The sequence below is a fragment of the Acinetobacter sp. ANC 4470 genome, from assembly GCF_002135335.1.
Lineage (GTDB): Bacteria > Pseudomonadota > Gammaproteobacteria > Pseudomonadales > Moraxellaceae > Acinetobacter.
Genome location: NZ_NEGC01000003.1, coordinates 288,358 through 383,000 on the forward strand (window position 1 = coordinate 288,358; position 94,643 = coordinate 383,000).

Genomic DNA, 94,643 nt, shown 5'->3' on the forward strand with positions numbered 1-94,643 from the left:
GGATGACGATTCATGAAATATCTGATGTTGTTTTTTCAGGAATAACTTATGAGCAATATGGAGATTCAGCTTTAAAATTCGCAGTTATTGGCGGTATATTGTTTGCAACGGGAAGGTTTTATTTAAGTGTAATAAGTAGTTCTTCTAATGTCTTATGTTCTTTGAAGCCAAAATATAAAGTCATGAATTCATTTGGTTCAAATGGTAATAATCTTATTGATGTAAACGTCTATTCAACTTTCTCAGGTTTAGCTCAAAGAGTTTATATATCCAATCCAACAGCAGTAAGCATACTTACAATTGCAGACACACTCACTGTTCAACAGCAAATACGTGCAGATATGGGTACGAATGAATATGTAATATCTGGAAACTTTGGAAAGGTTTTACAGTATTGATGAAATATGGTGTATTTATTTTAGATTACGAGCTATACCGTTAGAAATTATTTAGTGCAGAATAACTGCAAATTATTTAGTGCAGAATGAAAAACAAAATAGTGCAAAATAAGCCGAAAACTTACACAATCATACTTTATCGACCGACAAAAAAAGAGACCATGCTGAGAGCATGGTCTTTTAAAATGGTGGCTATGACGGGATTTGAACCTGTGACCCCAGCATTATGAGTGCTGTGCTCTAACCAGCTGAGCTACATAGCCGTAAACTATGCGCGCATTATCTGAATTTACACGAGTAGCGTCAAGCCCTTTGTTTTTCAAGTGTTCAGACTTTAAACAATTTAAAAGCTTTTAGTTAAAATTCAAACAACCCCCTCTTTTATTTATGTTATTTTTCACAATAGCTTCCCAATTAAAAACCGAACAAAACAGAGAAAATATGAATCCATTCAAATTAGTATGTGTAAGCTTAATCACCATTATCGGCTCAGGTTGCCAAGTCATCTCACCTATATTCGTAGACTATAATGGTGTTCGAATGGATGTTGCCAAATGGATCAACAACCATCAACTTCTCAGCATGCAACAAAAGCGCAGTTTAGTGCAGCTAAGCAAGGCACAGCAAAAGCTATATAAAATTGAAAACAAACAGGAAGAACAAAGAATTCAAATTATTAAAGAAAATATGATTGCCATGCACTGCGCCCAACCATACATCACTGAGCATAAAATCAAGCAATTACAGAACCAAATTTTTGATCATGCTGAAAAACAGCATATTTTAGATTTCTACAATCAACAACGTCAAAAAATTAAAATCGATTTAGATTCAGCACAATGTGAATAGTCCGTTAAAAAAAATCATCTTATGATGATGGCTTTATTTAACTCACTTTACACTCAACTAAAAACCCTAAGAACTCAACTTATACCTTGACATGTATTATTTAAAAACAATGTTTATTACTACACTCTCTACACAGCAATACCATCATTAGCTGCTGCATGTTAAAACACGTTTAAATGTTAGTTTTTAATTTCCCTATACAATTTTTAAATAAATTAGGCTCATTTGTTAAATTTTAAGCATAAAAAAAGACCACGCTTTTAGAAGCGTGGTCTATGAAAATGGTGGCTATGACGGGATTTGAACCTGTGACCCCCGCATTATGAGTGCGGTGCTCTAACCAACTGAGCTACATAGCCAAAACTGTGCGCATATTATCTATTTCAAACAACTTTCTGTCAAGAAATATCACACAATAATTGTAAAAAATTAGTGAAGTGAGCCGATAAGCCGGGTTCTGTCGTGAACGATCATTCCTCTAGGCGTACAATCACTCATACGCTCAAGCGACCTACCCGAATCCAGCACGGGCCGTGCCTCAGGATTCCTATTTGGTCTTGCTTCTGGTGGGGTTTACCTTGCCGTGAACTGTTACCAGACACGCGGTGCGCTCTTACCGCACCCTTTCACCCTTACCATCTCTCTTGGTTTCCCCGAAAGGAAATTGCAAAGATGGCGGTCTACTCTCTGCTGCACTTGCCGTCGGCTTTCACCGCCCAGGCGTTACCTGGCACCCTGCCCTATGAAGCCCGGACTTTCCTCCCCTGCTTCAATCACGAAGATTTCCACAGCAGCGATCGTCTAGCTCACTTCGGGGCGCATCTTATCAAACTTCAGCACTAATTGCTTGTGCTTTTTTGAGCAATCAGTTTTTTATATTTATCCATCAATTCATCTTGTGACTCCACATGCTGTGGGTCAAGCGGAATACAATCGACTGGACAAAATAATTGACACTGGGGTTGATCATAATGTCCAACACATTCAGTGCATAAATTTGGGTGAATTTCATAGATGACATCACCCATAAAAATTGCCTCATTTGGGCAAACAGGCTCACAAACATCACAATTGATGCATTCATCAGTAATATATAAAGACACGCTACCAACCTTGTTGATGCTTACGTTCAAAGGCTTCGACCACACATTGCGGTACAAATTTTCCAACATCACCTTTTAAACGCGCAATTTCTCGAACCATCGTTGAAGAAATAAATGAAAATTGTTCAGAGGGTGTTAAGAATACAGTTTCAAAATGTTGATCCAACTGACGATTCATATTCGCAAGCTGAAATTCATATTCAAAATCTGAAACAGCACGTAATCCTCGTAATACAGCTGTTGCACGTTGTTCACGAGAAAAATTCACTAATAGACCATCAAAGCCAATAAACTCGACATTGGACAGGTGGCTTAAAGATATTTTAGCCAATCGAATCCGTTCATCCAAACTAAACACTGGGTTTTTATGATGTCCAATTGCAATTGCAACCACCACCTCATCAAACATTCTTGCTGCACGGGCAACTAAGTCGATGTGACCATTGGTAATCGGATCAAACGTTCCTGGATAGATGACGCGAGTTTTAGACATCCGTTTGTACTCTAATTTATTGTTTATACCGCATAGTTTAACAAAAACTTCCTTTTTAGCGAACATTCTCCTTAAATTTGAAATCACTTCACCTTAGAGCCAGTTTGAGGCAAAATATGCTTAATCTTGGAATATTAGTATTATGTCGAAATCAATCGTAGTTAAAAAAAATAATAGTGGCACTATTGCGCAGAATAAACGCGCTCGCCATGATTATTTTATTGAAGAGAAATTCGAAGCTGGTCTTTCATTACAAGGCTGGGAAGTGAAGTCTTTACGCGCTGGACGTATGACCATTACTGAAAGCTATATTCTTTTTAGAGACAACGAAGCATTTTTGTTTGGGGCTCAAATCCAACCACTACTCTCTGCATCCACGCATGTAGTTCCTGAAGCGACTCGCACACGTAAGCTACTGCTTTCACGTCGTGAACTTGAAAAGTTGATGGGTGCAGTCAATCAAAAAGGTTATTCATGCGTACCACTAGCGTGTTATTGGAAAGGTCGTTTAGCCAAAATTGAAATTGCACTGGTTAAAGGTAAACAAATGCATGATAAACGTGCCACAGAAAAAGATCGTGACTGGCAACGTGATAAAGCACGAATTTTTCATAAGTAAAACGTAAAAAAACCTCCAATTGGAGGTTTTTTTAATCTTAATTTAAGCGCTTCAACAATAGTGCAAGATGCTCACCAAATCGAGCTGCTGTTTCCAAATCCCCTTCAGGTGGTGTGATCTCAGCAGGTGCATTATCAGACTGGGTCATTAAGCCCAAAAAGCTCGACATGCGGTTAATATCTTGCGAACTACGTCCCGTAGGCATAAACGGCAAACCTGCCCACAACATGCCATGCTGCATGGCAAACAAATTAATTTGCTGCAAAACAGCTAATTTATCGCCACTCAATCCACCACCGTTGGTAAAACCAGCTGCAAGCTTGCCCTGCCAAGTTCGAGCCAACCATCGTTTAGAAGATTGCTCCATAAATTGCTTCAAGGCAGAAGTTAGACTTCCCATATAAGTGGGACAACCCAAAACAATTGCATCCGCTTGATCTAGTATCTCCCAATCCACTTGTTCGATATTCATACAATGAACAGTTATGCCAGCTTGCTTAGCCCCTTGAGCAATAAAAGATGCTACTTTTGCAGTGTGTCCGTATGCGCTGTGATAAACGATGGCAAGAGATTTTGAAGATAAAGACATATCAATAAAAACAGTAAATTTTAATGAAGTTTAACAGTTTCAAGCCATAAACACGAATGTTGCCATACGTCCTGTTTTTGCTTCACGGCGGTAGGAAAAATATTCGTCCGCTTGTCGATAGCTACACTGATCGCCACCAAGTACCGTTTCAATACCCTGTTGTTTCAAGATATAACGCGCAATCGCATACAGATCCGCATAAAACTTACCTACTTTTTCACCGCCTTGAAAAGCAGTTTCTAATTCTGGATATTTACTACAAAAAGCCAATTTTACTTCTGCACCAATTTCAAAATTCGGCTGACTAATTGCTGCACCCAACCACGCCCAAGTCGGCTGACTTTGCATTGCAGTTATAGTATTTTCAACAATCCCTTGCGTTAAGCCTCGCCAACCTGCATGTAAATTAGCAACTTCAGTACCATCTGCATTTCCTAGAACCACAGGTAAACAATCCGCAGTCATCATCATTAAAGCATGAGCTTTACACTGAGTAACCAGACCATCGCCTTCTAATGCTGCAAACGGAATTTCTTCATTAACAGTATGACAAATAGTGCTGTGGGTTTGCGTCATCCAAGTCAGTTTATTCACGCCAAATTCAGCAAACTCTTGCAGCAAAGCCATACGATGCTGCTGTACACGTTTCGCATCATCATTCACATGCAATGCCAAGTTAAATCCAGCAAGTTCAGGTTGAGCAGAAGATTGAGCTTTTGCATGATGCACTCTAGTCTGCCCAACATATATACCCTGCGGAAGCCCTTGAACAAATTGCATGTCTATTTCCTTATACTTCAGCAAACATCAAAGCAACTTAATACGCTTTATTTTCACTACGTAATACGTCAATCAGTTGAGCAAAATCATCTGGCCAAGGTGCTTCAAACATCATTTCTTTACCTGTACGTGGATGAACCAATCCAAGTTTTGCTGCATGTAAAGCTTGATGTTTAAAACCACGCAAAGTGTCACCCAGCAATTCTGAAGCACCAGCCGGTACACGTACGCGGTTCATATACACTTGATCGCCAACCAAACCAAAGCCTATATAGCTAAAATGAACACGAATTTGATGAGTACGACCTGTTTCCAAACGTGCTTGAACACGAGTGAAATGTTGGAAGCGTTCTTTCACGTTGTAATGAGTGATCGCATCTTTACCACCCGGCAAGATCTTCATTTTGACGCGATCGACAGGATGACGTTTAATCGGTTCATCAATTGTTCCACCAGCAATCACATTGCCGTAAACAACTAAGTCGTAAACACGATAAACCGTTTTCTTCGCCAATTGCTTACTTAAAGAAAATTGTGCTTCTAGGTTTTTAGCCACCACCAGCAAACCACTGGTATCTTTATCAATACGGTGTACTAAGCCTGCACGGGTTAATTCGGCAGATTTAGGATAATGATAAAGTAAGGCATTCACCAATGTACCTGAGCTGTTGCCAGCGCCTGGGTGTACCACCATACCAATCGGTTTATTGACGACCATAATATCGTCGTCTTCATATACGATATTGAGTGGAATATTTTCAGGAAGGCTTTTAGTTTGAACTTCTAGCTCTACATCTAGCGTTAAAAGTTCATTACCTTCACATTTATACTTTGGCTTAACGCTGTTACCATTTGCCAACAAATGGCCTTCTTTTAGCCACTGTTTCAGTTTTTCACGCGAGAAATCGCTCCAAACCATTGCTGCGACTTGGTCAATACGTTGCCCTAAATAGCTTTCATCCAATTGAAATTGCAACGATAAACGTGTTGCAGTTGAGTCTGAAGTATGGTTATCTGCATCCTCAGAATCTTCAAGTAAATTGAAATCAGTTTCAGGTAAATTAGAGTTAGAAGATTGTGCTTGACTCATTTTCTCATTCAGACAAAAGTGGTTTAATAGCGCAATTGTAGCTCATTGCCAGTACCAACAGAGGAATTTTTATGTCGTTACCACGTTATAAAATGACAATGCTTGCTTTATCTTTAGGCGTTGCAACGGCAATAGTGGGCTGTAGCAGTAATCCGAAGAAAGAAATTGTGGACACAGGACCACAATCTAGCGAGCAAGTTTATATTCAAAAAGCAGAAAAAGCGCTCGAACGCGGACAATATATCGATGCAGCGAAGCATCTTGAAGACTTAGACACCTATTACCCTACAGGTGACTATGCACAACAAGCGCAATTAGAATTGTTATACGTCAAATTCCAACAAAAAGATTTTGAAGGCGCAATTGCACTGGCTGAACGTTTTATTCGTTTAAATCCACAACACCCAAATGTGGACTATGCTTACTATGTTCGTGGTGTCGCGAATATGGAACAAAATTATGATGGTTTATTACGCTATACATCATTAAAACAATCTCACCGTGATGTCAGCTATTTAAAAGTGGCTTATCAAAACTTTGTCGATTTCATTCGTCGCTTCCCATCTAGCAGCTATGCTGTAGATGCAGCACAACGGATGAAATTTATTGGCAATGAATTGGCTGAAAGTGAAATGAATGCAGCACGTTTTAATATCAAACGCAAAGCATGGTTAGCAGCTGTTGAACGCTCACACTGGGTAGTTGAGCACTATCCACAAACTCCGCAAGTGCCTGAAGCTTTAGCCACAATTGCCTATGGTTATGACAAATTAGGTGATAAAGCAACCTCACAACAGTACATTGAAGTGTTAAAGCTCAATTATCCAAACTTAGTCAAATCGGATGGTAGCGTAAATCTTCGTGCTGCACGCAGTGAAGGTAGTTGGGTGAATCGTGCAACTTTAGGTGTTCTAGGACGCGAAGCTCAAAGCTCAACAAATACAGAACAAAATCAAAGTTCTGAAGACACTGAAAAGCGCAGTATCACCAATCGTTTAAGTTTTGGTTTATTGGATCGACCACAAGTAGAAACCAATATTCCAGCACCGAAACAAGAAATGCAAAAAGAAACACCAGCAACTGAATAAGCCACTCTTAATTGGTCGCATTTTCATGAAGGGCAAGTTATCATACTTGCCCTTTTGTTATTTTAACCGATCATATTGATCATTTTATGCAAAAGGTATACAAATTAACATTTAACTGCTTGCGCACTTTCATTCTGCGCAAATTCTGACCTCTGATTCGTCAGTCATTTTAATAGATAAATCTCAACTCGATTGCATACGTATGGCTATTCCTCAACACACGATTGATCAAATATTAGATCGCACAGATATTGTCGATCTGATTGGTCAGCGCGTAAAACTTAAGAAAACAGGCCGCACCTATTCAGGTTGTTGCCCTTTTCATCAGGAAAAATCGCCATCGTTTCATGTTTATCGCGACAAACAATATTTCCACTGCTTTGGCTGCCAAGCCAACGGTAATGCCATCCGCTTTTTAATGGACATTGACGGACGTAATTTTGTCGATGTGATGAAGGATCTGTCTAGTCAAACAGGTATCGAGTTACCGAAAGACAATCAAGATTCAAAGCGCCTCTCTTATAAGCGCGAAATCAAAAAACCTGTGAGTGCTCAAGCAATACCCTCAGCTATCGGAGCAGAACAACAACCTGCACCAAATGCTGCTTTTAACAGTAACGACCCATTTGAAGAGTTTCAAAGTGATGCTTACTCAGAGCAACATTTTAATCATAACGACCCTTTTACGGTATTTGAACAATTTGATCCCATTGATCAAAACACAGTTCAAGATGGTAACTTATACGATTTATTGGAAAATATTGCGCTGTATTATGCACAGCAATTACCGCACAGTCAGACCGCACAGCAATACTTTAAACAACGTGGCTTAAGTGCAGAAACCATTCAATATTGGCGTTTAGGCTATGCCCCTGAAGATTGGCAGCATTTGGAAAAAGCTTTTCCTTATGACATTGAAGGTCTAAGACAACTGGGATTAATTCGTACCAGCGACAAAGGTCGAGATTTCGATCTGCTGCGAGATCGAGTCATCTTCCCCATTCGTGATCCTAAAGGTCGTGTGGTCGGTTTTGGTGGTCGTGCGCTAAATGATGAAATCAAACCCAAATACATTAACTCACCCGATTCTAAAGTGTTCCATAAAAACCAATTGCTTTATGGTTTATACGAAGGACGTAAACAAAAAGCCCATGACTGGTTAATGGTTGAAGGCTACATGGATGTGATTGCCTTACAGCAATATGGCATCTATGGTGCGGTTGCAACGCTGGGAACAGCCAGTAATACTGAACACTTAAACATTTTATTTAAGCAAAATAATCGTATCACCATTGCTTTCGATGGTGATACTGCTGGGCAAAAAGCAGCAAGACGAACATTAGAAATTGCGTTACCTTTACTCAATGATGGGCGCGAACTCAAATTTTTCGTGCTCCCTAATGATCACGATCCAGACTCTTTAATTCGTCGTGAAGGGATTGAAAACTTCCACCGTCTACTGCAACAAGCACCGTTATTATCCGATTTTGTCTTTGCGCACCTCAGTCAAAATCATGATGTAACCAAGCCTGAAGGTAAAAGTCAGGTCATGGGTGAATTACGCCAATTGACTGAGCTTTTACCGAAACACGGGTCTTACCGCTATCTATTGCAGCAATTCTTTAGGGAAAAGCTAGGGGGCAACCGCAAATGGCAACCCCAAGTCAACAACGATGCATCCTTAAGCTTTAGTACTAAAATTGATGCAGAAGAGTATGTGATTGCGATTTTAATGAATCACCCCTATCTTTATATTCATTTTGAACCACTACGCGCTTTAATTTCACAGGATCAATTGTTATTTAAAATTTTAAATATTTTTAATACGATTTTTGATGACTTACCCGATGATACAGAGTTATCCCAATATTATGTTTTAGGTGCATGTGCTAACTATCACCATGACTTACAACATATTTTACCGCAAGCCAATATCAGTGATTACACTTCATCACCTGAGCAAGCAGATAAACTCGCTGAAGATTTTTCCATCAAATTACAATACCAATGCTTGCAACAAAAAATTAAATCGAAAAAATTTACCAGCATTGCCGAAATGCGTAATTTAAAACATCAAATTTATGAAATTGATAAAAAAAGATCACTGACACTTTTAGAAGATTAAATTTTAATTTTTAAATAAATAAATCACATCATCTTAATACAGTAATGCCATTAAACTTATTTTACATATTACAAAGATATTTAGAATACTTGACTGGCGACATAGATGTCGCTCGTTAGTCAGTGGTTACAGGGATGTACCATCTGACTAATAAAGGGTTTTGTTACTTTTGACCCATCAAAAGTAAGGCATCGCCTACACAAAATCTTTTTAACTTTTAACAGCAATATGAGGCACTATAAATATTAGCCTGAATTTATTTTAGTGCTTTACCTTACGACGCTTCGCCACTACAGTTTGCAAATCTTCCTGCAACATCTCAAAATATGCAGGATCTTCCACTTTCGCTGCTTCACGCAACAAAATAGAGGTTGGATGCAATAATTTTTGCGTTAAACGATGAGAAAATTCCTGTAAAACCTGCTCAGCATTTTCACCATTAGCCATTCGCGTCATCGCCAAGGCTAATTCTTCCTGTCTGAGTACTTCACCCTGTTCACGGTAAGCATGAATCGTACTGCCCGCATTTTTAACTTTTTGTTGGGTCAGCAACTCTGTTGCCAACTGATTCACCATGACTTCTGCTTCAACAGCCGCTTGGCGACGTTGTGCAAGATTGTCATCAATCACACTTTGTAAATCGTCAACACCATATAAATATACGCCATCTAAAGATTTAACTTTAGGCTCAATATCACGCGGTACCGCCAAATCCACTAAAAGCATTTGTTGATAACGACGTTTTTTTAAGGCTATTTTAACATCAGCATAAGAAATCACTTGATGCAAACTTCCAGTACAACTTGAAATCACATCTGCACGGTATAAATTTTCTGCCAATGCTGAAAAATCAATAATTTCCACATCAACCCGATGCGCTATTGCTTGCGCCAAAGTTTCAGCGCGAGCACGTGTACGATTGCAAATTAAAACTTTACCCACACCCATTTCTGCCAAATGCTTCGCCACCAAGCTATTCATTTCACCCGCAGCCACCACCATGACCGTCAACTTTTCAGGCTTACTAAACACTTGCAAGGCTAGCTGAGCAACTGCATAACCCATTGAAACAGCATGACTACCCACAGCCGTTTCCGAGCGTACACGCTTGGCTGCATAAAAAGCATATTCAAAAATTCGGTTTAAACTAGGAGAAACAGTATGTGCATCTTTAGCAAGAGAAAGTGCGGACTTCACCTGCCCTAAAATTTGCGGCTCACCCAACATTAAAGAGTCAAGCCCACTGGCGACACGCATCAAATGTGTTACAGCTTGCGCATTTTCATAGCGATATACATGATTAAACAATTGTTTAACATCTATGCCATTTGCTTGGGCGAGCCAATTCATTACCATATCTGCATTATCAGACATGGCATAAACTTCAGTTCGATTACATGTAGATACCACAACCATATCATTTAAGTCATGGTTTTGGCTCTGCTCTGCAAGTAATTGCGTTAACTTTTCAGGGTTAAATGCAACTTGCTCACGCAGTTCTACAGAAGCGGTTTGATGGTTGACACCCAATGCAAAGAAAGACATATCAGATCATCATTTCGCTATATTTATGCTATTGTGCAATATCGGTGTCATAAAAAGCATTACTTGGATCAAGAAAAATTGCGTCAAACAAATAGCCGAATAAACGGCGCGACAATTAAGCAATATTCTACCACATTCTTACTTGTGGGTAGCATGGCTTCTAGTGCTCATATTAGAGCATCTGGAGAAATTTATCATACCAATTCAAACTATAATGCCATAAAACAAAGCATGATTGCTGAGTTTGCACTGACTTATCATGACGTACCAACAGCATTACATAACTACACTGTGCTTGCAATAAAAAGCAATTCCACCACGGTTAAACAGCGTGCTTTGAATATCGCATTGGAGCAAAATGACCTTAGAGCTGCACTGGATATTGCCACACATTGGGTAGTTCAAGAACCGACAGATGTCCCTGCTTTATTTTATCTTTCACACATTGCTCTTAAAGCACACGAGTATGAACTGGCATCAGAAACGCTAGATAAAATCTTAAATATTGACCCAAATGCAGATTTAGAAAAGATTTTAGTCGGCATCGCCCCTGAAGAACCAGAAGATCGAGAGTATTTACTCGATGCTTTACGCAAAAGCAAAGAAAAAGACAACCCTTCCGTCTTGGTGCTGATTGCAGGTTTAGAAGCTCAACATGGCCAGTTAGAACAAGCGCTCATTACGGTAAATCGCGCACTCAAAAAACGCCCTAAAGTAACGGGCTTTATTTTAATGAAAGCCAATTTACTCAGTGCTTTAGGCAATGACGAGGAAACACTCGAATGGTATAACAAAGCCAGTCACAAACATAAATCTAATTTAGAAGTTCGCTTAGCTGAAATCAAATACTTAATTAAAATCAATCAATCTAAACAAGCACTGGGCAAACTGGAAAATATTTTAGAAAAATGGCCGCATGAAGATGAAGCACTGTTTATTGCAGGCTTAACCAGTATTGATTTAGAAGAATATGAAAAAGCAGAAAAATTCTTGGTTGAGCTGCGCTATTCCGCACAATATCAAAATGAGGCCTATTATTACTTGGCTGTAAATGCTGAAAGAAAACAACATTTTGAAACAGCAAAAGCCTATTATCGTTTGGTGGATGGTAGTTTATATACCGTTTCACGCCGCAATATGATTAATATTTTTTCTGAGCAAGATAAACTCAGCGATGCTTTGCGCTTTTTAACCCAAGAACGGGTCAATTACCCACAACAAGCCAGCTTTCTCTATCAAGCTCAGGCTGATATTTTAAAAAGAATGGGCAACAAAAAAGCGGCTATGCGTTTATTAGATGAAGCGATTAAAAACATTCCTGATGATCCCGAACTCATCTACTCAGAAGTTCTATTACTTGATCCTTATCAAGATAAAGATAAACTGGATAAACTATTGAAAAAACTATTAGAAATTGAACCTAATAGCCCAACCTATCTGAATGCTTACGCCTATACACTCGCTTTACAAAACAGACGATTAGATGAGGCTCGGCAGTATGTTGAACATGCATTAGAGTTCGCACCAGACCAAGCCTCAATTTTAGATACACTCGGCTACATTACCTTTTTACAAAATGACTTTAAAACATCCGCTCTGGTTTTAGAAAAAGCCTATGAAATTAGCCAAAATGTCAAAATTGGTGTGCGCTATGCAAAATCGTTATATATGCAAGGCGATCTAACAAAATTTAATCAGGTGTTACAACAACTACAAAAAAAATATCCCAATGATCCTCAATTAGAGCAATTGAAGTCGCTATTGTTACCGCCACACATGAAAAAGAGTTAATGATCTTTATGCATATTTTTTCAAAACTCAGCTTAACCTTAATTGCAACAAGCACATTCATCCTGACTGGTTGTCAACAATACACCCAACCTCAAGCACCAAACATATCTCAAATGCCAGAAGCTGCGAACAACTTTAACCTTCAGGGTAAAATTGGGGTTAAAACACCGGGGCAATCTGGCAGTGCATTTTTCACTTGGGTACAACAACAAGATGAGTTTGATATTGAATTAAGCGGAATTTTAGGTGTTGGCAAAACTCAAATATCGGGAAAACCCGGTGAAGTCAGCTTAAATAGCGCCAAAACAGGGCTTATTGAAGCCGGAACAGCAGAAGAACTGCTTGAACGTGCCACGGGCTGGCAAGCACCTATCACCCATTTAGTCGATTGGGTTCAAGCCAAACCTGCCACAACACAAGTTAAAATCAACAAAGATGACCATAATCGTCCAACTCAATTTTTGGAAGATGGTTGGACAGTTGATTTAAGTTATAACGACCAAGCCCAATTGCCGAATAAATTAATTTTAAAGCAAGCACTTGAGTCGGGTCAAGAAAACCGTATTACAATGCTGATTCAAAATCGCTAAGTCTTAAAAGTTCAAAACTCTATGATTCGTGTACCTTCTCCTGCCAAGCTCAATCTTTTTTTGCATATCACCGGTCGTCGTGATGATGGTTATCATGAGTTGCAAACTATTTTTCAACTTATAGATTTAAGCGACTGGCTAGAATTCACCCAAACAGATAACTTACAGATTTCAATCAATGGCTTAAATAGCGTCGACCTAGAGCAAAATTTAATCTACAAAGCCATACAAATTTTGAAACCCTATGCTCAGAAAATAACAGGCCTATCAATTTGTGTAGAAAAGAACATTCCTATGGGGGCAGGACTCGGAGGTGGTTCTTCAAATGCAGCAACCACACTTATTGTGGTCAATCAATTGTGGCAATGTGGTTTAACGATGGAACAACTGGCTGAGCTGGGCGTAAAACTTGGTGCTGACGTTCCCATTTTTGTTTATGGACGTAATGCATGGGCTGAAAGCATTGGTGAACACTTAACATTCATAGACTTAGAACAAAAAAAATACATCGTGTTAAAACCTGATTGTTTTATCAGCACTCAATTGCTTTTTTCGCAAAAAACATTGACAAGAAACACGAACACCTCTACATTTTGCGCCTATCAGTTAACACCTTTTAATTTTGGAAATAACTTTGAGCCTATAGCGAGAAGCTTATATCCAGAAGTAAATGAAGCAATGCAGTATTTAGACCAGTTCGGTATTGCAAAACTTACAGGTACAGGTGCTTGTGTTTTTACTGAAGTAACTAACGACATGAATATTGATGAGATTTTAGCGCATTCGCCTTGTAAAGCTTACTTGGTTAATAGTTTAAATGAATCACCATTACGTCATTTCGAAGTTATATGATAGGGGCGTCGCCAAGTGGTAAGGCACCGGGTTTTGATCTCGGCATCCGTTGGTTCGAATCCAGCCGCCCCTGCCATCATTTCATCTGTAGATTACTGTATTAGGGGCGTCGCCAAGTGGTAAGGCACCGGGTTTTGATCTCGGCATCCGTTGGTTCGAATCCAGCCGCCCCTGCCATTTATAACATACAGTGATCAAATTTAGGGGCGTCGCCAAGTGGTAAGGCACCGGGTTTTGATCTCGGCATCCGTTGGTTCGAATCCAGCCGCCCCTGCCATCTATTTTCAAAAAAGACAGAATAAAGTTTGCTGATTCATTGTTAATTTACCTTGACATTGAACAGTAAAAACATTAAAGTTCTGCCGCATTAGGGGCGTCGCCAAGTGGTAAGGCACCGGGTTTTGATCTCGGCATCCGTTGGTTCGAATCCAGCCGCCCCTGCCATCTATTTTCAAACATTCCAACCGCCAAGGGTGCTTCATGCCCAATCTTGTCGTTTTTAGTGGAACTGCACATCCACAATTCGCTCAAAAAGTCGTAAGCCACCTGCACATTCCTTTAGGTGCAGCATCTGTAGGTCATTTTTCTGACGGTGAAATTGCTGTCGAAATTACTGAAAATGTTCGTGGTAAAGACGTATTCCTTGTACAGCCTACTTGTGCACCAACGAATGACAACCTTATGGAAGTCCTCGTTATGGCTGATGCTTTACGTCGTGCAAGTGCAGGTCGTATAACTGCTGTCATCCCTTACTTTGGATATGCTCGTCAAGATCGTCGTCCTCGTTCAAGCCGTGTTCCAATCACTGCAAAAGTTGTCGCAGATATGCTTACAACTGTAGGGATTGACCGTGTTGTAATGATCGACCTTCATGCTGACCAAATCCAAGGTTTCTTCGACATCCCTGTAGACAATATCTACGGTACTCCTGCTTTACTTGCTGACCTTCGTCAACAGCAACACCATAATCTTATGGTTGTTTCTCCTGACGTTGGTGGTGTAGTGCGTGCACGTGCTGTAGCTAAACAAATGGGTGATATCGATCTTGCAATCATTGATAAACGTCGTCAAAAAGCAAATGAATCACAAGTGATGCATTTGATTGGTGATGTGAAAGATCGTGATTGCGTAATCGTGGATGACATGGTTGATACTGCGGGTACATTGTGTAAAGCTGCCGATGCACTGAAACAATTTGGTGCTCGTCGTGTTATTGCATATGCAACTCACCCTGTACTTTCTGGTAAAGCCCTTGAGAATTTGAAAAATTCTGTACTCGACGAACTCGTCGTAACAGATACCATTCCTCTTTCTCAAGAAGCATTAGAACTTGGTAAGATTCGCCAAGTTTCAGTAGCCGGCATGGTTGCTGAGACAATTCGTCGTATTAACAACGAAGAATCTATTAGCGCAATGTTCGATAGTTATCTATAATAGCGCAAATTTTTTAAAGCTCTGCTCTTAAAAAAGCAGGGCTTTCTATCACTGGACTGGTCGAAGGTTCAGTCAATTTAAACTCAATGAGGAAATGTCATCATGGCAAACTTCGTATTAAATGCAGTAGCTCGTGACGAATCAGTACAAGGGAAAGGTTCGAGCCGCCGCCTTCGTCTTCAAGCTAAAGTTCCAGCAATCATCTACGGTGGCGAAGCTGCTCCTGTAACTGTTACTTTAGAACTTCGTCAACTTGTTAAAGCACTTGAAAACAATGCTTTCTTCGAAGAAGTTATTGAAATCAATATGGGCGACAAAGTTGAAAGCGTAAAAATCCAAGCTTTACAACGTCACCCAGCTAAAAACACACCTATGCACGCTGACTTTAAACGCGCATAAGTGTTGATGGTGTAAATTAGTGTCAAAACTTTCACTGATTGTAGGTTTGGGTAATCCAGGAACGGAATATGCCCAAACCCGCCATAATGCGGGCTTCTGGTTTGTTGAACGCCTTGCAGAACAATATGGCATTAAATTAAAAGCTGATCCCAAATACAAAGGGATAAGTGGTCGTGGTAATATTGAAGGTCAAGACGTTCGTCTGTTATTACCCACAACCTTTATGAACCTTGTCGGTCAAAGCGTTGTACCCTTCGCCAAATTCTATCAAATTGCTCCTGAAGCAATACTCATTGCGCACGATGAACTTGATATGGATCCCGGTGTCATTCGCCTAAAAACAGGTGGTGGACATGGTGGACATAACGGTTTAAAAGATATCGTACCGCATATTGGTTCAAATTTTCATCGCTTACGTATTGGCATAGGACATCCTGGTTCTAAAGAACGTGTGTCTGGTCATGTACTCAGCAAAGCACCAAGCAGCGAACAAAATTTAATGGATGATGCCATTGCTCACGCTTTATCTCGCATTAAACTGCTAGTAAACGGTGACACACAGCAAGCCATGAATCAAATCAATGCTTATAAACCGAATTGATCAATCCACAAATTGTTAAACAATCCTTCTTGCCATGATGCTTTTTTCAGAGCAAAATGCGTTTTCTACGGATTACTTACCCAGTAAAAAGTGATTGATTTAACCACAAGATAAAATCTTAGCTCGACTAAGGAGACGCCAGCCATGCTATCTCGTTTATTAAAATGCAAAATTCACCGTGCTCAGGTTACTCATGCAGAACTTCACTACGAAGGCTCATGTGCAATTGATGGTGTACTCATGGATTTAGCAGGTATTCGTGAATATGAAGAAATCCACGTATGGAACGTCACGAATGGTAAACGTTTCGCCACTTATGCGATTCGTGGTGAAGATAATTCAGGTATTATTTCTGTCAATGGTGGTGCTGCACATCAAGCTGATGTCGGTGATTTAGTCATTATTGCGACCTTTGGTGATTTCACTGTAGCTGAAGCCAATGCGCATAAACCACGCCTTGTATATGCAAATCCAAATAATACCGTAAATCACACAGCAAACTGCATTCCAGTTCAAGTGGCTTAATATCTTCATTCAAGATCACAAGATTTTAAAAGCTCGCATATGCGAGCTTTTTTATGCCTGTTATTTTATTGATCAAAACACTTTTCTGCCCCATTCATGTGGAACTAGAGTACTGATCATTCTAAACAAAACATGATTATTCATGCAAAACAGGTCTATAATGATTCCACATCGCTTCAGGGCGGGGTGAAATTCCCCACCGGTGGTAAGTTAAACCGCTATGTCATTAGCGGATTTAATCAGCCCACGAGCCTGTAAACCACTCATGGTTTGCACGCAGATTTGGTGAAAAACCAAAGCCGACGGTATAGTCCGGATGAAAGAAGACGACGTAACGGATATTTATATTTGATATATCGCTGCGACCCCATTTTTACATCAGTCCTGAAATGTTCAACCGTATTTTTATTTTACGAGAGCGTTTCAATGTCTAGTTTAATTCAACCCGAAATTTTCTTTTCAGCCCTTCCTCCTGCTGAACAACGTATTCAAAAAGCTTTAGAAGATATCCGCCAAGGCAAACCTGTTTTGGTCATGGATGACTTTGAGCGCGAAAATGAAGCCGATTTAATTGTTGCCGCAGAAACCCTGACTGTTGAAACCATGGCACGTATGATTCGTGATGGTTCTGGCATTGTCTGTTTATGTTTAACAGATGAATTAGCGAACCACTTAGAACTACCACCAATGGTCACTGATAATTCAAGTCAGTTTAAAACAGCATTTACCGTAACCATTGAAGCAGCCGAGGGCGTGACCACAGGTGTATCTGCCAAAGACCGAACCACCACGATAAAAGCAGCCATTAAGGATGGTGCTATTGCAAACGACCTTAACCGTCCCGGACATGTCTTCCCTTTGCGTGCACGTGAAGGCGGTGTTTTAACACGTCGTGGTCACACTGAAGGTACTATCGATTTAGCACGTTTAGCCGGCTTAAAACCAGCAGGTGTATTATGTGAATTAACCAATTCCGATGGAACAATGGCATCAGGAATTCAAGTTTTGGCTTATGCTCAAACTCACGATTTAACTGTGATTACCATTGAAGAAATTGTGCAATATCGTTTAACGCATCAACTCTAAAACTCAACAGCATAATGATAAAAGCCCCAGTTAACACTGAGGCTTTTTATTTAAAATGTAATTTCAAAATACTATAAAAATCAATCTAATTAATGACAATATTCAATAATTACACTCAAAAACTTTCAATATAAAAAGAACAGATTCAGTCTTCTTTTAGCATATGCAATAAACTAGAACTGATGCCATCGGCACGTAAAAAAGCAAAATCATAACTTGCTGTAGCCAAAGCCAAAACTCGACGTTCAAATTCCTGCCAAAGTGGTTTCACTTGTTTATCCTGAATTCCTAAACCACTTTCTTCAGCTAAGTTTTTATTCTTTTCACAAATTTTAAGTGCATGATAAAGTTTACGCCCTTGCGATGCATCATCACGTAAACGTACACGTTTCGACAAGACAAAACCCTCGACATGGCGCAAATCCGCATGGGGTAACATTGGTACTAAAATCTGATCCAATTGTGCATCTAGTCGTCTCCACACGGCCGTATGCTGTTCGGGACTATAAGTATTCCACTGAATGACTTCATGATTAAAGCGACGACAACCACGGCATACAGAATCACCGAACACCGTAGAACAACGCCCTGCACAGGGGGTCAAAGAAGCAATCCGACGTTCAGTACTCAAAACACACTCCTACACACTTTAGAAATCATTAAAATCATTCTTCTAACATCGTTAAAAACGATGATTTTAATGAGTGATAGCTGATATCAGCATCTTTCACTTAAAAACCATATTTTAGTTATGGTTTTCTCGCTTATTCACACAATTCACGTTAAAATACGCGCCTTGAATTTTGTCCTATCATAATACATTTGGAGTTATCCATGAACGCTACTGTAGAACAGCTTGCACCTGTAGAACAGCAAGCGACCACAAGTTGGGTTGTTGCCGCACTATATCAATTTAAAGAAGTTCAAGATCCTACCGATCTTCAACAACGTCTTTTAGACTTAGTCAACAGCATTAACTTGTGTGGAACTCTAATTGTAGCGGGCGAAGGTATTAACGGTACTGTCGCTGGGGATCGTGAATCGATTAATCAAATTCAGGCATTTCTTCTTAATGAAGGGTTTAATGCTATGGAATACAAAGAATCTCATAGCGATGATAAACCTTTCCGTAAAATGAAAATCAAACTCAAAAGTGAAATTGTCACTTTAGGTGTAGAAGTTAAGCCACGTGATCTTGTGGGGCATTACTTAGACCCGAAAGAATGGAATGAACTGATTGCACGTAATGACGTGATCCTCGTCGACACACGTAATGATTACGAATATAAAGCGGGTACGTTTAAAGGCGCTGTTGACCCAAAAACAGAAAGTTTCCGTGAATTTCCAGAATATGTAAAACAAAATCTTGAAAAACATAAAGACAAAAAAATTGCCATGTTCTGTACGGGTGGCATTCGTTGTGAAAAATCAACTTCTCTTCTTCTGCAAGAAGGTTTTGAAAAAGTTTATCACCTGAAAGGTGGCATTTTAAAATACCTAGAAGAAACCCCTGCTGAGGAAAGTATGTGGGAAGGTGAATGTTTTGTATTTGATGGTCGTACTGCGGTGACCCATGGTGTAGAAGAAGGTCAAAATATTAAATGTCATGCCTGTGGTTGGCCTTTACTTCCAGCAGAAGTTGAGCTTCCAAGCTACGAACACGGTGTATCATGTAAATATTGCATCGAAAAAACCACAGAAAAACAAAAAGAAGGTTTCCGTATGCGTCAGTCACAAATTGCAGCAGCGAAACGTAAACGTCTGTAATTTTGGATTTTAAGATACCCATAAAAACCCTCAGCATAATCTGAGGGTTTTTTAATTTACATAAGATAAACAATTAATAAATAAAGGCGACCAATAGCAGCCACAAAATCATTAAATTTTGATAATCTGAGACGTGCAGCATACTAATTAAACAACTTATTCATATATAACGTGAAAAAAGGAATTAAATTATGCCAAGATCAATTAGCCATTCCCCCCATTATACTCGGCGCTTTCACCTAGTTCGCGAAAAAAATTATCAAAAAACAGCAACAATAAAAAGTATTTTAAATCAAGAATCCCATCTGCTTATTGTGGTTTTAGGGGCAGTGATTGGTGCTATTTTATCCATATTTATTGCTTATCATTTAAACTCAAATCTACTCAGTTATGCATTACTCAGTGTACTTCCATTTATATTCGCACATAGTTTAAGAAAAGTTTACATACACACACTGGTACATAGCCAAGAATAATCAGACTTGATGACTTGACTATACTTTACCCTGCAATGAATAGTCTTTAGGATACCCCAGATATCATTCTTATTTTAAAAACTCATGAATCTGACTGAATGGATTATTTCCATTATGGAACAATTGGGCTACTTCGGTATTGCTCTACTCATGTTCCTCGACAATATTTTCCCTCCTATCCCCTCTGAGGTAATCATGCCTTCAGCAGGCTATTCTGCGTCCCAAGGGCAACTCCTCCTTGTCGGAGTGATTATCGCAGGTTGTATCGGCTCACTAACTGCCGCTGCACTTTTGTATTGGATTGGATATAAGTTCAATCATGACAAAATATTTCGCTGGATTGATCGCTATGGAAAATACTTATTTATAAGATCTAGCGATGTGCAGAAAGCATTAACATGGTTTGAACAATATGGACATCGTATTGTATTTTTTGGACGAATGATTCCTGCTGTGCGCTCACTCATTAGTATTCCTGCGGGAATGAGCCATATGCCCTTTTGGAAATTCATGTTCTATAGTGCCCTCGGTACAATCATCTGGACCACATTTTTAGCTTATGTGGGTTTTTATTTTGGTGAAAACCAAGCATTGATGCAAAATATCTTTAGCCAAGTTGGCTATGTCATTATTGCAATTGTAGTGTTCATCATTGTTTGGGTTCTATACCGTCGATATAAACGTAAATGAATTAATATTTATATTTTTTAGTTAAATTTAATCGGGGGGAAAAAGTTAATTTATGAAACATTATTTGATCTACTTTGCTGCTGTTTACAGCATAGCGTTACTGCTATTAGGTATCTTATTTAGCTTACTTAATTTAACTGGCTCAACCAGTGTACCTACACTTATAGCCGCTGGATTTATCACAGCTAGACATTTTGTTAAACGAGAACAATGCATACCTAGCCCTGATGAAAAAGTTCAATTGGTCTGGGGCTGCACCATTGTTTCACTATTTATTTCCAGCATTCTTGTGTTCTTATATAGTTTGGTCGATCCTGCTGCTGGAAATATATTAAAAACTGCTGAAAATACTGGTTTAGCTCTGATTGCAATCGTAATACTGCTCCTCATTTTAATTCATGCAGCAATCTTTTTTGTCAGTTTTGGTTGGTATGCCAAGATCTGTGCACAAAAACTTAAATCATAAATACAATGCTAAAAAAAACACCTCTATTGAGGTGTTTTTTTTATTTCAGCGAATTAAGTTGGTGTGTGATACATGAGCCGCGATTGTAGCGGCGCAAGATGTAACATCACGCTGGCGTGTGGTACATTAAATAAATTTCGTTTAAATTCTCTGGAATTTCTTCTGCAATTTCGTCCATGAGCTGACCATTGCGACGGAAAGATTCCATTTGTGGATCTTCATCATCAATACCACTAAACACCATCATTGGTAATGTTAAATCTACCAATTGTTCTTCATGTTCAGGTGTAAACCAAGCATCTTCATTTAAAAACATTGCATCGACGAAACCAACGCTCCAATCGCCTAAACTTGATTCAGTATTAGCTTCTTCAATTTCAAAAGGAAACTCAATTCCTTCTTCATTGGCTAAGTTTTGACGAATCGCTTCTAACCATGCTTTTATTTGCACAATCATTTCAGCTGGAACTTTCTGTTGATTGTTATCGAAAAGTTCATCGAGCCATTGATCAAAAGTTGGCCCTACAGCAATTGCACATAAAAAACCATGAGTTGCCGCAAAATCTAGACCATGTTCATTTTGGTCACCATCTAGATATTCACTCAATAGGTCTAAATCTAAAGCACTCATTTAAAATCCAAGTTCTGTAAAATAACTGTGGATAGCATAGCATTTTAGCGCGCTATGCTAAATCACAATTTAGTCTTCGTCATCATCAAAGCCGTCATCGTCATCAAGATCATAATCAAAATCTTTCAATTCACGTTCTAAGCGACGTTGTGCAAGAAGGTCATCAATTAAACGACGTTTTTCTAATGACTCTTTAGCACTAATTTTGCTTGATGCCTCATCAAAACTAACATCATCATCACTGTAGCTATCATCTAGTTCAAAATCTGTAGAAGACACTAAAACTACCTCATTAGTGAAAAAAGTAAATGGCTCTAGGCGCTATTTATCTTTGTTAGCAAACCTTGTCAAGTCTTTTCTATTTTTTTGTTATAACAAACTCAATTCACACTTGTTTTTTCACCTTGAAATTGTATATTTATAAGACGTAGAATTTTAATTAGAATGCCGATAAAATTAAGATATTTTTTGAATACATTCCATGCAAGAGCCTTGAAAAAAAAAATTCTAACCCAATATTGAAAACAATTGTTAAATCAAAGTGCTATTTCCAAATAACACTTGAGCAAGCAATTCAAAACAATTTTAAGCGAATTGTGCTATTATGCACGGTTTTTCACTGCCACAGATTCAAGAAGAGTAAGCAAAGATGAGCGATATAACTTCCCCTACTTCGCAAGTAGCGGCTCTGATTAGCCGAGGCAAAGAGCAAGGTTACTTAACTTACGCTGAGGTTAACGATCATCTCCCAGACTCGATCACGGAAAGCGAACAGATTGAAGACATTATTCAAATGCTTCAAGATGTCGGCATTCCTGTGCATGAACGTGCACCTGAATCTGATGACACCATGTTCGACGGTAACAATGCAGAAGCAACCGATGAAGTTGCTGAAGAAGAAGCGGCTGCAGTTCTTGCTTCAGTTGAAAGCGAACCTGGTCGTACCACCGATCCAGTACGTATGTACATGCGTGAAATGGGAACGGTTGAACTATTAACGCGTGAAGGCGAAATTAGCATTGCGAAACGCATTGAAGATGGTATTCGTGACGTTCTTCATTCTATTGCGTATTGGCCTAATGCGGTTGAAGTTGTATTAAAAGAATATAGCGATGTTGCCTTAGGTGAACGTCGTCTTGCTGATATTTTATCTGGTTATTTAGACCCAGAATCTAACGAAGAAATTCCAGAAGTTTTAGAAGAAGAAGCTGAAATTATTGAAGTTGAAGATGACACAGCAACCGCTAAAACGACTAAAGATGTAAAATTGGATGATGACGAAGAAGAAGAATCTGAAAGTGATGATGATTCTGAAGGCGAGTCTGGTCCAGATCCAGAAATTGCACGTGTTCGTTTCACTGAACTAAATGATGCGTGGAAAGCAAGCAAAGTTGCTATTGAAAAGCATAGTCGTAACAGTAAACAAGCTGACGAAGCGCTTGAAGCCCTTGCAACTGTATTTATGATGTTTAAATTTACACCACGTTTATTTGAAATCATTTCAGAAATGATCCGTGGTACGCATGAACAAATTCGTACAGCTGAACGTGAAGTGATGCGTTATGCCGTACGTCGTGGTCGTATGGATCGTACTCAATTCCGTACTTCATTCCCAGGTCAAGAATCAAACCAAGCTTGGTTAGATGAACAAATTGCTAAAGCACCTGCTGATCAAAAAGGTTATTTAGAAAAAGTACGTCCAGATGTTGTTGCATTCCAGCAAAAAATTGCCGACATCGAAAAAGAATTAGGCTTAGATGTTAAAGACATCAAAGACATTTCTAAACGTATGGCTGTTGGTGAAGCGAAAGCACGTCGCGCGAAAAAAGAAATGGTTGAAGCAAACTTACGTTTGGTGATTTCAATTGCGAAAAAATATACCAACCGTGGTTTACAATTCCTGGACTTGATTCAAGAAGGTAACATCGGTTTGATGAAAGCCGTAGACAAGTTTGAATACCGTCGTGGTTATAAATTCTCGACTTATGCAACGTGGTGGATTCGTCAGGCGATTACACGTTCTATTGCCGATCAAGCACGTACCATCCGTATTCCAGTACACATGATCGAAACGATTAATAAGATCAACCGTGTATCTCGTCAACTTCTTCAGGAAATGGGCCGTGAGCCAACACCTGAAGAACTCGGTGAACGTCTGGAAATGGACGAAGTTAAAGTACGTAAAGTGCTTAAAATTGCCAAAGAACCGATTTCGATGGAAACACCGATTGGTGATGACGAAGATTCGCATCTTGGTGACTTTATTGAAGATGGTAATATTACCTCTCCAATTGATGCCGCGACTTCTGAAGGCTTAAAAGAAGCAACACGTGAAGTGCTGGAAAACTTGACCGAACGTGAAGCGAAAGTCTTAAAAATGCGTTTTGGTATTGATATGCCAACCGACCATACTTTGGAAGAAGTGGGTAAACAATTTGATGTAACACGTGAACGTATTCGTCAAATTGAAGCCAAAGCTTTACGTAAACTACGTCACCCTTCTCGTTCTGAACACTTACGTTCATTCTTAGAAAATGACTAATTTTTGATGATCGCGATGGAGACTTGAAATATCAATTTCAGTCTCCATTTAGTATCTAAGAGAAACACAACGCCTGCATTTACGCAGGCGTTTGATATAATGAGGACTGGCTCTCATGACGATGTTAGACCGTACACCTTCACGTGAACTGCAAGAAGATCTATGGGTTTTCCCTATGGATTATCCAATCAAATTGATTGGTGAAGCGCACGAAGACTTACATTGTGCTGTGGTTGAAATTTTAGTAAAACACTTTCCTGATTTTGATGGTGCAACTATTAAAATACAACCCTCTCGTACAGGTAAGTATCACTCTTTAACGGCACAACTTGTGTTCATTGAACTTGAACAAGTTCATGCACTGTATGCAGATCTAGCTGCCTGCACATTGATTAAAACAGCACTTTAATCAATATAAAAAACACGCCTCGAAGCGTGTTTTTTTATGTATGTAAAAAAACATTGAATCCATGCCAATAAAAATGACAAATCATGTGGCTATCACCCCCCATCTCAGCCCAATTTCATTATAATCTTTTTCAATATTCAAACCTTTATGGACGCACTTCACGTGACTGATGCTGTTCTAAAACCAACGCTTATTATTCGTCAATTTAATCAACTTACCCCTTATCTCGACCGTTTTCAGGACATGAAAAATTTAACTGAAAACCGTGATGAAAATACCCCAGATGAACTGTGGATTTTGCAGCATCATGACGTTCTAACCCAAGGACAAGCAGGTAAACCAGAACATATTCTGATGTCTAGTACAATTCCTGTGGTACAAACAGATCGTGGTGGGCAAGTCACTTGGCATGGTCCCGGTCAGTTGGTTGCCTACTTCATGTTTGATTTAAATCGCTTGGGTTGGAACGTTCGCACGTTGGTTTCCTATGCTGAAAATCTAATGATTAACCTGCTAAAAAAATACGATATTGACGCCTATGCCAAAGCAGATGCACCGGGCGTATATGTCAATGAACGCAAAATTGGCTCATTGGGTTTTAAAATTCGTAAAGGGCGTAGCTATCATGGTCTTGCACTCAATATTGATTGTGATCTGTTTGGATTTCAGACCATTAATCCATGCGGTTATGCAGGCTTAGAAATGGTTCGCGTCATGGACTTGGTTGAAAACCATCCCCAATTTAATGATTTATGTGCGGATATCATTGAAACTTTAGACCACAGCGGTTACTTTAATAAAGTCCAAGTCATGCAACAATAACTTTGCTTTTGCGATAAAAATAAATTAGAGTATTTACTCTAAACTAATAAAATATTTTTTAGATAAGGGATGCGCGAGTGATTTCAACCAAATCCGTAAAGCCCGCTTTGCAACTAACCTATGTCAAACTCATGATGGATGTGATTGGCAGAGGTTTAGTCATGGCGAGTCAAGTCGATGCAGAAGTAAAACAGGAAGTTGCCAAATTCCCTGTTGGTTTTGTGCTATCGATGAAAGTATTTCCCAATGGCCCCGCTTTTATTGCAAAAGTCACGGAAGACCATCAATTACAATTATTACAATCCGTAGCAACCAAGCCTGATTTAACCATTACGTTTAAACATTTAAGTCATGCTTTTTTAGTGTTTTCTTTCCAAGAGAGTACCGCTCAAGCCTTTGCCCATGACCGCATGATTGCAGACGGTGATTTAGCATATGCCATTCGTCTGGTCCGCTGTTTAAATAAAATGGAATCGCTTATTTTACCTAAACTCTTAGCCGAGCTTGCCGTAAAACAATATCCAAGTGAATTAAGCTTAAAAGAAAAATTAACAGGCGCTGCAAATATTTATTTGAAAGTAGCTCAATCCTATTTTAAACGGAGTGTATAACATGGCTAAGCCTTATTACGAATTTTTCTGCCCAGTAAAAGTCATCGCAGGTCATGCCGCGTTAGAACACATTCCTTTTGAACTTGCTACTTTGGGTGCAAAACGCCCATTGATTATTACCGATAAAGGCGTACGCGCAAATAATTTACTTGCTCCGATTGAAGCTGCTTTTGAATCTACAGATGCTGTTATTGGCTATATTTTTGATGATGTTCCACCCGATTCAAGCGTAGAAACAGTGCGTAGCGCAGCAAAAGCCTACCGTGAAAATAATTGTGATGCGATTATTGCTGTCGGTGGTGGTTCAGTCATTGATACCTCAAAAGCCACCAATATTTTGGTCACTGAAGGCGGTGATGACTTACTCAAATTTTCAGGCGCGCATAATCTACCCAAAGCACTGAAACCATTTTTTGTGATTCCAACAACATCAGGGACTGGTTCTGAAGTGACCATGGTTGCTGTGGTTTCCGATCTTGAAAAGAATGTCAAAATAGCATTTGCCTCTTACTATTTGATGCCACACGCAGCGATTCTTGACCCACGTATGACGCAAACTTTACCGCCCCATTTAACGGCTATGACTGCTATGGACGCACTGACTCACGCGGTTGAAGCCTATACTTGTATGGCTGCAAATCCAATCAGTGATGCTTATGCCACTGCTGCAATCAAAAAAGTCAGCAACAACTTATTCAATGTACTGGATAATCCAACCGATGAGTTTGGTCGTCTTGAATTGGCGCAGGCTTCAACCATGGCTGGTATTGCATTCTCTAATTCGATGGTCGGTTTAGTCCATTCATTAGGACATGCCTTAGGTGCTGTAGCACACTTACCCCACGGTTTATGCATGAATCTATTCCTGCCTTATGTACTTGAGTACAACAAAGAAGTGAATGGTGACAAAATTGCAGACCTATTACTTCCTTTAGCCGGTGCAGATATTTACGCTCAAACACCTGCTCACTTACGTGCTGACAAAGCCATTGCCACCATTCTGACCATGCGTGATCGCCTATATACCCTCACTAAATTACCGCGCACTTTACGTGAAACAGGCAAAGTATCTGAAGCACAACTCGATGAAGTCGCGGAAAAAGCTTTAAATGATGGATCTATTATTTACAATCCTAAAGAAGCAAGCCTAAGTGACTTAAAAGCGCTGCTAGAAAAAGCTTGGTAAATATTGAAAAATAAGCGAATATAGCGGAAAAATTAGCCTGATGTTTTTTTAAGCATCAGGCTTTTACTTTGTGGAAATAAAAAACCATTTTTTATCAAATGGCACATTTCATGCTGTAAAAAGTTTATAAAGTGATTGGCAAAAGGCATCAAATTGGAGTAGATTGGCGCACTTTTGTTTTATTCGTATAGGGGGGATCGTTCGTCTCAAACGATCCTTTAAACATGACTGATCCTTGATCAACGATTAAGAGGATAACGCCGTTGACAAATATCTCTGGGACTCCATCGGCAGCTAAACTGCAAAAAACGCTGGGACTCTGGCACATCATTATTATCGGTTTAGCTTATATACAGCCCATGACGTTATTTGACACTTTCGGTTTAGTATCGGAAGAAAGTCATTTTCACGTACCGACATCCTACATATTTGCACTCGTTGCAATTTTATTAACATCTTTAAGCTATGGTCATATGATTCGTCGCTACCCTTCTTCGGGTTCCGCCTATACCTATGCCCAAAAATCGATTCACCCCAATGTTGGTTTCATGGTGGGTTGGTCATCTTGGTTAGATTATTTATTATCACCAATGGTCAATATCATTCTTGCTGTGATTTACCTTGAAGCATTGTTCCCTGATGTAAACCATTGGGTTTGGGTTATCGTGCTGACTGCATTTATGACCGGTATAAACTTAAAAGGTGCGCGCTTCGTTGCAAACTTCAACAGTTTAATCGTACTGATTCAGCTTATTGTGATTGCCGTATTCACCTATCTGGTCTATAGCAAATTACAAGCAGGTTTTAATGCAGATGGTCCAATTTCTGCCGAGCAACGTTATCAACTTTGGAGTCTTGAACCTTTTTGGAACGAGTTAACTTCAGTTGGTGCATTGGTTACTGGTGCAACATTACTGTGCTTCTCTTTCACTGGTTTTGACTCGCTCAGTTCACTTGCCGAAGAAACCAAAGATACTGAAAAAACCTTGCCTAAAGCGATTTTCTTAACTGCTTTAATTGCGGGTGTGATCTTTATTATCAGTACCTACTTCATGCAAATTTACTTCCCGAACGATCCAAAAACATACTTTGAAGATGTTGCCGCGACACAGCCTGATATTTTAATGCTCGTTGGTGGTTCACTCTTTCAATCCTATGTGCTTACTTTTGCAATCGTGACGGTTATGGCATCGGGTATTTCAGCACATGCTGGCGTATCACGCTTAATGTTTGCCATGGGTCGTGATGGCGTGATCAATAAGAAAATCTTTGGTCATATCAGCCCTAAAAGCCTGACTCCTTCATACAATATTTTAATTGTAGGCGTTGTTGCTTTAACAGCTGGCTTTATGAATCTGGACACTGTAATTTCCTTAATCAGTTTTGGTGCTTTAACGGCATTTACTTTTGTAAATCTGTCGGTCATTTCACGTTATGCATTACGTGATGGGCGCACCAAGAATACGAAAGATATTTTAAACTTTGTGGTTGTTCCATTACTTGGCTTTTTGAGTGTATTTGCACTCTGGCTAGAAATTGAAGAAACCTCTTTAAAATATGGTTTATGGTGGGCAATGTTCGGTATTTTATACTTAGGTTATAAAACCAAAGGCTTTAAACAACCTGCTCCGCAGCATAACGAGTTTGATGATTCGCACTAATGTGCTGATTCACCCCATAAAAAAGACGCTTTATGCGTCTTTTTTATATGCTTAATGTTTTATGTAGCCAATTATTTTTAAAATTTAAACATAAAAAAAGCTGCCCATAAGCAGCTTTTTTAACAATCTGTTTTAAACCAAAGTTTCAAAACCTTGTTGACGCCATGCCTCATAGAGAATGATCGCAGTCGCATTAGATAAGTTCAAACTGCGCGAAGTTGCTGCCATCGGTAAGCGAATCCAATGTTTCTCTGGAAACATCATCCGTACATTTTCAGGAAGACCTCGAGTTTCAGGCCCCATTAACAATGCCACTGGACGGTTTAAATTTGACGTATGTGGTGTTTCAAAACCTTTGGTGGTTAAAGGATAAATCGCATCATTTTCAATACCATGTTCTTTTAAAAAAGCCAAACAATCAGCAAAGTTTTCCCATACTTTCATATGTGCCCATTCATGATAATCCAATCCTGCACGTCTAAGCTTTTTATCATCCAGTTCAAAACCTAATGGCTTAACCAAGTGCAATTGCGCACCTGTATTGGCACATAAACGAATGATATTACCTGTATTTGCAGGAATTTCAGGCTCATATAAAACAACATGAATCACAAGATTTCTCTACTCTTTCAATGCGACAGGGCTTGATTTAACCCTGCCACTGTAATTGTTCGCGCAAGCTAACCACTTCACCAATAATGGTTAGGGTTGGCGCTTGGATTTGATGTTCTGACACTTTCGATGCAATATCCGCCAAAGTCCCCACCACAACTTTTTGTTCTGGTGTCGTACCTTTAGAAATAAGCGCAACAGGCATATTAGGACGCTGACCATGTGCAATCAATTGCGCACATATTCTTTCTAAGCCCACCAAGCCCATATACAACACCAAGGTCTGATTTTCATAAACCAGCTCCTTCCAAGGCAACTCTGGTGAACCCTCTTTTAAGTGTCCTGTTAAAAATCGAACACTTTGCGCATAGTCACGGTGTGTTAAAGGAATACCTGCATAAGCTGAACAGCCCGATGCTGCAGTAATGCCTGGAACAACTTGAAAAGCCACACCCGCAGCAAACAGTTCTTGAATTTCTTCACCACCACGACCAAAAATAAATGGATCGCCACCTTTCAGACGACAAACCCGCTTACCTTGTGCAGCATATTCAACTAATAAAGCATTGATGCCATCTTGAGGAACGCTATGATTTGAACGTGCTTTTCCAACATAGATTTTTTCTGCATCACGGCGGCATAATTCTAAAATCGCTGGAGAGACCAAACGATCATAAATAATCACATCCGCTTGCTGCATTAAGCGTAAAGCTTTGAGCGTGAGTAATTCAGGATCGCCCGGCCCTGCACCAACCAAATAGACTTCACCTTTCGGTGCTTTCCACTCAAGCAATGCTTGCTCAATTAATCGATTCGCTTCAGCAATATTGTCGTTAAACACCTGTTCTTTGAGTGGACTGGCATACAAGTCTTCCCAAAAAATACGGCGTTCATCAGGGTTGATAATTTTTGCCTTAACCGTGGCGCGCCATTGTCCAGAAAAATCAGCCAACTTCCCCATACCATGTGGAATAGTCGCTTCAAGCTGAGTTCGAATCTGACGTGATAAAACAGGTGATGTGCCATTGGTCGCAATTGAAATCACTAAGGGTGAACGGTCAATAATTGCAGGAACCATAAAGCGACAATGCGGAGGATCATCCACACTATTCACCAATATTTTTTCAGCTTCACAGACTTCAAAAACGTGGATATTTGTCGCTTTATCATTGGTTGCCGCAATGACTAAACGGTAATGACGTAACGGAATACCTAGACTAAAAGGTGCTTGAACATATTGCCCTTGGCTAGCGACCACAATCTCAAGTAAAGAACTTTCAATTTCAGGCGCAATCACATCAATGATTGCACCAGCTTTTGCCAGAAGGACTGCCTTACGGTACGCAATACGTCCACCACCGACAATCAGACAAGGTTGCTGTTGCAACTTTAAAGAGATTGGAAAAATATCCACAAACTACCTCAATATTTTAGATCTGATTGTCTTAAGCAATTTTCATGCACAAAATTGTGCTGCACATCAATTTATTCATTAATTCACAGATTAATTAATAAATTCTGTACCACCCATGTAAGGACGAAGTGCTTGTGGAATCTCAATAGAACCATCTGCACGTTGGTAGTTTTCCATCACTGCAAGCAATGTACGACCGACGGCTAAACCAGAACCATTCAAAGTATGAACGAATTCAGTTTTCTTTTGGTCTACACGGTAACGTGCTTTCATACGGCGAGCTTGAAAATCCCCCATACATGAACAGCTTGAAATTTCACGGTAAGTATTTTGACTAGGCACCCAAACTTCTAAATCGTAAGTTTTGATAGCACCAAAGCCCATATCACCACCACATAAGATGATTTTACGATATGGAAGACCCAAAGCTTGTAAAATACCTTCTGCATGCCCCGTCAACTCTTCAAGTGCGTCCATTGACGTTTCAGGTTTAACAATCTGCACCATCTCAACTTTATCGAATTGGTGTTGACGGATTAAACCACGGGTATCACGACCATACGAACCAGCTTCACTACGGAAACATGGCGTATGCGCTGCATACTTTAACGGCAATCGATTTGGATCAACAATTTCATCACGCACGAAATTGGTCACCGGCACTTCAGCAGTTGGAATGAGGTAATATTCTTTTTCACCTTGTAATTTGAATAAATCTTCTTCAAATTTAGGTAATTGCCCTGTACCACGCAAAGATTCCGCATTGACTAAATAGGGTACATACGCTTCGGTATAACCATTTTTTAAGGTATGCGTATCCAACATGAACTGAGTCAATGCACGTTGTAAACGCGCCAATGATCCTTTTAAAACACTAAAACGTGTACCTGTGAGTTTGGTTGCCGTTTCAAACTCTAAACCGCCCATCCATTCGCCCAAGTCAGTATGATCTTTAATTTCAAAATCAAACTGACGTGGTGTACCCCATTTTAGAATTTCAACATTATCGTCTTCATCTTTACCTTCAGGTACAGATTCATGCGGCATGTTTGGAATGCTTAACGCTTTATTTTCAATCTCAGTTTGTAATTCAGTAAGCGCAACTTCAGCGGCTTTAATGTCATCACCAATAGCTGACATACGCGCCATAATTTCGGATGCATCGCCACCAGATTTTTTAATTTGGCCAACTTGTTTAGCACCCGAATTACGCTCTGCTTGCAAAGCTTCAGTTTTGGATTGAAGCTCTTTACGGCGCGCTTCAAGCGAAGCCCACTCTTCTACATTCAGCTGTACACCACGTTTTACTAAGGCTAAATTTACAGCCTCAATATTATTTCGGATTAATTTCGGGTCGATCATAGCCAATCTTTTGCAAAGAAAAAAACTGGCTATAGTGTAAGCGCTAAACGCTAAAAAAGACAGTGACCGAGCTTACAGCTGTGCCTTATTACAGCAAATTTAACTGAATTAAGCTAAATTTAAGGTGATGGATAGTGCGGTAAACTTGGTAGATATTCAGCTTTAATCAGTTTAGTCAGCGCAGCATAAGGTAAGTTCAGTTCCGTCATCCCTTCTGCATAAGAAGCCAATTCATATAAGGGATAAACAAAGACAAGACCATTGGCGCCATAATAAAAATTATCACTTAACTTTAACTGACCGCGTTCAATATTATGTTGATCCAACCACATGCTATTAGCATCATATAACGCATTCAATACTTGCTGTTCTGCACCCTTGACCAAAATATCGGATAAAGCCAAACGCTTTTTGGTATTTAAATCAAAATTTACAAATTCTTGATGATGCATTCCATGTGCTGCACCCGCCGAATAACTATAACTTTGAATGGCAAATGTCGCCTGATCATAGTATTGACTGACAAAACGCACATAGGTCGAACTTTGACTTAAGTTAGGTGCAGCTTCATCGGAGGTATTTATTTTCTGATTCGGTTCTGTAGAAAATGTAATCGGATCGGCTTTTTTTATTCGAGCGATAAAATAATCATCTATCCATTTAAAATTGGTGTTGACCGTTTGGATGTCATATTGAATACAACCTTCGGCATCACAAGCTTCAGGTTTGGTCAGTTTAACGGGCACCACTTTGGCTTGAATAGCGCTAATGCTATTTTCTTTATTTTGTTGTGGCTGTTTGGGAGTTTCAGCTTGTGTCTCGCTTTTAGGTTGACATCCTGCAACTACTCCTCCGCCAATCACTATAGTACACGCCAATAGCCATGGTTTTAATAATGCTCGTGTCATTTTACAACTCTATATTTTCTTAAAATGAATCATCCCACTATACAAACTCAAGCTGCCAGATAAAATTACAAAATGTAGCAATGACCAAAATCCCTTCAAAATACTGTTCAATTTCCGAGAACTGATATTTTTACGCACACAATTGAAGCAAATTCATTTTTATCAGGATAGGTTTGCATTCAAAGTAAGGTATTTGCAATTAATTGATCAAGTAAAAGGTATTTGACGAGTTTTGCGGTGAGGCGCACTGCGCCGCAAGATGCCTTTCTTGCGAACTCAAAATATATTTTGAGGCTTCTCATTTGGGCTTATCCAAAGTAACAGATGAGCTCCAAATATTTGATTTAAAAATATAAGACTCCGTCGTGAATAACTAAAAAGCTAAGGAGTTAATTGTAAAACTCCTTAACTGATCACTAACCCGAAGGTGGCTCTTTATAAAGGTTGAATATTATTGATCAATAATATCGGTGCCCTTAGGTGGTGCAAAATTAAATGTTGATGCTGCAATTGAAGGGTTTAATTTCACATTATTGAAACGAACATAAGTCGTTTGTCCCAAAGAATCTTCTAGAATCATCAAACTTGGTGCTTTATTTACACCAAAACTAATGGTTAAACTTTGAAATGCCCCATCACGATCCTTAGGGAGCAAGGTGTAATAAGTCTTGGTTTTATCGGGTTGAGTCACACGATATGACTGCATAATTTGATTGGTATTACCCGACAACAACAACGCTGGCGTATTCGCCACTTGATCATCTAGACTTTGACGAACCGCTTGTTGTAAATCTGGGTCATAAATCCAAACTGTTTTACCTGAAGTCACAATCGTTTGTTTTAATGGACTCGTGATTTCCCAAAAAAACTTCCCTGGACGGGCAACCTTCATGACACCTTTAAAGGTTTGATTCATGTGCTGGCCGGTCAAACCTTTTTTCTGAGGTACTTTACTCCCAGACGTGGCTTTGGTGGTTTGCTCAAAATTTGCAGACAAACTATGAATGCCGCCCAATTGTTTGACCAAATTTGCTGTTGCTTGTTGCTCCGATGCTGCAACAGGCGCAGCAAAAACAGTAGTACTCATGAGCGGTGCAAGCGCTGCTGCACCGAATGTCATAGCACATAGGGTTTTACGAAGCATTTTCATATCATTACCTTTTTATTTGCTGTATCGCTATTTATTCAATGTCTCATCTTAAACCAATTTTTATCTCTAATAATTGAGAAAATAAGAAGTTTTGTATTGTTATTAATATTCAATGTAGTTTTTTCTACATCATGATGAAGAAAAATGAACATCAAATACAAAAAAACCTCTTCAAATATGAGAGGCTTTTTTATTGAATGAGATTAATATATTTCATTATTTCCATTGATAACCTACTGCAACACCTGCACCAAAATCACCCTCACTATTCGTTGTTGCCGCAGCTTTATAGACAAATTTATTACTTTCCGTTACACCACTAAAACCTATAGCAAACCCTTGTTTTCCTTCCCATGTACCTGCCCCCATACTCATCATATTATAACCAGCATCAGTTGGTTGTGGTAAGGATGCGATTGCTATACTAGATGCAACGGCTGCATGCACATCATCTTTCAATTCATGCATATTACTGTTTAATTCTTCAACACGACTATTGGTATATGCATTGGCTTGATTCAATGTATTGGCACTACGTTGGTCAATATAAGTTGCCGTATTATTAAGTACATCAAGATCAGCTTGACGCATTTGATCAACATTAACAGCATCGGTACCTTGCACACCAGCAGCTACATGAATAATTTGGCGTTCCGCACCTGTCGCTCCAACCGAAACCGTATTATCCCGATTTGAGGCAGAACCATTACCAAGCACCACGTTATTATTTGCCGCTGTAGTAACATTATTACCCACTACATAAGTATGATCACCACTGACCGTATTATTATTACCCACCACTCCAGAATTTTGACCTATTATATTGTTATTTACACCCAACCCTATCGCCTGACCACCTGTTACATTAGTTCCTGCCCCAATTGCAATCGCATCCTGACCCGTTGCAGTCGGTTTAGGTGCGGTATTTAAGCGATTAGATTCAATCTCAATATATGGGTCATCTCCTATAGCACCTGTATCACCTTTATCCCCCTTATCTCCTTTCACACCTTGAACACCTGTGACTCCAGTATCACCTTTCACGCCTTGTATACCTTGCTCACCTTGAGCGCCTGTTGCCCCAACTGCACCTGTAGCTCCAATATCGCCTTTTACGCCCTGTATACCTTGTTCACCTGTTGCTCCAGTGTCACCTTTTACGCCTTGTTCACCTTGAGCACCTGTAGCTCCTTTCACACCCTGTATACCTTGTTCACCTATTGCTCCAGTATCGCCTTTTACGCCCTGTATACCTTGAGCACCTGTAGCTCCAATATCTCCTTTCACGCCTTGTATACCTTGTTCACCTTGAACACCTGTAGCTCCAGTATCACCTTTCACACCCTGTATACCTGTTGCCCCAGTATCGCCTTTTACGCCCTGTATACCTTGTTCACCTGTTACTCCAATATCGCCTTTCACGCCTTGCATACCTTGAGCACCCGTTGCTCCAATATCACCTTTTACGCCCTGTATACCTTGTTCACCTGTTGCTCCAATATCGCCTTTCACGCCTTTCACGCCTTGCATACCTTGAGCACCCGTTGCTCCAATATCACCTTTTACGCCCTGTATACCTTGTTCACCTGTTGCTCCAATATCGCCTTTCACGCCTTGCATACCTTGAACACCTGTTGCTCCAGTATCACCTTTCACGCCTTGTATACCTTGTTCACCTTGAGCACCTGTTGCTCCAGTATCACCTTTTACGCCCTGTATACCTTGTGGCCCTATGGCACCTTGATATCCTGAAGTGTGAGGTGGTTTAGGACCATGTCCATAACCATTTCCATTTCCATGAGATTCATGCCCTTGTCCCTGACTGCCGCCATGAGAATCTCCCACAGTTGCCCAAACATTACTACCCATTGCTAACATAATACTTAACAATAATAATTTCGGACTGAGTTTCGAATTTTGGATAAATTTCTTTCGCTTAATGGAAAAAGAATAAGAAATATGTTGTATCCCGCGCACCATATGATCTTGGTCAAATTGATTCACATTTTTTTCTAAATCAACTATACGCCCCAGTGGTTTATTTAAGACTTTTGTGAATATTTTTTTCATATCCGTCTGCCTTTCTTTTAATTTTGTAATTTTTATTATGCTCCACAAAATGAGATACAAGTCTCAATAAAAACATATAAAGTGTTTAAATTTGCAACAAAAAATGTATGAAAAACACACACAAAAATCACAAATAATTGATTTTATTTATTTTTTTAAATTAAGCACAATTAAAAAATAAAGACATAAAAAAACCCGCAAAAATGCGGGCTTTTTTTCAAAAATTAAAACTTATACAGTTTCAACTTTTACGTAGCGACGGCCAAATTGACCTTTCACTTCGAATTTGATCACGCCATCAGCGGTAGCAAATAAAGTATGGTCACGGCCCATACCTACGTTTGCACCAGCGTGGAATTCTGTACCACGTTGACGAACGATAATGTTACCTGCAGTCACAGATTGACCACCGAACATTTTAACACCTAACATTTTAGGGTTCGAGTCACGACCGTTACGTGTCGATCCACCAGCTTTTTTAGTAGCCATGTTTCATAATCCTCGTAATTAGCCTGAAATAGCAGTAATTTTCAACTCGGTAAACCATTGACGGTGACCTTGTTGTTTACGGTAATGTTTACGACGACGCATTTTAACAATACGAATTTTGTCGTGACGACCGTGGCTAACTACTTCAGCAGTTACTGTAGCGCCAGCAACAACTGGAGCACCAATTTGAATGCTTTCGCCGTTTACAACCATTAATACGTCATCAAACGTAATAGTTGCACCCGTTTCAGCTTTCAATAATTCTACTTTAAGGGTTTCACCCTCAACAACACGGTGTTGTTTACCACCGCTTTGGATTACTGCGTACATAATGTACTCCAAACATGCCCGTGTCGTCGTGTCGATAAAGGAATATATCGATCTTAATACGAGCGCCACTGGGGGATATCTAAGGGCAAACATATTAAGTGATAATAAATCAAACGACAAGCCATTTTAGTGTTTTTTTGCGCCTCAGCAATGTTTATTTTATAAACGATTAAATCTCTAAAAAGAAATGACTGTGACATCTAAAGCTTAGATTTTATAAAATGAAATAGATTTTTAAAATCAATTCGCTACTATATAGAATAGACTATGAACTGCCAGCCAAGTCACATATCTCAGGTTAGTTGTTAGAATGAGCGCTAAGACAAAATTATTTGCTTAGTCATGATTTAAGCATCTATATTAAGATCTTTGCTATATCACTAGATATAATTGCTACACTATATAATAAGCAATTCAATTTTATAGAGGTTTCTCTTCATATGGCCATCGACTTTAAGCAAGATATTCTCGCTCCTGTTGCTTCAGACTTTGCTGCGATGGACACATTTATTAATGAAGGGATTACCTCAAAAGTCGCCTTAGTCATGGCAGTAAGTAAACACGTGGTTGAGGCAGGCGGTAAACGCATGCGTCCTATTATGTGCTTATTGGCAGCAAAAGCCTGTGGTGCGACCGATTTAGAACGTCAACGCAAATTAGCTGCCATTATCGAAATGCTGCACACCGCAACACTGGTACATGATGATGTGGTCGATGAGTCGAGCTTGCGTCGTGGTCGCCCTACTGCCAATGCCACATGGAATAATCAAACAGCGGTTTTGGTTGGCGACTTCTTAATTTCTCGTGCTTTCGATTTATTGGTCGATTTAAATGACATGACCTTATTAAAAGATTTTTCCACAGGAACCTGTGAAATTGCCGAAGGCGAAGTGCTACAACTTCAAGCACAACATCAACCTGAAACCACAGAACAGACTTACCTCGATATTATTCACGGTAAAACGTCACGTTTATTTGAGTTGGCAACTGAAGGTGCAGCTATTTTAGCAGGGACGCCTGAGTACCGTGAACCACTGCGAACCTTTGCCGGTCATTTTGGCAATGCCTTCCAAATTATTGATGACATCCTAGATTACACTTCTGATGCTGAAACCTTAGGCAAAAATATTGGTGATGATTTAATGGAAGGTAAACCCACTTTACCCTTAATCTCAGCATTACAGAAAACTACAGATCAAGAACATGAGATCGTACGCTTAAGTATTGCAACAGGTGGTACAGCTCAGCTCGACCGCGTGATTGAAATTGTGCAAAATTGTGGCGCACTCGATTATTGCCGCCAACGTGCCACTGAAGAAACTCAAGCTGCGCTACAAGCCTTAGATGCGCTACCAGAGAGCGAATATCGTCAAGCACTGATTAACCTGACTCAACTTGCATTAAACCGAATCCAATAATGGATTCCAAAAAGAATAGATTTAACCCTCGCCTATGCATATAAATTTTAATGATCTATTTTTAACCATGCAAGAACAGCTTGAGTCTCATCAAGCTGTTCTTGCTGATTCACTGTGCATTGAATTGGTCAATCGTATTCGACCGATGGACTCCACTGATACAGAAGAAATCAAACAGAAATTTCAAGCACTGATACAAGCGCTTCTGATTACGCCCAATGCCGCGACGACCTTACAAAGCTTTATCTTAAAGCTGATTAGCCAATACAAACAAACCAGTCTATACGCCGATACAGGTATTTTATCACTCGATGGTTTTTGGAATCAGCTCGCACAACGCCTAGGTGCTCACTTTCTACCACTGATTAATGATGAAAGCCAACTGCAAGATTTAGTTCGCCGTGTTTTTTATCAACGTAGTGATAAGTATTGGTTGGATAGTATTACTGATGATGAATGGCAAAAGTTTTTTGCATTACTCAATCAAGGACATAGCAATCAATCAGAAAAATTAAAAATTAAAAATGAGCTAATTAAAGCGATTACTGTTTTATCTTATCGAATTAGTGGTATTGGGCTGTATCCAGAATTCATTAATGCACAACCCGACTTAACTGAATATGAATCGCCCTTTTTGGTGCAAAATCGCGAAATTGTAGAATTCATTCAACATTATAGAAAACTGCTGCAAAATACTGACCCCATGGCAGTCATTATGCCACCCGATGCCGCACAAGCCTTAGTAATGATTGAGCAATGTCGTGATGTGGTGTTAAAAATTCGCCGTGCCACCAAAAGAATTGGCGTCAGCCTTAGCCTAACCTATCTGCTTTCTTTGCTTGAGCAATGTCTAGACCGAATTGAACTGCTACTTAATCTGATCGTGGATGAAGATAAAATTCGCTATCAATCTTTAGGCTTGCTGATGGTGAATATCACTACCGCAATTTACAGTGAGCGTAGCGTTCGATCCCTCTTGGCGGCCAACAGCGAACTGATTGCCTTACAAGTCACAGAAAATGCCAGTAAAACTGGTGAACATTATGTGAGTACAGATAAGCAAGGCTTTTGGTCGATGTACAAATCCGCTGCTAGTGCAGGGGTGATTATCGCGACCATGGCGACACTAAAAATACTGTCGGCACGTATGGTCATGGCACCCATGATGCAAGCTTTTATTTTCAGCATGAACTATTCCTTTGGTTTTATGCTGATTCACGTTTTGCATTTTACTGTTGCGACCAAGCAACCTGCGATGACAGCAGCAGCATTGGCAGCAACTGTACAGCATCGTAAAGGCTCAAAAACAGCTCAGATTGCTGAACTTGCAGCACTGATTATTAACATTATTCGAACTCAATTTATTGCGATTTTAGGTAATATTTCAATTGCCATTCCCACTGCGGCAGTCATTACCCTGCTCTGGCAATATGGAATGGATGAACCGCTCTTGAATCATGCCAAAGCCACCAAGACCTTGCATTCACTCAACCCTTTTACCTCCTTAGCCATTCCACATGCTGCCATTGCTGGTGTCTGCTTGTTTTTTTCGGGGCTAATTGCAGGTTACTTTGACAACATGGCCGTGTACCGCAAAGTTGGTCCACGTTTAAAAGCCCATGCGCATCTCAGACTGATATTAGGGCAAGAACGCCTCAATAAATTTGCTGCTTATATTGAGCGCAATTTAGGTGCTTTGGCAGGGAATTTTTTATTCGGCATTATGCTCGGAAGCATGGGCACCATTGGTTTCATCTTAGGTCTTCCCCTTGATATTCGACATATTGCTTTTGCTTCCGCCAACTTTATTCAAGGCTTAATCAATATTAATGGTAGTCCTGAAATTGGCTTAATTTTTGTGTCATTTTTAGGGGTGCTATTGATTGGTTTGACGAACTTATTTGTCAGTTTTACCCTGACCATTATTGTGGCACTACGTGCACGACGGGTTCGATTTGAACAATGGAAACCTCTGGCTAAACTTGTACTCACTCATTTTTTAACCAGACCGAGTGACTTTTTTTGGCCACCGAAGGCACCATTAGAAGTGAATGAATCTTCTCCATCACCCAAAGCACGTCATAAGTAATTTGTTTTTTATTTTACTTAATGTTTAAAAGTAGGTACAAAGAAATGAACATAATTCACACTTGAAATAAAGTGTACTGATGAGTACACTTTACAAATTCATTAGTTATGCTTCAACCGACTAATATAGAAAAAGGTTACATTTATGCCTTACTTATTGCTTTGTGTAGAATTTTTTATATTTATTTTTAGTGTGTTAATGCTTTTACTGCCCTCTCTTACTCACTTCGATTTAGCGGTAGTTGAGTGGCTAAGTCTGCATCGTACAGTTTATTTAAATACAATATCTATCACTCTTTCTACTCTAGGTGGCATGCCATTTGTGTTATTTTTAACCATCATCTGGTGTTTACATCAAACTTGGTATAAAAAATATAGAAATGTTATTTTTATTAGTTTAGGACTTATCGGGAGTATTGCCACAGTTTGGCTACTCAAATATATAATTTCAAGACCTCGTCCACCTGAAATGTATCATCTGGTTCAAAACTATGGTGCTTCATTTCCCAGTGCTCATAGTGCTTATGCCGCTGCTTTGGGTTGTCTTGCAATTTATTTAAGTCAAAAACATCCAAAACGTCGACTCATTTGGTTTTGTGCTTTTATATGGTTATTGATCATGGGAATCTCAAGAATTTATCTGGGTGTACATTTCCCCTCTGATGTCTTAGCGGGTTGGAGCATAAGTTTTATTTGGATCACACTACTTTATCTGTTGTATGCCAAATTCAGTAGAGCAAAACAAATTAATTTTTAGATAATAATCTAATCGAGGTGGAACAATGATGTCTGCAAAGCTATGGGCACCTGCCCTAACCGCTTGCGCATTAGCAACAAGTATTGCACTTGTTGGTTGTAGCAAAGATCCCAAGGATGCACAGCAAGCTGCTGCTGCCCAAAAAATGCCTCCGGCTGAAGTCGGTGTCATTGTTGCTCAACCACAAAGCGTAGAGCAATCGGTAGAACTTTCAGGTCGTACCACGGCATTTGAAATTTCTGAAGTCCGCCCTCAAACTAGTGGTGTGATTCAAAAACGTCTATTCACTGAAGGTAGTTATGTTCGTGAAGGTCAAGCGTTGTATGAAATTGACCCACGTACCAACCGTGCTAGCGTTGATAGTGCACGTGCTGCACTGAATCGCCAACAAGCCAACTTAAACGTATTACGCGTAAAAGAAGGTCGTTATCGTCAACTTGTTGGCAGCAATGCTATTTCAAAACAAGAATATGATGATATTACTGCACAAGTAAAATTAGCTGAAGCGGATCTTGCTGCAACACAAGCTGAAGTTAAAAATGCAGAAATCAACCTTGGTTATTCAACGGTTCGTTCCCCTATTTCAGGTCAAACCAATCGTTCAACGGTAACTGTGGGTGCATTAGTAACTGCAAGCCAAGTAAATCCATTAGTAACTGTTCAACGTTTAGACCCAATTTATGTTGATATCAATCAATCAAGTTCTGAATTATTGCGTTTACGTCAACAACTCAGTCAAGGTCGTTTAGACAGTAGCAACAATACTAAAGTTAAACTTAAACTTGAAGATGGTAGCTACTACCCTGTTGAAGGTCGTCTTGCGTTCTCTGATGCAAGTGTGAATCCAGATACAGGTACCATTACGATACGTGCGGTATTCCCAAATCCGAATCATTTATTACTTCCTGGTATGTACGCCACTGCTCAAATTGTACAAGGTGTGATTCCAAATGCCATCTTGATTCCACAAGCAGCGATTACCCGCACCCCGACTGGTCAAGCGATTGCGATGATCGTGAATGCCAAAGGTGCTGTTGAAACACGCCCAGTGGAAACTGCTGGTGTACATGGTAAAGATTGGATTGTAACAAGCGGCTTAATCGCTGGTGAAAAAGTGATTGTTGATGGTGTAGCGAAGGTGAAAGAAGGTGCGACAGTCGTTGCTAAACCTTATCAACCACAAGCAAAAGCACCTCAAGGTGCTGCTGCACAACCTGCAGCAACAGACGCAAAAAAAGCGCCACAATCAGAAGCTAAAACTGAACAAAAAGCTACTTCAACTGTATAAGGGGTAGACTAAATGGCTCAATTTTTTATTCATCGCCCAATCTTTGCATGGGTGATTGCATTGGTGATTATGCTGGCGGGTGTTTTAACCCTCAGCGGCATGCCAATTGCACAATATCCAACCATTGCTCCACCAACTGTGACTATCGCTGCAACTTATCCAGGTGCATCTGCTGAAACTGTAGAAAATACAGTCACGCAGATCATTGAGCAGCAAATGAACGGTCTTGATGGTTTACGCTATATTTCTTCAAATAGTGCGGGTAACGGTCAAGCGTCAATTTCTTTGAACTTTGAACAAGGTATCGATCCCGATATTGCTCAGGTTCAAGTACAAAATAAATTACAGTCCGCGACGGCACTCCTTCCTGAAGATGTACAACGTCAGGGTGTAAAAGTAACGAAATCTGGCGCAAGCTTCTTACAAGTATTGGCATTCTATTCCCCGAATGACGCACTCACAGATGCCGACATTAAAGACTATGTGAATTCAAACATTTCTGAACCACTCAGTCGTGTAGCCGGTGTAGGTGAAGTACAAGTATTTGGCGGTTCTTATGCCATGCGTATTTGGTTAGATCCTGCAAAACTGAGTAGTTTTCAACTTACTCCAAGTGATGTAACAACTGCCTTACGTGCCCAAAATGCACAAGTTGCAGTGGGTCAATTAGGCGGTGCACCTGCAGTTGCAGGTCAAGTCCTAAATGCTACGGTTAATGCACAAAGTCTTTTACAAACTGCTGAACAGTTCCAAAATATTTTCTTAAAAAGTATGGGTTCTGGCGCAAAAGTTACGCTAGGCGATGTGGCTAAAGTTGAATTAGGTTCTGACAACTATCAGTTTACCTCTAAATTCAATGGTAAGCCTGCTGGTGGTGTAGCAATTAAACTTGCAACAGGTGCCAATGCTTTAGATACAGCAGCTGCTGTTGAAGAGCGTTTAGTACAATTACGTAAAAACTATCCAAGTGGTTTAGAAGATAAATTAGCGTTTGATACAACACCATTTATCAAACTTTCAATTGAAAGTGTGGTTCATACTTTAATTGAAGCAATTATTCTTGTATTCATTGTCATGTTCTTGTTCTTACAAAACTGGCGTGCAACTATTATCCCAACCATGGCTGTTCCTGTTGTCGTGTTGGGTACGTTTGCCATCATTAACGTATTTGGTTTCTCAATTAATACACTCACGATGTTTGCCATGGTACTTGCCATTGGTCTACTGGTGGATGATGCGATTGTTGTAGTCGAAAACGTTGAACGGGTGATGGCTGAAGAACATCTCGATCCTGTTGAAGCAACTGAAAAGTCGATGCAGCAGATTTCAGGTGCCTTAATTGGTATTACCACTGTATTAACAGCGGTATTCGTACCAATGGCATTCTTCAGTGGGACGACGGGTGTTATTTATCGTCAGTTCTCCATCACCTTAGTGACTGCAATGATTATCTCATTGATTGTCGCGTTAACCTTTACCCCTGCGCTTTGTGCAACTTTGCTGAAGCAGCATGATAAAGAAAAAGAACAAAGTAACGGTATTTTTGCACGCTTCTTCCGTTGGTTTAATCACCGCTTTGAACGTCTGGCTGAAGGCTACCAGAAATGGGTCGGCAAACTCCTGATCCACAAGTTCATTGCGGGTGCAATTTACGCTGTAGTGATTGTTGGTTTGTTGTTCCTCTTTAAAAACTTACCAAGTTCATTCTTACCTGATGAAGATCAGGGTGTAGTCATGACTCTTGTTCAGCTGCCACCAAATGCGACCCTTGACCGTACTGAAAAAGTCATTGATCAAATGACGGGCTTCTTTATGGAAGGTGAAAAAGCCAATGTTGAATCTATCTTTAGTGTTGCAGGCTTCTCATTCACTGGTGTAGGTCAAAATGCGGGTCTTGCATTTATTCAGTTAAAAGACTGGAGTGAACGTACCACCCCTGAATCTGAAATTGGTGCAATTATCCAACGCGGCATGGCACTCAATGTGATTGCTAAAGATGCATCTTACGTGATGCCTTTACAGCTTCCTGCAATGCCAGAACTGGGTGTTTCTGCTGGCTTTAACTTTATGCTGAAAGATGCTGCGGGTAATGGTCATGAAAAACTGGTAACTGCTCGTAACATGATCTTAGGTATGGCGGCTCAAGATAAACGTCTTGCCGGTGTCCGTCCAAATGGTCAAGAAGATACGCCACAGTATAAAATTTATGTTGATAATGAAAAAGCCAGCGCTATGGGCGTAAGCATTTCTGAAATCAACAGCACCATGAGTATTGCTTGGGGTGGTTCGTACATCAATGACTTCATTGACCGTGGTCGTGTGAAGAAAGTGTATGTACAGGCTGTTCCTGATGCACGTATGATGCCTGAAGACTTGAACAAGTGGTATGTACGTAACACTACTGGGCAAATGGTTCCCTTCTCTGCCTTTGCAACAGGTGAATGGACCTATGGTTCACCACGTCTTGAACGTTATAACGGTATTTCATCGGTGAACATTCAAGGTACGCCTGCACCGGGTGTCAGCTCAGGTGATGCGATGCTCGCAATGGAAGAAATCATGGCTAAACTTCCATCTATGGGAATGACTGGTTTCGATTATGAATGGACAGGATTATCTTTAGAAGAACGTGAAGCTGGTTCGCAAACTGCCGGGCTTTATGCGTTATCGATGTTAATCGTGTTCTTATGTCTTGCTGCCCTTTATGAAAGCTGGTCTATTCCGTTCTCAGTAATGCTAGTCATTCCTTTAGGTATTGTCGGTGCGATTGGTTTAACGTATTTAGGCATGGTTCTACTTAAAGATCCAAACTTAACCAATAATATTTACTTCCAAGTTGCCATTATTGCCGTCATTGGTTTGGCTGCAAAAAATGCGATCTTGATTGTAGAATTTGCCAAAGAACTGCAAGAAGATAAAGGTGAGCCTTTACTTGAAGCAACGCTGCATGCAGCAAAAATGCGTTTACGTCCAATCCTTATGACCACTTTAGCCTTTGGTTTTGGTGTACTTCCACTTGCACTTTCTTCAGGTGCGGGCGCAGGTAGCCAACACTCTGTGGGTTATGGCGTATTGGGTGGTGTTATCAGTTCTACTTTATTGGGTATCTTCTTTATTCCAGTCTTCTATGTATGGATTCGAAGTATCTTTAAATACAAACCTAAAAAACCAAATAATCAGGAGCAAGCATCGTGATGCAAAAAGTATGGTCTATTTCAGGTCGTAGCATTGCGGTATCTGCACTTGCGCTTGCTTTGACAGCATGTCAAAGCATGCGTGGCCCAGAGCCCGTAGCTCAAGCAAATATTCCAGAACAAGGTTATTTAACCAATACCTCTGGTCCTTCAATTGCTGAGCAAGGTTATAAAGACTTTTTTGCCGATCAACGCCTATTACAGGTGCTTGATTTGGCATTAGCCAATAACCGTGATTTGCGTACTTCGACGTTGAATATTCAACGTGCGCAACAACAGTACCAAATTACTGAAAACAACCAACTTCCAACCATTGGTGCAAGTGGTGGCGTACTTCGTCAAGACACTTTAAGCAGCCAAAAGCCTATCACTAGCTACAATGTCGGCTTAGGTGTGACGGCGTATGAGTTGGATTTTTGGGGTCGTGTTCGAAGTTTAAAAGACAATGCTTTAGACTCATATTTAGCAACGTCAAGTGCACGTGATGCCACTCAAATTGCACTTGTTGGTCAAGTGGCTCAAGCATGGTTGAACTACTCGTTTGCCAATGCAAATTTAAAACTGGCTGACCAAACGCTAAAAGCTCAACTTGAATCTTATAATCTCAACAAAAAACGTTTCGATGTGGGTATTGACAGTGAAGTTCCTGTTCGTCAGGCACAGATTTCTGTAGAAACTGCACGTAATGATGTTGCAAATTATAAAACTCAAATTGCTCAAGCCAAGAACTTGCTGAACCTACTTGTAGGTCAGCAAGTTCCTGCCAACTTGTTACCGACTCAACGTGTAACACGTGTGAGTAAAAGCAATGCGATTGGCGCTGGCTTACCAAGTGACTTGCTGAATCACCGTCCTGATATCCGTGCTGCTGAATATAAACTGTCTGCAGCAGGTGCCAATATTGGCGCGGCTAAAGCACGTATGTTCCCAACCATTAGTTTGACGGGTTCTGCTGGCTATGCGTCTACTGACTTAAGTGACTTGTTTAAATCAGGTGCATTTATTTGGTCTATGGGTCCAAGTCTGGATATTCCAATTTTCGATTGGGGTACGCGTAAAGCCAACATCAAAATTTCAGAAACAGATCAACAAATTGCGTTATCTGACTATGAAAAATCAATTCAGTCCGCTTTCCGCGAAGTGAATGATGCTTTGGCCGTGCGTCAAAACATTGGTGATCGTTTAGCTGCGCAACGTCGTTTAGTTGAGGCAACCAATACCACGTATAAACTTTCAAATGCTCGCTTCCGTGCAGGTATTGATAGTTACTTAACCGTATTAGATGCACAGCGCACCTCTTATGCAGCGGAACAAGGTTTATTGTTGCTTGAACAAGCCAACATGAACAATCAAGTTGAAGTGTATAAAACACTTGGTGGTGGTGTTAAAGCCAATACCGGTGATGCAATTCAAAAACAGCCATCTACGGCTGAGCGTAAAGCAACAAACAACGCTCAATAATTCTAAGCAATATTAAAAAAGCCTGCGCCATGCAGGCTTTTTTATTGCTTTTTAAAGCCTGATTTCCTATCTTGATTACAACGTATTAATTTGAATATCAGAAAATGCTTTTAAGTAATTTAGAATCTGTTCCCGGTCACACCATTAGCCGTCAAATTGATGTGGTTTATGGCAGCACTGTTCGCAGTAAACACGTTGGCCGTGATTTTCTAGCAGGACTCAAAAATATTGTTGGAGGTGAACTAACCGCCTATACCGAACTCTTAGAAGAATCACGCCAAGAAGCCATGAGCCGTATGATTGATAAAGCGCAGTCGATGGGTGCCAATGCCATTGTCGGTATTCGATTCTCTACTTCAAATATTGCTCAAGGTGCATCTGAACTGTTTGTTTATGGGACTGCTGTGATCGTTCAGCCTGCCACACCTAAACTTCCTGATCCATTTGGCGCATAGGCTATTTTATGGATGGATTAATTTTTCAGATTATTCTTTTTCTGATTCTATTTTCAGTGGGTTGGGGTTTTGGTCGTCATATCGAACAAAAACACCTGCGTGAACTGGATGAAAAAGAAAAGCAACTTGCGCATATTCGCATTGATACCCACCGCTTTGTGGAGACCTCCGCAAAAGGTCAATTAATCAGTAGTAATGTGGTCATTTCCCATGACTACTTTAAATATGTGATTGCCAATATTCAGAATTTTTTCGGTGGTCGTTTAACCAGTTATGAAAGTGTGGTTGAACGTGCGCGGCGTGAAGCAATAATTCGCTTAAAACAACAAGCACATGCGATGGGTGCGAATCATATTATGGGCGTTCGTCTCAATACAACTGAACTGGGGATGCAAGGCGGAATGGTTGAAGTATTTGCTTATGGCACGGCAATCATCAACCATCATTAGAAAAAAATGAATGTCCTGATCAGCTTCATTGTGACAGGACATCATTTCTATTCTGCAAAATCCCTATTCTGCAAATATCGCTTGCCAGTAGTGATAAGTTTTTTCTTCAGCATTGTCTAACTTGAACTCATAACACATTTTGCGCGTTTCAATAATATTAAAATCAACAGGAGTTTTGAATAAACCACCTGCATAAGCAAAGGTGTGATACTCACCATTTTCACCACAAACATCGACTTCGGTTGGCATTAAGTCAATGAGTGTTGAGCTAATATCTTGTCCGATAAAACTATCATCCAGCTTACTAGCATCGGTCACAATAATTTTGGTTTTGATGCCTGACGCTAAGAAATCTTGCATCACTTCATTCGAGTTTTGATTCCACAAAGGTTCAACCACTTCTATTCCCAAGGGATGCAAACGATCTTCACGATATCTACGCACATCGCTTAAATAAATATCACCAAAAATAAAGTGCTCTACACCCTGCGCTTTAAAATGATTTGCTGCATCCATCATTCTTTGTTCATAGATCTGAAGATTTTTAGGCAAGAAAACTGGATAGAGCGGAATACCGATACTTTCGGCTTGCTTCAGCAACAATGAATGAGGAATGGCGTGCATTGAAGACAGTTCTGTTTCTGCATTCACTGTTGTTAATAATGCAACAACATCAAATTGATTTTGCTGTAAAACTTTATAGAGTGCTAAAGCTGAATCTTTACCACCACTCCAGTTAAATACAGCTTTTTTACGAGTATTCACACTTATTTCACTTTGGCTTTACGAATCATTTTATACAATAAGCGTGGAGATAAGCGAGATACCCACACACCCAATTGTTCTTTTTTCCCGCCAACCACAATATATTCTTCATCCTTCAATAAAGCAGTCACCACTATTTTTGCAAAGGCTTCTGGCTCTAAACCATTTTCAATCGCTTCATCTTGATGCCCTTGAGCTTTGCCTTCCCCATTTAAAGCATTAAACGACACATTGGTTTTCACAAAACCGGGGAAAATAACCGAAACCCCAACACCTTCATCTGCCACTTCAGCACGTAAACTATTCGCCCACATATGAATCGCGGCTTTGGCTGCGGAATAGGAGGCGCGATATTGCGTGCCTAACAAACCAGCCACACTGGAAACAAATACGATTCGACCCGATTTTTGCTTTAAAAATGTCGGTAACACCGTTTTGGTCAGAAAGACTTGCGAAAAGTAATCCACCTCCATAATGGCACGTTCAGTTTGCATGCTGGTATCGGCAATTAAGGCACGCTGGCTTAAGCCTGCATTATTAATCAGCCAATCAATACGACCCTTTTTTTCAAGGACTTGCTCATAAGCATGGCGAACTTGTGCCTCATTGGTAATATCCGCGCTGAGACAAATATGTCGCTCTGGATGAACTAAACTTTGGCGGACACTTTCCAACTCATCTATACGACGTGCAGTCAGAATAATCTGTGCGCCTTGTAAAGCGCACTCTTGTGCAAGGGCTTTACCTAAACCTGAAGATGCACCAGTAATCCATACCACTTTATTGTCTAAACTGCCCTGCTTCGCCATGCTGCTTTTCCTGTTTTTACGTAATTATGCATTGGTGGATAAGTTACTTTTTGGTTCATGATTCAAAAACATCAAAAAATGATCAAAATAACGCGGTGTTATTTGCGCATCATACTGCGTACCCAATTTTTCTAAACGCTTATAACCCATTTGCGTGGTCAAACCGATCACCCCATTTAATGTTTTATCAACCACCAAATTGAATTTCAACATTTTTTTAGGCTCACGCACCAAACTTGTTACGCCCTGATCTACCATTTGGATAAAAGCTTTTAAAGCGGGTGAAACATAGTGAATATTTCCCTGTTTCATTTGCTCAATACACTCCAAAAGTTCCACCACTAAAAGGTGATCGACAGGATAAGAAAGATAATGTTGACCCTCTTTTTCATGTGTCATATTTTCTAAATAGTTCACCATCGGCATGAGACGTTCATTACCAAAGAATGAAACCGACCAAGGCATATATTTGCGTACCATCTCTAAAATTTGCTGAATCACTTTTTCTGATTCATGGTCTCCAGATTGTGATAACCGCGCAACCTCACCAAAAACTTGATCGATAACCTCACAAGAAATATCTGCTAACACCTCACCTAAAGGCTTGGCTAAACTTTCAGTTTCACCGTCATTCAATTGCTGATGAATCTGTTGAAAGCGTTGGTGGGTTTTTGGTGTTAATTTTAAAGAAATTACATAATTCATCATAATGACCTCCTTGTTAGAATTATTCTGCGACCATGTGTGCTGTTCTTATTGAGTGCTCATCATAAGATACCTATTTAGTCTGTATCAATCGCTTATTTTTTGCATTTGCTTAACATGCCTAATCTATGTTTTTTTTTGCTACAATAGAGCCAATTTTTTATTCACTTTCGATCTGTTTTTACTATGACTGATTCTGCGCAAAATATTGCTACGACCTACGATCCAACCGAGATCGAAAAAAAATGGTACAAGACTTGGGAAGACAATGGCTACTTTAAGCCGTCTCAAAAAGGTGATTCATTCTGTATCATGATTCCGCCGCCAAACGTCACTGGTAGCTTGCACATGGGTCATGGTTTTAACAATGCCATTATGGATGCCTTGACGCGCTACAACCGTATGTCCGGTAAAAATACCTTATGGCAACCAGGAACTGACCACGCAGGTATTGCAACGCAAATGGTGGTTGAACGCCAATTGGCTGCGCAAGACATTAGCCGTCATGACCTTGGCCGTGAAAAGTTCATCGACAAAATCTGGGAATGGAAAGAACAATCGGGTAATAACATTACCAACCAGATTCGTCGTTTGGGTTCATCTGTCGACTGGTCGCGTGAACGTTTCACCATGGATGATGGATTATCTAATGCAGTGAAAGAAGTCTTCGTTCGTTTGCACAAAGACGGTTTAATTTACCGTGGTAAACGTTTGGTCAACTGGGATCCAAAACTACAAACTGCCCTATCTGACCTAGAAGTCGAGAGTGATAAAGAAGAACAAGGTTCACTTTGGCACTTTAAATATTTCTTTGAAGATAAATCACTACGTACACACGATGATAAAGATTACATCGTGGTGGCAACCACACGTCCCGAAACCTTACTGGGTGATACAGCCGTTGCAGTTGCGTTAGATGATGAGCGTTATGCAGACTTAGTCGGCAAAAACATTATCTTACCAATCACAGGTCGTACTGTTGCGATTGTTAAAGATGAATATGTCGATAAAGAATTCGGTACAGGCTGTGTCAAAATCACCCCTGCACATGACTTCAATGACTATGAAGTGGGTAAACGCTGCGAATTGCCAATTATCAACATTTTCAATAAAAATGCTGAAATTTTGGCCGAGTTTGAATTTATTGCCAAAGCGGGCGAACAGATTTCAAAAACCATTGCTGCCCCTGCGGACTATATTGGTTTAGAGCGTTTTGCTGCACGTAAAAAATTAGTTGAACAAGCAGAATCAGAAGGTTGGTTAGAGCAAATTCAACCGTACACCTTGAAGCCACCTCGCGGTGACCGTTCAGGCGTGATTGTTGAACCGTTATTGACCGATCAATGGTATGTCAAAATTGCACCCTTGGCTGAGCCTGCAATTCAAGCCGTTAAAGATGGCGACATTAAATTTGTACCTGAGCAATACAGCAACATGTATATGTCTTGGATGAACAACATTCAAGACTGGTGTATTTCACGTCAATTGTGGTGGGGTCATCGTATTCCAGCTTGGTACGATAACGACGGCAACGTTTATGTCGGTCGTAATGAAGCTGAAGTCCGCGAAGAAAATGGCATTGCTGCTGATGTTCAATTGACTCAAGACGAAGATGTTTTAGATACGTGGTTCTCATCAGGTTTGTGGACATTCTCAACACTCGGCTGGACTGGCGACGCGAAGAAAGATGCGGAAAACTATTTCCTCAATACCTTCCACCCAACAGATGTATTGGTGACAGGTTTTGACATCATCTTCTTCTGGGTTGCCCGCATGATCATGATGACCATGCACTTCATGAAAAATGAAGACGGCACGCCACAAGTTCCGTTTAAAACTGTGTATGTACATGGTTTGGTACGTGATGGTGAAGGTCAGAAAATGTCTAAATCTAAAGGCAACGTGCTTGATCCATTAGATTTGATTGACGGTGTAGACCTTGAAACTTTGGTACAAAAACGTACCACAGGACTCATGAACCCGAAACAAGCCGCGAAGATTGAAAAATCAACGCGTAAAGAATTCCCTGAAGGCATTCAAGCTTACGGTACAGATGCCGTTCGTTTCACTTTCTGTGCACTTGCCAATACGGGTCGTGACATTAAATTCGACATGAAACGTGTTGAAGGCTACCGTAACTTCTGTAACAAAATCTGGAACGGTACACGTTTCGTTCTGATGAATGTTGAAGGTCAAACGGTTGGTCAAACTGCCCGCCCTGATCTATGGGAATTACCTGAACAATGGATCATCAGCCGTCTACAAAAAGCGGAACTTGCTGTTCAACAAGCCTTTGCGACTTATCGTTTAGACTTGGCTGCGCAAGCGATTTACGAATTCATTTGGAATGAATACTGTGACTGGTATGTAGAGCTGACTAAGCCTGTTCTAAATGATGAAAATGTTGCTGAAGAACGTAAAGCTGAAGTTCGTCGTGTATTGCTTGCGGTAATGGAAGCATCGTTACGTCTTGCGCACCCAATTATGCCGTACTTGACCGAAGAAATTTGGCAAACCCTTGCGCCAATGATTGGTTTGGGTGGCGAAACCATTATGACTGCGGCCTACCCTGTTGCTGACCCAGCGAAAATCAATGATCAAGCTGAAGCAGACATGCAATGGCTTCAAGGTTTGATTGGTGCAGTGCGTAATATTCGTGGTGAAATGGGCTTAGGTAATGCACGTTTATTGCCTGTATTGCTACAAAATACCACCGATGCTGAAAAAGCACAGATTGCGCGTATTGAACCCTTGGTTAAAGCATTGGCGAAAGTGGAAAGCATTACTTTCTTAACGGATGCTGAGCAACCGCCATTGTCCTCTTCATCTGTGGTCGGTCATGTATCTGTATTTGTTCCAATGAAAGGTTTAATTGACCCGAAAGCGGAATTGGGTCGTTTGCAAAAAGACTTTGATAAAGTTCAAAAGCAGCATGACCAAATTGCAGGCAAACTTTCAAATGAAGGTTTTGTGGCGAAAGCACCTGCTGCTGTGGTTGAAGGTGAAAAAGTGAAATTGGCTGAGTTTGCTGACCAGTTAGTGAAAATTAAAGCGAATATGGATCAGATTTCGGCGCTTTAAGTGATTGTAATTTAAAATCTAATCTGTAAGATAAAGGGCTGATTATTCAGTCCTTTATCTTTGCATGATATCCAATCTTCAAGCTATTTTACGTAAAAAATTAGAATCATACTCTTTTATACAGAATCCATATCAATCGAAAGAGCTAAATGAACAAGAACGACGTTTAAAGCGTATATATGAAGTTGCCATTGAGACCAGAAATTTTGAAATCTCTCAGCTAGTTCATCGAAATAATTTTTTCATGATTTTTCAAGGTGTTCTTATCGCCTGTATTATTAACTCGAATAACACCGTTCCCGTAGTGCACACTACTATTTGCTTAGTTGGTATTGGTATTTCCTTTTATCAGATGCAAGCAGCTTCAGGTGCAAAATTTTGGCAAGAATATTGGGAAATTGAAGTAAATAAATCTGAAAAAAGACTAAAACTTTTCTATGAAAATCAAGGAAAAGAATTTCATCAATTATTTGACAAAAAAACTGAATTAGTCCAAAAAGATGTATATGAAAAAATGCATAGTAAATATCTAAATAAATATTCATTATTTTGGTCTAAATATTACTCTACCAATCCGTATAAATTTTTGCGAACCTATAATCCATTTACATTCACACGTAATCGTATTCTGACAAAACCATCAGTTAGTAAAATTCCAATTCAAGTTGGCCGATTTCTTCTTTGTATTTGGTTAATAGTATTATTTACAACTACTCAATGGGGTACAACAAGTTATCAGTATTTAAAAGATTTAGGAATTATTAATGGATTACCGGGGAAATCTATTACAAATATTGATATCAGAAATCAATCTATACCCATTCGCCAAGATGGATTTGATGATCCTGATGAAATCAAACTACTAAATAAATAGGATATAAAAATTATGAGTGGGTATGACTTAGAAAAAAAACTCGTTATTGGCTTAGCTTCAAGTGCATTATTTAATCTCGAAGAATCTGATAAGGTATTTAGAACCCAAGGCGAACTTGCTTATCGTGAATACCAACGACAACATGAAAATATGCCCTTAGAGCCTAGCGTTGCATTTCCATTCATTCAACGCCTTTTAAGTCTCAATAACATTTTTCCACACGATAAGCCTTTTGTAGAAGTCATTTTATTATCACGAAATGATCCTGATACTGGACTACGTGTTATGAATTCTATTGAACATCATAACTTAAATATAAAGCGTGCTATCTTTTTACAAGGTAGAACACCTCATAAATATATTAATGCTCTAAATATTAGTTTATTTTTATCAGCCAATGAAGCTGACGTAAATCAAGCTATTACAGCAGGATACCCTGCTGGCTTAATTCTAAAAGGTAATATTTTTGATATTGAACATAATGAGGAGTTACGTATTGCATTTGACTTTGATGGAGTCATTGCAGATGACTCCTCTGAAAAAATATATAAAGAAAAAGACCTAAAAGCATTTATTGAAAATGAATCCAAACTTGCTGACCAACCTGCAAATACAGGGCCTTTACATAAATTGCTGCAACAATTATCTACGCTTCAAAAAGCAGAATTAAAATATTTGGAAGATAATCCTACATATGAAAGCCGTTTAAGAATTTCCATTGTGACGGCACGTAATGCACCTGCTCATAAGCGTGTAATTACAAGTTTACGTGCTTGGGGGATAGATACTATTAATGAAGCATTTTTCTTGGGAGGTATAGAAAAAAGGAAAGTTTTAGAAATCCTAAGACCACATATTTTCTTCGATGACCAAGCAACCCATGTAGAGAAAACAGCAAATAGCATAGCTTCTGTACATATTCCTTTTGGGATAGCCAATAAAAAGATTGAAAGCAAAGAAACTACTGTTCCCCAAAGTTCGAACGAGCAAACCATTGAAAATATTTAACTTTCATAAATACTCATCCCAACCTTCTCCTATAGGGAGAAGGAGCTTTCTTTATAACTTTAAACAATTATTCGATACGCAATGAAGTTTCCTCTCCTAAACAAGTGTTAAAGCACTGCTTTAAAACAAAGCGCAAGTAATAAGCATACTCAAAATATATTTTGAGTATGCAAGTAAGAGGCTCTTTTAAAGATCACAAAACACCACTCCCCAACAACATCTCCAAACCTTTCAACTTACCCATATATTTAAGCCGTTCTTTTTCCCACTTCACTTGTTGTTTTAATTCAGCACAATCCGCTTCTAACTTCTTATACATATCCGCAATGTGTATTGGATTTGAGGACTTTTGAGCTTTCGATTTTGTTTGTTTCGTCCAATTCAATGACTCAATAATGTCATCAATTTGATCATCTAACTGCTGTTTTTGCGCATCCAAAGCCAGTTTATAAAACTTCACTTGCTCATTGCTTAAACCCTTTTGAGCCATGCTCCTATTCTGCTCTACCTGTATTTGCAATTTGAGTAAATAAAATAAATCCTGCTGCTCATAAGCTGCGTTGGCGTGTTGCAGCATCTCCGTTTTTTCAACTTTGAGCTGTTCATCTTGCTCACGGTCAGGGTGAATAATCGAGGCAATTTTTAAATACACTGTTTTGAGTGATTGCTCCGCTATTTTTTGCGCTTGCTCACGTTTTTGTTTTTGTCTCTTTAACCTGTGTTGTTCACGCTCTACTTCATGTTGCTGTTCATCATATTCATAGCTATCTAAATTAATCTCTGCTTGTTCATCATTTGAGTGCTGCTCATAGGTTTCCGTCGGATCATAACTTTCAACCGTTGCCTTTTTCTTGTTCTTTTTAGCTTGATTATGTTCTGCATGTTGTTGATAAAAATTATCAATTTGAGTCACTTTCAGCCTTTTCTGTTCTGACAGCACTTGGGAACTTTTTAAAATTGCAGTGAGATTTTGGATTTTATCATCCAACTGTGCAATATCCGCTTTCGAAAATTCATAACGCTGTAAGCTGTTCCATAACTGTTCAAGCTGCTGAAACAGTATGTCATGCAGTTCGGTATAGATGGGAACAAGGGTTTGACGTGCCTGTTGCTGAATTTCGGCTTGGGCTTTTTGCCACGCTGCCAGTTGTATTTTTTGCTGTTCAATTTGCTCAATCAGCCGATTTAGCTTTTTTTGTTGTGGTGATAAATTTTGCGTGTCTTGCTGCACACTGAGTTTTAAATCGAACGACATAGAAAAAATAAGCAAAAGAAAAACGATATCAATAATAACATTCCATCAGCGCAAAGCTAATGATGCTTTTATAAAGTATCTGCAAAGCTTTGTTAGCAAGAAGAAAATTATCCTTCATTAAAGTGCCAATTGAACATAGACTAGACTCAATATAACAAGAAATTCTATGAGGAAAATATGGCACTTACTCAAGCCAATCTTATTCTTAATCAGTAACTTGCCGCTTGGGTGCAAGCTATAGGTTCAGTGATTGCAATATGTGTAGCGGTTGCTGTTCCCATTTATTTTGACCGTAAACAACGCTTATATGAAAAGCAAACTCTGGAAAACCAAAAACAAAAGTTTTTTATTACCCTACTGCCTACGCTTTACCAACTTCGAAATAGCACTTTTGCATTTCTTCAAGAGTTTCAGCATCAACAAAAAAGTGAAATAGATACCATCAAAACATTAGAGTCTGAATATTTAAACTTAATTCCTGTCTTTGCCAAAGAACTGCATATTTTTGTGCATAGTAATATTTACGATGAACACTTAAACCAACTGGCTTTTGAATTGTTTCATTCCGAAGAAATTTTATCGCAACATTTAAGGCGCCCTTCAGAACAAAAATGGATTGAGCATCAACAGAATTTAATTCAGCATGCACAGAAAATTGACCAGTTCACATCACAGATCATTCAAAAAATAGAAAGCAATTATTCCTAAACTACAACCAAACAATCATATTGGCAGCTCAAAATATTTTTTATTTACAGTAAAATGTAATGGCACAAATCTTGCTTTGGACTTTAGTCGTATATTCTAACACTAACTAAAACGGGATAATTTGTATAGTTAATCTTAACAAAACAGTCAAAATTTCACTTGAGCCGATAATCAAAACTCGATTAAGATGAAATTTGATGTGTTTTTTTTAAACAGACCAAAAAGCCTAATTAATTCAGGTGCTAATTGATGCTGCACCAGTAACAATGACAGCATAAGATAATGGAAAACACAAAATGGAGTTTTATACATGACACAGAAACGCACTATGACCTCTCTACTTTGTGCAAGCGCGCTCATGCTTGGACTCAGTGCTTGTAGCGATAATAAAGCACCAGCATCGGGCGAAAAACCTGCTGGAGATGCCAGCACTTCTGGCACACTGGATAAAATTAAAAAGTCGGGCACAATTGTACTGGGTCATCGTGACTCATCTATTCCGTTCTCTTATATTGCTGACAATCCAACCCAACCTGTTGGCTATGCACATGACTTACAAATGAAAGTGGTTGAAGCACTGAAAAAAGATCTGAATATGCCAGATTTAAAAGTGCGCTATAACCTCGTTACCAGTCAAAATCGAATTCCATTGGTTTCAAACGGAACGGTTGACCTTGAGTGCGGTTCGACCACCAACAATAAAGAACGCCAGCAGCAAGTTGATTTCTCTGTGGGTTATTTTGAAGTCGGTTCGCGTCTACTCACGGCTAAAGACTCAGGTGTAAAAGATTTTGCTGACTTAAAAGGTAAAAAACTCGTCACCACAGCAGGAACAACGTCTGAGCGCTATATTCGTCAGCACGAAAAAGAGTTAGGCATTGGCGAAATTATTTCTGCCAAAGACCATGCTGAATCTTTCTTAATGTTGCAAAACGGTCGTGCCGCAGCATTTATGATGGATGATATTCTACTTGCAGGTGAAAAATCGAAAGCCAAAGATCCAGCTAAATGGGAGATCGTCGGTACTGCACCTATCCACGAAATTTATGGCTGTATGTTACGTAAAGGTGACACAGGCTTTAAACAAGTGGTCGATGGTGCCATCAAAGCGGCTTATAGCTCTGGTGAAATCAACAAAATATATGAAAAATGGTTCCAACAACCAATTCCACCAAAAAATATTAACCTAAACTTCCCAATGCCAGAACAATTGAAAGCACTGATCAGTACACCGCATGATCGCGATCAATAATCATTTTAAAAAACAACATTCAGCATCAGGCAAAATGAATTCTTTGCCCGATGCTGATTGGGAGTGTCTATGAGTTATAGTTGGAATTGGGACGTTTTGTGGCAATCCACAGGTGTCGGTGATAGCACCTATTTAAGCTGGGTTTTAATTGGTCTCGGTTGGTTATTGGTTATTGCCATTGTGGCATGGAGCATTGCGATGGTGCTCGGAAGTATTCTCGGCATCATGCGTACTTTACCCAATAAAACTGCGCGTACCATTGGCACAGCCTATGTCACTATTTTCCGTAATGTTCCCTTACTAATTCAATTATTTATCTGGTTTTATGTGGTTCCCAACTTTTTACCTAGCGGGATTCATGATTGGTGGATTAATGACTTAAGTGCCAACACCACAGCATTGATTTCTGCCAGTGTCGGTCTTGGACTCTTTACCGCAGCACGGGTCTGTGAACAGGTCCGTACAGGAATTGAAGCCTTACCGCAAGGACAGATTAATGCCGGTTATGCAATGGGGTTTAGTACCACTCAACTTTACCGATACGTTATTTTGCCGCAGTCTTTTCGCACCATTTTGCCTCCCCTAAGTTCAGAATTAACCAACTGTGTCAAAAACACCTCGGTTGCATCACTAGTCGGTGTGGCTGAAATTATTTCACAGATGAAAACCATCAGTGAATACACCCAAAATACCATCGAAATTTACACCTTCGTCACCCTTATTTTCATTGCAATTAATGTCTGTTTAATTACCTTAATGACTTTGCTAGAAAAACGTTTGCATGTACCCGGTTTAATTGCAGGAGCTAAATAATGGAATGGCTAACTGCATTTTTTAATGATTTTCAAAATTCTGCACCTGCGCTATGGCATGGTTTCAGCATTACTTTAAAAGTCGTGGTCATTGCGACCATTGGGGGTATTTTCATTGGTACCCTACTGGCTTTAATGCGTTTATCTTCCAGTAAAACCCTAAATTTTATTGCACAAGGCTATGTGAATCTGTTTCGTTCCATTCCTCTGCTTTTGGTCTTGATGTGGTTCTATTTTGCAGTCCCTTTTTTGTATACTGCAATCACAGGGAACTACCTGACCATGGATACTGCATTGGTATCCAGTATTGTGGCATTTATGCTATTTGAAGCTGCTTACTTTTCTGAAATTGTCCGTGCTGGTATTCAGTCTATTCCACGTGGGCAATCTGCTGCGGCTTCAGCATTAGGCATGAGTTATGGGCAATCGATGCGCTTAATCATTTTGCCTCAAGCCTTTCGTAAAATGACACCGTTACTGTTACAACAAACCATTATTTTGTTCCAAGATTCAACCATGGTCTATGCGATTGGTTTATTGGACTTTTTTAGAACCAACTATGTGCGTGGCGACCTCATGTCACTACTCACTCAATACATTTTATTTGCAGGTTTGGTCTATTTCACCATTAGTGTTTTGGCCACCTATGCCGTTAAAAAATTACAAAGAAGGTTACACGTATGAATGATAACAAAGTGATGATCGACATTCAGAACGTGAGTAAATGGTACGACAAATTTCAGGTACTCACAGAGTGTAATACGCAAATTCACCAAGGTGAAGTTGTGGTGGTCTGTGGTCCTTCTGGTTCAGGAAAATCCACCCTGATTAAAACAGTCAACGGTCTAGAAGCCATCCAGCAAGGCAATATCATGGTCGATGGTATTTCGATCAAAGACCCGAAAACCAATTTAAATCAATTGCGCAGCCGTGTGGGTATGGTGTTTCAGCATTTTGAACTGTTTCCACATTTAACCATTACTGAAAATTTAACCATTGCCCAGATTAAAGTCTTGGGGCGTTCTGATGCAGAAGCCAATAAAAAAGGCTTAGCCTATTTAGACCGTGTTGGGCTCAGTGCTCAAGCCAATAAATTCCCTGCCCAACTTTCAGGTGGACAACAACAGCGTGTTGCCATTGCCCGTGCTTTAAGTATGGACCCGATTGCTATGTTGTTTGATGAGCCTACTTCTGCTCTTGATCCTGAAATGATTAACGAAGTACTCGATGTGATGGTCGGTCTAGCCAAAGAAGGTATGACCATGATGTGTGTGACGCATGAAATGGGCTTTGCACGTCAGGTTGCCAATCGGGTGATCTTCATGGACCAAGGGAAAATTGTCGAAGATTGTACCAAGAATGAGTTCTTTAATAGCCAACGTGGCGAACGTGCTCAGCAATTCCTAGATAAAATTTTGCATTAAAGCAAAGGGCATTCAAAAAAGCAGATCAAAAGGTCTGCTTTTTTATTGTGATTCCATTATTCGAAAGCAAACAGTACATTACTGGATTCTACAAAATGGATGATTGGGATATCCCATTCAACTTAAAAAACACGTCGTTATTGTATTTATATCCCATTTTCTCAATCATTCATTACAGTATACTTTTATAAAATCCATTATTTCACAATTGGATTTTTATCGTTTTCCTCTTTTTTAGTTAAATTAAGAAAGAAAAATAATTTTCAAAATGCACCATAATGGATGATAAAAACCACGAAAACAGCCTCATCAAAATGCATGATTACATCTCATTTTTTAATTATTTTTATCTTTTAAATAAAATCCCTCAACCTCTGTCATTCAGACTTTTAAAAAAAACTAAATTTAATCAAACCAAACTTTTGTATTTTATTGTTAATATTCAGCATATTACAAAAATATCACTCTAGTGTAAATGCTCCAAAAAAATGCATACACACCAATATGGTGCACTGTCTTGCTTTATATCGAGTCTTATCATTTTTTAGCTGAGCTTAATCAAAATTTCCCTTTCCAAAATATCTTCACGAAAACGATCACATCGTTATACTTAACTTTTTTTGTGACTTAAAGCACCAAAACAGGGCCATAAAATGCAAAACATCGATTTACTCTTTCTCCTTCTTGGTGCAATTTTAGTTTTAGCCATGCATGCAGGTTTTGCATTTTTAGAGCTCGGCACTGTGCGCCATAAAAACCAAGTCAACGCGCTCAGTAAAATTTTGACGGATTTCGCCCTTTCTGCCATCGCTTACTTTTTTGTCGGCTACTATATTGCGTATGGACAACATTTTTTCCATATGGGGTCAACCTTAACCGCAGATCATAGCTATGACCTCATGCGCTGTTTCTTTCTACTGACTTTTGCCGCTGCCATTCCTGCCATTATTTCAGGTGGTATTGCTGAACGTGCCAAAATGAGCTCCCAAGCAATTGCAACGTTGTTGTTGGTGGCATTGATTTACCCTTTCTTTGAAGGAATCGCATGGAATGGAAACTTTGGACTACAAAAATGGTTAGAAACAACTTTTGGTGCCAGTTTCCATGATTTTGCAGGTTCTATCGTGGTGCATGCGATGGGGGGATGGATTGCCTTAGTCGCTGTGATTTTACTCGGTGCCCGTCATGGTCGCTATAAAAAAGATGGTCGTGTGAGTGCGCATCCACCTTCGTCCATTCCTTTCTTAGCACTTGGCTCATGGATTTTAATCGTCGGTTGGTTCGGTTTTAACGTAATGAGTGCACAACGTCTTGATGCAATTTCAGGTTTAGTCGCTATCAATTCATTAATGGCGATGGTTGGTGGCACCATTGCAGCAAACTTTATGGGTAAAAATGACCCGGGCTTTTTACATAATGGTCCATTAGCAGGCTTAGTAGCGATTTGTGCAGGTTCTGATGTAGTGCATCCTGTTGGGGCGCTTATAATTGGAGCAGTTGCAGGCATGATCTTTGTAAAACTCTTTACCTACACCCAAAATAAACTTAAAGTTGATGATGTACTCGGTGTTTGGCCACTACACGGCATATGCGGCACATTTGGCGGCTTAGCTGTTGGGCTTTTTGGTCAAAAATGGCTGGGGGGACTCGGTGGTATTTCCATGATTTCTCAACTGATTGGCACTCTTCTTGCTATCAGTATTGCACTTGTTGGTGGCTTCATTGTTTACGGTACACTTAAAGTCATCATGGGTATTCGTTTATCCCAAGAAGATGAATTCCGTGGCGCAGACTTATCGATCCATAAAGTTTCAGCCAATTCAGAAGATGCTATGTTTTAAATGCTATTTTGGTTTTCAGCGCGACTCGGAAGAGTCGTTTTTTTTTGCCTTTATCAATGCTCTACCTATTGCCATAAACATCAAAATAAGCGCATAAAGATCAGAAAATAAAGTCTATAAAAATTGCTTAATTTCAGCTAAATTTTGAATCCTGTTTATAGGCCAATGTTCATCAGCGTAATGAAAACCGTCCAACCAGACAGCACTCATTCCAGCATCGGTTGCACCTTGTATATCATTGATTGGATGATCACCAATATAAAGACAATGTTGCGCAGAAATGCCTAATTGACGGCTTGTATGCAGAAAAATTTCAGCATTCGGTTTGCTAATACCGAGCAAGCCAGAACTAACAATTTCATCAAAATAATGACTAAACCCCAAACCTTGTAAAATGCTTAACCGTGTTGCATGACCACCATTCGAAATCACGGCAAGTTTATAACCCTGCCCTTTTAACTCTTCTAATAGATTCTGTGCGCCTTGCATTGCAACTGCTGACAATCCAAATTGCTGAAACCAAAATTGCGACAACTCATCCAAATCGGGCAAGTTTTTCCATTGCAATTCTTGCTGTAACGCATAAGCCACAGAAGCAGCAATACTCGGATGGGTTAAGTCCTCTTTTTTGGGGTATCCACCATGATCAATACGGCGAATAATCGATTGAATTTGATTGATATCACTATGCTGTAATTGATGTTGATAATGATCAGCCAAATGCTGACTATAAGCCACAATACTTTGATCGCGATGCGTTAAAGTATTATCAAGATCAAACAAAACTGCACGAATCGTCATTTTAAAAATCTACGCAAATTTTACTGGCTAATGTAGCACTGAAAATATCTTTGATTATGCTTTTTCCTAAATATGCGTATGACGCCTCTCTACAAAAAACTCGAATGCAGCACTACTTTCCTCAAGTTTTAGCAAAGCCATTCAGGTAGCACTTAAGTCTCAATTAAGTTTTTGTTGTTGTAATAACACAAATAAAATCAATTGATCTTTTCTATGTACGATAAGCAACGCTTCACTCTTTATCAAGGCTGCTTCTTGCTCATGAATTTCTGGCTCAGTAATAGCAACTTATTTAGGACAAGGAATCTTAAATAAGAAAAGCGATGCTAAATGCTAACATCGCTTTTCTATAAATTTTAAATTGTGATTGCTTAGAATTTAAATTCTAAACCTGTTCCCACAACAGGTTGCTTGGTTTCAGCATTGCCACGTTCAAGGGTTAAATAACCAGCATAACCATAGGCTTTCACTTGTTTAGTAAAAGCATAATCAAGACCTGCAAAAATTTGCTTGGCTTCTAAATCCGCAGTAGCATTTTTGAAACTGGTGCTATTTTGACTATATTGGGCTTTTACCGTCCACGCTTTAGCCGTTGGAAAATTATATTCTGCACAGACTAACCAACCTTGAGCATCATCAATAAATTCTGAACCCGCAGCATTGCCTTCGGCTTGTTCCACTTCAGAAGTTTGATACAAGGCTTTAAGCGCTAAACCGCCCTGTAAATTTACCCGAGCAATAGCACGCATGGTATTTGCTGCTGCAAACAATGAACCACCTGTCACTTCTGGCTCTGAAGCATTAACGAAGCCACGTCCAAGGAAATTACTTGGGATTGCTTTATCATAAGCAACACCTGCCACAACAACAGGGCTTTCATAAGCCACTGAAGCCGACCAGGCATCACCTAAACCACGACCTGCTGTTTTAACTACACCATTGTCAGACTTAATCGCACTTGCTTCACCTGTCGCCAATAATGCATTGACTTTAATTGCACCTGTAGGCAATGCAATTGCAGGTGACTCGTAAACCACAGCATTTGCGACACGGTTTTCACCCGTCAAAATACCACTTACATCGGCTTTATTCGCGACATAGTTATTAAAGGTATCCACTACACTTGAAAATTGTTTTAATGGGGTGTCATGTGCACCTACTTTTAAAGTCCCCAATTTGGCATCTTTTAAACCGACAAAACGGTTCCGCTTCGCCCAGTCACTTCCTTCACCATCGGCATTAAATGCCCATTCAATCGCATAAACTGCATTTAAGCGTTCAGTGAGCTTTTCTTCACCCTTAATCCCGATAAAAGAACTATTGGAACTAATTTCCCAAACATCACGGTCGGACTTGATCGCGTTATCTTCTGGTAAATAGTCCAAACTTGCGTCGATTTCCCCATATAAGGTCGGTGCTGCAAAAGTTGATCCTGCTAATAGACTTAAAGCAATTGCGATTGCTAATTTAGTTTTCATTTATAAATACCCCTAAGTTATTCTGTAACAGATGTTACTGTTTAGAAATATTTAAAAAAATGATTTAAATTTTATTAACTTATCTTATTTAATCATTAGATTTTTAATGCATATTAAATTGAATTAATCAGCTTTTACACAATAGCGCACTTGAATGAATCATTTTTCAATAATTAAAAACCAAATATTTCCACTATTTTTCAATCTTTTAAAATCAGATGATGAGTGATGTAACATCGTTAAAATTAAACCAATTAAATTATGAAATATTCTTTTTCCATTTAAGAATAGGCAATAAACAAATCAGCGCTAACAAGGTTATACCCGTTAAATAGTCAGCATAGCCCCATAGATCTCCGAATATGCCACTCAGGCTATAAAGCCCCCCACTGACCGTCGCCAGCAGTGCGACTTGAAAGGTAAAATCTGTGCCTGCCAAATGTTTACGGCTATATTGCATCACTAAAGTCAGCATAATGACCAATAACATGGCTGAAATCATATCTTCGAAGGCATTAATCAAATAAATGATCCACGTCTCTATATGGCGTTTTGCTTCATACTGAAAAGCTAACCACGTGTAGGCAACTAAACTCAAAATTTTCAATACAGAAAAACTCAATAGTGCATTCGCACGAGACATATATTTCAGGCTAATTCCGGCAATACCGGCCCCAATCAATGCAGCCAATGCGCCAAGCATGGTCACATAAATGCCAATTTGTGAAAATGTCAGCCCCAGATCAATCATTAAAGGTTTCAGTAAAGGCCCTGACAAACCATCGGTAATTTTAAAGGTCATCAGTACCACTAACCATAAAGCCAAATGACGGGTTTGATGAAAATAAGACACATAATCTTTGACTTTGCTCCAGCTAAATACGCCTTGATCGGCCACGTGCTGAGAAGTTTTGAAGCGTGTCGGTTCTTTAAAACATAGAATGGGTAATGTGTTTAATAGAACAAGTCCTGCCAAAACTAAAAAAGTATTTTGCCAATCCAAGCCATCCAGCGCCCATAAAATAGCACCGCCACCGACAATAAAACCTAAGCGTGAACCGACCACCTGAAAGGTATTTCCCCAGTGCTGCTGCTCGTTTTTTAAAATATTCACCGCCAAGCCATCGGTAGCAATGTCTTGTGTTGCACCCACTAAATTCATACTGAGCAGAGCGACAAAAAAAGCCAACAAATACAGTGGTTCATTTAAAGCCTGTATGGGTAAAAAAGATAAGCCAATGAGCACAATCACACTCAACAACTGAGTTGGAATAATCCAGCTCCGATAATGTCCAAAGGCTGAATAACCAAAATGATCGACCAAAGGTGCCCATAAAATTTTAATTGACCATGGCAACATCAATAAGCCAAAACCACCGATATGTGCCAATGAAACGCCTTGTGCACGTAAAATCACAGGTAAAGCATGGGTCATAAAGCCAACAGGTAAGCCTTGTGCCCAATATAAAGAGAACAACAATAGATAAATATTACGTGTACTTGGCATAGTCTGCCCTTATGATCAAATCTAGATTGATGATTGTTATCAAACCAGCAGAAGTATGCTTTATATTTTGCCAATGAATCTTATTTTACAAAAGCTTAACATAGTTAAAACACAATAAATTTTTGACAGGAAGTTCAATAAAAACAATGTCAGCATATTTCCCAACATTACCAGATCAGGTGCCTTCGCGCGGTCACAGTTTGACTCGAAATATTTTTAAAAGCATATTTCTTGCTCAAGGTTGGCATTTTGAGGGTGAATTTCCAAACTTGCCTAAAGCAGTGGCGATTATTTCCCCACATACGTCAAATATAGATGCTTGGCATGGGTTTACTGCTTTATTAGGACTGGGCATTAAAATTACCATTTTTGGCAAACATACTTTATTTAACACACCACTTAAACCCTTACTGAAATGGATTGGCGTCATTCCAGTACAACGTAATGCCAAACACGGATTAACCCAGCAAATTATCAACTTCATTAATAGCCAAGATCAAATTTGGGTCGGTATGGCACCTGAAGGTACACGTAAACAGGCGGAGACCATTAAAAGTGGGTTTTATCGTATTGCTGTGGGCGCGCATATCCCCATTGTGATATTTTCGTTTGATTATGCGCACAAGACCATTCACTGCTTAGGTGTATTTAAACCTACTGGAGATTATGAACATGATTTAGAACAAATTTTGAGTCTATATGTCGGTAAATTCTCTCCCAAAAACCCGAACTGGTTAGCTAAACCGTTACAAAATCGTATACAAAAATAGCTAGTTAAAATAACCATAATCTGCTGTTATACGCGCAACTTTTTGTCTATTTGATGTCCAATTCCAACTATGAAATTTGTACAATATTCTTTAATTGGTCTACTTGGACTCAGTCTGATGGGCTGTGATAAAGCCGTAAAAACACAACCCCAAACCAGCACTATAAAAGCACGCGAACCCGTGATTGCAATTGCTCTAGGTGGCGGTGGTGCCAAAGGTTTTGCCCATATTGGGGTGCTTAAAGTTTTAGAATCGCATGGCATTAAACCGAAAATTGTGACAGGCACCAGTGCGGGTAGTTTTGTCGGCAGTATTTATGCCAGCGGTAAAACACCATTCCAATTACAACAAATTGCCCTGAGCTTAAAAGAATCTGATATTCGTGATTTAACCTTAAACAGTCAAGGCATTGTGCAAGGTCAAAAATTGCAAAACTATGTCAACAAGCACATTGCCAACAAACCAATTGAACAGTTTCCCATTCGTTTTGCAGCCGTAGCTACTCGTTTAGACAATGGACGTAAAGCTGAATTTATTAAAGGTAATGCGGGGCAAGCCGTTCGCGCATCATGCAGTATCCCCAATGTATTCGTCCCTGCCACGATTGGTGGAACCAAATATGTGGATGGCGGTTTAGTCAGCCCAATTCCAGTAAAAACAGCTAAAGCAATGGGTGCAGATATTGTCATTGCAGTCGATATTTCTGCCCGTCCTGTTGGTGACAAACCACTAAATATGTGGGGCTTACTGGATCAAACCATTAATATTATGGGACAACAAAGTATTAATGAAGAACTGAGTCAAGCTACGATTGTGATTCAACCCAAAGTAGGACATTTAGGGACTTTGGATTTAAAAGCCAGTAATCAGTCCATCCTTGAAGGTGAAAAAGCCACTCAACTGAAAATCCGCGCCATTGAAAAAGTGATTACCGATTTTAAAAGGTCTCCAGCCGCGTTCAAACCTGCGCCAAAAGCCAAAATTTAAAAAAGATGTTTTTTTAATACTCAAAGACTTACTCATCTGCTAAATTGATATAGACGCATGGTTATCTATATCAATTTTAACAATACACGAGTAGATGTATGGAATTTGCTTTCGAACCTTGGCATTGGTTTGTATTGGGTGTTTTGCTCATTCTTTCTGAATTAGTACTACCCGCTTTTGCTGCACTATGGTTTGGCATCGCAGCCATCATGGTGGGTGTTTTACTCTGGATGTTCCCGATGATGGGCTTTACGACTCAGCTTGTCACGTGGATTATCTTATCTATACTTTGCACTTTACTTTGGTTTAAATTTATTAAGCCACTTTCAACCGATAAAACCAAAGCAGGTTTATCTCGCGAAGCGACCATTGGTCAAGTTGGTATGGTCATTCAAATCAATATGGAACACGATTTAATTACGGTACGTTTCCCGATGCCTGTTTTGGGCTCTGACGAATGGAACTGCCGTGTTTTAGAACCCGTTCAGGTGGGTGATCGTGTACGCGTGGTCGATATTCTCGGCAATGATCTCGTGGTTAAACCACACAATTCACATAATGAAAATATAAAGTGAGGAAATAACATGTCTGGTGGATCTATTATTGTTTTAGCCATCTTGGTTTTTGCAGGTGTTACCATTTTTAAAGGTGTACGCATTGTTCCGCAAGGTTATAAATGGATTGTACAACGTCTAGGTAAATACCATACCACCCTAACACCGGGTCTAAATTTTGTCATTCCTTATGTAGATGAAGTGGCTTATAAAGTCACTACCAAAGACATTGTGATGGATATTCCCTCTCAAGAAGTGATTACCCGTGATAACGCCGTTTTACTCATGAATGCCATGGCATATGTCAATATTACCACACCAGAAAAAGCGGTTTACGGCATTGAAAACTATACGTGGGCCATTCAAAATTTGGTACAAACTTCACTACGCTCAATTGTCGGTGAAATGGATTTAGATGATGCACTATCATCACGTGATCACATTAAGGCAAAACTTAAGGCAGCGATTTCTGATGATATTTCGGATTGGGGTATTACGCTCAAAACCGTAGAAATTCAGGATATTCAACCATCAAGCACCATGCAATCGGCGATGGAAGCACAAGCTGCTGCTGAACGTCAGCGCCGTGCGACCGTAACCAAAGCAGATGGTGAAAAACAAGCAGCTATTTTAGAGGCAGATGGTCGTTTAGAGGCTTCACGTCGTGATGCTGAAGCACAAGTGGTCTTGGCAGAATCGTCGCAACGTGCCATTGAAATGATCACTTCCGCGGTCGGTGATAAAGAAGTTCCTGTTGCTTACTTGCTCGGTGAACAATATGTGAAAGCCATGCAAGAAATGGCTAAATCCAACAATGCTAAAACGGTGGTATTACCTGCCGATATCATGAATACCATTCGTGGTGTCATGGGTCGTAATCCATAAGAGCTCCCGATTTTTTGTACCTAATAGACAGCTTTTGCTGTCTATTTTTATTTCAATTGCGAAAAACTCAGCAATCATTGTGAAATTATGATTAAATTTCGCGTTATTTTTTGAAATTATTTGTGCTTCTTATTTAAAAGCCTGTGTTTCGATCTACTGTCCACCTTGTAAACGGATACCGTATGAGCTCCCTGAATCCGACCTTAATTACCTTTCTTTTTTATATTGTCGCCATGATTGTGATTGGCCTCATGGCTTATCGCGCGACAAGCAACTTCTCTGATTACATTTTGGGGGGGCGACGTTTAGGTAGTTTCGTCACAGCGCTCTCTGCGGGTGCTTCAGATATGAGCGGTTGGTTGCTTATGGGACTGCCGGGTGCCATTTATCTTTCAGGTTTATCTGAAATGTGGATTGCCATTGGCTTGATTATTGGTGCATGGCTGAACTGGCTACTGGTTGCTGGCCGTTTACGTGTTCATACTGAAGTGCAACACAATGCCTTAACCTTGCCCGATTACTTCTCGAACCGTTTTAACGATCAAAAGAAAATCTTGCGTATTGCTTCTGCTTTTATCATTTTGATTTTCTTTGCAATTTATTGTGCTTCAGGCATGGTTGCAGGTGCGCGTCTGTTCGAAAGCATGTTTGACATGTCTTACAGTACAGCACTTTGGATTAGCGCCATTGCCACCATCAGCTATGTATTTATTGGCGGTTTCTTGGCGGTCAGCTGGACGGATACCATTCAAGCGGGCTTAATGATTTTTGCTTTGTTACTCACCCCTGTCGTTGTGGTGTTAAGCTTTGCCGATATCAATCAAATGACTTTGGCACTTGAAGCGGCTCGCCCACAAGCCATGAATGTTATGGGTGATTTAAGCTTTGTGGCGATTATTTCATTATTGGCTTGGGGTTTAGGCTACTTTGGTCAACCGCATATTTTGGTGCGTTTTATGGCGGCAGATTCAGTCAAATCTATTCCAAATGCACGCCGTATTGGTATGACTTGGATGATCCTTTGTCTAGGTGGTGCGGTTGCTGCGGGTTTCTTTGGTATTGCTTACTTCCAGCAACACCCAGAACTTGCTGGTGCAGTAACAGCAAATCCAGAAACTGTATTTATAGAACTGACCAAAATTCTGTTTAATCCATGGATTGCAGGGATTGTCTTGGCTGCAATTTTAGCCGCAGTGATGAGTACTTTAAGTTGCCAGTTATTGGTCTGTTCAAGTACTTTAACCGAAGATTTTTACAAATCATTTTTACGCAAAAATGCCTCACAAAAGGAACTGGTCTGGATTGGCCGCTTAATGGTGTTACTGATTGCACTATTGGCGATTTGGATGGCAGGAAATCCTGAATCTAAAGTTTTAGGCTTGGTTTCTTATGCTTGGGCTGGTTTTGGCGCTGCATTTGGCCCACTGATTATTCTTTCCTTATTCTGGCGTCGCATGACTTTAAATGGTGCACTAATAGGTATGCTAGTCGGTGCCATTGTGGTCATTCTATGGAAAAATATGTTTAGTGACATAGGGCTTTATGAAATTATTCCAGGCTTTATTTGTTCGCTTATTGCTATTGTCGTGGTGAGTTTATTGGGTAAAGCTCCATCTGAGGAGATCACCACTCGTTTCGATGAAGGTGATCGCTTATACAAAGATGCTCAATAGTTTGACATCAAAATAAGCCCATAAAAAAGAGGACTTGATGTCCTCTTTTTTGTTCTTCAGTTTTGTACTTACATGCTTTTTAGCTTTTACGTGACAATAAAAATTGTGAAATTTGATTTAGTTCTAGCGCATTGTCACCAAAAATAGCCAAAGCATTCAATGCCTGATCATGCAACTCTTTGGCATAGGCTTGTGCATTGTCTAAACCCATTAAGGCAGGATAAGTCGATTTTTCGACTTGTTGATCTTTACCTGCGGTTTTTCCAAGAACTTCTGTATCGGAAATAATATCCAAGATATCATCTTGTACTTGGAAAGCCAGTCCAATCGCTTGGGCATATTCGCGCAATTTCGGAATGGCCTGATCTGTCCCCTCAAATACGGTGACCGCAGCCATCATCACCGCAGCAGAAATAAGTGCGCCAGTTTTATTACGATGAATATTTTCCAAAGCCTGTTGATTGACATGCTGCCCTTCCGCTTGTAAATCAAGCACCTGACCACAAACCATTTTCGAACTGGCGGTTGCCAAAATTTGCATCTGTTTTAACACAATTGCAGAATCAACTGCCGGCCCTTGATCAAACAAACGACTGCCCAATATTTCAAATGCCATCGACTGTAAAATATCACCTGCAAGTAAGGCGGTATCTTCACCAAAAGCCACATGACAGGTCGGTTGACCACGGCGCAGTAAATCATTATCCATGCAGGGTAAATCATCATGTGCCAATGAATAGCAATGGATCATTTCAATGGCAACTGCTGCACGACGCACCGCAGCAAAATGGGCATTTGGCTTGATCGCAGCCGTTGCATAGCAAAGCGCTGGACGTATGCGTTTACCACCGAGCATCACGGTATGATGCACCGCGCCTTTGAGCGGTTCTGGAATAGAAAATGCGTCTAATGCCGTCAATAAATCTTGTTGAATACGTTGCTGTGCTTGGGTTAGTACATTTGCATGTACGTCAGTTAAAGATGACACATTCGCCTCGAATACTTTGCTTTGTTGAGTAACTCTAAATCATCAAAAATATAGCTAGATTTAGCTTAATCTAATATACAGCGCTCTTGTCATCATCGACAGAGAACTTGCGATTGATCATACACAAGAGTGCTGACTTGTCATTGTATTAAGCAGCCAGTTTGGCAGCTCAATTTCACAATCACGAAGCGTCATCATACTGCTTTATCGCAAGATTCTCTATCTTGTTCACTATTTCAGACTATCTTCTGGAATTCGAACCCAACCTTCCATCAAAACTCGTGCGCTACGGCTCATCACCGCCTTTTTTACCACCCATTGTCCATTTTCCTGAATAGCTTGTGCACCAACACGTAATGTTCCCGAAGGATGTCCAAAACGTACTGCCTCACGTGCACCACCGCCTGCTGCCAAATTCACCAATGTTCCTGGAATGGCAGCAGCAGTGCCAATGGCAACCGCTGCGGTTCCCATCATGGCATGGTGTAGTTTACCCATCGACAAAGCACGTACCAGTAAGTCCACATCACCTGTTTGAATATCTTTACCACTCGATGATGTATAAGATTTTGGTTGAGAGACAAACGCAATTTTAGGCGTATGTTGACGTTTTTCAGCTTCGGAAATGTCTTGGATTAAGCCCATCTGTTTTGCACCATAGGCACGAATGGTTTCAAAACGAGCCAATGCTTGTGCATCAGCATTGATGGCGTCTTGTAGTTCTGTACCCGCATAGCCAATGTCTTCAGCATTTAAAAAGATCGTTGGAATACCGGCATTAATAAAAGTGGCTTGGAAAGTACCGATATTTGGCACTTCAAACGTATCGACCACATTGCCTGTTGGGAACATTGCGCTGCCATCTTCACCATCATCCGCAGGATCTAGAAACTCAATCTGAACTTCTGCTGCGGGGAAAGTCACACCATCAAGTTCAAAATCGCCAGTTTCTTGGACTTGTCCATGGGTAATCGGCACATGGGCAATAATGGTTTTTTGAATATTGGCTTGCCAAATGCGAACCGTACAGATGCCATTTTCAGGAATACGCTCTGCACTGACCAAGCCATTGGAAATGGCAAATGAACCGACCGCAGCCGTTAAATTGCCACAATTTCCACTCCAATCGACAAAAGGTTGATCAATCGCAACCTGACCAAACAAATAATCCACATCATGGTTGGGCTGTGTACTTTTCGCTAAAATCACCGTTTTACTGGTACTTGAACTTGCTCCACCCATACCATCAATTTGCTTACCATATGGATCTGGACTACCTATCACACGTAACAACAACTGATCACGAATTTGCCCAGCCTGCTGCGCCGCTTCAGGTAAGTCATCAACTTTAAAGAAAACACCTTTACTGGTACCACCACGCATATAAGTTGCTGGAATTTTGATTTGGGGAGCAAAACTCATCTTTCATTTATCCTTCATCTTTATCATTTTTTTAAATAACATTTAAATAATGTTAATCTCTTTTATCATAGGGCTTTTTCAAGCAAAAGCATTGACCACAGGACTTAAGTATAAAAAAACATCATTTGTGAATGTCCAGTTTTCAAATAAAGCCTACAATTCGATAATTTAAATAAAATTAACATATTGATTCATATGTTTTTTATTTGTTGTTTTCCAAACACTATCTTTTATATAAATAATAACTTTTTTTCATCAATTTTGAGCTACTATGCGATTTCTTCATGATCTATTACAATCGGAAACACTTATCCATTGTCGGGCTGAAATAATTTGAATAAAGAGTCGTCTCAACTTCAGCGTGGCTTAAAGAACCGTCATATCCAACTCATCGCCATGGGCGGAGCTATTGGTACAGGCTTATTCTTAGGTTCCGCACAGGTGATTCAATCTGCAGGTCCTTCCATCATTTTGGGTTATGCCATTGGTGGTTTGATTGCATTTTTAATCATGCGTCAACTGGGTGAAATGATCGTACATGAGCCTGTAGCAGGATCATTTAGCCATTTTGCCTTTAAATATTGGGGGAAGTTCCCAGGCTTTTTAGCCGGTTGGAATTACTGGATCTTATATATTTTAGTCGCAATGACTGAGCTGACTGCGGTCGCAAAATATATTAATTACTGGTGGCCTTTTATTCCTGCATGGGCTTCCGTACTGTTCTTTTTCATCGTCATTACTTTAGTCAATCTCGGCAATGTAAAATTCTATGGTGAATCAGAATTTTGGCTGTCTATCATTAAGGTAACGGCTATCGTATCGATGATCGTTTTCGGTTTGTATTTACTCCTCACCGCTGATGCTGGTTCAACTTCTTCATTTACCAATCTTTGGGCACATGGCGGTTTCTTCCCGAATGGTTTTGAAGGCTTATTCTATATGCTTGCCTTCCTCATGTTCGCCTTTGGTGGTATTGAGCTAATTGGTATGGCTGCTGCAGAAGCCAAAGACCCTGAAAAAACCATTCCGAAAGCCATTAACCAAGTAGTTTTCCGTATTCTACTGTTCTACATTGGTTCACTGACCATCCTTTTGGCATTGGTGCCATGGAATCAGCTTGACTTAGGTGGTCTAGATAAAAGTCCGTTTGTGATGATTTTCAGTCAACTCGGTATTGGCTGGGCAGCGCATTTATTGAACTTTATTATTTTAACTGCAGCGCTTTCTGTTTATAACAGCGGTATGTATGCCAATAGCCGTATGCTTTATGGCTTAGCACAACAAGGCAATGCACCTAAAATATTTAATAATGTGAATAAACAAGGGGTACCTATCCCTGCTGTTTTATTCTCAGCTTTATTAATTTTTGGCTGTGTACTGTTAAACTACTTTGTTCCAGAAGATGCCCTAAGTCACTTGATGTATGTCGTAGTGGGTGCATTAGTACTAAACTGGGCCATGATTAGCTTAACTCACTTGAAATTTAGACAAGCGATTAAACAAGCATCGATTCAAACCAAATTCCCTGCACTTTGGGCACCAATCAGTAATTATTTAGTGCTAATTTTTATTGCAACCGTGCTTTATATTATGTGGATGCAAGGCTTTAAAGAATCAGTATTGATGATTCCGATATGGATCGTTGTGATGCTAGGTTTATTTAAAATATTGAAGCTGAATAAATCTTAAGCAAAAATGATAAAGATCTGTCTTTTAAAAAGTTATTGTTTCGACAATAGCTTTTTTTTTCTTCATATTTACGCTAAATTAGCTGCGCATTGTGCCCTTAGCTTAACTGGATAGAGCAGTTGCCTCCTAAGTGACCGACGCGGGTTCGACTCCCGCAGGGCGCACCATATTATGGTTTATATTTAACTTTCCCGATCTACACCAACAGATAAATAACAGTAAAATCAATAAACTGACAAAAACACCATCTAAATTGATCTATAGAACCCTATTAGAGTTTATATTTTTTGCGGTAATTTTTACGGTAAGATATATTACCGTAAAAATGCCAAAAATCGTTATACCACTGACAAATACAAAGATTAAGACTATAAAAGCAGACCTTGCAAAAGTTCAAAAGCTTTCGGACGGTAGGTTTATTTTTAATCGTTTCCAAAACTGGTGATTCGATTATTCACGTCCTTACACCAAGAAACGTAACTCACTGAGTTTTGGTTCTTATCCGAATGTGTCCTTAGCTCAAGCACGAATCAAACGAGAAGAAGCTCGCACACTACTTGCTCAAAATATCGATCCACATCTAGAAAAGAATTAAGAATGAGATATTTAATGCAAATAAGAATATTTTTGGAGAACTCGCTAAGGAATAGATGAATAAACAAGACTTTGCCGAATCTACGCTTAGAGCGTCAGCAAAGTTTGTTAGAAGTCATCAATCAACATATTGGTCAAATTCCTGTTCATGAAATTAAACCAACGGATATTCTTAAGATTTGTCATATTTATGAAAAACAAGAGACAGCCAAAAAAGTTAAAGTTAAATGTGGTCAGATATTACGCTACACAAGTGCAAGCATGTGGACATGGTTTTCGTTCTTCAGCACGTACAATATTAGAAGAGGTTCTTGAGTTTCCAATTGAATTGATTGAGCAACAACTGGCTCATCAAGTAAAAGACATACATGGTCGTGCTTACAACAGAACCAAGCATTTAGAGAAGATAAATTAATAATGTAGAAATGGGCTGATTACTGTGAAGAAATTAAAAATGGATAGCCCCCTACTGGCCATGTTACAAGGAACATTTTTTTAAGCATTTGTGCGGCCCCCCACAAAACTGTTAGATATAATCTTCCAAAACTTATCACTTTTAAATGAAAGTGATATAAGAATATAAGCAATGGGTGCGCAAACCAATACACTTGGAAATGCAAACATCCATGCGATGATCCACGCTGACATCCTCATCAAAACAAGATGTCGATGAAACCAATGGTCTTTAATGTAGTAATACCTGAGATCAGAAATGACATCATGCAAGAAAAATGAATGGAAATAAAAGATTCACAGTCTTCACGCAACCACTCCTTGATATGCATTTAGGCTCGATGCAAAATTTTTCCCAAATAATTGCGCTGTTTTAATATCACCTAAATCAAAAGCATCTGCCGCACTCGCATGTTCAGCTTGTGCCATTAATCCCGACCAAGAACCCAATCGATTAGCCGCTTGCGTATAAGGAACCCCTTGATGTTGTTCAGGTAAAATAGGATTTCCCACCCATATCATACCGTGTTGCATACAAAAGGTGAAAAGTGAAATAAGTGTTGATTGCTTATCACCAGCGGGGAGTGATGAGACGGTAAATCCAGCTGCTAGTTTTCCTTTAAAGCTCTGTTTCTTCCATAAGGGACCTGTAGCATCCATGAATTGTTTTAAGGTTCCAGAGACACCACCTAGATAGGTGGGTGTCCCCCAAATTAAACCATCATATTGGTTTAGTAATTCAGGTTGAGACATCAATTGTTCTGCGGTGAATAAATCAATATTCATATTCTCAATCTTTGCTGCTCCGATTTGAATTTGTTGAGCAATAAATTGGGTATGTCCTTGACGGCTATGATAAATAATGGCAATTGATTTCATGATTTAGTCCTCAATTAAAAAGATTTAATAATTCAGCGGTGAGGAATAAACCACACCCGAAGATACTGTGATTGATCAAACTTTTAAGGCAGTTGAGTAGCGGTTTTGGTGTTTTGGAGGATGCAAAGCCAGCCCCCATTGCAGGTTGCATGATGAAGAAAGGGATTAGCACGGTAATGACCCCAAATAATAAGGCTGAATAAAATTGAGGTTGCAGCAACCAAGTATCCCCGATGATGAAGATGAAACTAAATGCGAATAGGATCCCTACACTGTAATGAGCAATCCAGCCCAATACATATTCATGTTGAATCTCAGGACTTCGTGCAATTGACTCGTGGGTGATCTTGCCGTGGAAAATCCATCCCATCCACCGACCAAGGAATGCAAAATTTAAGGTGGGGATATTCAGTCTTTTTAATATGAATAACCAAATATCCATGATTAGTGTTGCACCGATCCCTAGACTCAAAATGTAAAGTAGTAATTTAAAAATATTCATTTCATCACCTTGATCTTTTCCAAACAAAACCTGATAGATTGATTGTGCAAGTTCAAGTCAACTTGAAGTCAAGAGGTATTTATGGATATTGGTGAAGTTGCAAAAAAAGCAAAGGTTGCGACATCGACCTTACGATTTTATGAAGAAAAAGGGCTGATCAAATCTATTGGCCGACAGGGTTTACGTCGTCAATATGCAAAACAGGTACTGGATCAATTGGCATTGATTGCATTGGGACAGGCAGCGGGTTTTTCTTTGAATGAGATTGCCACGATGTTTGGGCAAGATGGTCAACCTGAGCTAGATCGAAAAATGCTGAATGATAAAGCAGAGCAAATCGAGCAGATGACGCGACGCTTATATTTCATCAGCGAAGGACTCAGACACGCCGCAGTCTGCCCCGCTGAAAATCATATGCAATGCCCAACCTTTCAAAGTTTCCTAACTGCTGCGATTGCAGGCGAATATCAGCCAACTAAACTTTAGTGATATTTCTTGGATGAGATCTAGTTTTATTTATGGGCTAAAACTTAACATTATCCTCCACCAATTACCCAGTCCACGTATCCCCCATTCCTAAACCGCCTGTTATTGCATGAGCCATAATCAATCGCTTACATTTTAATTAACAACAATAACTTGCTGAGGGCTCGGAGAAGTTAGATATTCTTTGGCCGGCTCTATCTGAGTACTAATCTTAGCTGGTGTAAATGAGGAAGCTAAGGAGCTTGTTCGAGTAACTGCAGGAACTTCAGCCTATTTTATACTTAGAATTGAGGTGCGTGGCTCTACGCTCTGCATCATACTTTATGCGGCATTAGCTATCGCAGTATACGCATTTTTCATGCCATTCATCTTGTTCTAAGATTGTCTAGCATCATTATTTTAGGTTCTTTTTTACTGCCTTACTACCTTCATGATTATATACAGCCCTAGCCATCTTTGCCCATTTAGCAACTTCTGACTCCCTTCCCTTTGGTCGTTCATAATGGATTACCTTTAAGTAATCGATTTTCAAATAGTATATGCAAGAATTATACGCTGTTCATTCTAACTTTCTAAGCGCATAATTTATTAAGAAATAAGTGAAAAATCTCCTAATCTTCATCAGCTATTATTAGGTATATAACTCACCAGCAAATTTTAAAAGATAAGGAAATTATTTTGTCGAATGCTGACCAAGATATTTACAGCTTAGGCCATTCCCAAGTTTGGTCGGGCTTTAAAAGCCTCCTTCCAATTTCATGTTTTGTTGTGATTTTTGGAGCTGCTTTCGGTTTAGCTGCAACTCAAGCTGGATTAGATAATAACTCCATCATGTTAATGAGTACCTTTGTTTTTGCAGGGGCATCTCAATTTGCTACTTTAGAACTATGGGGAGAGCAAGTATCACTCATTCCCTTGATTATCACGGTTTTCTTTATCAATGCCCGGCACCTTTTAATGGGCGCATCTCTTTATCCTTGGCTACGTCACCTCCCACCCATCAAAAGATACAGTATCTTGCTGGTTATTTCTGATGCAAATTGGGCACTCTCACTACAAGCATTTAATCGTGGTGAATCAGGGATGGGACTATTATTTGGCGGAGGAATTGCCCTTTGGCTCGCATGGATTTTAGGCACAGGGCTTGGTTTCTATTTTGGTAATGTCATTCATAATCCTGCATTGCTAGGATTAGATATGGTCATGGCTTGTTTTCTACTCGCAATGGTTGGAGGTGGACAAAAAAATCTCAGAATATTAGTTATCTGGGCAATCGCAGCCTGTAGTTCATTATTGGCTCATTGGTACTTACCAGAAAATAGTCATGTCGTTGTGGGTGCCTTATTTGGCGGAATCGTAGGAATTTTCTGGAAAGAGAAACAGGCATGAATCTAGAAATTAGCACCACTTATCCATTGATTATTATTTTGATTATGGCCGTTGTGACATTAGCCACTCGTTGGGGTGGTGTTCTGATTATGTCATATGTTCCTATTAGTGATCGTGTGCAACGATTCATTAATGCAATGTCTGGATCTGTGCTGGTTGCACTTTTGGCACCTATTGCTGTTGAAGGTGATAATGGCGCTCGTTTAGCACTACTCACGACATTAATCATTATGCTATTGGTTAAAAAACCACTGTTGGCGATTGCAGCAGGAATATTGGCAGCAGCATTATTCCGTCAATATTTTGCATGAAAGGATAGATAGCTCAAGACATTTATAATCTATCTCCACAAAACATTTAGCGCTAACTCATTTGCTTTAATTCGTCTGACTCTGGATATGACAGTGCAATTCTAAGTTGAGCATCTTCAGTATCCATGCAGTATGGGAAACAGAACCTCAGAGTTGAAAAAGTAATACCTGCTTGTCTTGCAAGTTAACTATTTTTGCCGTACCAGAAATCACATTCAAACTAATAAATATCCTCCGTTCGGACGAGTCTAATCAGTAATTCCATATGAGCTAAGCTTAATACCAAAAATTTCATGGCCCTATCGAACTTGGGTTTTAAAATTTTACGCTGTTCTTGCATGAGAAGTTTAAGGTGAGGAACATCTTTTCAAAACGGAATTGTTTAAGCTGACTCACTTTATCTGGCCCAACATTACGAATAGAAGCCGCTTTTAAGCACCAGTTTATATTTGTTTTAGATCCCACTAAAATACACACCATGTCCGAGTAAACGCTAATCACAAATCCCTCGTAAAAAGAATTCAAGAAATGAGCAAAAAAAATAGGCTATAACGTTTTTGTTAAGCAATCCATGCTCAACAGAGATGTATAGACATGAGTAAAATTAAGTGCCCAACCTTGATTATATCTGGTGCTCAGGATCAGGTACGTTCAGCTGAGAAAGCAACCGAATTGTATAATCAAATTCTAAATACTCATTTAAAAACAATAAAAAATATAGGTCATATGATTCCATTTTAGTAACCTAAGGTATTGGTATCTATAATTTTTAATTGCTTAAAACCCCAAACCATAAATACAAAATTAGATAAATAAAAACTACATATATTTTTTATTTAATATGCATCAAAATCTAACATCACCCCAAATAAGCTATAAAAAAACCCTGACATCCTGTCAGGGTTTTTCGTATTTGTTACGCTAGGTATAACTCCTGTCGTACCTCATAATCCTTATGTAGATCTTTTATTGTTATTGTCGGAGCATCCTGCTCTCTATATCTCCATAATAAGAAATAAGCGTGCAATCGTATAGCGGCAAAGGGCTTGAATTCATGTGCGCCTAGGCGTACAAAACTGCTTAAAATTCACCCTAAGAGTTATCCGCAGAAATTGGGGATAATTTAAGTAATGGATGAGTTGATAACGCACACTAAAGCTTCATCATGATTAAATATTGAACAAATTTATTAGGAATATCTTCCAGAGTTGTAAAACAAAAATCCGACTTGTTTCCAAGTCGGATTTTTGTTTTTTTGATATTGGTAATTTTTTCTATGAAAAAACAATACTATTTTAAGGCGCATTTCCTATAAGCACCATTATCTTAAATGAATCAAAACTAACATCGTCAGAAAGAGCTTTACAAAGGATTTTTTAAATTTGTTATGGGCATATGATGACTGTTTCACCATTTTCTTGACCGAGTCGATAGTGTTGTACTTCGCAATATTCTTTGATCATGTCAGCCAATAAGGGGGAATGGCTTGTTATCCATAATTGTGTATAACGACTTGCTTCTGCAATGAGTAGCGCAAGAGCAGGTAATAAATCTGGATGCAGACTATTCTCTGGTTCATTCAGCGCCATAAAACGTGGTGGTCTTGGGCTAAGTAATGCGACAACCAAACATAAAAAACGTAGCGTTCCATCTGAAAACTCTGCACTTTCCAATGGTCTTAAAATACCTTCATTTTTCATTATCATCTGAAAATGTCCTCGAAGCTCATCGACCGAGAACTGACTCTTCGGGAAAGCTTTTTCCAATACTGAATAAAGCATTTCTGTATGTCCACGTTCGCGTAAGGTTTCAAATGCTGCTGCTAAGTTAGCACCATCATGTGATAATACTGGTGATCGTATACCGACTTGGGGGCTGCGTAGAGGTGAATCACGACCCACATTAAATTCATGGTAAAACCGCCAACTACGTAAAGTTTCTCGAACTTTTGAAACCTCGGGATAAAGATGCGGATCCACTAACTGTCCAAATAACGAGTCTTCTGGTGATAATGCTGTTGGATATGCAAGACGATCCCCTTCAATGTTTTTAAGAAATGCAGTTTGATTGATACGTTGCATCAGCTCACTGGCACGACGACGTTTATAACCACTTAACCATAGCCCTTCAGTTTTTACCAAGGGATCAAGTTTGAAAAGACTAATCAAAGGTTCTGGAAAGCCTATTTCTAGTTGATATTCATAGTCATCCATTTCGACTGACAGAAGCATACGTTGGGGGTCTTTTCCCCTATCACCATAACGTGAACCACCTGCCCACATAATTTTTTGGATGCCACCTTCATCTGCAATTGCAGTTGATAGATGACCACTCGCAGCCTCATGTAATAAGCGAACCGCTTTATACAAGTTAGATTTACCGCAACCATTCGGTCCACTTATGATATTTAATTGGGATAAAGGAAGGGTCATGTTCCGTATGGAGCGAAAACCCTGTAGTGTGAATGTGCGAATAGTCATATATCCCCCAAACCTTAGATTCTCAGATGAAGTTCAACAAAGATTAATTTAGGTAGACGTGAGATGAGATAGCATTTTGCTTCCAGACCGACCAAAGTCAAAATTACACAATGAACTACGCTCACCCCACTTAAGAAGAAAGATATCAGATTTACACTTTATTGCGCGAGGTTTTTCTAAGCGTCATATTGCACTTAGATTGGAGCGTGCTCCATCTACGATTTGTAGAGAGATCAAACGTAATCGAAACAGAAATGGTTACTTTGTTAAACATGCTCATAAGTTAGCAAAGATCCGCCATAGCTCGAATCATAAAACTGTTGATCCTGCAGTGTGGAAACAGGTCAAAAGTTATCTTGCTCTGCAATGGAGTCCTGAACAAATTGCTTCATATATTGCTGGCAAAATGTATTCAATTTACCACTATATTCTTCAAAATAAAATTAAGGGAGGCTATCTATATCAGCATTAAAGTCCGAGTCAGGTATTATTGTAAGAGCATGCTGTTGCACTTTAAATGCGAATCTAAGTTATAGAATAAAGTTTAATAAAAAGACAATTGAGCTTCCGCTCAATTGTTAAAAGATAATAATTAAAGATTAAGTGTTATTTCTTTGCCTTTAGCACGTGAAACGCAAATCATCATCGACTGTTGTGAGGCTTTTTCATCATCACTTAAATATTGGTCATAATGTGCTGCTTCACCTGATAAAATTGCCGTTTCACACGTTCCGCACACACCCTCGCGACATAAACATTCAACATCAATATTTAAAGACTCAATGGCTTGAAGAATCGTTTGATTCGCCATCACTTCAATACGTTGGTTTGATTTAGCCAGTACGACCGTAAACGCTTCACCATTTTCAGGGATAGTTGAAGCAAATTGCTCCCAATGAATATTTTCATCACGATAACGGTTTTTATTACAGGTATCGATGACAGTATCAATCATCGGTTTAGGGCCACACACATACACGTGCGTTCCTTTGGGTTGACCCGCAATGAGTGCATCTAAATCCAGTTTAGAGCCTTCACTGTCAATATAACTAAAGACCTTATCACCATGTTGGCTTTGTTTAAGTTCATCTAACAAGGCTGCATGTTCAGGTGCACGAAATGCGTAGTGCAATTCATAATTTACACCGCGTTCAAGCAGTTCGTCCATTTGCGGAATAAAAGGTGTAATTCCAATTCCGCCTGCAATTAAAATATGCTTTTCACCATGCGGTGACAGTTCAAATAAATTTTTGGGTGTAGAAATTTCAAGGGGAAAATCTGCTAAACATTGGTCATGCATAAAGATTGAACCACCCTTACCTTCTGCATCTTTACGTACGCAGACTTGGTAAGTCGATAAATCTTTTGGGTTACTCATGAGTGAATAAGCATTTGAAAGCTTATCGTTCATTTTAACAATGATATGGCTTCCACCTGTAAACGCTGGAAAGTCCTGACCATCTTGGCGTTTAAAGGTAAAACGTTTAATGAGCGGTGTGAGTTGTTCCACTGTCGTCACTACAGCAGGAAACATTTGATAACTCTCAGTCATTTTTAAATCCTAATTTTGCAGTACTATGGTGTTTAAAAACTTAAACACCAAGACATAAGTATTTGATTGTCATAAATTCCTCTAAACCATATTTAGAGCCTTCACGACCAACACCTGATTGTTTCACACCACCGAATGGCACAACTTCATTTGAAATTGCCGTGGTGTTCATTCCAACCATGCCATATTCTAGTTGTTCGGAAACCTTAAAAATACGAGAAATATTTTCTGTATAAATATAAGCAGCTAAACCAAAAATGGTGTCATTTGCTTGTGCAATCACTTCTTCATCAGTTTCGAAGCTAATCAATGGTGCCACTGGGCCGAAAATTTCTTCACCCACAATTTCCATAGACCGGTCAACATTGGTTAAAACTGTTGGTTCAAAAAAACCATAGCCAAGTTCATGCTTTTTACCACCACAAGCAACAGATGCACCTTTAGCACATGCATCATCAATCAATTTTTGCGCTTTAAGTACTGCTTTTTCATTAATTAAAGGACCAATTTGGGTACCTTCATCTAAGCCATTACCCACTTTCAGTGCTTGAACAGCAGCAACAAATTTTTCGCTAAATGCCGCATAAATATTTTTATGCACATAAATACGATTTGCACAGACACAGGTTTGACCGGCATTACGATATTTCGCAAGCATTGCACCTTGCACAGCTTTATCGAGATCAGCATCTTCAAATATAATGAGAGGAGCATTCCCCCCTAGTTCAAGTGCCAGTTTTTTAATGGTTGGTGCGCATTGCTCCATCAGCAAACGACCCACTGGTGTTGACCCTGTAAAGGTTAATTTTTTTACTTTTTCATGTGAGGTAAAGACCGAACCAATTTCAGCAGACTTACCTGTAATCACGTTAATTACACCTTTTGGAATACCTGCTTTCTCAGCAAGTTTCGCAATTGCCAAGGCACAATAAGGCGTTTCATTTGCAGGCTTAATCACAATGGTACAACCCGCTGCAAGCGCAGGCGCAGCCTTACGTGTAATCATTGCCAACGGAAAATTCCATGGGGTAATGGCAGCAACAACACCTATAGGTTCTTTGACCACCAAGAAACGTTGACCTGCATTGGTCGTCGGAATTACATCACCATAGGTGCGTTTACCTTCTTCGGCAAACCATTGAATAAATGAAGCAGCGTATTTGACTTCACCTAAAGCTTCAGCAAGAGGCTTACCTTGCTCAATCGTCATTAAACGTGCCAAATCTTCTGCATGTTCTAAAGTCAACTTGTACCAAGCCAAAAGTAAGTCAGCACGAGCTTGAGCGGTTAAAGCTTTCCAAGACTGTAAAGCTTGATATGAACTTTCAACGGCTTGCACTGCTTCTGCTTTGCCCATATTTGGAATCGAGCCAATGACTTCTTCATTTGCAGGATTGGTTACATCGATACGGTTTTTATCTTGAGCTTCAACCCAAACACCATCAATAAACGCATTTTGTTGAAATAAATCGTTAGTTTTTAAGCCGAGCATTTTCATATCCTAGTGCTATATATTAGGTGAAATCAGAATTTCAAAATGAAGGATGAGTATAAACTCCCCCCTCATCATTAACACTTCACAGCAAATTATTGATGATATTTTGCAACTAGGTTTTGGAAATGTGCAATCCCGTGCTCACTAATACCTGAACGTTGCTTATCCGTCATAATACGTCCTTGACCACGATATCCACGAGATTTTAAACCACGTTGTACACTTTCTACCAACTCTAAATCTTCTGGACGGAATACATTTTTGTACCATTCGATTAAATCTTTTTGATCTTGAGTCAACTCTTCATTGGTGAAATAAATATCATAATGTTGCAATGTCGTTTCAGCATCCACAGGAAACTCATAAATTACGGTCATGAAATTACTGCCCGGTGGTACATTAAACATGGTGCTTGGCCAAGTCCAAAAACCGTGGAATTCAGGGTCTGTAATAGATGGATCTATTTTGAATGATTTTTCTGAAGAGCGTGCATAGCCATACTGTAAAGTCCAGTTTTGATGTGTGGTATGCCAATATTTATCCACTTGTACCGAATCAGCAAAACCTGGATGTGCTGGGCCACAGTGGTAACATTCAAGATAGTTATCTACAATCACTTTCCAGTTTGCAGGCGTTTCCGTAACAAAACGAGCAGCCAATTTTAGGTCTTTGACCACGGTACACGCTTCTGCGAGTTTAGCCGCAAAGCCTGGTAATTGATCTTCCACACACGTTGCATTGTCATCCATATTAATGAAAACAAAGCCTGCATATTCTTCAACTTTAAGCTGTACCATGCTGGATTTTTCTTTATCGAAATTTTCCACATGATCACAGTTACGCGCCAGTGCAAGGCTACCATCTAATTTAAAAGTCCACGCATGATAAGGACACGTAATGACATTTTTAGCTTTACCACTGCCACTAAGCAACTCATGACCACGATGTGGGCACACATTATAAAATGCTCTTAAAACACCATCTTTACCACGAATAATCACGATATTTTCATCAATGACTTTACGGGTAATATAGTCATTTGATTTTGCCAGCTCACTGCCATGTGCTACACAAAGCCAGCTTTTTGCAAAAATTTCTTCTTTTTCACGCTCATATACTTGTGAAGATGTATAAAAAACTTTTGGAAATGTCCATGCATTATCTGGATCTACACAAAAGTCTTGCGGTAATGTTTCAATTGAACTCATGTTCTTAACTCCATCCATTTTATTCATAACTTTTAAATTCATTTATATAATTTAAGATTTTTCAATCATTTGTTTTATGCTTTTCAACATTTCTTGATATAGCTTCTGCACTTCGGGACAATCACGCATTAAGCGTAATCCGCCATGCAAAACACCTTTAGCCACATGAAAACGATGTTCTATTCCTGCTTGGATCAATTTCTCTGCAAAATATTTACCGTCATCAGATACGGGATCAAACTCTGCAACAGCAATGAAACTTTCTGGCATATCCGAAAAATCATCAGCAAGTAATGGTGCTAAACGTAGGTCATTCCACTGCGAATCATCGGGTGCATATTCACGTAAATAATATTCACAATCTGCACGGGTTAATAACGGCGCTTGTGCATGTAATGTATACGCAGGTAAATCAAAACGGGTGGTCAACATCGGATAAATCATCACCAAGCCTTTGGCTTGCTGGCCCGTATGCTGTAAAGCAACAACGACTGCCGCAGCTAAATTCCCACCTGCGCTATCACCTGCAATAATGATGTTGTCAGCATCAATATTCCATTGATCTGCATGTGTTCTAAGCCATGTATAGGCAAATTTACAATCATCATGAGCAGCTGGAAAACGATGTTCTGGCGCTAAACGATAATCCACACTCAGCACAGCAATGTTCAGATCTTGGCAAATGTAACTTAGTAAAAACTCATGTGAATCTAAACCACCTACAACAAAACCACCACCATGAAAATACAAGACACACGGCCAGCCTTTTGCTGGAACTTGCACAGCTTTCGGTCGATATAATCGAACCCCAACCTCATGATCCGTACTATTCAAATAATGATCTTCAATATCAATCTTGCCATCTTGTGGCAATGTATAGTGTCTACACATTGCATCATAAGCTGCTCGACTTGAATCAAGATCACAATCTGCTGGGCTATACACACTGCTCCAGTAAACTAGACTTTGCATTTCTTCACTAAGAACATACTGTGTATTTAGGGCTGTCATGAGATTTCCCTTTTAAGACTTTCACGCCCGATGTCTACTGATTTAACAACAGCAATGTCGATATGTTTATTTGTATCATCTGATGCATCTGAAAGAATCAGAGACTCCTCAAAATTTTGCTGGTCAATCAGGTGAGAAGGAATTTTTGAATAATCCTCAATTAACCACTTAATTAGGCCGTACGTTTGAATCAAAATAATCACAATAAACGGTAATGCTGTCACAATCGTAGCAGTCTTCATGGTATCGAGCGGTGCTTTTGAGAAAATCATCGCGATAGGAACCAAAGTCAGCATCACACACCAAAATAGACGCGCTTTCGGTGAAGGATCTTGCCCTTCTTCTAAACCACGTGTACATGTTGCAGTCACGGCATAACCGACAGCATCCATGTGTGCAGCCAAAAATATCACCATGATGCCAAGGAAAATCCACATCATCACTTGACCCGCAGGCAACAAACCAAGTAACTGACCAATAGCAACTTCACCGCCCTGTTGGCTCAGAACTTGCGGCACATTGACTACACCGTGAATGAAGTTATAAACGCTAAAGCTTTCAAATACACCGAAAATAAACCAAATACCGACACTACCGCCAATCACCATTGCCAGAATAACTTCTTTAATGGTACGACCTTTAGAAACACGAGTAACAAAGAGAGCTACGCCTGGTGCATAAGAAATCCACCACAACCAATAAAACACAGTCCATTCACGTGTGAATTTTCCATCTCCCATCGGGTCTGTAAATAAACTCATATCGACGAAGTTGGTCGCCATTAAACCAAAACTCATCAATGAATTATTTAAGATAAATTGTGTTGGGCCAAAAACCAGCACATAAACTGCAAATAAAACCACGCCTAGACAGACAGCGTGACTTAAACGCTTCATGCCATTTTCCATACCCACATAAGAACTGAGTGCAAATACCATCGACACAGCCAAAATAATGATGACTTTTGTGGTAAAGGTATTTGGAATACCTGTTAGTAACGACAAGATATTGGTAAAGGTCACGGCTGTAAGCACTAAGGAAATCGTTAATGCACCAAACATACAAAGCAAGAACAATATGTCGACCAGACGTCCGACCACGCCAGTGGCTTTAAATCCAGTAACCGCTTCCATAATAGACGCTAAACTTAAGCCTTTATTTTTACGGACATGGAAGCTGTAGCATAAGGAAACTGAGGCTAAAGCATAAATTGCCCAAGCACTGACACCCGAATGGAAAAATGAATAAGCAACACTATATTTTAAAGCTTCAGCAGATTCAGGGGTTAAGCTTAAACCGGGCGTTTGATAGTAGTAGGCCCAATCTAAAAAGCCCCAATACAAACTTGAAGATCCAATGCCCGATAAAATGAACATAAAAATCCAAGACAAGGTGCTGTATTCGGGCTTTCCTTCACCGAGTTTAATTTTTCCATACTTACTAAATGCCAACATCATGGTAAAAATGATGGCTAAAAAGGCAAATAATAAAACAGGCGTGGTAAAAATTGATGTGCTCCATAACATCAATTGGGCAGCCAACTTAATAGAGGCTTCAGAATAAATCGCTAATCCTGCGACTAAGATAAACACAAACGATAAACTGGTTACCGCAAGCACTTTATCTGTATAAATTTTTGGTTTTTGATTTTCCATATCAACAAATCCGTTTTAAATGGATATTTATTCCATGACAAATAAGCCCATCAACTTTTACTAATTAATGATGCGATCGCATTTCCCACTTCATGTGTTTTAGCTGTTCCACCCACATCTGCTGTTTTTGGACCATTCACCAAAACATGCTCAATGGCTTGCATAATATCCTTACTGGCATCTTCAAAGACTTGTTCACCATTGCCTAAGAACTCTAGCATCATTGCACCTGACCAAATTGCAGCAATTGGATTGGCAATTTTTTGTCCAAAAATATCTGGTGCAGAGCCATGTACTGGCTCAAACAAAGATGGAAAATTACGTTCTGGATTTAAATTTGCTGAGGCTGCTAAACCGATCGTTCCTGTACACGCGGGACCTAAATCAGACAAAATGTCACCAAATAAATTCGAGGCCACAACAATATCAAAACGTTCAGGTTGAAGGACAAAACGAGCTGCTAAAATATCAACATGCTGCTTATCTGCTTTAACATCAGGATATTGTTTTGCCATTTCATCAACACGCTCATCCCAATACGGCATGCTAATCGCAATCCCATTAGACTTGGTTGCTGCAGTGATTTTTTTAGCTTCACGCTTATTTGCCATTTCAAAGGCATACTTTAAAATTCGGTCTACGCCATGACGCGTAAATACAGCTTCCTGCAACACAAACTCACGGTCTGTACCTTCAAAAGCCTTACCACCTATGGCTGAATACTCACCTTCACTATTTTCACGAACCACAAAAAAATCAATATCACCTGGCTTTTTATCTGCAAGTGGAGATTTCACCCCCGGCATTAAACGCACTGGACGCAAATTAACATATTGATCAAAACGACGACGGAATTGTAATAATGATCCCCATAATGAAATATGATCAGGAACCTTATCCGGCCAACCCACAGCACCAAAGAAAATGGCATCGTATTGCTGTAAAGTCTCGAACCAGTCATCTGGCATCATCTTGCCATGCTCAAGATAGTAGTCACAGCTTGCCCAATCAAAAGCATCTAATTGAAGTTCAATTCCATATTTTTGCGCAGCGGCCTTTACAACCTTCACACCCTCTGGTAGAACTTCTAAACCAATGCCATCCCCTGCTATGGTGGCAATCTTATATACTTTAGCCATGCTATCCTTTGACCTTGTTAATGAATATCCTACTAAGTCATTAACATGATCGTTTCAGATAAAATGATCAATATTCAAACCATCAGGCTTATGGACACGGATCGTGAATAATCTACCTAACTTATCGGATTTTAAAGTTTTCTGTGTTGTAGCAAAGCGTCGAAGTTTTGTCGAATCCGCAGAAGAATTGGGTTCATCTCCTGCTTATGTCAGTAAGCGAATCAATATTTTAGAAACAAACTTAAACTGTAAGCTTTTTCATAGAAGTACGCGCCATGTTAGTCTCACCGAGGATGGCAAATTAATTCTGGAAAAAATAACGCATATCTTAGATGAGTTTGATGATCTGAGTGAATTACTCAATAATCCCTTAGGCTCCCCCACGGGCCATTTAGATATTGTCAGTAGTTTCGGTTTTGGTCGCAAACATGTTGCTCCTATTCTATCTAAATTACTGAATATGTACCCCAAACTCACCCTTCATTTCAATACGATTGATAATACCAAGGACTTGATTCAACACAGTATTGATCTAGATATTCGAATTGGCAATGAAATTGCACCAAACATGATTGCAAAGAAATTAGCTTCGAACTTTCGTATTTTATGTGCATCGCCGAGTTATTTACTTAAAAATGGCGTTCCTGAAACAGTTGAAGACTTACAACATCATGACTGCTTAACCATTAGTGAACGCGATCAATCTTCTGTTTTACTCAAACTCAGACATAAAAATGAAGATATCGTAACCCATGTTCGACCACGATTTGTTTCCAACAATGGTGAAATTATCCATCAACTTGCAATTGATGGACAAGGCATTATTTTACGTTCTGTATGGGATGTTGCGGACGAACTAATTTCAGGACAATTGCAGCATATTTTACCTGAGTATTGGCAAGATGCTGACGTTTGGGCAGTTTATCCTTCTCGCTTAAAAACCTCGTCAAAACTGCAAACCTGTATTTTATTTATTCAACACGAATTATCAAATCGGTTACAGTTAATTCAAAAATTAAATCGGGGTGAATTAATCTCACCTGTAGACAACATTACTCCACCCACTGAAAAAGTTTTTCTATGAAATTAAAAAATCGCCCATATTTAATGGGCGATTTTTTAACTGAAATCATATTTTCTAAAAATAATAACCCAGAGATAAATAGAATAACTGGTTCCAATGATTATTATCACCTTGTGCTAAACCTAGACCACTACCACCCGTCATTGGGTCATTCTTGCTCCAGACATACTCCCCCTGCACCCCAATCGCTTTGTAATTAAAATAAACGCCCGCAATCAATCGTTCTGAATCTTTAAAACCTGATTCATCTTTTAAAAATTGGCTATAGGAAATATAAGGTTTAATATTTTCAAGTTCAAATATTGGTTTATTTACAGCATAACTTAATTCGTTCACCACAAATTTAGCCTTATTTGCGACTTGATATGGAAAATCAAATGCCCCAATTGTTGAATATTTTGGATGCAAATCATCTGCATTTTTAATATCCTGTGCACCCACAACAAATAACCATTGCCATGCATTTAATTCAGTTAATGCGAATATATTCCAAGCATCGCGGGTACCATCCTGATGTGTTCTTTTATTTTCTAGATCGGAGTGCCAATAAGAAGCGCCTATTTCAGTTTTTAAAGCATAAGTTTTATTTAAATCAATTTTTTTAGAACCACGCCCAATCCACATATTTTTTTCTTCAATATCTGTTCCTTCGTTTAAGTCATCTGCTTGCACAAAGTTCCCAGAATATCGGCTTGAATCTTTTGAAGTCCCTTTATAATTTCCACCATCACTTGGATAAAATCCAAGGGCTAAATGATAATCTTCATTTTTAAATCGATATTTAACACCTGTGTTTTGAATATCTTCCAAGCCTACAGTATTCAGAATAGTTTCATAATAACTATTCCCCCACAAACGATCATAACCAAAATCTACAAATTGTAAGCCAACTGTTAATCGCTGCTCTTCATTAAACTTATAACCTGCCCAAGCATCTTTTAAGAAGATTGCATCGCATAAAGAATCATATTGATAACATCTAGTATCTATGGAAGCGACCCACTTTGGATTTTCATAACCTAGAACTAGCTTGATGTCTGCAAGCTTCCAATCATCATTTTTAGATCCTTGTATGGCTTGATCAGCATAATCTTTATGCAAAAAACGTGTCCGCACCGCCCCTGAAACTTTGAACTGACCGTCTTCAGTAGCAATATCTCCCCAAGCTAAATTTTCTGCAAAACTGCTAGAACTAAAAAGTAATGAAACTAAACTGAACGAAAGTAACATTTTTTTCATTTCGATCTTCCTTGATAAAGATACTTAAAATGAAGAAAAGCTATTATTTAATCAATCACATAAATATGAGTTAAAAATTTACGAAGTGTGTTTAATTAGAAGTTTTACTTAATTTATTTAGAGTATTTTTAAATTGCTATAGTAACTCGAATTACTGATAAGAAATTGACTTAAAAAAAAGGTGGCTGAAAATGGTTAGGAAGTTACCACACCACTTACGCTTTCAGCCACCATGTTCGATTTTACATATTCATTCTGTATTATTGATGACTTTTTTCAAAAGTTCGAAGCACCCTATTGGGGATTTTTAAAACACAGTAACAAACGTTTAAGAATACATTCTTCCCAATATCATAAATCTATATCAGCAATTGCGACCAGAGATAAAAGCTCTATGGGATCGTTCTTTGGCTGTAAATCACATTTAATCACGAATCAGCTTCGCAATGTGATAAGCACTATTTTATCCAATAGACATACAGCAGATATCAAAATGGTTGAGCAATTGGTTAAAGGATTAAAAACAAAAATCTATGCTGATCGTGGGTACATCAACCACAGACTAAAATCAAAATTAAAAGTTCAAGACATTATTTTAATTAAATATCCCCGTAAAAAACACAAGCTGTGAGCTTATCTAAAGGCGATGAATATCACTTAAAGTAACGTAACAAAATAGAAATTTTATTTAGCTTGCTCAAAGGGAAATATAATCTGGTGACAGTCGGTCTCGGAGTATCTCAGGTTATTTAGCAGGCATTTATGCAACTTTATGTGTTATCAGCTCTACCATAAAAATAAGCCAACGATTCAAATTAGCGAAGCATTAGCTTAAGCAGGATTCAGGTTTTTTATAGTAGGTTATTTATAAATCAAATAACTTACCTGGATTCATAATGCCTTTCGGATCGAATACTTGTTTCAATGCTTTCATGTATTCAATTTCTTGCGCAGTACGTGAATATTCCAAATATGGTTTTTTGGTCATACCCACGCCATGTTCCGCAGAAATTGAACCATCATATTTTTTCACAGTTTCAAATACGTATTTATTCACTACCTGACACTTAGCAAAGAATTCATCTTTACTTAAATCCGCAGGTTTTAAGATATTTAAGTGCAAGTTACCGTCACCAATGTGACCGAACCAACAAATATCAAAATCTGGATAATTCGCTTCTACAATTGCATCAATTTCTTTAATGAATGCAGGAA

The 94,643-nt window shown here is 39.4% G+C and carries 89 protein-coding genes, 7 tRNA genes, 1 other RNA gene, 4 pseudogenes and 1 riboswitch (1 of these 102 running past the window's edge); of the genes and pseudogenes, 60 read left to right on the forward strand and 41 right to left on the reverse strand.

Features of this window, described 5'->3' with window-relative positions:
* Positions 1 to 398: the 3' portion of a hypothetical protein gene (locus B9T25_RS06475; RefSeq protein ID WP_086187643.1), read on the forward strand. Its footprint begins 628 nt before the window's first position; the window shows 398 of its 1,026 coding nt (coding positions 629–1,026); its start codon lies beyond the left edge, outside the window; its stop codon occupies positions 396 to 398.
* 186 nt (positions 399 to 584) lie between these two features.
* Here B9T25_RS06475 and B9T25_RS06480 read toward each other — a convergent pair.
* Positions 585 to 661: transfer RNA gene (locus tag B9T25_RS06480), tRNA-Met, on the reverse strand.
* 178 nt (positions 662 to 839) lie between these two features.
* On the opposite strand from B9T25_RS06480, the gene B9T25_RS06485 reads away from it, so the two are divergent.
* Positions 840 to 1,247: a hypothetical protein gene (locus tag B9T25_RS06485; protein WP_171262737.1), complete on the forward strand. Its 408-nt coding sequence runs from the start codon at positions 840 to 842 to the stop codon at positions 1,245 to 1,247.
* Between the two features lie 282 nt (positions 1,248 to 1,529).
* Here the strand turns inward: B9T25_RS06485 and B9T25_RS06490 are convergent.
* The 4 genes from B9T25_RS06490 to coaD form a co-directional block, all read right to left on the reverse strand.
* A tRNA-Met gene (locus B9T25_RS06490) sits at positions 1,530 to 1,606 on the reverse strand.
* 71 nt (positions 1,607 to 1,677) lie between these two features.
* Positions 1,678 to 2,060, reverse strand: an RNA gene (rnpB, locus tag B9T25_RS06495) — RNase P RNA component class A.
* A gap of 26 nt (positions 2,061 to 2,086) precedes the next feature.
* Positions 2,087 to 2,350, reverse strand: coding sequence for a YfhL family 4Fe-4S dicluster ferredoxin (locus B9T25_RS06500; RefSeq protein ID WP_086187644.1), 264 nt, complete (start codon positions 2,348 to 2,350; stop codon positions 2,087 to 2,089).
* 1 nt (position 2,351) lies between these two features.
* Positions 2,352 to 2,843: a pantetheine-phosphate adenylyltransferase gene (gene coaD / locus B9T25_RS06505; protein WP_086187645.1), complete on the reverse strand. Its 492-nt coding sequence runs from the start codon at positions 2,841 to 2,843 to the stop codon at positions 2,352 to 2,354.
* A gap of 142 nt (positions 2,844 to 2,985) precedes the next feature.
* Here coaD and smpB point away from each other — a divergent pair, with 142 nt between their 5' ends.
* On the forward strand, positions 2,986 to 3,462 hold the full coding sequence (gene smpB, locus B9T25_RS06510; protein ID WP_086187646.1) for an SsrA-binding protein SmpB: 477 nt from the start codon (positions 2,986 to 2,988) through the stop codon (positions 3,460 to 3,462).
* A gap of 37 nt (positions 3,463 to 3,499) precedes the next feature.
* Here smpB and B9T25_RS06515 read toward each other — a convergent pair whose 3' ends face one another.
* The 3 genes from B9T25_RS06515 to rluD are packed head-to-tail and all read right to left on the reverse strand — an operon-like array spanning position 3,500 to position 5,921.
* Positions 3,500 to 4,051, reverse strand: a complete 552-nt coding sequence (locus B9T25_RS06515) for a flavodoxin family protein (RefSeq protein WP_086187647.1) — start codon at positions 4,049 to 4,051, stop codon at positions 3,500 to 3,502.
* 39 nt (positions 4,052 to 4,090) lie between these two features.
* On the reverse strand, positions 4,091 to 4,831 hold the full coding sequence (gene pgeF, locus B9T25_RS06520; RefSeq protein WP_086187648.1) for a peptidoglycan editing factor PgeF: 741 nt from the start codon (positions 4,829 to 4,831) through the stop codon (positions 4,091 to 4,093).
* Positions 4,832 to 4,868: 37 nt separating this feature from the next.
* Positions 4,869 to 5,921: a 23S rRNA pseudouridine(1911/1915/1917) synthase RluD gene (gene rluD / locus B9T25_RS06525; protein WP_086187649.1), complete on the reverse strand. Its 1,053-nt coding sequence runs from the start codon at positions 5,919 to 5,921 to the stop codon at positions 4,869 to 4,871.
* A gap of 71 nt (positions 5,922 to 5,992) precedes the next feature.
* Between rluD and B9T25_RS06530 the strand changes: the two genes are divergently transcribed.
* Positions 5,993 to 7,009 (forward strand): outer membrane protein assembly factor BamD, encoded by a 1,017-nt coding sequence (locus tag B9T25_RS06530; RefSeq protein ID WP_086187650.1) that lies wholly within the window; start codon positions 5,993 to 5,995, stop codon positions 7,007 to 7,009.
* 202 nt (positions 7,010 to 7,211) lie between these two features.
* Positions 7,212 to 9,134 carry a DNA primase gene (locus B9T25_RS06535; RefSeq protein ID WP_086187651.1) on the forward strand — a complete coding sequence of 641 codons (1,923 nt, stop codon included), beginning with the start codon at positions 7,212 to 7,214 and terminating at the stop codon, positions 9,132 to 9,134.
* 261 nt (positions 9,135 to 9,395) lie between these two features.
* On the opposite strand, the gene hemA is transcribed toward B9T25_RS06535, so the two are convergent.
* On the reverse strand, positions 9,396 to 10,679 hold the full coding sequence (gene hemA, locus B9T25_RS06540) for a glutamyl-tRNA reductase (RefSeq protein WP_086187652.1): 1,284 nt from the start codon (positions 10,677 to 10,679) through the stop codon (positions 9,396 to 9,398).
* Between the two features lie 78 nt (positions 10,680 to 10,757).
* Here hemA and B9T25_RS06545 point away from each other — a divergent pair, with 78 nt between their 5' ends.
* The 12 genes from B9T25_RS06545 (at position 10,758) to ribB (ending at position 17,957) form a co-directional block, all read left to right on the forward strand.
* Positions 10,758 to 12,470 (forward strand): tetratricopeptide repeat protein, encoded by a 1,713-nt coding sequence (locus tag B9T25_RS06545; RefSeq protein WP_086187736.1) that lies wholly within the window; start codon positions 10,758 to 10,760, stop codon positions 12,468 to 12,470.
* Between the two features lie 8 nt (positions 12,471 to 12,478).
* Positions 12,479 to 13,060, forward strand: a complete 582-nt coding sequence (lolB, locus tag B9T25_RS06550; RefSeq protein ID WP_086187737.1) for a lipoprotein insertase outer membrane protein LolB — start codon at positions 12,479 to 12,481, stop codon at positions 13,058 to 13,060.
* Positions 13,061 to 13,081: 21 nt separating this feature from the next.
* Positions 13,082 to 13,912: a 4-(cytidine 5'-diphospho)-2-C-methyl-D-erythritol kinase gene (gene ispE, locus B9T25_RS06555; protein ID WP_086187653.1), complete on the forward strand. Its 831-nt coding sequence runs from the start codon at positions 13,082 to 13,084 to the stop codon at positions 13,910 to 13,912.
* A gap of 1 nt (position 13,913) precedes the next feature.
* A tRNA-Gln gene (locus B9T25_RS06560) sits at positions 13,914 to 13,988 on the forward strand.
* 26 nt (positions 13,989 to 14,014) lie between these two features.
* Positions 14,015 to 14,089 (forward strand) — tRNA-Gln (locus B9T25_RS06565).
* 25 nt (positions 14,090 to 14,114) lie between these two features.
* A tRNA-Gln gene (locus B9T25_RS06570) sits at positions 14,115 to 14,189 on the forward strand.
* A gap of 92 nt (positions 14,190 to 14,281) precedes the next feature.
* Positions 14,282 to 14,356: transfer RNA gene (locus tag B9T25_RS06575), tRNA-Gln, on the forward strand.
* Positions 14,357 to 14,392: 36 nt separating this feature from the next.
* Positions 14,393 to 15,346: a ribose-phosphate pyrophosphokinase gene (locus B9T25_RS06580; protein WP_086187654.1), complete on the forward strand. Its 954-nt coding sequence runs from the start codon at positions 14,393 to 14,395 to the stop codon at positions 15,344 to 15,346.
* Positions 15,347 to 15,448: 102 nt separating this feature from the next.
* Positions 15,449 to 15,745, forward strand: a complete 297-nt coding sequence (gene rplY, locus B9T25_RS06585) for a 50S ribosomal protein L25 (protein WP_086164331.1) — start codon at positions 15,449 to 15,451, stop codon at positions 15,743 to 15,745.
* Positions 15,746 to 15,764: 19 nt separating this feature from the next.
* The gene (pth, locus tag B9T25_RS06590) at positions 15,765 to 16,346 is read left to right on the forward strand and encodes an aminoacyl-tRNA hydrolase (RefSeq protein WP_086187655.1); all 582 of its coding nucleotides are present in this window, start codon (positions 15,765 to 15,767) and stop codon (positions 16,344 to 16,346) included.
* A 144-nt stretch (positions 16,347 to 16,490) separates the two neighbouring features.
* Positions 16,491 to 16,871 carry an aspartate 1-decarboxylase gene (gene panD / locus B9T25_RS06595; protein WP_086187656.1) on the forward strand — a complete coding sequence of 127 codons (381 nt, stop codon included), beginning with the start codon at positions 16,491 to 16,493 and terminating at the stop codon, positions 16,869 to 16,871.
* Positions 16,872 to 17,040: 169 nt separating this feature from the next.
* A riboswitch (FMN riboswitch) is annotated at positions 17,041 to 17,203 on the forward strand.
* Positions 17,204 to 17,297: 94 nt separating this feature from the next.
* The gene (ribB, locus tag B9T25_RS06600; protein WP_086187657.1) at positions 17,298 to 17,957 is read left to right on the forward strand and encodes a 3,4-dihydroxy-2-butanone-4-phosphate synthase; all 660 of its coding nucleotides are present in this window, start codon (positions 17,298 to 17,300) and stop codon (positions 17,955 to 17,957) included.
* 145 nt (positions 17,958 to 18,102) lie between these two features.
* Here the strand turns inward: ribB and B9T25_RS06605 are convergent, their stop codons facing one another.
* Positions 18,103 to 18,588: a DUF1289 domain-containing protein gene (locus B9T25_RS06605; RefSeq protein ID WP_086187658.1), complete on the reverse strand. Its 486-nt coding sequence runs from the start codon at positions 18,586 to 18,588 to the stop codon at positions 18,103 to 18,105.
* A gap of 203 nt (positions 18,589 to 18,791) precedes the next feature.
* Here B9T25_RS06605 and B9T25_RS06610 point away from each other — a divergent pair, with 203 nt between their 5' ends.
* The 4 genes from B9T25_RS06610 (at position 18,792) to B9T25_RS06625 (ending at position 21,356) form a co-directional block, all read left to right on the forward strand.
* Positions 18,792 to 19,724, forward strand: coding sequence for a rhodanese-related sulfurtransferase (locus tag B9T25_RS06610; protein WP_086187659.1), 933 nt, complete (start codon positions 18,792 to 18,794; stop codon positions 19,722 to 19,724).
* Positions 19,725 to 19,915: 191 nt separating this feature from the next.
* On the forward strand, positions 19,916 to 20,200 hold the full coding sequence (locus B9T25_RS06615) for an FUSC family protein (RefSeq protein ID WP_086187660.1): 285 nt from the start codon (positions 19,916 to 19,918) through the stop codon (positions 20,198 to 20,200).
* 84 nt (positions 20,201 to 20,284) lie between these two features.
* Positions 20,285 to 20,890: a DedA family protein gene (locus tag B9T25_RS06620; RefSeq protein WP_086187661.1), complete on the forward strand. Its 606-nt coding sequence runs from the start codon at positions 20,285 to 20,287 to the stop codon at positions 20,888 to 20,890.
* Between the two features lie 52 nt (positions 20,891 to 20,942).
* On the forward strand, positions 20,943 to 21,356 hold the full coding sequence (locus B9T25_RS06625) for an ABZJ_00895 family protein (protein WP_086187662.1): 414 nt from the start codon (positions 20,943 to 20,945) through the stop codon (positions 21,354 to 21,356).
* Positions 21,357 to 21,462: 106 nt separating this feature from the next.
* On the opposite strand, the gene B9T25_RS06630 is transcribed toward B9T25_RS06625, so the two are convergent.
* Together B9T25_RS06630 and B9T25_RS06635 are read right to left on the reverse strand one after the other, a co-directional pair.
* Complete coding sequence (locus tag B9T25_RS06630; RefSeq protein WP_086187663.1) at positions 21,463 to 21,987, reverse strand: YecA family protein; 525 nt, start codon at positions 21,985 to 21,987, stop codon at positions 21,463 to 21,465.
* A gap of 69 nt (positions 21,988 to 22,056) precedes the next feature.
* Entirely contained in the window at positions 22,057 to 22,266 is a 210-nt protein-coding gene (locus B9T25_RS06635) for a PA3496 family putative envelope integrity protein (RefSeq protein WP_086187664.1), read from the reverse strand.
* A gap of 370 nt (positions 22,267 to 22,636) precedes the next feature.
* Between B9T25_RS06635 and rpoD the strand changes: the two genes are divergently transcribed.
* From rpoD to B9T25_RS06665, 6 genes are all read left to right on the forward strand, one after another.
* Positions 22,637 to 24,529 carry an RNA polymerase sigma factor RpoD gene (gene rpoD / locus B9T25_RS06640; RefSeq protein WP_086187665.1) on the forward strand — a complete coding sequence of 631 codons (1,893 nt, stop codon included), beginning with the start codon at positions 22,637 to 22,639 and terminating at the stop codon, positions 24,527 to 24,529.
* Between the two features lie 121 nt (positions 24,530 to 24,650).
* Entirely contained in the window at positions 24,651 to 24,938 is a 288-nt protein-coding gene (locus B9T25_RS06645; RefSeq protein WP_086187738.1) for a YbeD family protein, read from the forward strand.
* Between the two features lie 147 nt (positions 24,939 to 25,085).
* Entirely contained in the window at positions 25,086 to 25,760 is a 675-nt protein-coding gene (lipB, locus tag B9T25_RS06650; RefSeq protein ID WP_416202352.1) for a lipoyl(octanoyl) transferase LipB, read from the forward strand.
* 77 nt (positions 25,761 to 25,837) lie between these two features.
* The gene (locus B9T25_RS06655) at positions 25,838 to 26,371 is read left to right on the forward strand and encodes a hypothetical protein (RefSeq protein WP_086187667.1); all 534 of its coding nucleotides are present in this window, start codon (positions 25,838 to 25,840) and stop codon (positions 26,369 to 26,371) included.
* A gap of 1 nt (position 26,372) precedes the next feature.
* Positions 26,373 to 27,557 (forward strand): iron-containing alcohol dehydrogenase, encoded by a 1,185-nt coding sequence (locus B9T25_RS06660; protein WP_086187668.1) that lies wholly within the window; start codon positions 26,373 to 26,375, stop codon positions 27,555 to 27,557.
* Between the two features lie 263 nt (positions 27,558 to 27,820).
* Positions 27,821 to 29,218: an APC family permease gene (locus B9T25_RS06665; RefSeq protein WP_086187669.1), complete on the forward strand. Its 1,398-nt coding sequence runs from the start codon at positions 27,821 to 27,823 to the stop codon at positions 29,216 to 29,218.
* Between the two features lie 132 nt (positions 29,219 to 29,350).
* Here B9T25_RS06665 and B9T25_RS06670 read toward each other — a convergent pair whose 3' ends face one another.
* The 8 genes from B9T25_RS06670 to rplU all read right to left on the reverse strand — a co-directional run bounded on the left by B9T25_RS06670 (position 29,351) and on the right by rplU (position 37,553).
* Positions 29,351 to 29,830: a tRNA (cytidine(34)-2'-O)-methyltransferase gene (locus B9T25_RS06670; RefSeq protein ID WP_086187670.1), complete on the reverse strand. Its 480-nt coding sequence runs from the start codon at positions 29,828 to 29,830 to the stop codon at positions 29,351 to 29,353.
* A gap of 37 nt (positions 29,831 to 29,867) precedes the next feature.
* Positions 29,868 to 31,244, reverse strand: coding sequence for a siroheme synthase CysG (gene cysG, locus B9T25_RS06675; protein WP_086187671.1), 1,377 nt, complete (start codon positions 31,242 to 31,244; stop codon positions 29,868 to 29,870).
* 90 nt (positions 31,245 to 31,334) lie between these two features.
* Positions 31,335 to 32,606, reverse strand: coding sequence for a serine--tRNA ligase (serS, locus tag B9T25_RS06680; protein ID WP_086187672.1), 1,272 nt, complete (start codon positions 32,604 to 32,606; stop codon positions 31,335 to 31,337).
* Positions 32,607 to 32,725: 119 nt separating this feature from the next.
* Positions 32,726 to 33,514: an RsiV family protein gene (locus B9T25_RS06685; RefSeq protein ID WP_086187673.1), complete on the reverse strand. Its 789-nt coding sequence runs from the start codon at positions 33,512 to 33,514 to the stop codon at positions 32,726 to 32,728.
* A gap of 451 nt (positions 33,515 to 33,965) precedes the next feature.
* A complete protein-coding gene (gene lolA, locus B9T25_RS06690; protein ID WP_086187674.1) occupies positions 33,966 to 34,664 on the reverse strand; it encodes an outer membrane lipoprotein chaperone LolA in 699 nt (232 codons plus the stop codon).
* A gap of 216 nt (positions 34,665 to 34,880) precedes the next feature.
* Positions 34,881 to 36,734, reverse strand: a complete 1,854-nt coding sequence (locus tag B9T25_RS06695; RefSeq protein ID WP_086187675.1) for a YadA family autotransporter adhesin — start codon at positions 36,732 to 36,734, stop codon at positions 34,881 to 34,883.
* Positions 36,735 to 36,965: 231 nt separating this feature from the next.
* Positions 36,966 to 37,223: a 50S ribosomal protein L27 gene (gene rpmA, locus B9T25_RS06700; RefSeq protein WP_004651212.1), complete on the reverse strand. Its 258-nt coding sequence runs from the start codon at positions 37,221 to 37,223 to the stop codon at positions 36,966 to 36,968.
* Positions 37,224 to 37,241: 18 nt separating this feature from the next.
* On the reverse strand, positions 37,242 to 37,553 hold the full coding sequence (rplU, locus tag B9T25_RS06705; RefSeq protein WP_086187676.1) for a 50S ribosomal protein L21: 312 nt from the start codon (positions 37,551 to 37,553) through the stop codon (positions 37,242 to 37,244).
* A 440-nt stretch (positions 37,554 to 37,993) separates the two neighbouring features.
* On the opposite strand from rplU, the gene sdsA reads away from it, so the two are divergent.
* The 8 genes from sdsA to B9T25_RS06745 all read left to right on the forward strand — a co-directional run bounded on the left by sdsA (position 37,994) and on the right by B9T25_RS06745 (position 48,663).
* A complete protein-coding gene (gene sdsA, locus B9T25_RS06710) occupies positions 37,994 to 38,971 on the forward strand; it encodes an All-trans-nonaprenyl-diphosphate synthase (RefSeq protein ID WP_086187677.1) in 978 nt (325 codons plus the stop codon).
* Between the two features lie 34 nt (positions 38,972 to 39,005).
* Positions 39,006 to 41,060, forward strand: a complete 2,055-nt coding sequence (locus B9T25_RS06715; RefSeq protein WP_086187678.1) for a site-specific recombinase — start codon at positions 39,006 to 39,008, stop codon at positions 41,058 to 41,060.
* A gap of 144 nt (positions 41,061 to 41,204) precedes the next feature.
* Positions 41,205 to 41,816: a phosphatase PAP2 family protein gene (locus B9T25_RS06720; RefSeq protein WP_086187679.1), complete on the forward strand. Its 612-nt coding sequence runs from the start codon at positions 41,205 to 41,207 to the stop codon at positions 41,814 to 41,816.
* 25 nt (positions 41,817 to 41,841) lie between these two features.
* Positions 41,842 to 43,104, forward strand: a complete 1,263-nt coding sequence (locus B9T25_RS06725; protein ID WP_086187680.1) for an efflux RND transporter periplasmic adaptor subunit — start codon at positions 41,842 to 41,844, stop codon at positions 43,102 to 43,104.
* 12 nt (positions 43,105 to 43,116) lie between these two features.
* Complete coding sequence (locus B9T25_RS06730; RefSeq protein ID WP_086187681.1) at positions 43,117 to 46,299, forward strand: efflux RND transporter permease subunit; 3,183 nt, start codon at positions 43,117 to 43,119, stop codon at positions 46,297 to 46,299.
* Positions 46,299 to 47,759 (forward strand): multidrug efflux RND transporter AdeIJK outer membrane channel subunit AdeK, encoded by a 1,461-nt coding sequence (adeK, locus tag B9T25_RS06735; RefSeq protein ID WP_086187682.1) that lies wholly within the window; start codon positions 46,299 to 46,301, stop codon positions 47,757 to 47,759. Before B9T25_RS06730 ends, adeK begins: the two co-directional genes overlap by 1 nt.
* 104 nt (positions 47,760 to 47,863) lie before the next feature.
* Positions 47,864 to 48,214 (forward strand): YbjQ family protein, encoded by a 351-nt coding sequence (locus tag B9T25_RS06740; protein WP_086187683.1) that lies wholly within the window; start codon positions 47,864 to 47,866, stop codon positions 48,212 to 48,214.
* 8 nt (positions 48,215 to 48,222) lie between these two features.
* The gene (locus B9T25_RS06745) at positions 48,223 to 48,663 is read left to right on the forward strand and encodes a YbjQ family protein (protein WP_086187684.1); all 441 of its coding nucleotides are present in this window, start codon (positions 48,223 to 48,225) and stop codon (positions 48,661 to 48,663) included.
* Between the two features lie 63 nt (positions 48,664 to 48,726).
* Here B9T25_RS06745 and B9T25_RS06750 read toward each other — a convergent pair whose 3' ends face one another.
* From B9T25_RS06750 to B9T25_RS06760, 3 genes are read right to left on the reverse strand one after another with little or no spacing between them, the layout of a single operon-like run.
* Positions 48,727 to 49,434 carry an adenine nucleotide alpha hydrolase gene (locus B9T25_RS06750; protein WP_171262744.1) on the reverse strand — a complete coding sequence of 236 codons (708 nt, stop codon included), beginning with the start codon at positions 49,432 to 49,434 and terminating at the stop codon, positions 48,727 to 48,729.
* Positions 49,431 to 50,237 (reverse strand): SDR family oxidoreductase, encoded by an 807-nt coding sequence (locus tag B9T25_RS06755; protein ID WP_086187686.1) that lies wholly within the window; start codon positions 50,235 to 50,237, stop codon positions 49,431 to 49,433. Before B9T25_RS06755 ends, B9T25_RS06750 begins: the two co-directional genes overlap by 4 nt.
* A 24-nt stretch (positions 50,238 to 50,261) precedes the next feature.
* On the reverse strand, positions 50,262 to 50,942 hold the full coding sequence (locus B9T25_RS06760) for a hypothetical protein (protein WP_086187739.1): 681 nt from the start codon (positions 50,940 to 50,942) through the stop codon (positions 50,262 to 50,264).
* A gap of 186 nt (positions 50,943 to 51,128) precedes the next feature.
* On the opposite strand from B9T25_RS06760, the gene B9T25_RS06765 reads away from it, so the two are divergent.
* The 3 genes from B9T25_RS06765 to B9T25_RS06775 all read left to right on the forward strand — a co-directional run bounded on the left by B9T25_RS06765 (position 51,129) and on the right by B9T25_RS06775 (position 55,905).
* Positions 51,129 to 54,023 (forward strand): valine--tRNA ligase, encoded by a 2,895-nt coding sequence (locus B9T25_RS06765; protein ID WP_086187687.1) that lies wholly within the window; start codon positions 51,129 to 51,131, stop codon positions 54,021 to 54,023.
* 64 nt (positions 54,024 to 54,087) lie between these two features.
* Entirely contained in the window at positions 54,088 to 54,897 is an 810-nt protein-coding gene (locus B9T25_RS06770) for a hypothetical protein (protein ID WP_086187688.1), read from the forward strand.
* Between the two features lie 12 nt (positions 54,898 to 54,909).
* A complete protein-coding gene (locus B9T25_RS06775) occupies positions 54,910 to 55,905 on the forward strand; it encodes a 5'-nucleotidase (RefSeq protein ID WP_086187689.1) in 996 nt (331 codons plus the stop codon).
* Positions 55,906 to 56,098: 193 nt separating this feature from the next.
* On the opposite strand, the gene B9T25_RS06780 is transcribed toward B9T25_RS06775, so the two are convergent.
* A complete protein-coding gene (locus B9T25_RS06780; RefSeq protein ID WP_086187690.1) occupies positions 56,099 to 57,160 on the reverse strand; it encodes a molecular chaperone DnaJ in 1,062 nt (353 codons plus the stop codon).
* A gap of 228 nt (positions 57,161 to 57,388) precedes the next feature.
* Here B9T25_RS06780 and B9T25_RS06785 point away from each other — a divergent pair, with 228 nt between their 5' ends.
* The 6 genes from B9T25_RS06785 (at position 57,389) to B9T25_RS06810 (ending at position 63,197) form a co-directional block, all read left to right on the forward strand.
* Positions 57,389 to 57,868 carry a hypothetical protein gene (locus B9T25_RS06785; RefSeq protein WP_228146859.1) on the forward strand — a complete coding sequence of 160 codons (480 nt, stop codon included), beginning with the start codon at positions 57,389 to 57,391 and terminating at the stop codon, positions 57,866 to 57,868.
* A gap of 310 nt (positions 57,869 to 58,178) precedes the next feature.
* A complete protein-coding gene (locus B9T25_RS06790) occupies positions 58,179 to 59,120 on the forward strand; it encodes a transporter substrate-binding domain-containing protein (RefSeq protein WP_086187691.1) in 942 nt (313 codons plus the stop codon).
* Between the two features lie 69 nt (positions 59,121 to 59,189).
* The gene (locus tag B9T25_RS06795) at positions 59,190 to 59,933 is read left to right on the forward strand and encodes an amino acid ABC transporter permease (RefSeq protein WP_086187692.1); all 744 of its coding nucleotides are present in this window, start codon (positions 59,190 to 59,192) and stop codon (positions 59,931 to 59,933) included.
* Positions 59,933 to 60,616 (forward strand): ABC transporter permease subunit, encoded by a 684-nt coding sequence (locus B9T25_RS06800; protein ID WP_086187693.1) that lies wholly within the window; start codon positions 59,933 to 59,935, stop codon positions 60,614 to 60,616. Before B9T25_RS06795 ends, B9T25_RS06800 begins: the two co-directional genes overlap by 1 nt.
* Before the next feature lie 14 nt (positions 60,617 to 60,630).
* Positions 60,631 to 61,356: an amino acid ABC transporter ATP-binding protein gene (locus tag B9T25_RS06805; RefSeq protein WP_171262745.1), complete on the forward strand. Its 726-nt coding sequence runs from the start codon at positions 60,631 to 60,633 to the stop codon at positions 61,354 to 61,356.
* A 653-nt stretch (positions 61,357 to 62,009) separates the two neighbouring features.
* Positions 62,010 to 63,197, forward strand: coding sequence for an ammonium transporter (locus B9T25_RS06810; protein WP_086187695.1), 1,188 nt, complete (start codon positions 62,010 to 62,012; stop codon positions 63,195 to 63,197).
* Positions 63,198 to 63,311: 114 nt separating this feature from the next.
* Here B9T25_RS06810 and B9T25_RS06815 read toward each other — a convergent pair whose 3' ends face one another.
* The 3 genes from B9T25_RS06815 to B9T25_RS06825 form a co-directional block, all read right to left on the reverse strand.
* Positions 63,312 to 63,998: an HAD family hydrolase gene (locus B9T25_RS06815; protein WP_086187696.1), complete on the reverse strand. Its 687-nt coding sequence runs from the start codon at positions 63,996 to 63,998 to the stop codon at positions 63,312 to 63,314.
* Between the two features lie 371 nt (positions 63,999 to 64,369).
* Positions 64,370 to 65,476, reverse strand: coding sequence for a porin (locus B9T25_RS06820; RefSeq protein ID WP_086187697.1), 1,107 nt, complete (start codon positions 65,474 to 65,476; stop codon positions 64,370 to 64,372).
* 259 nt (positions 65,477 to 65,735) lie between these two features.
* Positions 65,736 to 66,983 (reverse strand): MFS transporter, encoded by a 1,248-nt coding sequence (locus tag B9T25_RS06825; RefSeq protein ID WP_086187698.1) that lies wholly within the window; start codon positions 66,981 to 66,983, stop codon positions 65,736 to 65,738.
* Positions 66,984 to 67,129: 146 nt separating this feature from the next.
* On the opposite strand from B9T25_RS06825, the gene B9T25_RS06830 reads away from it, so the two are divergent.
* The 5 genes from B9T25_RS06830 (at position 67,130) to putP (ending at position 71,852) form a co-directional block, all read left to right on the forward strand.
* Entirely contained in the window at positions 67,130 to 67,753 is a 624-nt protein-coding gene (locus B9T25_RS06830) for a lysophospholipid acyltransferase family protein (RefSeq protein ID WP_086187699.1), read from the forward strand.
* A gap of 69 nt (positions 67,754 to 67,822) precedes the next feature.
* Positions 67,823 to 68,740 carry a patatin-like phospholipase family protein gene (locus tag B9T25_RS06835; protein ID WP_086187700.1) on the forward strand — a complete coding sequence of 306 codons (918 nt, stop codon included), beginning with the start codon at positions 67,823 to 67,825 and terminating at the stop codon, positions 68,738 to 68,740.
* A gap of 98 nt (positions 68,741 to 68,838) precedes the next feature.
* Positions 68,839 to 69,315, forward strand: coding sequence for an NfeD family protein (locus B9T25_RS06840; protein WP_086187701.1), 477 nt, complete (start codon positions 68,839 to 68,841; stop codon positions 69,313 to 69,315).
* Positions 69,316 to 69,324: 9 nt separating this feature from the next.
* Complete coding sequence (locus B9T25_RS06845; RefSeq protein WP_086187702.1) at positions 69,325 to 70,179, forward strand: SPFH domain-containing protein; 855 nt, start codon at positions 69,325 to 69,327, stop codon at positions 70,177 to 70,179.
* Positions 70,180 to 70,361: 182 nt separating this feature from the next.
* Positions 70,362 to 71,852: a sodium/proline symporter PutP gene (gene putP, locus B9T25_RS06850; RefSeq protein WP_086187703.1), complete on the forward strand. Its 1,491-nt coding sequence runs from the start codon at positions 70,362 to 70,364 to the stop codon at positions 71,850 to 71,852.
* 79 nt (positions 71,853 to 71,931) lie between these two features.
* On the opposite strand, the gene B9T25_RS06855 is transcribed toward putP, so the two are convergent.
* Together B9T25_RS06855 and prpF are read right to left on the reverse strand one after the other, a co-directional pair.
* Positions 71,932 to 72,840 (reverse strand): polyprenyl synthetase family protein, encoded by a 909-nt coding sequence (locus tag B9T25_RS06855; RefSeq protein ID WP_086187704.1) that lies wholly within the window; start codon positions 72,838 to 72,840, stop codon positions 71,932 to 71,934.
* A gap of 231 nt (positions 72,841 to 73,071) precedes the next feature.
* Positions 73,072 to 74,262 carry a 2-methylaconitate cis-trans isomerase PrpF gene (gene prpF / locus B9T25_RS06860; protein ID WP_086187705.1) on the reverse strand — a complete coding sequence of 397 codons (1,191 nt, stop codon included), beginning with the start codon at positions 74,260 to 74,262 and terminating at the stop codon, positions 73,072 to 73,074.
* Between the two features lie 333 nt (positions 74,263 to 74,595).
* Between prpF and B9T25_RS06865 the strand changes: the two genes are divergently transcribed.
* The 3 genes and pseudogenes from B9T25_RS06865 to B9T25_RS06875 all read left to right on the forward strand — a co-directional run bounded on the left by B9T25_RS06865 (position 74,596) and on the right by B9T25_RS06875 (position 76,968).
* The gene (locus B9T25_RS06865; RefSeq protein ID WP_086187706.1) at positions 74,596 to 75,951 is read left to right on the forward strand and encodes an amino acid permease; all 1,356 of its coding nucleotides are present in this window, start codon (positions 74,596 to 74,598) and stop codon (positions 75,949 to 75,951) included.
* A gap of 91 nt (positions 75,952 to 76,042) precedes the next feature.
* Positions 76,043 to 76,118: transfer RNA gene (locus B9T25_RS06870), tRNA-Arg, on the forward strand.
* Positions 76,119 to 76,276: 158 nt separating this feature from the next.
* Positions 76,277 to 76,968: pseudogene (locus B9T25_RS06875) on the forward strand (tyrosine-type recombinase/integrase).
* Positions 76,969 to 77,040: 72 nt separating this feature from the next.
* Here the strand turns inward: B9T25_RS06875 and B9T25_RS14655 are convergent.
* From B9T25_RS14655 to B9T25_RS06890, 3 genes and pseudogenes are all read right to left on the reverse strand, one after another.
* Positions 77,041 to 77,308: pseudogene (locus B9T25_RS14655) on the reverse strand (DUF2798 domain-containing protein).
* Positions 77,305 to 77,877, reverse strand: coding sequence for a flavodoxin family protein (locus B9T25_RS06885; RefSeq protein ID WP_086187707.1), 573 nt, complete (start codon positions 77,875 to 77,877; stop codon positions 77,305 to 77,307). The pseudogene B9T25_RS14655 and the gene B9T25_RS06885 overlap by 4 nt, the downstream one beginning before the upstream one ends.
* A gap of 10 nt (positions 77,878 to 77,887) precedes the next feature.
* Entirely contained in the window at positions 77,888 to 78,379 is a 492-nt protein-coding gene (locus B9T25_RS06890; protein ID WP_086187708.1) for a DUF2938 domain-containing protein, read from the reverse strand.
* A gap of 81 nt (positions 78,380 to 78,460) precedes the next feature.
* Between B9T25_RS06890 and B9T25_RS06895 the strand changes: the two genes are divergently transcribed.
* The 4 genes from B9T25_RS06895 (at position 78,461) to B9T25_RS14425 (ending at position 81,306) form a co-directional block, all read left to right on the forward strand.
* Entirely contained in the window at positions 78,461 to 78,865 is a 405-nt protein-coding gene (locus B9T25_RS06895) for a helix-turn-helix domain-containing protein (RefSeq protein ID WP_086187709.1), read from the forward strand.
* Positions 78,866 to 79,543: 678 nt separating this feature from the next.
* Positions 79,544 to 80,254 carry an AzlC family ABC transporter permease gene (locus B9T25_RS06900; protein WP_086187710.1) on the forward strand — a complete coding sequence of 237 codons (711 nt, stop codon included), beginning with the start codon at positions 79,544 to 79,546 and terminating at the stop codon, positions 80,252 to 80,254.
* Positions 80,251 to 80,565, forward strand: coding sequence for an AzlD family protein (locus B9T25_RS06905; RefSeq protein ID WP_086187711.1), 315 nt, complete (start codon positions 80,251 to 80,253; stop codon positions 80,563 to 80,565). Before B9T25_RS06900 ends, B9T25_RS06905 begins: the two co-directional genes overlap by 4 nt.
* A 594-nt stretch (positions 80,566 to 81,159) precedes the next feature.
* Entirely contained in the window at positions 81,160 to 81,306 is a 147-nt protein-coding gene (locus tag B9T25_RS14425; RefSeq protein ID WP_228146860.1) for an alpha/beta fold hydrolase, read from the forward strand.
* Between the two features lie 644 nt (positions 81,307 to 81,950).
* Here the strand turns inward: B9T25_RS14425 and B9T25_RS06910 are convergent.
* On the reverse strand, positions 81,951 to 83,045 hold the full coding sequence (locus tag B9T25_RS06910; RefSeq protein WP_086187712.1) for an AAA family ATPase: 1,095 nt from the start codon (positions 83,043 to 83,045) through the stop codon (positions 81,951 to 81,953).
* A 76-nt stretch (positions 83,046 to 83,121) separates the two neighbouring features.
* Between B9T25_RS06910 and B9T25_RS14835 the strand changes: the two genes are divergently transcribed.
* Positions 83,122 to 83,517, forward strand: coding sequence for a helix-turn-helix domain-containing protein (locus B9T25_RS14835; protein WP_143222463.1), 396 nt, complete (start codon positions 83,122 to 83,124; stop codon positions 83,515 to 83,517).
* Positions 83,518 to 83,637: 120 nt separating this feature from the next.
* Here B9T25_RS14835 and cntB read toward each other — a convergent pair whose 3' ends face one another.
* The 6 genes and pseudogenes from cntB to B9T25_RS06945 form a co-directional block, all read right to left on the reverse strand.
* Positions 83,638 to 84,597, reverse strand: coding sequence for a carnitine monooxygenase, reductase subunit CntB (gene cntB, locus B9T25_RS06920; RefSeq protein WP_086187713.1), 960 nt, complete (start codon positions 84,595 to 84,597; stop codon positions 83,638 to 83,640).
* Between the two features lie 40 nt (positions 84,598 to 84,637).
* On the reverse strand, positions 84,638 to 86,089 hold the full coding sequence (locus tag B9T25_RS06925; protein ID WP_086187714.1) for an NAD-dependent succinate-semialdehyde dehydrogenase: 1,452 nt from the start codon (positions 86,087 to 86,089) through the stop codon (positions 84,638 to 84,640).
* 95 nt (positions 86,090 to 86,184) lie between these two features.
* Complete coding sequence (gene cntA, locus B9T25_RS06930) at positions 86,185 to 87,300, reverse strand: carnitine monooxygenase subunit alpha (protein ID WP_086187715.1); 1,116 nt, start codon at positions 87,298 to 87,300, stop codon at positions 86,185 to 86,187.
* 51 nt (positions 87,301 to 87,351) lie between these two features.
* Positions 87,352 to 88,311, reverse strand: coding sequence for an alpha/beta hydrolase (locus B9T25_RS06935; protein WP_086187716.1), 960 nt, complete (start codon positions 88,309 to 88,311; stop codon positions 87,352 to 87,354).
* Positions 88,308 to 89,966 carry a BCCT family transporter gene (locus tag B9T25_RS06940; RefSeq protein ID WP_086187717.1) on the reverse strand — a complete coding sequence of 553 codons (1,659 nt, stop codon included), beginning with the start codon at positions 89,964 to 89,966 and terminating at the stop codon, positions 88,308 to 88,310. Before B9T25_RS06940 ends, B9T25_RS06935 begins: the two co-directional genes overlap by 4 nt.
* Positions 89,967 to 89,993: 27 nt before the next feature.
* Positions 89,994 to 91,105 (reverse strand): annotated as a pseudogene (locus B9T25_RS06945) (tartrate dehydrogenase).
* 103 nt (positions 91,106 to 91,208) lie between these two features.
* Here B9T25_RS06945 and B9T25_RS06950 point away from each other — a divergent pair.
* Entirely contained in the window at positions 91,209 to 92,189 is a 981-nt protein-coding gene (locus B9T25_RS06950) for a LysR family transcriptional regulator (protein ID WP_086187719.1), read from the forward strand.
* A 54-nt stretch (positions 92,190 to 92,243) separates the two neighbouring features.
* Here the strand turns inward: B9T25_RS06950 and B9T25_RS06955 are convergent, their stop codons facing one another.
* Positions 92,244 to 93,428, reverse strand: a complete 1,185-nt coding sequence (locus B9T25_RS06955) for a porin (RefSeq protein ID WP_086187720.1) — start codon at positions 93,426 to 93,428, stop codon at positions 92,244 to 92,246.
* Positions 93,429 to 93,660: 232 nt separating this feature from the next.
* On the opposite strand from B9T25_RS06955, the pseudogene B9T25_RS14840 reads away from it, so the two are divergent.
* A pseudogene (locus tag B9T25_RS14840) lies at positions 93,661 to 93,753 on the forward strand (IS982 family transposase); the annotation flags it as partial.
* 9 nt (positions 93,754 to 93,762) lie between these two features.
* On the forward strand, positions 93,763 to 94,059 hold the full coding sequence (locus tag B9T25_RS14845) for a transposase (protein WP_416202353.1): 297 nt from the start codon (positions 93,763 to 93,765) through the stop codon (positions 94,057 to 94,059).
* A gap of 234 nt (positions 94,060 to 94,293) precedes the next feature.
* Here B9T25_RS14845 and B9T25_RS06965 read toward each other — a convergent pair.
* On the reverse strand, positions 94,294 to 94,643 hold a 350-nt coding region (locus tag B9T25_RS06965; RefSeq protein WP_322853458.1), incomplete at its 5' end, for an FAD-linked oxidase C-terminal domain-containing protein.

Coding starts and splice junctions, on each gene's coding strand:
- B9T25_RS06485 (WP_171262737.1), top strand. CDS start 840: ATGAATCCATTCAAATTAGTATGTGTAAGCTTAATCACCATTATCGGC.
- coaD (WP_086187645.1), bottom strand. CDS start 2,843: ATGTCTAAAACTCGCGTCATCTATCCAGGAACGTTTGATCCGATTACC.
- smpB (WP_086187646.1), top strand. CDS start 2,986: ATGTCGAAATCAATCGTAGTTAAAAAAAATAATAGTGGCACTATTGCG.
- B9T25_RS06515 (WP_086187647.1), bottom strand. CDS start 4,051: ATGTCTTTATCTTCAAAATCTCTTGCCATCGTTTATCACAGCGCATAC.
- pgeF (WP_086187648.1), bottom strand. CDS start 4,831: ATGCAATTTGTTCAAGGGCTTCCGCAGGGTATATATGTTGGGCAGACT.
- rluD (WP_086187649.1), bottom strand. CDS start 5,921: ATGAGTCAAGCACAATCTTCTAACTCTAATTTACCTGAAACTGATTTC.
- B9T25_RS06530 (WP_086187650.1), top strand. CDS start 5,993: ATGTCGTTACCACGTTATAAAATGACAATGCTTGCTTTATCTTTAGGC.
- B9T25_RS06535 (WP_086187651.1), top strand. CDS start 7,212: ATGGCTATTCCTCAACACACGATTGATCAAATATTAGATCGCACAGAT.
- hemA (WP_086187652.1), bottom strand. CDS start 10,679: ATGTCTTTCTTTGCATTGGGTGTCAACCATCAAACCGCTTCTGTAGAA.
- lolB (WP_086187737.1), top strand. CDS start 12,479: ATGCATATTTTTTCAAAACTCAGCTTAACCTTAATTGCAACAAGCACA.
- ispE (WP_086187653.1), top strand. CDS start 13,082: ATGATTCGTGTACCTTCTCCTGCCAAGCTCAATCTTTTTTTGCATATC.
- B9T25_RS06580 (WP_086187654.1), top strand. CDS start 14,393: ATGCCCAATCTTGTCGTTTTTAGTGGAACTGCACATCCACAATTCGCT.
- rplY (WP_086164331.1), top strand. CDS start 15,449: ATGGCAAACTTCGTATTAAATGCAGTAGCTCGTGACGAATCAGTACAA.
- panD (WP_086187656.1), top strand. CDS start 16,491: ATGCTATCTCGTTTATTAAAATGCAAAATTCACCGTGCTCAGGTTACT.
- ribB (WP_086187657.1), top strand. CDS start 17,298: ATGTCTAGTTTAATTCAACCCGAAATTTTCTTTTCAGCCCTTCCTCCT.
- B9T25_RS06610 (WP_086187659.1), top strand. CDS start 18,792: ATGAACGCTACTGTAGAACAGCTTGCACCTGTAGAACAGCAAGCGACC.
- B9T25_RS06615 (WP_086187660.1), top strand. CDS start 19,916: ATGCCAAGATCAATTAGCCATTCCCCCCATTATACTCGGCGCTTTCAC.
- B9T25_RS06620 (WP_086187661.1), top strand. CDS start 20,285: ATGAATCTGACTGAATGGATTATTTCCATTATGGAACAATTGGGCTAC.
- B9T25_RS06625 (WP_086187662.1), top strand. CDS start 20,943: ATGAAACATTATTTGATCTACTTTGCTGCTGTTTACAGCATAGCGTTA.
- B9T25_RS06630 (WP_086187663.1), bottom strand. CDS start 21,987: ATGAGTGCTTTAGATTTAGACCTATTGAGTGAATATCTAGATGGTGAC.
- rpoD (WP_086187665.1), top strand. CDS start 22,637: ATGAGCGATATAACTTCCCCTACTTCGCAAGTAGCGGCTCTGATTAGC.
- B9T25_RS06645 (WP_086187738.1), top strand. CDS start 24,651: ATGTTAGACCGTACACCTTCACGTGAACTGCAAGAAGATCTATGGGTT.
- lipB (WP_416202352.1), top strand. CDS start 25,086: ATGGACGCACTTCACGTGACTGATGCTGTTCTAAAACCAACGCTTATT.
- B9T25_RS06660 (WP_086187668.1), top strand. CDS start 26,373: ATGGCTAAGCCTTATTACGAATTTTTCTGCCCAGTAAAAGTCATCGCA.
- serS (WP_086187672.1), bottom strand. CDS start 32,606: ATGATCGACCCGAAATTAATCCGAAATAATATTGAGGCTGTAAATTTA.
- B9T25_RS06685 (WP_086187673.1), bottom strand. CDS start 33,514: ATGACACGAGCATTATTAAAACCATGGCTATTGGCGTGTACTATAGTG.
- lolA (WP_086187674.1), bottom strand. CDS start 34,664: ATGAAAATGCTTCGTAAAACCCTATGTGCTATGACATTCGGTGCAGCA.
- B9T25_RS06695 (WP_086187675.1), bottom strand. CDS start 36,734: ATGAAAAAAATATTCACAAAAGTCTTAAATAAACCACTGGGGCGTATA.
- rpmA (WP_004651212.1), bottom strand. CDS start 37,223: ATGGCTACTAAAAAAGCTGGTGGATCGACACGTAACGGTCGTGACTCG.
- rplU (WP_086187676.1), bottom strand. CDS start 37,553: ATGTACGCAGTAATCCAAAGCGGTGGTAAACAACACCGTGTTGTTGAG.
- sdsA (WP_086187677.1), top strand. CDS start 37,994: ATGGCCATCGACTTTAAGCAAGATATTCTCGCTCCTGTTGCTTCAGAC.
- B9T25_RS06715 (WP_086187678.1), top strand. CDS start 39,006: ATGCATATAAATTTTAATGATCTATTTTTAACCATGCAAGAACAGCTT.
- B9T25_RS06720 (WP_086187679.1), top strand. CDS start 41,205: ATGCCTTACTTATTGCTTTGTGTAGAATTTTTTATATTTATTTTTAGT.
- B9T25_RS06725 (WP_086187680.1), top strand. CDS start 41,842: ATGATGTCTGCAAAGCTATGGGCACCTGCCCTAACCGCTTGCGCATTA.
- B9T25_RS06730 (WP_086187681.1), top strand. CDS start 43,117: ATGGCTCAATTTTTTATTCATCGCCCAATCTTTGCATGGGTGATTGCA.
- adeK (WP_086187682.1), top strand. CDS start 46,299: ATGCAAAAAGTATGGTCTATTTCAGGTCGTAGCATTGCGGTATCTGCA.
- B9T25_RS06740 (WP_086187683.1), top strand. CDS start 47,864: ATGCTTTTAAGTAATTTAGAATCTGTTCCCGGTCACACCATTAGCCGT.
- B9T25_RS06745 (WP_086187684.1), top strand. CDS start 48,223: ATGGATGGATTAATTTTTCAGATTATTCTTTTTCTGATTCTATTTTCA.
- B9T25_RS06755 (WP_086187686.1), bottom strand. CDS start 50,237: ATGGCGAAGCAGGGCAGTTTAGACAATAAAGTGGTATGGATTACTGGT.
- B9T25_RS06760 (WP_086187739.1), bottom strand. CDS start 50,942: ATGAATTATGTAATTTCTTTAAAATTAACACCAAAAACCCACCAACGC.
- B9T25_RS06765 (WP_086187687.1), top strand. CDS start 51,129: ATGACTGATTCTGCGCAAAATATTGCTACGACCTACGATCCAACCGAG.
- B9T25_RS06770 (WP_086187688.1), top strand. CDS start 54,088: ATGATATCCAATCTTCAAGCTATTTTACGTAAAAAATTAGAATCATAC.
- B9T25_RS06775 (WP_086187689.1), top strand. CDS start 54,910: ATGAGTGGGTATGACTTAGAAAAAAAACTCGTTATTGGCTTAGCTTCA.
- B9T25_RS06780 (WP_086187690.1), bottom strand. CDS start 57,160: ATGTCGTTCGATTTAAAACTCAGTGTGCAGCAAGACACGCAAAATTTA.
- B9T25_RS06790 (WP_086187691.1), top strand. CDS start 58,179: ATGACACAGAAACGCACTATGACCTCTCTACTTTGTGCAAGCGCGCTC.
- B9T25_RS06795 (WP_086187692.1), top strand. CDS start 59,190: ATGAGTTATAGTTGGAATTGGGACGTTTTGTGGCAATCCACAGGTGTC.
- B9T25_RS06800 (WP_086187693.1), top strand. CDS start 59,933: ATGGAATGGCTAACTGCATTTTTTAATGATTTTCAAAATTCTGCACCT.
- B9T25_RS06805 (WP_171262745.1), top strand. CDS start 60,631: ATGATCGACATTCAGAACGTGAGTAAATGGTACGACAAATTTCAGGTA.
- B9T25_RS06810 (WP_086187695.1), top strand. CDS start 62,010: ATGCAAAACATCGATTTACTCTTTCTCCTTCTTGGTGCAATTTTAGTT.
- B9T25_RS06815 (WP_086187696.1), bottom strand. CDS start 63,998: ATGACGATTCGTGCAGTTTTGTTTGATCTTGATAATACTTTAACGCAT.
- B9T25_RS06820 (WP_086187697.1), bottom strand. CDS start 65,476: ATGAAAACTAAATTAGCAATCGCAATTGCTTTAAGTCTATTAGCAGGA.
- B9T25_RS06825 (WP_086187698.1), bottom strand. CDS start 66,983: ATGCCAAGTACACGTAATATTTATCTATTGTTGTTCTCTTTATATTGG.
- B9T25_RS06830 (WP_086187699.1), top strand. CDS start 67,130: ATGTCAGCATATTTCCCAACATTACCAGATCAGGTGCCTTCGCGCGGT.
- B9T25_RS06835 (WP_086187700.1), top strand. CDS start 67,823: ATGAAATTTGTACAATATTCTTTAATTGGTCTACTTGGACTCAGTCTG.
- B9T25_RS06840 (WP_086187701.1), top strand. CDS start 68,839: ATGGAATTTGCTTTCGAACCTTGGCATTGGTTTGTATTGGGTGTTTTG.
- B9T25_RS06845 (WP_086187702.1), top strand. CDS start 69,325: ATGTCTGGTGGATCTATTATTGTTTTAGCCATCTTGGTTTTTGCAGGT.
- putP (WP_086187703.1), top strand. CDS start 70,362: ATGAGCTCCCTGAATCCGACCTTAATTACCTTTCTTTTTTATATTGTC.
- prpF (WP_086187705.1), bottom strand. CDS start 74,262: ATGAGTTTTGCTCCCCAAATCAAAATTCCAGCAACTTATATGCGTGGT.
- B9T25_RS06885 (WP_086187707.1), bottom strand. CDS start 77,877: ATGAAATCAATTGCCATTATTTATCATAGCCGTCAAGGACATACCCAA.
- B9T25_RS06890 (WP_086187708.1), bottom strand. CDS start 78,379: ATGAATATTTTTAAATTACTACTTTACATTTTGAGTCTAGGGATCGGT.
- B9T25_RS06895 (WP_086187709.1), top strand. CDS start 78,461: ATGGATATTGGTGAAGTTGCAAAAAAAGCAAAGGTTGCGACATCGACC.
- B9T25_RS06905 (WP_086187711.1), top strand. CDS start 80,251: ATGAATCTAGAAATTAGCACCACTTATCCATTGATTATTATTTTGATT.
- B9T25_RS14425 (WP_228146860.1), top strand. CDS start 81,160: ATGAGTAAAATTAAGTGCCCAACCTTGATTATATCTGGTGCTCAGGAT.
- B9T25_RS06910 (WP_086187712.1), bottom strand. CDS start 83,045: ATGACTATTCGCACATTCACACTACAGGGTTTTCGCTCCATACGGAAC.
- cntB (WP_086187713.1), bottom strand. CDS start 84,597: ATGACTGAGAGTTATCAAATGTTTCCTGCTGTAGTGACGACAGTGGAA.
- B9T25_RS06925 (WP_086187714.1), bottom strand. CDS start 86,089: ATGCTCGGCTTAAAAACTAACGATTTATTTCAACAAAATGCGTTTATT.
- cntA (WP_086187715.1), bottom strand. CDS start 87,300: ATGAGTTCAATTGAAACATTACCGCAAGACTTTTGTGTAGATCCAGAT.
- B9T25_RS06935 (WP_086187716.1), bottom strand. CDS start 88,311: ATGACAGCCCTAAATACACAGTATGTTCTTAGTGAAGAAATGCAAAGT.
- B9T25_RS06940 (WP_086187717.1), bottom strand. CDS start 89,966: ATGGAAAATCAAAAACCAAAAATTTATACAGATAAAGTGCTTGCGGTA.
- B9T25_RS06955 (WP_086187720.1), bottom strand. CDS start 93,428: ATGAAAAAAATGTTACTTTCGTTCAGTTTAGTTTCATTACTTTTTAGT.